This window comes from Microbacterium ginsengiterrae (assembly GCF_014205075.1).
GTDB lineage: Bacteria > Actinomycetota > Actinomycetes > Actinomycetales > Microbacteriaceae > Microbacterium > Microbacterium ginsengiterrae.
The window spans coordinates 1576968-1691270 of the sequence record NZ_JACHMU010000001.1 but is presented as its reverse complement, the minus strand read 5'-3'; the positions used below and the strand labels follow the sequence as shown (position 1 = coordinate 1691270).

Sequence of the window (114303 nt, the reverse complement as noted above, 5' to 3'; positions counted from 1 at the left end):
CGTCCGGCCTGCGGATCGTTGACGCACTGTGCGTGATGACCGATGGCTGGTCGTGCTATCTCGACGACGACCCGGCCGTCCGTACGCTGTCCGGGATTCCGGCCGCGCCGACGGTCGCCGGCGACGTGGACCCCGCCGTCGATCAGTACACCGGAGGGATGCTCCCCCCGTCCGACCTCGGCGAGATGGAGCGCGTGGAGCGTGCGCTGGGTGAGCTCGAGGCGGCACTCTCGCTCGAGGAGACCAAGTCCGTTGCTCGCGTCGATCCGCAGGCCATCGCGGCGACCCTGCTGCTCGACGACATGCCGCAGTTCTTCGAGTCCCTCATCGAACGGCCGCCGGATGCCGAGACGCCGTTCGTCACCGCGGCGCTGCTGTGGTGCCTCGACCGTCCGGCCATCCGTGATGCGGCCCTGCTGCAGTGGGCGACGGATCTGCCGACGGGCCTCCGCGCGTGGGAGGCGCAACTGGCGTTCTCGATGGACGGCGCAGCCATTCCGGACGACCTCGGACGGATGATCATCGGGCAGGGGCCGGGTCCCGACCTCGACCGCCTCCGCGCCGCCCTCGTCGTCGCGCGGACGGCCGCCGCCTGCGCGCCCCACGCCTTCCGGCCCGCACCACTCACGATGGCGGCGTGGATGTCCTGGGCGCTCGGCCGCTCGACGAACGCGTCCCAATACCTCGAGCAGGCACGGCGGATCGCACCCGGTTATCCGATGGCCCACCTGCTCGAGGCGTTGATCGACGGCGCTGTGCTCCCCGAATGGGCGTTCCGCCGCGGCGGACGACCCATGGATGCTACTTGACGAGCGGGAACAGGATGGTCTCTCGGATGCCGAGCCCGGTGATCGCCATGAGGAGACGGTCGATCCCCATCCCCATGCCTCCGGACGGCGGCATGCCGTGCTCGAGCGCGCGGAGGAACTCCTCGTCGACGCGCATCGCCTCGACGTCGCCGCGGGCGGCGAGTTTGGCCTGCTCGACGAAACGCTCACGCTGGATCACCGGGTCGACGAGCTCGGAGTACCCGGTGGCGAGTTCGAATCCGCGGACGTACAGGTCCCACTTCTCCACGACGCCGGGCAGCGAGCGATGCTCACGTACGAGGGGCGAGGTGTCGACGGGGAAGTCCATGACGAAGGTCGGCCGCACGAGGTCGCCCTTCACGAAGTGCTCCCAGAGCTCTTCGATCAGCTTCCCGTGGATGGCGTGCGGAGGGATGTCCACGCCGTTGGCCTCGGCGAACGCGATGAGGTCCTCGACGGAGTCGTCGACCGTGAAGGTGCGGCCGGCGGCGGCAGAGAGGGAGTCGTACATCGAGATGCGGTCCCACTCGCCGCCGAGGTCGTACTCCGTGCCGTCCGCCCAGGTGACGGTGGTGGAACCGGAGACCGCGATGGCTGCCTGCTGCACGAGCTCCTGCGTGAGCTCCGCCATCTGGTTGTAGTCGCCGTAGGCCTGGTAGGCCTCGAGCATCGCGAACTCGGGGCTGTGCGTGGAGTCGGCGCCCTCGTTGCGGAAGTTGCGGTTGATCTCGAACACACGCTCGATGCCACCGACGACGGCGCGCTTGAGGTAGAGCTCCGGCGCGATGCGCAGGTAAAGCTCGGTGTCGAACGCGTTCGAGTGGGTGATGAACGGACGAGCCGACGCACCGCCGTGCTGCACCTGCAGCATGGGCGTCTCGACCTCGAGGTAGTCGTGCGCGCCGAAGGTCGCCCGCAGGCTCGCGTTGACGGCAGCCCGTGCGCGCACCGTCGTTCGGGCCTGCTCGCGAACGATGAGGTCGAGGTAGCGGCTGCGGACGCGCCCCTCCTCGCTGAGCTCGGCGTAGGCGTTGGGCAACGGGAGGATGGCCTTGGTGGCGATCTTCCAGTCGTCCGCCATGATCGACAGTTCGCCGCGGCGGCTGGAGATGACCTGCCCGTGCACGAAGACGTGATCGCCGAGGTCGACGAACTCCTTCCAGCGCGCGAGCGACTCCTCGCCGACCTCGGCGAGGGAGATCATCGCCTGGATGCGCGAGCCGTCGCCGGCCTGGAGGGTGGCGAAGCAGAGCTTGCCGGTGTTGCGACTGAACACGACGCGGCCGGCGACGCCGACGACGACGCCGGTCTCGGCGCCTGCCTCGAGCTCGCCGTACTCCGCGCGCAGCGCGGGGATCGTGTGCGTGACGGGCACGGCGACGGGGAACGCACCGCCGCCGGCGTCCTCCCGCTGCGCGATGAGCTTCTCGCGCTTGGCGAGACGGACGGCCTTCTGCTCGTGGATGTCCTCGCCTTCGGCGACGGGTGCGGGCGTGGGCGCGTCAGGCGCGGTGGTCATGGCAGCTCCTTGCAAGTCGCCTTCGAGTTTACCGGCCGCCGCGTCGCGGCCCCGCTTCGTGCCGAACCACCCGGCACTGATCACTCCCCGGCGTGCAGCGCCTCCTGGAACTCGTTCGCCGTCCGCAGCAGGGCATCGCGCATCTCCGGCACCTGCGACCGGACGAAGCGGGATGCCGGCACCGCCACCGTGAAGGCGGCGACGGGGCGATCGAGTCGGTCTCGGACGGCGACGCCCAAGCCGCTGACGCCCTGCTCGGTCTCCTCGAAGTTCGCGCCGTACCCCTGCTGGCGGATACGGCTGAGATGCCGCTTGAGCGAGGGAAGATCGCGGTAGCGCGCGGTCGGCCAGTCGGGCAGGCCGTTGGCGTACAGGCGGTCCAGTTCCGCCGCAGACATCGCCGCGAGGATCGCCTTGCCTCCCGCGGAGCAGTGCGCGGGCATCTCGTCGTCGACGCGGACTCCGACACGCAGAGGCAGTCCGCACTCCACTCCGTCGAGGAAGCGGATGTTGCGGCCGTGCCGCACCATGACCTGGACCGTCTCTCCCAGGTCATCGTTCAACTTCTCCAGCGCCGGGTGCGCCAGCGACCGGATCCGGCTCAACGTCAGCGACTCAGCGCGCTGATCGATGAGGGCAGGACCCAACCGGTAGCGCCGGTCCCTGTCCTGCACGGCGTAATCGCGGAAGACGAGGGACGACAGCAGGCGGTGAGCGGTGGACGGCGCGACGCCGAGTATCGCCGCCGCATCCGAGACGCTCAGGACCTCGCCTCGTCGAAGCGACGTGAGCAGCACGAGCGCGCGGTCGACCGACTCCACTGGTGGGGAGGGATCCACGGCGCTCATCGGCCGTCCTGCCCGTTGAGCCCGAGGAGGGCGATGGCGTTGTCCCGGATGATGAGCGAACGCGACTCCTCCGGGATGTCGAGGCGCTCGAAATCGGTGAGCCACCTGGTCGGGTCGATGAGCGGGAAGTCCGACCCGAAGAGCACCTTGCGCTTCAGGAGTGAGCCCGCCTGGCGCACGAGCTGCGGCGGGAAGTACTTCGGCGACCACCCGGACAGATCGATGAACACGTTCGCCTTGTGCGTGGCCATCGCCAACGACTGATCCATCCAGGGGACGGACGGGTGGGCGAGGATGATGCGCAACGCGGGGAAGGCCGCAGCCACGTCGTCCACGAGCATCGGCTCGGACAGCCTGAGGCGGATGCCGCGCCCGCCGTCCAGCCCCGCACCGATGCCCGTCTGGCCGGTGTGGAACAGCGCGATCATCCCGTGCCGGGCCAGCAGGTCGTACAGGGGCCAGTGGGCCCGGTCGGACGGGTCGAAGTTTTGCAGGCTCGGGTGGAACTTGAACCCCCGCACTCCGTGGTCCTCGATGAGCGCCCTCGCCGTCTCGACTGCCGCGGCGCCGAGGTTGGGATCCACCGACCCGAACGGGATCAGTACGTCGGCGTTCGCGTGACAGGCGTCGGCGATCTCGGCGCTGCTCAGCGCGGGCTGTCCCAGTGCGGATGTCGCGTCGACCGTGAACACGACCGCGGCCATCCTCAGCTCCCGGTACTTCGCGGCGATCCGGTCGATCGTCGGCGTCCGGTCCGATCCGCTCCGGAAGTAGGCCGCGGACGCATCCAGGAGTTCCTGGTCGAGCGCGAAGTGGCCGTGGTCGTCGGCCTCGACGTGCACGTGCATGTCGACCGCGACGAGATCCTCGACGCGCATCGCCGTCCGGGCGGCCGTCATCGCAGTGCCGCCAGTTCCACGAACTGCTGGAGAGCAGCCGCGTCGTCCACGGCATCCGGGTCGACAGCCTCGGCCAGAGGACGCCCCGACAGGATGCGTTTGACCGGGACCTCGAGTTTCTTGCCGGTCCTCGTGTGCGGCAGCAGGTCCACCCGCAGCACACGATCGGGAACGTGGCGAGGTGACAGCTCGGCGCGGATCGCACCGCGCAGACGCTCGATGAGCTCGTCATCCACCTCGTGTCCCTCCGCGGCGACGACGAACAGCAGCAGTTCACCGTTCCCACCGTCCGGATCGTCGAGATGCACGACGAGGCTGTCTGCGATCTCGGGGAACGCGTCGATGACTCCGTAGAAGTCCGCCGTTCCCAGCCGCACCCCTCCGCGGTTGAGCGTCGCATCACTGCGGCCGGTGATGATGCAACTGCCGACATCGCTGAAGCGGATCCAGTCGCCGTGCCGCCACACCCCCGGATAGACCTCGAAGTAGGCGGCGCGATAGCGGCTCCCGTCCGTGTCGCCCCAGAAGCCGACGGGCATCGACGGCATCGGCTTGCGCACGACGAGCTCCCCGAGTTCGCCGATCACCTCCAGGCCGTCGTCGTCGAAGGCGCAGACGTCGACCCCGAGGCTCGGCCCCGCCATCTCGCCGCGGTACACCGGCTGCCATGGGCCGCCCTGGACGAGTCCGGTGCAGACGTCGGTGCCGCCGCTGCCGACGTTGAGCAGCACCCGGTCGCCGAACTCCTCGTGCACCCAGTCGAACGCCGAGGTCGGCAGCGGGCTGCCGACCACACCGAGCTGACGGATGCTGGTCAGGTCGAATTCACGGGTCGGATGACGCTCTGCCCGCATGCCGTGCAGCAGGAAGGCGGCGCTGAGGCCGACCACCGACGGGCGCCATTTCTCGATCAGCCGCCACTGGAGGTCGGGGTCCGGCCCGACAGGGTTGCCGTCGATGAGGATCATGCTCGACCGCGTCAGCAGTGCCGACGCGACGGCGTTCCACACCATCCATGACGTGGTGGTGAACCACATCAGCCGGTCGCCGGGGCCGAGGTCCCAGTGCAGGGCGTGATTCTTCAGGTGCTCCAGGAGGATGCCGCCGTGCCCGTGGACGATCGGCTTCGGCAGTCCCGTCGTGCCGGAGGTGAACAGCACGGACAGTGGGTGATCGAACGGCACAGGCTCGAACGAGAGCTCTCGTCCCGTCCCGGCGCCGATGCCGATCAGCTCGTCCCACGACGTCGCGTCGCCGATGCCGTCGCCGAGGTACGGCACGCTGACGACGTGTCGCACGGACGGCAGTCCGTCGCGGATCGCACGCACGTCATCGGCGCGATCGATGACCTTCACGCCCTGACTCGTCCCGTAGCGATACCCGTCGACGACGAACAGCACGGTCGGCTCGATCTGTCCCAGCCTGTCCAGCACGCCCTTCACGCCGAACTCCGGAGCGCAGGATGCCCAGATCGCGCCGAGGCTCGCGGTGGCGAGGTAGGCCACGAGCGTCTCCGGGATGTTGGGCAGATACGCGGCGACTCGGTCCCCGGCCCGGACGCCGAGCTCCTCCAGCCCGGCGCGCACATGTGCGACCTGATCGCGCAGCTGCCCGAACGTCAGAGAGATGTCGGCGCGCGTCTGAGACGAAGCCATCACGGCGACGTCGTCCTCATGCGCGCCCGCACGCAATGCATGCTCGGCGAGATTCAGCGTCGCCCCGGGGAACCACCGGGCACCGGGCATCGCCCGCCCCTCGAGCACCGCTGTGGCCGGCGTGTGCGCGATCACCTCGAAGAAATCCCACACACTCTGCCAGAAGTCCTCGAGATGGTCGATCGACCACCGGTGCAGTTCGCCCCAGTCCGCGAACGTCAGTCCGCGCTCGTCCTCGAGCCAGGCGAGGTACTCCGCTGTCTGAGATCCTTCCCGCGGCCGCTCAGGAGCGGGGATCAGTACTTCGGGCCCCTCAACCATGTCGATGGCCTCCCGACGTCTGGGTCTTCGTCGGCACCGTGATGCTCGAGGTGATCCACGACATCATCTTCTCCTTCGGGTCGAAGGCGGGTGCACGCTCGACCCCGCTCCACACCGTCTCGGGACGGCACTGGAGCAGCAGCAGGTTCTCACGCTCGGGGAGCTCCTCGTCAACGGCGAACTCGATGTCCTGAGGACCTCCGTGGCGCTTCTCCAGCCTCTTGCCGAAGGCCGCGAGCGCCACGACCTCCTCGTCGCTCAGGCAGAGCTGGTCGCGCCGTTCCTCCGGGACCTCGGTCGTGCCGTCGCCTCGGCGGTACTCGACCCGCTTGTCCCCGAGCACGCGCGACTGCACCGACAGACCCACCTTGCTCACCGTGAACCGGTCGGGGGTGACCTCCCCGCCGACGACCGCGAGACCGAGACCCCAGCTCGCCTCGAGCACGATACGGGAGCGGTCGCCGCTGATCGGGTCGAGGGTGAACATCACCCCGGCGGTCCGTGCTCTCACCGTCTTCTGCACGACGACGGCCATCTCGACACGGGCGAGGTCGATGCCGCGCTCGAGCGCATAGCGGATCACGCGGGGGGCGTAGACGCTCGTGTAGCAGCGGTGCACGTGGGCGAGCACGTCATCGATGCCCTTGATGTCGACCCAGGTCTCGAACTCGCCGGCGAAGCTGTCGGCGGAGGAGTCCTCCGCCGTTCCGCTGCTCCGTACGGCGACGGCGACGTCCTCGACACCGCTGAGCACGCTCAGTGCGGCGTACCCCTCGCGGATCTTCTCGGCGACGTCAGCGGGGAGCCGTGACGCGGCCATGAGGATGTCGATGCGTTCGGCGGCGGCCTCGATCTCCGCATAGTCCTCCGGGTCGAGATCCTTCAGTTGAGCGGCGATGTCGCGCCGGAGATTGTCCTGATCGAGGAATCGGCGGTACGCGGAGGCGCTGACCGCGAATCCCGGCGGGACGGGAAGGCCGTCGGCGGTCATCTCACCGAGACCCTTGCCCTTGCCGCCGACGAGGCGTGCGTGGGTGCATCCCTCTTCGTCGAACCGGTATGTGTAGGCGTGCGGATCGAAGCTCATGCCGATGCCTCCTCGAGGATGGTGACGGCGCCGGTGTCACCGTCGACGCGGACGCGCTGTCCGGTCTTCAGCCGTGCCGTGGCGAAGCCCGTGCCCACGACGGCGGGGATGCCGTATTCGCGGCACACGATCGACGCGTGGCTCATCATGCCGCCGATGTCCGTGACGACCGCCGATGCCACGGAGAAGGCCGCCGCCCAGCTGGGGGCGGTGATCGCGGCCACGAGGACTTCTCCCGGCTGCAGGCTGGCGAGGTCCTTCTCCGTCTTCAGGACCCGGACGGACCCCTCGTACGTTCCCGGCCCGCCGGGGATCCCGGACAGGACGTTGGGATCGCTGTCCTCCGACCCCAGCCAGTCCTGGACCCGCTCGGTGGTGACGCCGTAGTTCATGACCGCGAAGGGGTCCGTGACCTCGATCGGAGGAACGCCGTACGCCGGCGGCGCGCCCTCGGCCTGGAGAGCGGCCACGATGCCGCGGCGCTCCTCGACGATGGCAGCCCACCGCTCCTTGCCGCGCGCCGGGACGCCGATCGCCCAGGACTGCACGACGTCGGCGAGGACCTCGTCGAGTTCGAACCGGTTGATGTAGAAGATGTCGTCGCGGGTGGATGTGAAGCCGGCGCTGACGAGGAAGTCGCCGAGCTCCTTCACCTTCTCCCAGAACACCGAGTGTGCCCAGTGCTCGACGTAGATGTTGTGCTCCTCGATGAACGGGAACACCGTACGTGAGAGGTTCAGCAGCTCGTCGAACTGCGCCTTCTCCGCTTCGCTGAGCAGATCCCGGTACTCCGAGACGAGCTCATCGCGTTCGCTGCGCAAGCGCTCGACGGGACGGCTGACGACCTCGCCGGCTGCGATGCGCCGGGCGTAGCGACCGATGCCCTGCATGGGGATGTTCGGGTCGGAGATCCAGGTCTCCTGGTCGTTGGTGAACCCGTACTCGGCGAAGTAGTCGAACCACGGATTCTTCGAGGTCTCGTACTCGGCCAGCCACCGGCGCCCGTTCTCACTGCCCGCCAGCACAGTGAACGTCTCGGAGGCGTCGCGTGCGGCGGCGACCTCCTCGACGAGGTCGAGCTCCACGGCGAGGGTGGCCAGCCGACGCAGTTCGTCGTCCGGGCGAAAGGCGAGCACGTCGACACCGGCGACCATGCGGGCGATCTCCTGGTCGCTGATCTGCGGGAAGGCCTGCTTGCAGAACTGGAAGAAGACGATGTACCCGCCGTAGCCGAGGTTGAGGAACTCGAAGTGGTGCTGCCAGATCACGAAGAAGTCGTCGATGAGGCGGTGGTATCCGGCGATGATGTCCCACGATGTGGAGACGCCGCGAGCCTCGGTCACGACCTCGATCGGGTCGTACTCGCCCAGCGGAGGGAACGAGATGGTGCGCATGCGCTCGACGGCGTCGGTGACCTTCGTCTTCCACTTCGCGTACAGCTCGTCCCAGTTGGCGTAGTAGTGGCCAGCGCGCTCCTGGAAGACCTCGACGCGGCGGCCGATCTCCTCTGGGTCGGTGATCGCGATCGGACGAATGTAGACGTAGCCGTTCATCACGCGCACGTCCAGGCCCAGCGACGTCGGCAGCACGAAGATGCGGGCGCTGTTCTGGCCCGCGCCCAGGTACACCGCCTCGGCGCCGATGCTGTCGAAGGGGTGCACGCCGCGGGACCAGTGCATGGTGTCGGCGAACCAGAAGCCGGCGTCCTCCTCATCGCGGCGTTCTTCGCCGGGGACGAGGTAGTACGGGTACATGGATCGCCAGTTCTCGGCACCCTCGGGTGCGTCGACTTCGTGGAAGAACGGGAAACGGCGCTGGTTCTCGGTCATTTTCATGCTCCTTGTCGGGTGGTCTGCGGTGCGAGGCGACGATGCAGCACCGCGATGTCGTCGAGGACGATTTCGGGTCGGGTGGGTCCGGTGAGGTCGTCGGCATCGCTCTGTGTCGTCGCTCCGGAGAGGAGGAGGATGCCGGTGCCCCCCATGTGGTGAGCGAGTCGGATCTCGGCGGGGGCATCGCCGACGACCGCGGAGGCTGCGCCGTCGACGCCCAGTCGCCGCAGCAGGCTCTCGGCGAGTACCGCGGACGGCTTGCCCGCCACCTCGGCCTTCCGGCCGGTGGCGAATTCGATGCTCGCGGCGATGGCTGCCGACACGGCGAGAGAACGACGGATGCCGCCCGAGAACCAGGGCGAGTCGACGGTGGTGTAGAACGCCGCGCCGGCGGCCACCGCGAGGGCTGCGGCGTTGAGCACGGGTGTCTCATAGCTGGACGCGGCGCCGACGACGACGACGTCGGCGAGTTCTTCGCCGGGTGCGGCAAGGGTGATGCCGCGCTCGCGCATCGGCTCGGTCACGCCCTCCGCTCCGACGACGAGGACGCGCGCACCGGGGTGGTGGGCGAGCACGTGGTCGGCGGCGGCGCTGCCTGCGGTGACGAAGGCGTCGTCGCGGACGGGGAGGCCGATGTCACGCAGGTGCGCGGCGTAGACGGCCGGGGGCAGTTCGGAGGCGTTGGTGCAGACGACGACCTCGTCACCGCGATCATGCAGCAGCTCCATGATCTCGATCGCTCCGGGAAAGGGCACGCCGCCCTTTCCGCCTGCGCGGGTGGTGCGCACCAGGCATCCGTCGACGTCGAACACCCAGCCGCGGATGTCGTCCAGCGCAGCGCTCATGCGGTCCCTCCCGGTCGAGTGAGTGCGAACTTCGCGTCGCCCTGTGAGAAGGCGACGTTGAGCTGCGGACGGTTCTCCACGGCCTTCAGCAGGGAGGCGAGAGCGGATGCCGCGCCGGTGCCGCGTGCGGCCTGCATGGCGTCGACCTGCTCTGCGGGCATGACGGCCCGGAGCAGCAGTTCCTCGTCGTCCACACCCCCGAAGCGGGCGCGCATCTGCTCAAGGGTCTCCTCGCTCGAGCCGTCGGACGGCGGCAGCTTGCCCCGCGCGGTGGTCATCGCCCGATCCATGAGGTTCTGGTCGACGTCGCCGGGCAGGGGGCCGAAGTCCCCGCGCAGCAGATCGATGACCTCGTCGCTGAGCTGCTTGTAGCGCTCCCCGGTGATGACGTTGAGTGTCGCCTGCGTGACGATGTACTGCGCGAAAGGGGTCATGACGATCGGCCAGCCGAGGTCGCGCCGCACCGCGACGGATTCCTCGACCACGGCGTCGAACAACTCGGGGCGGCCCATCTCGCGCAGCTGGCGGGCGAGAGTGGACTGCACTCCGCCGGGGATCGTGTGCCGGTAGTAGTCCTCGTCGTATTCGCGCGGAACACCCGCAGGGAGTCGCTTGATCTGCGCCTGACGGGTCCAGTAGGCCGAGGCGCGTTCCATGGCCTCGACGTCGACGTCCACGGAATGACCGCGTGCACGGAGGTTGCGCACCATCGTCAGAGCCGAGGGGTGCGAGGAACCGTTCGCGAGCGGAGGGAGCGCGGTGTGCAACTTCGTCATCCCGAGGTCGGCGGCCTCCAGGAGGGTGAGCGGCGACACCCCGGTCGTGGCGTGGCTGTGGATCTCGTCCAGGCGCAACCGGCTCAGACGTCCCTGCAGCATGGGTACCATTCCGCGCAGGCGCTCCGGGGTCATCAGCCCGGCTGGGTCCTTCAGATAGATGCTGTCGATCGCATCGCAGTCGTCCAACTCGGCGATGCGGTCGGCGTAGTACTCGTCCGTGTGCACGGGGCTCGTGGTGTAGCAGATGCCGCCGACGACATCGGTGAAACCGGCATCCTTCGCCATCCGCGCGATCCGGCGGGCGCCTGCCATGTCGTGCATGGGGTCGATGACCCAGAGCCGGCTCACGCCGTTGCGCACGAGCAGTCGGAAGGCCAGCTCGAAGAGCACGTCGGGGGTGCGGTAGAAGGTGATGAACCGCTTGCCCGTCGTGAGGAAACCGAGGGGCGTGTCCGGCATGAGTCGCTTCGCCGTACGCAGCATCTCCCACGGGTCCTCCTTGTGCGTGCGCACGGCCATGGCGAGGATGGTGCTGCTGGCGGTCTCGATGGCGCGATAGCCGACCTTGTTCAGGTCGGGCGCGGCGCCGGCGATCATCCGGGTCGTCATGCCGACGGCGCCCCACATGCTCTGATTGCCGTCGCGGATCGAGACGTCGACGAGTTCGACATCGGTCATGAGGCACCTCCGGACAGGATGGTGTCGCCGAGCCAGTGCGTGGTGACGTCGTTCTGGGCGAACACGGGGTCGGTGACGATTCGGCGCAGCAGCGGCTGCGAGGTCGTGATGCCGTCGATGGCGAACTCGTCCAGCGCGGTGACCATGCGGGCGATCGCGGCGTCGCGATCCGCACCCCAGGTGATGAGCTTGCCCATCAGGGCGTCATAGAACGGGGGGAAGTCGTAGCCCTGGTAGATGTGCGAGTCCAGCCGGATGCCGCCGCCGAAGGGCGGGCGCCACACGGCGACATGACCGGGAGTGGGCATGAGGTCGCGGTCGGGATCCTGAGCGGTGATGCGCACCTCGAGTGCGTGGCCCTCCGGTTCGGCATCGGCCTGGGTGATCTCGATCGGCTCGCCGAGGGCGGCGAGCAGCTGCTGGCGGACGAGATCGACCCCGGTGACCTGTTCGGTGACCGGATGCTCCACCTGCAGACGCGGGTTGACCTCGAGGAAGGCGACCTGACGGGTACCGACGTCGTAGAGGAACTCCACCGTGCCGAGGCCGACGTAGTCGAGTTCGGCGGCGATCTTCAGCGCGCTCGTCGTCATCACCTCACGGGTGGTCGCATCGATCGAGGTCGACGGCGACTCCTCGACGACCTTCTGATAGCGGTACTGCACGGAGCATTCCCGCTCGCCGAGGTGGATGCGGTTGCCGTGCCGATCGCCGAGGATCTGCACCTCGATGTGCTTCGCCGAGGCGACGTAGCGCTCGAGGAAGACCGTGCCGTCTCCGAAAGCGGCGGCAGCCTCGCTGGAGGCCACGCTCCAGGCGTCGGCGAGCTCGGCGGCCGAGTGGACGAGCTTCATCCCCCGGCCTCCGCCGCCGTAGGCGGCCTTGACCAGTACCGGGAAGCCGATCTCCTCGGCGAGGCGCGAGACGTCCTCCCAGTTCTCGGCCGTTCCCCCTGCGGACACGGGGACGTCCAGTCGCTCCGCGAGGGCACGGGCGCTCAGTTTGTCGCCGAGTGCCTCCAGCGCCTCGGGTGACGGTCCGACGAACACGATGCCGTTGTCGGCGCAGCCGCGGGCGAGATCCGGGCGCTCCGAGAGGAACCCGTACCCGGGATGGAGGGCTGTGCATCCTGTGGAGATCGCAGCCTGGAGCACCGCGTCCACCGACAGGTAGCTCTCTCGCGACTGCGGACCGCCGAGGACGACGACCCGGCCCGCGCGCCGTGCGGCGAGGGAGGAGCGGTCGGCGAGCGAGACGCCGAGCACGGTCTCGTATCCGAGGCGATCGCACGCCTCGATGATCCGCACTGCGATCTCGCCGCGGTTGGCGACGAAGACGCGCTCGGTCACGAGGCCCGCCCGAGGACGAACAGCGGCTGGTCGTATTCGACGAGGTCGCCGTCTCGGACAAGGATGCGACGGATCTCTCCCGCCTCTGCGGCCGGCACGGAGTTCATGAGCTTCATGACCTCGATGATGCAGAGCGTCGCATCGGCGGTGACCGTCTGTCCCTCCTGCACGAAGGGGGGCTCGCCGGGCTTCGGAGAACCGTAGAAGGTGCCGAGCATGGGCGAGCGGACGACGAACTCATCGGCGGCGAGCTCATCGCCTGCGCCGGACGGAGCCGCGGCCGCTGCCGCGCGAGTGCCGGCCGCGGCCGTGGGCGCGGCTTGAGGCGAGGCGACGGACGCCGGTGCCGTCGTCGTGCCCGCTGCCGAGGGAGTCGTGGCGGTGCCATCCACAGGGAGAGGCGCATCTCCGCGGCTCACGGCGATGCGCAGATCGCCCTTCTCGAAACGGAACTGGCTGAATTCCGTCTTGTCGAGCAACTCGATGATGGCGGCGAGCTCTTCGAGGTCGATGTCCACGCGGGCGACTCCTCACATCAGTGTGATCGTGACGGAACCGTCGTCGGATCCGCGTGTTCAGAGTAAGTCCCGATTCCTGTGGACGCAATGAACTTGCTAAGCATTCCGCCCTACGGAATCTTGCTTGCGCGTGGGGGAGCGGCTCGGTCGCTCCCGCGAGATCGTCGATCTGTACCCTCGAAGGATGTTCAGGAGAAGACTCCCTCGCATCCTCGCTCTCACCGTGAGCGTCGCCGCGCTGTCCTCGTCCGGCGCCTCGGCCACCGCCGCCCAACCGATGGCGGACGTGGACGACTTCGACTTCTCCTCTTGGGAGGCGACGTTCGACCTGAGCCTCGACGACGACGGCCGCGCCGTGCTGCACGCGACCGAGACCAGGGTGGCGGAGTTCCCCGACTTCGATCAGAACCGCGGGATCGTCGCCGGCTTCCCTGAGCGGTATCAGGGCGCTCCGTTGCACACGACGATCCTCTCCGTCCGCGACGAGGACGGTCAGCCGGTCGTGTTCGAGACCGAGGAGGACGACGACGTCCTCTACGTCCTCACCGGAGACGACGACTTCGTGCACGGACCGACCACCTACGTCATCGAGTACGAGATGCACGACGTCATCCTCGCCGCATCCGGCACGAAGGTCGACGAGTTCTACTGGGACCTCCTTCCGCTCGACAGCACGCAGGACATCGGCGCGTTCCGTGCGGACATCCGGTTCGACGAGGAGCTCGCCTCGCGGCTGACGGGTGATGCCGCCTGCTATCAAGGAGGGCAGGGGGCCACCGACCGGTGCGAACTCGGTTTCGACGGCGCGGGTGACTTCACGGTCGAGGCATCGCAACTCACAGCGGGCGAAGGGGTGACGGTCGCGATCGCGCTCGAGCCCGGCACCGTCACGCAGCCCCCGGCACGACTGCCGAACCCCGCGACCGACGTCGTGCCATTTGCCGCGGGCGGGGTCGCCGCCCTGTTGTCGGTGGGCGGCTGGGTCGGAGCCGCCGCGATGGTACGCCGCCGTCGGCGCGCGACCGGCATCGTCGTGGCACAGTACGACGTGCCGGACGACATGCCGCCGCTGCTGGCCAGCGCCATCGTTCCCGGCGCGAGGAATGCGCTGTCCGCGCAGATCATCCACCTCGCCGTGCGGGGCATGATCCGGCTGGAGGACATTCCGGAGGCGGGTGAGAAGAAGCGGAGACCGCGGCTCCGCCGGCTTGACGCCCCGATCCCCGACCCGCTCGACGCGCAGTCGCTGCGCGCGCTGTTCGGCAGCGACGAGCGCGGTGTGATCATGAAGATGCCCAAGAACAGTCAGTCGTTCGCCGAGCGGGTTCAGAAGCTGCTGAAGTCCGCACCGGCCGTGGCGAGGGATCGTGGTCTGACGACCAGGGCGAAGAGCCCGGCGGCCCGTCTGCTCCTGACTGGAGCGCTCATCGCGTTCGCCGTCATGGTCGGGCTGTTCGTCTGGGGCGCGGCGACAGGGCGGGATTCCGCGATCGGCGTGGGCGTCGCGATGGTGGCGTGCGGCATCCTCGTCCTCATCTCGACGATCATGGCGTTCGCGAAGCACACCGTCCTCAGCCCCGATGGCGCACTGCGGTTGGAGTATCTCAACGGCGTGCGCGAGTTCATCCGCGTCGCAGAGGCCGATCGCCTGCGGATGCTGCAGTCGTACAGCGGCGCCGAGCGCCGCGACGACGGGGGTGTCGACGTGATCCACGTGTACGAGCGCCTGCTCCCCTACGCCATCCTGTTCGGACAGGAGAAGGAGTGGGGCGGGGTGCTGGAGAGCGCGTACAGTCAGGCGCACCGCGAACCGGGTTGGATCGACGGCTCGAGCTACGGCATCGCCACGAGGATCGCGCTGTTCTCGGCAGCCACGAGCTCCTCCTCCGTCTACGCCTCGCCGAGCAGCGGCAGCTCGTCGAGCTTCGGCGGCTCGTCCGGTGGCGGCTTCTCCGGCGGCGGTGGCGGAGGCGGATTCTCCGGCGGCCGCTGACCTGGCTTCACGCCCGCGGACGCCAAACTCAGACGGCGGGCGGGTCGGACTCCTCGCGCAGAGCGGTCTCCACGGTCGACTGCACGAGCGCCGACAGGTACCCCCCGGGGTTCTCGACCCCGATGCGGCGCAGCAGCGACGTCGACTGTCCGATGATCGCCCGCGAGAACTCGGATGCCGTGGCGATCGCCTCCGCATACGCTGGCCGGTCCTCCTCGGCGATGACGACCGGCTCGCAGCCGAGCTCGACGGCGAGCGCCTGCGCGATCGGGAGCACGGGGCCCGGCGCGGAGACGGCGGCGAAGCTCGCCTGCAGCTGACGCAGATCGATCGAGGTGCCGGTGAACGAGATCGCCGGATGCACCGCGAGCGGGATCGCGCCTGAGCGCTGCGCCGGCTCGAGGACCCCGATCCCGAATGCGGGGTCCGTGTGCAGCACGAGCTGCCCCGGTTGCCATGCACCGACGTCGACGAGACCGCTGACGAGCCCCGGCAGCTCATCGTGCGGCACGGCGAGGATCACCAGCTCGCTGCGCCGCAGCACCTCCTGCGCGTCGAGCACGGGGACGTCGGGCAGCACGCCGGCGACCCGGTCGTCGTCGGATCCGCTCGTGATGCCGATGATCGCGTGCCCCGCCCCGCCCAGCGCCGCGCCGATGACAGGGCCGACCCTCCCTGCGCCGATGATCCCGACGCCGAGGCGGCCGTCACGCCTCATGGGACCTCTCCGAGGTGGCGGACGGGTCGACGGCGGCGGGGTCCGCGGCGGAGGTGTCCGCGAGCACGGCGGCGACCGCATCGGCGTCCTCCGCCCAGCGGTGACCGTGATCACGCTGAACGGCGACCGCGGCACGGTGGGCGATCTCCTCCAGCGACGCATTCACCTCTGCGCTGTCGATGCCGACCACGTCGCCGAGCACGGGCCCGGTGACGCTGTGCGCCTTGAGGTATCCGACGCGCTGCAGACGATCGATCGGTCCCTGCTGGGACGAGATCCCCTGGAGTCGAACGAGGGGGAACACCGCGAGCTTGCGGACCATGACGCCACGACGCATCAACAGGGCGAAGTCGGTGACGGCGAACCCGTGCCGCTTCCACGAGAGCGGCCGCCGCCACCAGGCGCGCCGGACCATCCTCCGATACGGGTCCGCCTGCGTCTGCGGCCCCTGGATGCCGTGCTCCCAGACGAGCGGCGCATCCTGCGCGGGGAGGTCGGGAAGGATCAGCCCGAGCACCCGCTGCACATCGGCGGCGTCGCCGACCGGCAGCACGATGTTGAACTGCTGGGCGGTGCTCGACTGCTGCTGCGCGAGGCTCTTGCCGCTCATGCGATTGATCTTCACCATCCACCACCCGAACGGTCGCCACAGCACCGATTGGGTGACCTCGACCGCGAAGATGCGGCCAGGGGGGATGGTCTCGGTGACGGTCGTGAACAGCCCGTACGTGATGCGGACGCCATCCGGCGTCGGAGCGATCGAGTAGCGCAACGACTTCGAGATCTGCGACCAGGTGATGGCGATCGTGGCCAGGAGCATCGGGATGCCGACACCGAGCGAGATGCCCAGTACGGCGAGCCACGAATCCGGGTCACCGTCGGCGAGGATCGCCGGGACGGTGAACGCGAGCATGATGCCGAAGAGCACGCCGAAGAACAGCAGCCACAGCAGGGCCGTGAGCAACTGCGACCCGACGAGGCGACCGGTCGGGATCTTCACGACGCTCTCCGCCGCGACGTCGGCGAGGTCGACACCCTCGATGAGGCCGTTCACGCCCTGGTTCATCGAACCGACGAGCTGGGCGCGGACACCCGGCGCCGCTGCCGCCGCCGGCGATCCCCCGCCGGCGCGCTCCAGTCGCGCGGCCCGCGCTCCGGAGGCCAGGCGCAGGATGTCGGCGCGCACCCCCTCCGCCTTGGTGGTCGTCAGGTACTCCAGCGGCACGTTCGCGTCCGTTCCCGCGCCGACGACCTCGAGCTTGGCCATGCCGACGAGGCGGGCGGGGAACGGCCGGGTGAGGTTGACCCCCTGCACCCGGTCGAGCGGCGCACGCCGCTGCGAGCGGAAGATGATCCCCTTGCGCACTTCGACGTGCTCGTCGTCGATGCGGAACTGCTGGAACCGCCACACGAGCCAGAACGCGGCGATGAGAACGATCAGCACGCCGAGGACGGAGGCGAGCGCGATGAGGATGAGGTTGTTCGACAGCACCCAGTCCACGGGGTCTCCCCCGGAGAAGTCGTCGATGTGGGTTTCGGGGGCGAACAGGTCGACGGCCCAGTAGATGATGCGCTCACGGAAACTGTTCGCCAGGATGCCGGCGACGATGATGAGCACGAGGCCGCCCTTGAACAGCGGCGTCAGCGGGTGCAGTCGGTGCCACTCGCCGTCGGCGAGGGACTCCTCGGCCGGGGGCGGCGCGGGTGAGGACGGGCCGGCGGGCGATGCCCCCGGCGTCCCATCGGAGGATGCGGGCCCGAAGCCGTGATCCCCTGCCGCGGACACGCCCATCGGCGGTGCGCCGTACTGCGGCGGACCGACCGGCGGCGGAGGGGCCTGCCCGGCGAACCGATCCGGCTGTTCCGGCGTGCTCACAGGCCGGTCCGGCGGGTCTCGGCGACCGTGATGAGGGTGTCACGCAGCGATTCGGCCGCGGCCTGCGTGAGTCCGGGGATCTGGACACCGGTCGCCGTGGCGGCGGTCACCATCTTCAGCTGCGACACGCCGAACGCGCGATCGAGCGGGCCGTGGGTGATGTCGACGAGCTGCATCCGCCCGTAGGGCACGGCGATGATGCGCTGCCACAGGATGCCCCGACGGAACACGATGTCGTCCTCGCGGAGCATGTAGCCGATGGCCTTCGCCTGACGTGGCAGGACGATGAGGGTCGCGAGGATCACCACGACGGAGATGCCCGCGGGGATCCACACCCAGGTCTGCTCGAAGGCGAGGCCGACGACGAGGGCCGCGGCGATGATGAGCGCGAGCAGGATGCCGTTCTGCACGAACTGCGACGTGACGTACCGCGGCGAGATCTGGTGCCACTGCCCGTCGAGCGCCAGGCGGCCCGCCCCGCGGGGTTCCCGCAGGTGCTCATACGTCCCCTCGTCGAGCACCGGAGCGGACACGCGCGGCGCCTGTTCAGCTCCGGTCGGCTCCGGCGGCGGGGTCATCTGGCTGTCGGTCATCAGGTTCCTTCGGCAGAGTGCAGAACTGTTCGGCGACGAGTGCGGCGCCCGCGAGGACGAGCGCACTCGCCACGAGGGCCGTCATGGCCACAACCGACCCTACCTGGGGAGCGACGGGGCGCGACAGGAGGAAGACGAGCAACCCGGATCCGAATCCCGCCATGATCGCCCCGAGCAGGCTGGACGCCCTGGCGAAGGTCGCCGCGCGCATAGCACGGAATGGGTCGATGCGTCCGCGCGATGGGTCGCGCAGGCTCCGCCGCACCGGCCACGCCAGCACGAGGCAGGCCGTCGCGAGCAGAAGCAGCAGAAGCGGGAGGAATCCGGACGGGGAGAACGTCGCCCGCCCGCTCGCCGTGAGCAGGTGGTCGATGAGATACCCGATCCCTCCGCCGGCGAGAGCCAGGAGGATGAGGACGAGCGGCGAGGTGCGCTTCATCGACGCAGCGCCTCCACGAGATCGGCGACCCTGCCGCGCCCGGGGATCTCGGCGTCGGGGTCCAGGCTCAGCCATGGCTCGAGGACGAACAGCCGCTCCGCAGCCCGAGGATGCGGGAGGAGCACATGCGGATCATCAGACCGCAGGTCCCCGTAGACGATGAGGTCGAGGTCGAGGGTCCGGTCGCCCCAGCGCTCGCGGCGCTCTCGACCGTGCTCCTCCTCGATCGCGTGCAGCAGCCCGAGCAGCACCTGCGGGGCGAGGCGCGTGGTGAAGGTGGCGACGGCATTCAGATAGGCGGGAGCGTCGGGATCGGGGCCGTCGAGGCGCTCGGCGACCGTCTCGTACAGGTCGGACACCCGCACGTCGTCGACGAGCGGCAGTCGGGAGATGCGCAGCGCCGCCTGATGGATTGTCTCCGCCCTGTCACCGAGGTTCGCCCCCAGCGCGACCACGACCGCGGTCGCGTCACGACCGGGACGAGGGTCAGGCGTGGAGATCGGCGGCATCCGGACCATCATGCGGCTCCGTTCCTGCTGCGGCGGATCGTGACGGACACATCGGTGAACGTCAGTGGGATGGGCGCGTGCGGTTTGTGCACAGTGACCTCGACCTGTCCGACCCGATCGTCATCGAGGACGACGTCGGCGATGCGCTGCGCGAGGGTCTCGATGAGGTCCACCGGTTCGCCGCCGACGACGGCGGCGACGCGTTCGGCGAGCTCGCCGTAGTGGACCGTGTCGGCGACGTCGTCGGATGCCGCGGCATCCGCCAGCGAGAGATGAAGACGCAGGTCGATGATGAAGTCCTGGCCGTTCTCACGCTCATGCGCGAAGACGCCGTGCCTGCCGAAGACCGTCAGTCCGGTGAGGGTGATCGTGTCCATGCCGCGGCTCACCCTTCCCACGCGCGCGCGATCGCGAGCGCATCGCGTGTGGCTGCGACGTCGTGCACGCGCACGGCCCAGACGTCGTGACGGACGGCGAGCGCGCTCGTCACCGCCGTCGCGAGGTCGCGGCGGGCCTCGGAGACGTCGGCGGCCTCCTCATCGCCACGCCGGAGCGTCTCGGCGAGGAACCGTTTGCGTGATGTGCCGATGAGCACGCGGTATCCGAGTCCGGTGATGTCGCCGATCCCTCGCAGGACGTCCCAGTTCTGCGCACCCACCTTCGCGAATCCGATGCCCGGGTCGACGATGATGCGGGAGGGCGCGATGCCGGCGGCCGCCGCCTCGCCGATCCGCTCGCGCAGTTCACCGGCGACCTCGCGCGACGCGCGCCGGTACTCGGCTCCGGCGTACATGTCGTCGGACGGTCCTCGCCAGTGCCCGATCGCGAAGTCCGCACCGGACTGTGCGACGGCCGCGCGCATCTCGGGGTCGGAGAGCCCTCCGGAGACGTCGTTGACGATGCGGGCTCCCGCGTCCACCGCGGCCGCTGCGGTCGAGGCGTTGAGCGTGTCGACACTCACGACGATGCCGTGCCTGGCGAGCTCCTCGATGACGGGAAGCACACGCTCCTGCTCGACCGCCGGGGCGATGCGCTCCGCGCCGGGCCGGGTGGATTCCCCACCGACGTCGAGCACCGTGGCGCCGGCGTCGCGGAGTGCGAGCCCGTGTGCGATCGCGCGCTCAGGATCGAGGTAGCGCCCGCCGTCACTGAACGAGTCGCTGGTCACGTTGACGATGCCCCAGATGCCGGTCATGCCTGCCCGCTCCCGATGAGAGCGATCAGCTCGGCACGCGCGGCCGGCTCGGTGTAGGCGCCGCGCGCGGCGATCGTCAGCGTCGACGCCTCGGTCTGACGCGCACCGCGCATCGTGACGCAGCCGTGCACGGCATCCAGGACGACGAGGACACCGCGGGTGTCGAGATGCTCGGCGATCGTGTCGGCGATCTGCTCGCCGAGGCGTTCCTGGACCTGAGGGCGCGCCGCGAGCGTCTCCACGACGCGGACCAGAGCGCCGAGCCCGACGACCTGCTCACCCGGCAGGTACGCGATGTGCGCACGTCCGGCGAAGGGCAGCAGGTGATGCTCGCACACCGAGCGGAAGCGGATGTCGCGCAGCAGGACCGCGCCCGACGGCAGGGTCTCCGGTGCGGGACCGCGTGTCACGCTGATGGTCTTCGAGAGCGGTTCCGCGGCGTCCTCCCCCACTCCGGAGAAGAACTCCGTGTAGAGGTCGGCGACACGCGTCGGGGTCTGCTTGAGCCCCGGTCGATCCGGGTCCTCCCCAATCGCCTCGAGGAGTTCGCGGGTCAGCCGTTCGACCCGTTCGCGGTCGACGGCCACGATCAGGCCGTCGCCGGGCGCGCCTGCCCAGGAGCCGGTGCGCCGCCGGTCGTTCCGAGGGCGGATGCGGCGTCCGTCGAACCGTCGACGGACGCAGCGGCATCCGCGGGGATCACGCGCGTCGGCATCTCGATCGGAGGACGATCCGAGACGGGGCGGTCGTCACTCGACAGCCACAGCGGACGCTCGGGGAGCTTGCGCACGTCCTTGAAGATGTCGGCGATCTGGTTGTGGTCGAGGGTCTCCTCTTCGAGCAGCGCCAGCGCGAGCCTGTCCAGGATGTCGCGGTTGTCGCTGATGACCTGGTACGCCTCGTCGTGCGCCTGTTCGATGAGCGCGCGCACCTCGGTGTCGACGCGCTCGGCGACGGTCTCCGAGTACTCGCGGCCGCGGCCCATGTCACGCCCGGCGAACGGCTCGCCGCCCTCGGAACCGAGCTTCACGGGGCCGAGGAGCGTGGTCATGCCGTACTCGATGACCATCTTGCGAGCGATGCTCGTCGCCTTCTCGATGTCGTTGGATGCCCCGGTGGTCGGGTCGTGGAAGACGAGCTCCTCGGCGACACGGCCGCCCATGGCGTAGGTGAGCTGGTCCTGCAGCTCGTTCCGCGTGACGGAGTACTTGTCGTCGACGGGCATGACCATCGTGTACCCGAGAGCCTTACCGCGCGGGAGGATCGTGATCTTCGTCACGGGGTCGGTGTAGTTCATCGCCGCAGCGGCGAGCGCGTGACCGCCCTCGTGGTACGCGGTGATGAGCTTCTCGCGGTCCTTCATGACGCGGGTGCGACGCTGGGGACCGGCTATCACTCGATCGATGGCCTCGTCGAGGGCGCGGTTGTCGATGAGCTGCGCGTTCGAACGCGCAGTCAGCAGAGCCGCCTCATTGAGGACGTTCGCGAGGTCCGCACCGGTGAAGCCCGGGGTCTTGCGCGCCACGACTTCGAGGTCGACGCTCTTCGAGAGCGGCTTGCCCTTCGCGTGCACGTTGAGGATGTGCAGACGGCCCTTGAGATCCGGAGCGTCCACACCGATCTGCCGGTCGAAACGACCGGGGCGCAGCAGTGCGGGGTCGAGGATGTCGGGACGGTTGGTCGCCGCGATGACGATGACGTTGGCGTTCGGGTCGAAGCCGTCCATCTCGACGAGCATCTGGTTGAGCGTCTGCTCGCGCTCGTCGTTGCCGCCGCCCATGCCGGCGCCGCGGTGGCGACCGACGGCGTCGATCTCGTCGATGAAGATGATCGCCGGGGCGTTCTCCTTGGCCTGTGTGAACAGGTCGCGGACGCGGGAGGCACCGACACCGACGAACATCTCGACGAAGTCCGAACCCGAGATCGAGTAGAAGGGTGCGCCGGCCTCACCTGCGACGGCGCGGGCGAGGAGGGTCTTACCCGTTCCTGGAGGGCCGTACAGCAGCACGCCCTTGGGGATGCGGGCGCCGATCGCCTGGAACTTCGCCGGGTCCTGGAGGAACTCCTTGATCTCCTCGAGTTCCTCGATGGCCTCATCGGCACCGGCGACGTCGGCGAACGTGACGGTCGGCGTCTCCTTGTTGACGAGCTTCGCCTTCGACTTGCCGAACTGCATGACCTTGCCACCGCCGCCCTGCATGGAGGAGAGCAGCCACCAGAAGAGCAGACCCAGCAGCAGGAGCGGGAGGAGGAGCGAGAGCAGTCCGTCGAACCAGGTCGCGCGCGGCACGACGTCGTTGAAGCCGTCCTTGGGGTCGGCGGCGTTGATGGCCTCGACCACCTCGTCGGCGCGTGCGTCGACGTAGTAGAACTGCACTTCCTTGGCGTCTTCGAACGCCTTCGAGAGGGTCATGTCGACGCGCTGATCACCGTCGGTCGTCGTCACCTCGGTGACGGTCTGACCGGCCAGGAGGTCCAGACCCTGCTGGGTGGTGATCTGCTTCGGAGCACCGAGATTGGAGATCAGCAGGAACCCGCCGAACAGCAATACACCGATCAGCACTACGTACAGCAGTGGGTTCCGGGTGATCTTCTTCGCGTCCATGATGCGTTCAGCGTATCGCGCGGGTCCTTGGCCCCTGCTGTGATTCGCCCACGGCGTACCCCTCGGATTCAGCTCCGCGCATCGATGATGCCGGCCTCGACCAGCGCTCGGATGCCGTCCTCGAAGGTGTCGCGGACGGCGATGGACGGCCAGCGCGCGCCGATGGACGCGAGATGCGGCAGCGCCTCGGGGTCTCGTCCGGCGAACCCGGCGCGCTGCGCGCGTTCCTCCGGCGTCGCATCCTGCGAGTGCGCGAGGACGAGGATCTGGCCGACCGTGAAGTACCAGATGTTGCGGAAGAGCCACACGGCCTCCTCCTCGGAGCATCCGCCGTCGATCGCGGCGCCGAGGATCACATCCACCACCCACACCGAGGCGTCGCTGAGCATGCCGAGGAAGCCGTCCGTCGTCAGCACCTCCGCGACCCACGGGCACGCGAGCAGCGCGTCGCGCATGACCCGGGCGGCCGCGACCGCCCGCTCGCGCGGTGCGGTGGGGAGTGCGGGTCGCGGCACGGCGCCCAGGTACTCGTCCAGCAGCAGCACGAGCAGATCCTCGCGCCCCTGCACGTGGTGGTAGAGGGTCGTCGTGCCGATCTCCATCTCGGCAGCCAGCCGCCGCACCGTCAGCCGATCGACGCCGTCCCGCTCGATGAGGCCGCGGGCGGCATCGAGGATGGCGCGCGTCGAGGTGACGGCGGGGCGTCCGGTGCGCCGACCGGTCGGAGACGAACGAGGCATCCACCCATCATCCCCTGTCCACGCATCCATCACGGGGTTGCGGGTCGGGCATCACCCTGTTTACTTTAGGAACATGTTCCGTAAGTCGTCGTCATCGAACATCTCCTCCGCATCCGCCACGCTCGCGGCTGTCGCGGTCGTACAGTTCACGGTCTCGCTCGACCTGTCCGTCGTGAACGTCGCCCTCCCTCGCATCGCGGACGGGCTCGGCTTCACCGATGCGGCGGTCACCTGGGTCATCCACGCTTACGCGCTCGCCTTCGGCGGGTTCCTCCTTCTCGGTGGGAAAGCCGCCGACATGTTCGGACGCCGACGGATGCTGCTGGTGGGCCTGGCCGTGTTCGCCGCCGCCTCGCTCGTCGGCGGCCTCGCACAGACGCCATGGCATCTGCTCGCGGCCCGCGCTCTGCAGGGGGTGGGCGCAGCGGCTGCGGCTCCGGCCGCCCTCGCGCAGCTCACCTCCGCATTCCCCTCCGGCGCCGCCCGGGCACGGGCGTTCGCCGTCTGGGGCGCGGTCAATGCGGCGGGCGGCGCCATGGGAGTGGTCGTCGGAGGCCTGCTTACGGAGTACGCCGGGTGGCGCTGGATCATGTTCATCAACGTTCCGATGGCGCTGGCCGCCATGCTCCTCGCGGCCCTCCTACCCCGGGACGAGGGCTCGAGACAGGGCCGCCCTGACGTGCTCGGGGCGATCCTGGCGACCACGGGCGTCGGCGCGCTCGTCTTCGCCATCGTCCGCACGGACACGGCACCGGTGGCATCCGCCGAGACGATCGGTGTCCTGACCGCCGCGGCCGTCCTTCTCGCTCTGTTCGTCCTCGTCGAGCGCCGCACAAGGCGGGACCCGCTGGTGAGACTGGGCCTGTTCCGTCTGCGCAGCGTGTCCGGCGCGAACCTCTACAACCTCCTGCTCGGCGCGGCGATGGCCGGCGCCTTCTACCTGCTCTCGATGCAGATCCAACGCGTCATGGGCGCCGGGCCGGCCGCGGCGGGTGCGATGTTCCTGCCGTTCGCCCTCGGCGTCGTCGCCGGTGCCGCGATCGGCGGTCGCCTGCAGTCCCGGCTCACCCCTCGCGACCTGCTCGTGATCGGGGCTGTGCTGGCGGGTCTCGGGTTCTGCTGGTTCACCGGCGCCGGCGCATCGGCCACCTTCGTCGGGAACGTGCTCGGCCCCTCCCTCGTCACGAGCGTGGGCTTCGGCCTCGCGCTCGGTCCGGTGGTGTCCACCGCGACCGCCGAGGCACCCCCGCGCGACGCCGGCATGGCCTCCGGGCTGCTCAACACATCTCGACAGATCGGGGCATCGCTCGGACTCGCGGTGATCGGCGCCGTGGCGCACGCCCGCGTCGACCCCGCCTCGTCGGCCCAGGAGATCGCCGTCGGTCACGCATCGGGATTCGCCGTGTGCGCACTCGTGCTCTTCGCGTGCGCCGGTATCGCCCTCGTCCTCATCCCCCGCACCATCCACCGAACACCGACGGCGGACACGCCGCCGTCAGAGAGGAAGGAATCATGATCGACTCGACCGCTCGTCACCGCGCATCCCTCATCGCACTCGCCGCCGGCTTGCTGAGCACGGTCGTCGCATTCGTCGTGCCGCTGATCGACGTCACGACGGGCGACACTCTCGCCGCGCACGTGCGCGCCGGGTACCCCGAATACTCGGAGGCGGAGATCTCCACGGTCACCACGTCATGGCTGTGGGTGATCGGGATCGTCGCCGCGATCAGCGCGGTCGGATGGCTCATCGCCCTCGCCGGCACAGCACGACACAAGCGCTGGCCGGTCTACTTCGGCGCCGCCGCCCTGGTCATCGGCATCCTGCTCGCGCTGACCATGATGTTCATCCGCGACATCTCCGACGACACCGGCCTGCCGCTGTCGCTCAGCGCGATCCAGCTCCTGCCCTGCATCGCCGGCGCGGTCGCCGTCGCCCTGCTCGCAGGACGCCGGACGCCGAATCCCACCCGGATGCGGAGCGAGCGCTTCGCTGTTGGGGGCGCAGGTCAGCTGTAGACGTGCGGGGCGAGGACTGCGACGTCGCGCAGGTTGCGGTAGCGCTCGTCGTAGTCCAGCCCGTACCCCACGACGAAGTCGGTCGGGATGTCGAAGCCGACGTACTTGCAGTCGATCTCGACCTTGGCCGCCTCCGGCTTGCGCAGCAGCGCGAGCACCTCGATGGACGCGGGGCCCCGCGACTCGAAGTTCTCCAGCAGCCAGCTGAGGGTCAGGCCGGAGTCGATGATGTCCTCGACGATGAGCACGTGCTTGCCGTGCAGGTCCGTGTCGAGGTCCTTGCGGATCTGGACGACACCGCTGGACTTCGTGCTGGAGCCGTAGCTCGACACGGCCATCCAGTCCATCGGGGCGTGGATCGGCAGGGCCCGGGCGAAGTCCGCCATGACCATGACGGCCCCCTTGAGGACGCCGACGAGCAGCAGGTCCTTGCCCTCGTAGTCCTTCGTGACTCGGGCGGCGAGCTCTTCCAGCTTCGCCGTGATCTCCTCCTCTGTGACGAGGATCTTCGAAAGGTCGTCCTGGATCTCAGCCGCGCGCATGTGTCGATTTTAGGTGACGGATGCTGTGCGTTCCGCACTACTGTGAGGATCGAGCGGGCGCAGCCCCCAGACGGAAGGATTTCCCATGGCCCTTGACGACATCCTCGCGCAGGTTCCGATCGACGACATCGCCGCCAAGTTGGGCGTCTCCCCCGCCGAGGCGAAGACGGCCGTCCAGCAGGGCGGGGCGGTCCTGCTCGGCGGACTCGCGAAGAACGCGCAGAGCGAAGAGGGGTCCGCCGCGATCCAGAAGGCGCTTCAGCGCCACCAGGGCCCCAAGTCCGTCTCCAGCGTCGACGAGGTCGACGAGAAGGACGGCGGCAAGATCGTCGGCCACGTGCTCGGCGATGACGCAGGCACCGTGGCGGCGAAGCTCAATGCGTCGGAGAAGACGCCGGGCATCGACTTCGGCAAGCTGCTCCCGATCCTCGCCCCGATCATCATGAACCTCATCGCGAACAAGAGCTCCTCGGGCTCCTCCGGCGGAACCTCGACCGGGAACGCGCAGTCCGGCGGCGGCATCGGCGACATCATCGGCGGACTGCTCGGCGGCGGCAACTCGAACGGCGGCGGCATCGGCGACGTGCTCGGCGGCATCCTCGGCGGCGGGTCGTCCTCGTCGGGCGGCGGCATCGGTGACCTGCTGGGCGGCCTGTTCGGCGGCAAGAAGTAGCAGCAGCGGCGCGCGCGGATCAGTGCGCGGTGAACACGATCCGCGCGCCGCGGCGGGCGGCCGAGCAACCCGGAAGGTCGATCGGTCCCTGCCCCGTCCAGTCGGTGACGAGGCGAGCGACCTCGAGGGTCTGCGAACGGCTGAGGCTCGCACCGAACTCGCTGTGCGCGACGAGCCGGATGATCCGGTGACGCAGCGCCGCGGGGTTCGCGGCGAGCGCGGCCACGCTCACGGAGATCCCCGCTTCGGCGTGCTCGACGATGTCCTCGATGGTCTCGTGGATCATTTCGTCGAAGGCCTCGGCGTCCTCCCGCAGCTGCTCGGCGGTGCGGGCGAGCGCCTCGGCGACGCCGGGGCCGAGTTCGGCTTCGAGCACCGGCAGCACGTTCTCGCGCACACGGACCCTGGCGTATCGGTGCTGGGTGTTGTGCGGGTCGTTCCACGGCGAGAGTTCGGATGCCGCGCAGAAGGCCTCGGTCGTCGCGCGGCGGACGCCCAGCAGCGGGCGCAGCCAGACCGTGCCGTCCTCGTCCTCACGGCGGGCCGCCATTCCCTGCAGGCTCGCGGTCCCCGACCCCCTGGCGAGTCCGAGAAGAACCGTCTCGGCCTGATCGTCGAGTGTGTGACCGAGCAGCACCGCGGCCGCGGCTTCCTCGGCCGCGATGGCCCGCAGCGCCGCGTATCGGGCCTCACGCGCCGCCGCCTCCGGCCCGTCCGCATCGGCGCGCACCTCCACACGCCGGACGCGCGAGCGGATGCCGAGGGCCTCGGCCTTCGCCGCGGCATCGGCGGCGGCATCCGCTGAGCCCTCCTGCAGAGCGTGGTCGATCGTCGCGCTGATCAGGCGGATCCCACGGCTCCGCGCCTCGAAGGCGGTCGCCGCGGCCAGCGCGAGCGAGTCCGCACCGCCGGAGAGGGCGACGATGACGGCGGCGCCGTCCGGGAGGTCGGCCAGCGCCGGGCGGACAGCACGTCGGATCTCGGCGATCGCGGGCGAGAGTGTGGGCATCCCCCCACGCTACGACAACGCCGAGGCCTACCGCTGTCGGGCGTGCAGTCCTATTCTGAGCGCGTGAGCGCGCCGACGGAATTCGCCCCCGAGAGGATGAAGGCGTTCGTCGATGCGGTCGTGGCGATCGCGATGACGCTGCTGATCCTCCCGCTGCTCGAGGCGGTCTCCGAGGCCTCGGACGAGGGGACGAGCACCGCCGAGTTCCTGGCGCAGCACTCCGGACAGCTCCTCAGCTTCCTGCTGAGCTTCGTCATGATCGCCATGTTCTGGATGGAGCATCATGCGCTCTACCAACACGTCGAACGCATCACGACGCCGCTGCTGTGGATCAACGTCGCGTGGATGCTGACGATCGTGTGGCTGCCGGTGCCGACGTCCATGCTCGGCCAGATGTCGGGGGACCCGCTGCAGGCGTTCCTCTACATCGGAACCCTGACCATGACGCAGGTGTCGACGCTCGCCGGCAAGCTCTACTTCCTCCGGCATCCCGACTGCATCGATCTGGATGCCGATGCGCTGCGTCGAGGGGCGAGCGGAGACATCGCGGCCATCATCCTGTTCGCCATCGCGTTGCCGATCGCCGCATGGGTGCATGTGATCGGGTATTTCGCGCTCGTGCTGATCGCGTTCGTCGGGCCCCTGGAGAGATTGCTCCTGCGAGCGCGCGGGTAAGCTTGCTCCCGCATCCACCCCGTCTTTCCTGAGGAGCACACGCATGGGCGCACACGACGCCGTCATCGAGATCCCCCGCGGCAGCCGCGTCAAGTATGAAGTCGACCACGAGACCGGTCGAGTCCACCTCGACCGGGTCCTGTACACGACCTTCGGCTACCCGGCCGACTACGGCTACTTCGACAACACGCTCGGCGAGGACGGTGACCCGCTCGACGTGCTCGTGCTGCTCGACCACGCCATCTACCCCGGCGTCGTCGTCGAGGTCCGCCCGGTCGCCGTGCTGAAGATGAGCGACGAGGCCGGCGGCGACGACAAGCTCGTCGCCGTGCTGTCGAAGGACCCCCGCTGGGCGCACATCCAGGATGTCGGCGACCTGGCCGAGTACACGAAGAAGGAGATCGCGCACTTCTTCGAGCACTACAAGGACCTCGAGCCCAACAAGTGGGTCAAGGTCGACGAGTGGGGCGACGCCGCGGAGGCGCAGCGCATCCTCGACGAGGCGATCGCCCGTTTCGGCGAGCAGGGCCACTGACCCTTTTCACGAAAGAGCCCTCGGTCCGCGTGATGCGGCCGAGGGCTTCTTCGTGCGCGGATCGCGGCGTCAGACCGAGATGCCGCGCGCTGCCATGAAGTTGATCGGGTTCGTATAGGCGCCCCAGATGTAGACCTCGAAGTGGAGGTGGCATCCGAAGGAACCACCCGTGTTCCCCTCGTAGGCGATGACCTGCCCGGCGTTGACCCACTGCCCGGAGCGGACGGCGAACGAGCTGATGTGGCCGTACCCGGTGCCGATGCCGCCGCCATGCTGAATGCGGACGTAGTTGCCGTAGCCGCCGTACCATCCGGCGTAGTCGACTGTGCCGGACTGGGCGGCGAAGATCGGAGTGCCGCACCCGGCGGCGAGGTCGACGCCGTAGTGCCAACTGGAGGCGCAGCCGTTGGCGTTGCACTGGGACTCGCGCGGCCCGTAACCGGAGCTGCGCCATCCGCCGTGCGGGCGGACCCAACCGCCAGAGCCGGCTGCAGCGCCACCGCCGCCTCCGCCGCCGCCACCGCCGCCACCGCCGCCGCCGCCGCTGTTGTTCTTGGCGGCTTCAGCGGCGCGACGTGCAGCCTCTTCTGCGGCGCGGCGCTTGGCTTCTTCGCGGGCCTTGCGCTCGGCCTCGCGGACGCGGACACCCTCCTGGTAGTCGGCGACCGTCTTGGCGGTCTTGTCCTTGAGAGCGGCGAGCTGGGCCTCGAGCGTGCTGAGATTCGCGGTCTGCTCGTCCAGCGCCGCCTGAGCGGCCTCCGCCGCCTCCTGCGCGGCGATCATCTTCTGCTCGGCGACCTGCTGCAAGCGGTCGCGCTCCGTGCGGGCGACGACGGCCTGGTCGCTCAGCGCCTGCGCGGAGTTCCGGGCGGCGACGGCCTTGTCGTAGACGGACTGGTTGAACCCGAGCAGCTTGTCCATCGTGCCCAGGCGCGAGAGCAGCTCGTCGGCGTTCGCGGCGGAACCGGCGAAGAAGAGCTCGAGGGCGGTGTCGTCGCCTCCGTTACGGTACAGCTGCGCGGCGACCTGGCCGGCCTTGCGTGCGGAGTCCTCGGCGAGCTTCGACTGGGCGTCGGCCTGCGACTGGAGGTCCTCCGCCGTGGCGATGGCGGCGAAATACGCCTGCTGCGCTTCGTAGTATTCGTTGCCTGCGGCCTCCGCCGCGGCCTGTGTCTCGGCAACGCGCTGGGTGAGCGACTGGATGAGCCCCTCGATGCGAGAGATCTCGGCGGCCTTGGCCGCCTGGTTCTTCTTCGCGCGTTCGACGTCGTCCCAGCTGGGGTACGAGGCGGCGTATGCGGCGTTGACGCCGGTGCCGATGCCGAATGCGCTGAGAGCGGCGACGCCCAGGGTGCCGAGGCCGAGTGCGTTGCGGCGGGTGAGCGCGCCCTTCTGCCAGAAGGTTCGCTGCTCGGCGGCACTGGGCGCGCAGTTGCAGTCATCGCCGGCTGCCAGCGCAGCATCCATCGGGGACAGTTCGGAGTTCACACGGCCCCTTCCACCGAATTCACACATGACACACTAACAACATCTTTAACATCCGCAACAGAAAATGGTATGCAGCGGGTCGTGTGCGCTCTTCATCGTCCGCCCGAAACGCCCGGGCGGCGCGGAGGCTCGCCCTCGATTGGTGTTTTGGTCGAGATATCCCTTATGCTTGAGCGTCGGCAAGGAAGTCCCCCGGGACGTCCTTCGGCCCCATCGTTTAGCGGCCTAGGACGCCGCCCTTTCACGGCGGTAGCACGGGTTCGAATCCCGTTGGGGTCACTCCATCCGATACAATTTAAAAAGTATGGCCCTGTAGCGCAGTTGGTTAGCGTGCCGCCCTGTCACGGCGGAGGTCGCGGGTTCAAGTCCCGTCAGGGTCGCTCTATGCGACGGGCCCTTTTTTCGAAGAGGGCCTTTCGTCTAGGATGCGGCAGTTTTACGATGTGCCGCATGGCTCTGTAGCTCAGTTGGTAGAGCGCACGACTGAAAATCGTGAGGTCACGGGATCGACGCCCGTCGGAGCCACAAGGTCGATCATTACAGTCGGCCCAGAAACCCTCGCCTAGCTTCTACATGGCGGGGGTTTTGCTTTGCCCTCCGCGCCTCCTCTTCCCACGCGCCGCCCGTCCCGCGGGTCGTTGAGCGAGCGCAGCGAGACGAAACGCGCTGAGCGAGCGCAGCGAGCCGAAGCGTCACCCCCACGCACTCCCCCCGGTTGATACCCTCGACCACATGTTCCTGGCCGGTCTGCTCTCTGCGATCGCGGGAGTCGCGCTCTTCCACACCGCTCTCGCCAGGACCGTTCGCGCCAACCCGTCGACGGAGATCCCGTTCTCCCGAAACCCGGGAACAGCACCGGCCGGATCGATCGCGATGCGCGCCGTCGGCGCCGGCCTTATCGTCCTCGCTGCCGCGCTCCTCAGCACCACCGCCTGGTTCTGGCCCTTCATCGTCATCCTCGCCGGCCCTGTCGCAGCACTCGTGGTCATCCTGATCCACAACAACCGCGTCGCCCGAGGACGTCTCGCCGGGAACCGCTGACCACCGTTGCGTTCGACGTCGCGCACGGGGACGATATCCGGATGACGGATGGATCCGCGGCGCGATGGAACAACAACATCCACTATCACCGCCGCATTCTCGACGCCGTTCCTCCGGGCGCCCGCACCGCCCTCGACGTCGGCACGGGGAACGGCCTCCTCGCGGCCGACCTGCACCGCCGCATCCCGCAGGTGACGGCCATCGACACGGACGCCTCCGTGCTCGAATCCGGAACGGTGTCTGCGGCACCAACGTCGAGGCGCTGACGGTCGATCTGCAGGCGCTGATCCCCGAGCTTGGCTACCCGTTGCTCACCAGCGATGGCTCACCGGACGAGGCCATTTTCGATCTGCTTGAGTATGCGGCTCAGCGGCTTAGCTAGCCGGTCGGTCGGTCGGGTTCATGCGATCCTTCTCGAATCACCTCCCGTTCTCGGAAGATGTCTGTCGCGAACCGAGAAGTTCGAACAAACTGGAAAAGCCTTCGTCGCCGTGCCCGTCGGCAATTCGGCGTTGCATGAGCGTTCGCACCTCGCGCATGCGGGTCGTGTCGACACTGGCTGCTTCGCGATGATCGATCAAGTCGTCCATGAGGGCGACTTGCACGTTGAGGTCGCCGAGGTCTGGGGCGTAGTCGCCGCTCGCGATGGCGGCACCGAACATGGAGACCAGTGGCGCGTACCCAGTCATCGTTTCTGCAGCACGAGCGGCGAACTCCTCAACATCGACGCCCTCGGTGTGAACGAGCTGGAAGGTGTGCAGCAGGCCGATCAGAAACTCGTAGCCGATTGCTACCTGAGCCATGAACTCCACGGCAGCGAGCCCGGCATCTTCGCCGTAGAAGGTCGCCGTGCCGAGTTCTTCGATCGTGGAACGGTGTGCGTCGAAAACGCCCCGATCACCACTGAGTGAGACCTTCATCGATGCGGTTCCGGCATACGACGGGTCGCCGAGCAGTGCGCCGCCGATGTACTTTGCCCCGTGCTCACGAGCCCACTCGGCGTTGTGCCTCGCATCCGCGGGCGAGCCGCTCGTGAGGTTGACGATGACCGCGCCGGCAACAACATGGGTGATGCTATTCAGCACCTCGGTTACGGCAGTGCGATCGAGTAAACTCATGACGGTCAGCGGGCTGGCGGCGACCGCTTCTGCTGCCGCTGTTGCAACGATCGCGCCTTTCGCTGCCAACGGGTCGGCTTTGGCCGGGGTGCGGTTCCACACTGTCGTGCGGTAGCCCCGCTCGATCAAGGTGCTCGCGAGCGCAGAGCCCATCGATCCCAGCCCCAGAACAGTCACAGCATTCTTCGTCATCATCGAACGTTCCCTCTCGTGAACAAAACCAAGATGACGTGCACGCTAGGACCTCAAGTGCGCTTGAGGTCAAGGGGGGGGCAACCGAGATCGCCGGATGCGCTGCGGGCTAGGCGCCGTCGGCCGCGGGCCGTCCGGCGGGCGCTCCTCCCGTCGCCGCGTGCGGCGACGTCCGGGCGTACTCCGTGCACGCCTCGCATCGGGTGAGGAGGTCGTGCGTGCAGCCGATGACGTGCTCGAGGAAGCGCTCGGCGGCTTCGAGCCCGGCGCGCTGCGCCCGGATGCGGAGCAGCCTCGCCCCGATGACCTCGGCCCGGCTGGCATCGTCCCGCGTGAGCACCGCCCGGATCTCGGGCAGGCTCATGCCGACGCCCTGGCAGGCCCGCACGACGTGCGCGCGACGGAGGTGCTCCTCCGTGTACTCCCGGTGCCCGGACGCGGTCCGATCCGGAACGACGACCCCGGAGGCGTGCCAGTGCCGGAGCACGTGGGCGGCGACCCCGGTCCGTCGCGCGGCCTCGCCGATCTTCATGCCGACCCCCTCCCGCTTGACTTCAGGTCGACCTGAAGTTCTAGCGTGGAACCCATGATGCCACGCGAGATCCCGCTGTCCGATCCGGTGCCCGTCGTCGTCGACGGGACGACGATCGCCACCCGCGTCCTCGAACCGGCCGGGCCCGTGAGCGGCGAGGTCGTCCTCTGCCACGGGACCCCCTGGTCCTCGCGGGTGTGGGACCGGGTGGCGCGCGATCTCGGCCGGCACTCCCGCGTGTTCCTCTGGGACATGCCGGGGTACGGCGGGTCCGCGAGCGGGCCGCCAGTGGCGGTGGACCTGCGGTCGCAGGCACGGCGGTTCGCCGGGCTCTGCGAGGCATGGGGGCTGCAGCGGCCGCACGCCGTCGCGCACGACATCGGCGGCGCGGTGGCTCTCGGGGCGCACCTGCTGCACGGCATCGAGTACGCGGACCTGTTCCTCTGGGACGCGGTCGTGCTCGACCCCTGGGGCTCCTCCTTCTTCCGCTTGGTCGCGGAGCACGCCGACGTCTTCGCCCGGCTGCCGCCCGAGCTGCACGCGGCTCTGGTCAGGGAGTACATCGCCGGGGCGATCCGGCAACCGGTGCCGGCCGAGGACGTCGATGCGCTCGTGCGCCCGTGGCTGGGCGGAGGGCAGGCCGCCTTCTACCGGCAGATCGCCGCGCTCGACCCCGCCGACACCCGCCCGGTGGCGAGTCGCCTCGGGGAGGTGCGGTGCCCGACGCGGATCGGCTGGGGCTCCGACGACCCGTGGATCCCGATCCGACAGGCGTACGAGCTCCGGTCCAGGCTCCCGGGGCTCCCGGAGGTGGTCGAACTGGCGGGGGTCGGGCACCTGGCGCCCCTCGAGAGCCCGGACGCGGTCTCCGCCGCTCTGGGGGAGTGGCTCGCCGGATCGCCGCGGCGCGGCTAGATGCGTCGGGGGCCAGGGCCCTCAGCGGCGAGTTCGTCGTCAGCGTTGAGGAGTCGGCATGCGTTGAGGGAGAGGCAGCCGCAGCCGATGCACCCGGTCAGTTCGCGCTGTAGGTTTTCGAGTTGCTTGCGGCGTGCGGCGATTTCCTCGCGCCAGAGTTTGGCGACGCGCTTCCAGTCGGCCTGCGTTGGCGTGTCGTCGAGTGGGAGTGTTGTGAAGACTTCGCCGACCTGGTCGAGTGAGATCCCGAGGCGCTTTGCGACGACGATCAACGAGATGCGGCGGATCATGTGGCGGCGGTAGCGTCTCTGGTTTCCTGCTGTTCGGGTTGAGCAGATGAGTCCGAGCTGCTCGTAGAAGTGCAGGGCTGAGACGGGCACGCCTGTGCGGCGTGAGACCTCGCCGATGGCGAGCAGGTCTTCAGGTTCCACGAACGTCTCCACTTCACTTGACCTCGAGTCTACTTGAGGTATTAGCGTGGCGACAATCGAGCTTTCACGGCACTTCGCGGCAGCGATGGGCCGCTCCATCCGACTCGGCGATTGGAACGCAATGACCGACAGCACACCAGTACAGACCGGCACGGGAACATGGCGCGAACTGCTCACAGGGCGCAACGCGCCCATCGCTCTCGTGCTCGCCGGTGGCGTGCTCATCGAGGCGAGCAACGTCTACCTCACCACGAGCCTCCTGCCCACGATCGTCGGCGAGATCGGTGGAATGGAACTCTACGCATGGACCATGACGGCGTTCCTCTTGGCCTCGATCGTCACCTCAATGCTCGTCAGTCGCGTACTCATGCGCTGGGGCGCGACCGGCGCGTATCTCATCGCGCTCGGCACATTCGCGCTCGGCTCGCTCATCTGTGCTGCGAGCCCGACAATGCCGGTGCTTCTGACAGGTCGTGCTGTGCAGGGTCTCGGGGGCGGGCTCCTTGCCGGGCTCGGCTACGTCATGCTGCAGCGCGCGCTCCCCGAACGGCTCTGGGCGCGTGGCGCAGCGCTCGTCTCTGCGATGTGGGGTGTCGGAAACATCCTCGGCCCACTCGTTGGCGGGCTGTTCGCACAGTTCGGTGCCTGGCGGCTCAACTTCATCTGCCTCGCCGGCGCCGCAGTTTTGCTGAGCTTCGTCGCTATGAAGGCGCTTCCGCGCACCGAGCGTGGTCGCTCCGAGGAGGTCGTGCCGTGGGTTTCGCTCGGCCTCGTCGGCAGCGGTGTCATCGCGATCGCGATTGCGAGCGTTCTGCCGGTTGGCCTGGGCACCGTGCTCGCTTTCGCAGCGGGCGTCGTCCTTGCTCTGCTCTTCATCGCCTACGAGAAGCGCAGCACGAAAGGCATTCTGCCGCGGATCGCATTCGACCCCCGTTCACCGCTGGCCGCGGTGTACCTGACCGTCGCCGTTTTCGCCTTCGCGATCGGGACGGAGGCCTTCGTGCCACTCTTCGGGCAAGAGATCGGGCTCATGGGCCCGCTCGTTGCCGGGCTGCTCGGTGCGGCGCTCTCGTTCGGATGGTCGATCGTGCAGGTGTTCTCAGCCAACGTTTCGAGTGCAGCGGCCCAACGGTCACTCATTGTCGTCGGCCCTGTTGTCGTCGGGCTGGGGCTCGCCGCCTACGGGGCACTGCAACTCAATGGGCCATCTGTGACCGTGCTCGTGTTGTGGTTCGTGACGCTCTTCTGTGCAGGCAGCGGTATCGGCCTGGCATTCCCGCACCTCACGGTCGCCGCGCTCGGCAGCACAACGGATGAGGACGAAGGCGCGAAAGCGGCCGCCGCGATCAACACCGTGCTCATCATCGCGCAGGCGTTCAGCGCGACCCTAGCGGGCATGATCGTGAACTTCGCCCTGCCCGACATGGTGCATGCGGCCCGCACGCTCATGTTCACGTTCGCCGTCATCGCGATTGCGGGCACGATCTTCTCACGCCGCGCGGGCCGCGGGATCGAGGCCTGATGCCCGAAGCATCCGCAGTTCTTGGCATCGCGATCGTGGCGTTCGGCATGGCGCTGACGCCGGGGCCCAACATGATCTACCTGGTGTCGCGCACACTCTCGCAAGGAACGCTCGCAGGGTTCGTCTCGCTCTGCGGCACTGCGCTGGGTTTCGCCATCTACATGACAGCGGCGAACCTTGGCCTCGCGGTTGTCTTCACGCTGGTGCCGTGGCTGTACACAATCATCAGGATTGCCGGTGCGCTCTACCTGCTGTATCTGGCGTGGACCGTGCTTCGCGGCAGCGCAGGGCTCTTCGAACCCGCACAGATTCCGCGCGACTCGAAGCGTCGCCTCTTCGGCATGGGGCTCGCAACCAACCTGCTCAACCCCAAAGCTGTCATCTTGTACGCGGCCCTCATCCCGCAGTTCATCGACCCGGCGCGGGGCAATGTTGTCGTGCAGGGCTTCGTGCTCGGGGGCGTCCAGATCGCGGCCAGCATTGTCGTCAATAGTGCGTTCATCTTGAGCGCCGGCTCGATCGCGCTCCTGTTGCAACGTCGACCGCGTTGGGCCGTGTGGCAACGTCGCGTGGTCGGCGGGGCACTCGCAGGAATCGGCATACATCTGCTGCTCGATTCACACGCTCCCGTGAGTGCGGGGGCGGCCTCATGAGCACGCTCGAGCGCACGCGGACCGAGGCAACCCCGCGAATCCGAATCGGATGGGTTTTGCTCACTGCCTTCGCGCCAATCGTGTGGGGTACGACCTATATCGTCACGACGACGCTCTTGCCGCCTGGGCATCCGATGTTTGCCGCCATGATGCGTTCGCTGCCCGCGGGCCTCATTGCGCTGTTGATCTCACGCCAGCTGCCGCACGGAGTATGGGTGCTGCGCAGCTTCGTGCTCGGGGTGCTCAACATGGGGGCGTTTTTCCCGCTGCTGTTCGTGGCGGCGCAGAACCTCCCGGGCGGTGTTGCCGCCACGCTCGGCGCGAGCCAACCCATCATGGTCGCCTTCCTCACGGTGGGCATTCTGCACCAACGACTCTCGGGGCTCAGCCTGCTGTGGGGCGTCATCGGAGTCGTCGGTGTGGGGCTTGTCGTCCTGGGGCCGGGCGCGGGAATGAACGCTGTCGGCGTTGCCGCCGGGCTAGCGGGCGCAGCATCGATGGCTGTTGGTGTCACGCTCGCGAAGAAGTGGGGGCGCCCACCGGGAGCATCCGCCATTGCGTTTGCCGGGTGGCAGCTCACAGCCGCCGGCCTCATGCTGCTCCTCCCCGCACTGCTGATCGACGGCGTGCCGACAATCGACGCGAAAGCCTGGCTCGGGTACGCATGGCTCGGCATTGTTGGCGCCTTGCTTGCGTATTCGCTGTGGTTCGCGGGCATTCGCCAACTTCCCGTGACCGCGACCGCCCTGCTCGGTTTGCTCTCACCCCTTGTCGCTGCGCTCTTGGGTGCTGTGCTGGCAGGCGAGTCGCTCACACCCATCCAGCTCGTGGGGTTCGGACTCGCGCTCGCGGCAATGGTCGCCGGCCAACTCACTGCGAAACCAGCCAGTCTTCCGCCCCCGAAAGGATCACCATGACTACGCAACTCTCAATCCCCGCCGTCATTGGGGCCACCGAAAATGCGCTTCGCGCACTACTGCTCACGACCCTCGCTTCGACGGTGATCGCGAGCTACGCCGAGTGGGTCGTGCTCAACACCGTGAGCGCAGCCGGCACGGATGCTTCGAGTGGGCAGTGGCGTGACGAAACCGCCCGCGCTCTCAAGACAGAGATCGAACCCATCGAGGCAGCGTTGCGTGAGCGCGGCCTGATCGTGGGTGAGACGCAGCTGAGCGACGACGGCTTCGAGGCGCTGGTTGCCGCCCGCCGCGCCGTCGGCGCGGCGACGGCTTCACTCGTCGAGGGCATCAGCGAGTCTGATGTCGCAGCAACACGCCGTGTCTTGGCCACCTTGCGTGAACGCGCCGAGGCGCTTGTCAGGGTCCAGTCGTGATAGCACCCGTGGCAATGCCGGGTGGCAACGCACTTCGCGAGGCGCAAATGATCGGTAGCGTCGAGACATGGTGACACTCGACCACGTGCTGCAGCGCCCGACCGCGAATATCGCGTACCGCGATTCCGGTCTGGGTTCGCCGACGGTCGTCTTCATCCATGGTGCGGGTCTCGATCACGCGATGTTCGACGATCAAGCCGACCCGCTCGCGGCCGCCGGTGCACGTGTTGTGCAGTGGGATCTTCGCGCGCACGGGCAGTCGACACTCGCGGCGGGTACGCGATTCACGGCCGAAGATGCGCTCGACGATCTTGCGGCGTTGCTCGATGAAACGCAGGCATCCGATCCCGTTCTCGTCGGCCACTCGCTCGGCGGCAACATCGCACAAGCATTCGTTCGGACGCATCCGAACCAAACGAGCAGCGTCGTGATCGTTGACTCAGCGTGGAACACCGGACCGCTTTCGGCCACGTCGCGATTCTTGCTCGGGCTTGCAGCACCCTCGCTCGCACTCATTCCGGCGCGTAATTTGCCGGGTCTCATGGCGAAGGCATCGGCTGTGACTCCGGCGGCGATTGAGCGAGCAACGGAGACTTTTGGTCGAATGCCCAAGAAGACATTCCTCGACGTGTGGCGCGCGACTTCGTCGTTCATCGCACCCGACCCTGCGTATCGCTCGCCCATCCCGATCGGGCTCATGCGCGGCAGCGACGATCAGACGGGCAATATTTCGCAGGCAATGGGCACATGGGCTGCGGCAGAGGGCGTCGCAGAGCACGTCGTTGCGGATGCCGGGCATATCGTCACGTGGGACGCGCCCGCCCAGAGCACGGCGACCCTCCTCGAGATTCTTGGGCAGTGGCATCCGCAGCTCGTGAGCGGCGAGGGGTGATGCACGTGTTTGTTGCGGAGTACAACCCCGAGCGGTCGCGCACCGTTGTGCTGCTGCACGGTGGCGGCGTCGCAGGCTGGATGTGGGAGCCCGTTCGCGCCGAACTCGGCGACGAGTACCACCTCATCGTGCCGGATATGCCGGGCCATGACCACAGCGCGGATGAAGACTACGTCTCGCATGAGCAAACACTCAAACAACTGCGCGCGATGCTCGCGGAGCGAGCCACGGGTCCCGTTCATGTCGGGGGCTTCTCGCTCGGGGCACAGCTCGCCCTCGCGCTCGCGAGCGAAAACCCAGAACTCGTGAGCGGTGTCGTCTCGATCAGCGCCCTCGCGATCCCAGCGCGGGCTCTCGGCCTCACACGAGTACTGCTCTCGTCTACCGCGGGGCTTGCGAAGAACGAACAGTTCGCACGGGCACAAGCGAAGGCGCTCGGTGTGCCGCCCGCGCTCGTGCCCAACTATCTTCGAACCTCCGAGTCGATCTCGAAGACGACCTTGCTCACCGTTGTCGCCGCGAACGGCGCATTCGTGCCTCCATCTGGGTGGGAACGTTTCACCGGTGCCGCCATTGTGCTCGCTGGCGGTCGCGAGCCGCGCCCGGTTCAGCGATCCGCACGGCTATTGCACGCCGCCAACCCACGGAGCACCCTCGAGCTCGACCCAGACGCGGGCCACACGCTCCCTTTCAGCAACCCCGCTCTCGTTGCCCGCAGCATCCGCACGGTGACGATCGGACATGGCGAGGCTTAGCTCTAAAACTGATGGACGTTGTTGACAGTTGGGTCTTCCTGATGGGAAGGAAGATTGCATGTCATCATCTGAACGCGAGCTCGAGCGTCGAGCCAAGCACAAACTGGCCGTGCTACGGCATGCCGAGGAAGTCTCCGGCAGTGTCGCGGCCACCTGCCGGTACTACGGAATCACAAGAACCTGCTTCTACAAGTGGCGACGCCGCTACGAGGAGGAGGGCTTCGAAGGCCTCAAGGATCGCTCGAGTGTCCCGCACCACCAGCCAAACAAGACCGACCCGGAGGTGATCGAGAAGATCCTCTGGTTGCGTCAGCAGTATCACTTCGGCCCGCACAAGATTGCGATGTATCTGCAGCGCTATCACGACGTCACGATCAGCCCGTCCGGTGTGTGGCGGATCCTGAACAAGGTGGGCCTGAATCGCCTGCCGGCCTCGCAACGTTACAAACGCACCCAGACCCGCTGGAAACGCTACGAGAAGCAGCGTCCCGGCCACCAACTGCAGGTCGATGTGAAGTTCATCGAGCCGCTGGGACAGACCGGGAAAAAGAAGCGTTACTACCAGTACACCGCGATCGACGACTGCACCCGCGTCCGCGTTCTCCGGGCATACCCCCGCAACGATCAGAGGACCGCCATCCAGTTCATCGACCATGTCCTGTCGAGACTGCCGTTCCAGGTTGAGCAAGTGCAGACCGACAACGGCCAGGAATTCGGGCAAAGCTTCCACTGGCACCTACTGGACAAGGGCATCAATCACGTCAAGATCCGCCCTCGCACGCCACGCCTGAACGGAAAAGTGGAGAGATCCCACCGGATCGACTCGGAGGAGTTCTACCGGCTCCTCGAAGGCGAAGTCATCGACGACGCGAAGCTCTTCGCCGAACGCCTCCAGCAATGGGAAGACCACTACAACTACGATCGACCACACGGCGCCCTCGGAGGCCAAACCTGAATCGCCCTGGGTTTGGTTCCGCTTCCTTTGGGAGGATGAACCATGCCCCGCCAGTTCCCGCCGGAGTTCCGGCAGCGCGCACTCAGGATGCTCGATGAGGCGTTGCCTGAGCACGACACCGAGTACGCCGCGATCCGCCATGTCGGCGCGAAGCTCGGTGTCGGTCCGGAGACGCTCCGCAAGTGGAAACGCTCGTCTGAGATCGACTCGGGGGTCCGCCCGGGTGTCACGTCGGACGAGCATGCGGAGATCCGTCGACTCAAACGCGAGAACGCTGAACTACGCCGTGCGAACGAGATCTTGAAATCCGCGTCCGCGTTTTTCGCGGCGGAACTCGACCGCCCCACGACGAGATGATCCGGTACGTCGACATGTTCCGGGATCGTTTCGGGGTCGAGGCCATCTGCCGCACTCTGGGTGCGACAGCCAGTGGGTTCCTCACCGCGCGCGGCTATCGGGCCGCCAAGTCCCGGCCGCGGTCGGCGCGCGCGATCCGTGACGAGGTTCTCGGCGCCGAGATCACCCGCCTCCATGCGGAGAACTACGGCGTCTACGGGGTCCGGAAGATGCACGCGTTGATGCGCCGGCACGGGTGGCTGATCGGACGAGACCAGACCGGTCGAATCATGCGGACGTTCGGCCTTGAGGGCGCCCGCCGCTCTCGCCGGGTGTTCACCACACGCCCCGATCCGGCAGCCCTCCGGCCCGCGGATCTCGTGAGGCGCCAGTTCCGTGCGGACGCACCCTGCCGGCTCTGGGTCTCGGACATCACTTATGTCGCGACCTGGTCCGGGTTCGCTTACGTCGCGTTCGTGACCGATGTGTTCTCTCGCCGCATCGTGGGCTGGTCCGTCTCCGCGTCGCTGCGCACGGAAGCGTCGCCGCTGCCGGCGTTGGAGATGGCGGCGTGGTCCAGCGGCGGCATCACCGGGCTGGTCCATCATTCCGACAGAGGATCGAACTACGTCTCGCTCGTCTACACCGACCGGATCCTCGAGCTCGGCGCGACACCCTCGGTCGGATCCGTCGGTGACAGTTACGACTGTCAGTCTGTTTCTGCCCGATCTCGCAATGATGGGGTAGTCCTGGCCGGAGTGTTCTGACCCTTGCTTACGATTGGCCCGCAGGGTGCCTTGGCGTTGATCTGTCGAACCTCCGGCCGGGCGTGCAGTAACCGCTGCCGCCGGATCGGGCGTGACCTGATAGGAGCCTGGAGCCTCGTCAAAGCGTCCCCATGACAGTCCTGTCCACCCGCCGGCGACAGCGTGACAACCACGCTAACCGGTGAAGGAGAGCACACCATGGAACAGATCGAGCCCGCCCGCTCTGGGCACGTCGTGATCGGCGTCGATACTCACAAGCACATTCACGTCGCCGCGGTGATGGACTCGATTGGCGGGATCCTCGCGTCCCTGACGATCTCGACCAACACCGCCGGGTTCCGGCAACTGTCGGAGTGGGCGGCGACGTTCGGGAAGATCATCGCGTTCGGGATCGAGGGCACCGGTTCCTATGGCGCTGGCCTGACCTCGTTCATTCGCCGGAACGGGCACAAGGTGATCGAGGCCTCCCGCCCCGATCGGCGGCTGCGGCGCCTGAACGGCAAGTCTGACACGCTGGACGCGGAGAACGCCGCAAGAGCAGTTCTCGCCGGGTTCGCGACCGCGGTTCCGAAGACCGCTGACGGGGTCGTCGAGATGATCCGGCAGCTGAAGGTTGCGCACGATACCGCGGTGAAGGACCGCACCGGGGCGATGGTGACGCTCAAGGCGATGCTCGTCCACGCCACCGAGGACCTCCGCCGAGAGACCGCCAAGAAAACGCAGAAGATGGTCGCCCGGCACTGCGCCGCTCTCCGACCCCGTGGGCTGGCGACGCCCGAGGACGCGAACCGGCACGCGCTCAGGTCGATCGCGAAACGTTGGATCGCTCTGAACGACGAGATCAAGGAACTCGAGGCGCAGATCGAGCAGCTCGTCCTGCAGCGCGCCCCACACCTGCTCGACGAGTTCGGCATCGGCGTCGACACTGCCGCGGAGATCCTCATCGTCGCCGGCGACAACCCCGAACGCATCCATTCCGAAGCCGCGTTCGCGAAACTTGCCGGCATCAGCCCGGTCCCGACCGGCTCAGGGATGACCAGCGGGAAGCACAGGATCAACCACGGCGGACACCGTCAACTCAACGCCGCGATCTATCGGACCGTCATCGTCAGAATGAGATTCCACGAACCCACCATCGCCTACGTCGCCCGACGAACCGCCGAAGGCAAAAGCAAGCGCGACATCATCCGCTGCTTGAAACGCTACGTCATCCGCGAGGTCTATCACCTCATCAAGACCGACCCGAAAACCGGCGAGATCATGAGTTGACAACTATAGGAGCATCAACGCCCTCGCCGAGGCCGTCAACGGGCTCTACAAGACCGAGCTGATCCGACGTCGCGGGCCCTGGCGGACCATCGAGCAGGTCGAGCTCGCAACGCTCGGGTGGGTGTGGTGGTGGAACAACCAGCGTCTCCACGCCGAGCTCGACTACCGCACCCCCGCCGAAGTCGAGGCCGCCCACTACGCTGACCTCGAATCACCCGAGCCGACAACCGTCAGCCTCGGAAACCCCTAGGAACCAAACCCAGGGCTATTCAGGAACATGCCGGGCGCGCCGCCGGCGGGCGTCGTCATGTGCGGAGCCGTTCACGTGCGCATCAGCGTTGGCGCGGGTTGGTTCCGATGATACGGGGATTCAGTTCGAGCCCGGATTATGCATGAACTCGATTCGAATGCCGTTGTCATCCTCGACGAAAGATGCGTAGTAGCGATCGCTGAAGCGGGGGTAGAGTTTCGGTTCTCGGATCACGACCCACCCGACATCCACAGCGATCGAGTGCAGGCGGTCGACTTCTGCCGGCGAGTCGACCGCGAAGGCCAGGTGCTGCCATCCGATTCGACCATGCTGATGCGGGCCGGATCGAGGGTCTCGCGCCTGGCGCACGATGAACTCGGTCTGGCCCTCTGTGTACCAGGAAGCACCGCCGTCGCCGTCGGTGCGCTCCAGCCCCATCGCAGACAGAATCGGGTCGAACTGAGCAATGGCGCGCGCGACGTCGTTCACGCTCACGCTCAGATGGTCGAACAGAGGCATACCTCCAGCCTGCCACGCGCATTCCGCCTAGACGCGCACGACCTGCGCGACGCTGAGGCTTCCGGTTGCCAGAAAGGGGACGAGCGACGCGCGCGGGAACGGGCACGTATGGCCGTCGAGCTGGCCAGCCCTTATTCCGCCCCGTGCTGGAACAGACGGAGTCGTGTGTCCTCATCAGCGGGCATGAACGTCTCAAGGTGCAACGAATCGATGGTGACGTCCGTGGGGCCCTCGATCTGACTCGCCACACTGAACATCCGGAGCAGGCCGATGTCGGTTTCCAGTTCGAGCAGAATCGCCGGATCTGCTGGCTTCGCAGTCACGGCGTCGATGCGCGAAGAACTGGTGATCTCCGTATGCAAAGAGCGTAGGAACCGGTCGTCTCCTCGGCGGCGGATGCGCTGCTCGAGCTGGTGGACGAGGTGATTTCGCAGCGTCTCAATGTTCCGGATGCGCGGAGCCAGGCCTTCGGGATGGAGAACCAAGCGGATCGCATTGACCGGTGGCTCGAGCAGGCTGCTCTCGCAGTGGGCCAGCAAGAGTCCGGCGGCATGATTCGCATCGATGATGTCCCATCGATCATCCAAGAGCAGGGCTGGGTAGGGCGCGTAGGCGTCCACCAGAGTTCTCAGACTCGCCATCACCGACGGGAGATTCTCAGCGACGAGCCTTCTTTCAGGATGCCGTGGCGCGAACCCTGCAGCCAAGAGGAGTCTGTTCTGTTCATCTTCCGGGATGTCGAGGGCATCGGCGAGACGCAGGATCATTTCAGGTGTGGGATAAGACCGCCCATTCTCGAGATAACTGACGTGGCGTGTACTCACATCGGCGCGTGCGGAAAGGGCCAGCTGACTCAGTGCGCGGCGCTCGCGCCACCTGCGAAGTTCAGCGCCGATGAGTGACGTCGAAGCAGAGACACTCATGTTTCGATCCACGTGGCATTCGTCATCAGACCATGACCCCTGAGGTTATGGCCCGTTCCTCGTCCCTTCGCGAAAGTTGAATCCATAACCGGTCCGGCCGTAGAGAGGAATCGAAGATGAGTGACGATGGTGCGGTACCTGCGTACGCTGTCGGACTGATATCGGACGTGACGATCAACGAGGAGCTGCTCGAATACATGTCGCTCATCGAAGCGACGATAGTTCGTTTCGGGGGTCACTGGATCACCCATGGACGCAGTCCCGAGATCCGCGAGGGCCGGTCGGTGGGGGACATAGTCGTCCTCGGATTCCCGGATCTGACATCGGCACGCGCGTGGTACGACTCCGCGGAGTACCAGGCGATCATTCCGCTGCGAACGCGCAACAGCCATGCCATCCTCGCCATCGTCGAGGGCGTGCCCGCCGGATACACGACGGAGGCGACGATCCAGAAACTGCGCCCTCATCGTGCATAGCGGAGATCGCGGATCGGCAGACGTTCCCGAGCGGTCGCCGGACTCATGCCGTCCGCGCCGCGACGGTTCGCGCGCCACCGAGGAGCAGCAACGCGCATATCGCGAACGCCGCAGCCAAGAGCGGCAGCGAGCCGACTCCGGATCCGGCCAGAGCGATTCCTCCGACCGCTGCACCGATCGAGACGCCGAGGTAGGTGCCTGAGGTGTTGAGCGCGAGGGCCTGGGGAGCAACCGGACCGGCGAGCGCGTACAGGCGGGTCTGGATCGCGGGAGAGTTCCAGAACGCCATCCCGCCCCACACTGTGGCGACCGCGAGTACGACGGGGATGGGAACAGGTCGGGCCAGCCAGATACTCCAGAGCCCGGTCATCGCGGCAACGATGACGGCCACTCCGAACAGGAGGGTGCGATCCGGGCCCCAGCGATCGGTGGCGACACCGCCGAGCCAGATGCCAGCCATTCCCGCAGCTCCAGACAGCGCGAACGCGAATGCGCGTTCGTCGGGCCCTGCGCCGCTTACTGCTGCAAGGTAGGACGCGAGGTAGGTGAGCATCATCATGGATCCGGTCATCAGCGCACAGTTCGCCAAGAGCCCCAGCACAACCGCTCGACGTTTCAGCGTGCGCAGTTGTTCGACGAGTCCGACGTGACCATCAGGGCGGGCTGTGCGGGGGAGCAACAGCATCAGCACGACGAGTATGGCCAGCCCGGCCACAGCCATCGCTGCGAATGTGAAGCGCCAGCCGAACGCGGAACCGATCCACGTTCCTAGGGGGACACCGGCCGTGATCGACCCCGTCACGCCAAGCGAGACCACCGCGAGATACCGGCCGGTCCGTCCTTCGGGCGCATGGGATGCCGCGAAGGCGAAGAGCGATGGCGTCGCGCTCGCTGCAGCGAGCGCAGATACGACCCGCAACAGCACCAGCGCCTCGTACGAGGGTGTCAATGCGGCGAGTGCGTTCGCGATCGAGAAGACGATGAACGCGATCATGAAAAGCAGGCGACGGGGAAGCCGGGCGAGAGCGATAGCGGCAATCGGGGCGGCGACAGCGATCGTGAAGGAGAAGACGGTGACGAGCTGCCCAGCGATGGCTTCCGAGACCCGGAGGTCCGCTGCGATCTCCGGCAGCACCCCTGCGATCACGTAGTCGTCGGTGTACAGCACGAATGACGCGCCCAGCAGAGCGATCAGCCATCCCGGGAGCGCTCTGCCCCTCATTCCTCTTTCCTTGTCACAGAGCTACCGATTGCGTCGCCGGAGTACAGGCGGTCGAGCAGGACCCACCAGGCCCCCTGACCGCTCGCACTCATCGGATCGTCGCCCAGAACCTCGGTGAGTCTGTCCCGCAGAAGCACGGTCGACAGGCCGTGCGCGACCAACATCGCGGTGAGACGCCCATGGTCGATGTCATCCGCGACAGCGCCTGCGTCGCGCATCTTCTCCATGAGCTCTGTGCCGTGGGCATGTAGTCGCCGGTAGGCCGTAGCCGCCCGAGGAGAATCTTCGAGCAGCAGATACGAAAGATAGCGTGCAGTGTCGGGGTCGGAGAGCGCACTCGCGCCAGCGAGGTATCCCGCCGGCGGCAGTTCCGCGTCTGCCTCCGCGAGCGCCCGCAACGAATTGCTCAGGATGCCGAGCACGTGCTCGTCGACAGCGGCGATCAGGCCGTCGCGCGAAGCGAAGTGCTTGATGATGAGTGACTGCGACACACCCGCACGATCGGCAACGACCTTGAGTGTCGCGGCCGCCGGCCCACGCTCGCCGAACACGCGCAGGGCGGTGTCTCTGATGATCGCCTTCGCCGTGCGATCCTCTGGCTGGTAGTCGGACATCACGCGCCGTCATCGAGTCGTGTGGGCGAGAAGGCGATCAGTGCTGCCGTTCCCCAGAGCACCACGGCCGACCCGAGAGTCGCAACGGCGACGCTCGTCTCGGGTCCAAGGAACCAGAACGACGCCAGGCCCACCACTGCCACGAAACCCAGGCCGCCGGCGGTGGCGGAGTACATGGGGGTGCGGAAGATGTGCCTCAGCGGTATGAAATGCACGGCGACGACCAGAGCGACTGCGGCGGGAATCAACGCTGGCGCGCCCGCCCATATCCCACCTGCGATCACCAGAGCGATTGCGGGTACCTGCGCGGCTCCGACGATCTGAAAATCGCGCCACCAATGATCTCGCAGCTGTCGGATCTGCGCGTCTTGGGTCGGACGCAGTTTCCAGGTCACTATCAGCACGACGGACGTGATCGCGACGGCCACTGTGAGTACGACCGGGCGTACCGGCGCGAGAACGCCGGAGCCAGCAATAGCCCAGGCGAGGGCGAAGAGAGCCATGATGGTGGCTCCCGCCAATCGCAGTGATCGCCTGCTCACCTCATTCGGCGCCGCGCGATGATGCCGGCTCAGCTTCTCTTCCTGTTCGGTGATGCCAGCCACGGTGTCCTCCTCCGAGACTGCGAGAATCGCCGCAGTCGGTCCTGGTGCACAACCATACACTTAGGTGAACAGTTATGCACCATCGGGCTCAGCGGGAATCAGTGGAACGCGCATTGAGCCTGTGAAGGGCGAGCGAGCCGATTACGGCGATCACCGTGCCGACCATGACCTGGACCAGGTCGGCGAACGGTACGAGTCCGGTCTGCGTCGTACCGACCCCCGTGCCCGCGGTCGCCGCCAGGAGAAGTATCAGCGAGTACAGTCCGCTCCCGAAGACTGCACCAGCACCCACCCAGGCGATGGCGATCGGTATCCATGTGCGCGTGCGTCCCGGACGATGCAGAACAAGAGCGAGCATTCCGGCGACGGCCACCAACGAGAACAGGGCGGTGCCCGCATCGGACAGTCGCTCTGCGACGCCTCGACTCTCTGCGAGGTACGGCGAGAGGCCCAGTGTCGATCCCACCGCCCAGGATGCTCGGACGACGGCGACCGCGACGAGTGGTACCGCCGCGAGACATGCGAACAGTACGAGAACCGACTGGTCGGGTCCGGGGTGGTGGTCTGATAGCCGGCCCTGGAATGCCTGCGGCCAACGATGGAGGGCGTACAGAACGAAGGAAGCCGAGATCCCGATCGCCTGCGCGCCGAAGCCGAGATACACGAGCGGGCCGACCCATGCGGCGAGTGAGCCATCGCCAGCGACGAACGCGCCACCGAGTGCGGATGCGGCGACGGCTGGTCCGGTGATGACGAACGGTGCCAGCAGTCCCGTGGCCACCCAGGTGGGACCGAGCACCAGCCATGCGGGGATGCGCTCGCCCCACGAGTGCGTGAACATCAAGATGATCACTATCGCGATGATCTCCATGGCGGCCGTGACGACGTTGCCGCCCTGCACAACAGCTGCGTCCGCGGGAGACGGGCTCACGATGCCTACGGTCGACCCGGCAATCCAAGCCGCTTTGAGCAACAGGTACGGGAGGATCGCGATGATGGCCAGGTATCCGATGATCAATCGCGCTCGACCTGTGCGTCGGCTGTTCACTTGTTCATCGTCCGTGAGGGTAGCCGCGTGGTTGCCTGCGTTCATAGACGACAGTGTGTCAGTTTCGTCAGACCTCTCGGGTTCGTGCCTTTTCCGCGCGCGCGACCACGTCGTGCAGCGTCGCGGCCTGGTCGCCCATGCGAACGGTCCGCGTGCGTACCTCAGCTGTACGCACATTCCAGCCTCGGGGCTCGAGCAGTGTCCGAATCTGGTCGGGTCCGGTCACGGCGTTCTCCGGATGCGCATGTCCGTGCCCGTGCCCGTCACCGTGAAGGTGCCCGACGATGAGGAGCGTCCCGCCCGGTGAGACCCAGTCCGAAATGCGTTCGTAGAACGCGTGCCCGACACGAAGACCAGGGCGTGACGTGGATCCACGGCGATGTGAAGACGCATCCCTTCAGGGAAGCGCAGTACGACGTCGTGGCGTCGGTTGCGACGCTCCATCACCTTCCCGACCTTGATGGGGCCTTCGCACGGCTCGCGGCACTGACCGCACCGGGCGGCGTGGTCGCCGTCGTCGGACTGGCGCGCTCATCCCGTCCACTCGACTATGCCCTCGACGTCGCCGGCGCCGTGCAGCACCGACGCCTCGCTCGGCGGTTCGGACTCTGGGAGCATTCCGCTCCCGTGGTCTGGCCCCCGCCGCACACCTACGCCGAGGTGCGACGCAGCGCCGCGCACATCCTTCCTGGATCCACCTGGTCGCGGCTGGCGATGTGGCGATACGCCGTGATCTGGCGGAAGCCCGTCTGACCATGTCCGCCCGGTACTCTCCTCACTACGAGATCGTTCGAAGGAGACACCATGCGCCCGTACGTGGACAAGTCGATGCCCGAGGCGTGGCAGGCAGCGCTGGCCCTGTCATCCGCAGTGCGCGACGGCGCGGCGCAGCGCGGCGTCACGCCGCAGGAGTCCGAGCTGATCAAGGTCCGCGCATCGCAGCTCAACGGCTGCGCGTTCTGCCTCGACCTGCATTCGCGCGAGGCCAGGCAGTCCGGCATCCCTCAGCAGAAGCTCGACATGCTCCCCGCGTGGCGAGAGACCTCGCTGTACGACGAGCGTGAGCGGGCCGTGCTCGCGATCGCCGAGGCATCCACCCGGCTTCCGCTGACGGAGGAATCCGCCGCCGACCTCGAAGGCGCGCTGTCCGTGCTCGGCGAGGATGCCTTCGCCGCCGCCGAATGGGTGGCGATCGCCATCAACGCCTTCAACCGGATCTCGATCCTCAGCGAGCACCCGGTGCGCCCTCGGGATGCCGATGGTCGGGTGCTCCGCTAGCCGGAGGCCGCGCTCCTCACGAGCGGTGGCCTCCGGCTCGCGAGATCAGCCTTCGAGACCGGCGGTCACGGTGGCGAGGTCCGCCACGACGTCGCTGAGCTGCCCCGTCTTCTCCAGCACCGCACGCTGACGCATCGCGCCGTTGCCGTTCGTGAAGATCCGCTCGACGCCCTCGTCGACCAGGGCTTCATCGCCGTTCTCCTGCAGAGCGGGACGCAGGTCGTCGACGAGGTCGGAGACGACGTCGCGTGCGGGGCGCGGCGTGAGCGTACGCGGGTCGATGAGGTCTCCATCGATCCCGAAACGACCGGCCTGCCAGTGCATGAGCCGCAGGACCGCCATCGCGGTGGACAACGGTTCGGTGCCCGCGCGCCACTCATTCGCCGCCGTGTCGACGAGAGCACGGCAGAGGGCGGCGATCACCACGGTGTCCTCCGCGTCGGCGCACACATCAGCGACGCGGATCTCCACGGTCGGGTAGTGGTGCGACAGGCGCGCGTCGAAGTGCACCATCCCCTCGTCGAGGATGGCACCGGACCCGATCATCGCCTTCACGATCCGGTGATAGTTCTCCGCGCTGCCGAACAGTTCGGTCGGGCCGGTGGTGGGCCAGCGCCCCATGGCCTGCGACCGGAAGCTCGCGTACTTCGAGTTCTCGCCCTGCCAGAACGGCGAGTTCGCGGTCAGCGCCAGTAGCGCCGGCAGGCTCCCGCGGATGCGGTCGAGCACACCGACGCCCTCCTCATCGGACTCCACCGACACATGCACGTGCAGTCCACCGGTGAGCTCCTCCAGCGTGGTGAGACCGAAGTGCTCCACCATCTGCAGGTACCGCTCCTTGCCGACGATCGCCGGCTCCGCGCGCACCGGCGACGTCCCCGAGGCGATCACCCGTGCTCCGGCGCGTCGCGCGGCGTTGATCGCCTGCCGACGCCACACCCGGACATCCTCGCCGAGTGCCGTCATGTCCGTGTGCGGGACTGTGTCGGTCTCCACCTGCTGCTGCTGCAGCTCGTGCTCGATCGAACCGCCGGGCACCTCATCGGAGGTCGCCGCTGCGGCCTCCTCGTCGTCCGCCGCATGACGCAGCGTGTGCGCGGCCAGTGAGAGCGGCCGACCGGTCTCACCGTCGACGAGCATCAGTTCTTCTTCCACACCAACAGTTCGCATGTCGCCAGTCTGCCAACAGGCCCCGATCTCATCGAGGCGGTTGCGCGAAGGCGGTCCGACCGCGTATGAAGTTGCCGATCCGCACCGGAAGGACGAGGCTCGTAGGGAGACAACGAAGGGATGCCGCACCCGTGTGCCGACTGCTTGGCTACGTCACCACCCGCCCGACCTCGGTCGTCGATGTCCTCGGACGCGAGGATTTCGACACCTTCACTGCGCTGACCGAAGTGCACAGCGACGGGTGGGGCATGGCCTGGCATCCCTCGCTCGGTGCCGCCGTCGAAGCGGTGTCCTCTCCGCAGAACGCGTCCGTCGACCCGCAGTACGCCGCCCTCTCGGAGCAGCCGCTCGGGTGCAACGGCCTCGTCCACCTGCGGTGGGCGACGGGCGGACTGCCCGTCTCACCACAGAACACACATCCGTTCACCGACGGCGGACACGCCTTCGCCCACAACGGCCACATCGCGCCCATCGCACACCTGGAGGCGCAGCTCACCCCGGACTCCCGCGAGCGGCTGCGCGGCGACACCGACAGCGAGCGCTACTTCCAACTGGTCCTGCAGTGCATCCGCGAGGCCGACGGCGACGAGGAGCGCGGCGTCACCCGCGCGCTCGAGATCCTCATCGGCGAGTTCCCGAACTCCAGCCTCAACGCGCTGTTCCTCACGCCGACCACGCTCTTCGCGATCCACATCAACAGTCGGGTGCACTCGCCCGTCGACGCCCTTCGCGAGCTCTTCGAATCCGACGACGCGATACCCGCCAGCCACGCGACCGAGTACTACGCGATGGACTATCGCATCACCGATGACGCCGTGCATGTCATCTCCAGCGGCGTCGATGCGGACGGGTGGACGCGGATCCCGGAGGACACGGCCGCGATGATCGACCTCGCCACGCGGGAGGTCACACGACTGCATCCCGTGCCCCTCGGGTGACCGTCGCGGCCTGCACGGGGAGCCGACCGACGTGTGCACGAACCCGGACGCACGGATGCTGGCACGATATCCGTTGCCCGGCCGAATCGGAACCCCCACTGGTCACTCCTGGCCCCGCGATACGCTGACCACTCGGCATCCGATGACTCCACCCGAGGCCATCACGCACGAGATGAGGAGCGACACCATGAGCGCGATCGACGACTGGACCCGCCTGTGCGAACTGCTCGACGACGACCCGGAGATCACGCCTGCCGTCCGCGAGGCCGTGAACGAAGGGGACGATCCGTGGGATGCGCTCATCGATGCGCTCGATGACGCAGGCGCCCTCGCCTACCTCGACAGCGAGGACACCGGGGAGGAACTCGCCGAAGCGCTGCCGGCGCTCCCCCGCGTCCAGCGCCTCGGTATCGACCTCGACGAGGTGGGCGATGTGCACGATCTCGGATCGGCGATCGCGCGCGCCGAGGCGATCCTCGCACCGCACGACATCCGCCTTCTGCACATCGAGGATCCAGAGGACGAGGAGGCCTACCCGCTGATCGCCGTCTCATCGGCCGACCACGATGAAGCCGTCGCGCTCATCGAGAAGCTCACCCACTGAGCCGCCGCGGATAGGCTGAGCCGGTGCCCGTCGACACCCCCGCTCCCCGCCGCATCGAGGTGACGATGCACAAGCCGTGGTTCGCCCTTTACGCCGGCATCCGCCCCACCCTCGTGATCGACGGGAGAGGCCAGCCGACGCAGTGGGGTGTCGGAACGTGGCAGGTACCCGCCGACGAGAACGCGACGCTCGGTGTGTTCCTGTTCAACCGGCTGTGGCGGTTCGGGCGAGCGGAACTGACCATCGGCACAGGCCACCCGCCCGCGCTGATCTACCGGGCGCCGGTCCTGCCCTTCCTCCCCGGACACCTCCGCGCCCGACCCACCGGCGGCCCCGCGATGTGACGGACGCCCCTCTCCGAACGACAATGGAACCATGGCCATCGAACGACGCTCACGGCTGCTCGACTCCGTGCGACGCGCGATCCGGACGGACCCCGACAAGGTCGCACTGACCGAGGCGTACACGGTCGTCAACGAGACCACGGTCGTCAAGATCCTCGATCTGGCCCTCCGCATCGGCGAGTCGATGTTCGCCGTCGGCGCCTCCGCCCACGACGTGACGTTCTCGATCATCCGCGTCGCCCGCGTCTATGGGCTCATCGGTGTACACGTCGATGTGACCTTCAGCGCGATCAGCGTCTCCTATCACCGTGGGGAGGACGACTGGCCGACCACCATGATCCGCGTCGTCCGGGCGGCGTCGCCCGATCATGCGAAGCTGCAGCGCCTGCAGGCCCTCATGGTCGACATCTCCGAGGGATTGGGCCTCGACGAGGCGCGCCTGGCGTTCCGCGTCATCCGGCGTACGCCGTTCCTGTACCAGCCCATCGTCGTGATCTTCGCGCGTGCCCTCCTCGCCGTCGGCGTCGCGATCCTCTACGGGGCCTCTCCGATCATCATCCTGCTGAGCTTCCTCGCCGCCCTCGGTGCCGCCTTCGCCCAGGCCGGACTCGCTCGCCTCCAGGTCCCGCTGTTCTTCAGCCAGATCGCCGGCGGTTTCGTCATCACCGGTGTCACCACCGCCGTCTCCGCGCTCGGCGCGATCGGCGTCGCCCCCTTCATGGACGTGCAACCGTCGATCATCGTCGCCTCCGGCATCGTCCTCATGCTCTCGGGGCTCACCGTCGTCGGCGCCGCGCAGGATGCCATCGACGGGTTCGCACTCACGGCGGGCGGGCGCATCCTCGACCTGACGATGCAGACCCTCGGCGTCGTCCTCGGCATCCTCATCGGCCTGGAGTTCTCCCGGCTCGTCGGAGTGACCATCCCGCTGCCCACCGACGCCATCCCGTTCGGCTCGCTCGCCGCGCAGATCGCCGGAGCGATCATCATCGCCGTCGCCGTCGCCCTGTTCAACGGCGCCGGCCTGCGCATCATCCTCGTCAGTGCGGTGCTCAGCACCGTGGCGATCGTCGCCTACAGCGCGACGATGCTCCTCGGCGTGCAGGCCGGTGCGGCGAGCGCCGTCGGTGCGCTGCTGGCGAGCTTCATCGGCATCCTCACCGCACGAGGGGTGCACGTGCCCTCCGTCGCGGTGACGACCGCGGCGATCGTCCCGCTCGTCCCGGGGACGGCGGTCTTCCGGGGGCTCCTCGGCATCGTCGATTCGGATGGCACGGCACAGGGGATGCTGGACGGCATCGGCCCCCTCGTCCTCGCGGCATCCATCGGCGTCGGACTCGCCGCCGGCGCCTCGCTCGGGCTCTACCTCGGCACCCCGCTGCGGGCCACGCTGGCGAGCGTCTCGAAATCCCGCGCCCGCCGCCGCTGAGGACGCCGGCGATGGGACCAGCGTCCAATGCCCACCCTCCACCGTCGTTTCACAACGTTGGACTTTTGTCCATTGTCGGCCTCTCCTTGTCTTGAGAGAGTGTGCGCGTACGGATTTACGACGTTGTAAATTTTGTGGATGCGCCGGAATCCGTATTCCATCCGGCTCTCACGGGGAAGCCCGCATCGACGAGCCGGCCGAATCACGAGATGAGGAATCGATGGAGATCACATCCCCCAGCCGGCCGCATGGCCGGCGCACCCGCACCCGAAGAGCGCTCGGGCTGATCACGGCGTTGTTCGTCGCGATCGCCGGGCTCACGGTCGCCGCACCCGCTGCGGCGGCGACGCCATGGATCGACGTGCAGGACGACGGGTACCTGCGCATCAGCGTCCCCAACGCCGATGTCGAGGCCGCCGTCGGACCCGTGTCGCAGGTGGTGGTCGAGGGCAACTTCGGTCCGTCCCACAACTGGGCGCAGATCGGGCTGCAGCGAAGCGGTGCGAACTGGACCGCCACCTACGGCCCCTTCACCCCCGGCCTGTACTACTACCAGGTCACCGGAGACGACAGCAAGGTCCTCAAGGACACGTCGAACCCCACGAGCGTGGCCTCCGAGCCGGAGTGGAGCACGTTCTTCATCCCCGGCGACTCCGCCGCGCTGCTCGCCGACGCGCCCGAAGAGGCCGGAACGATCGAGACGCTGACCTACGACAGCGCCGTCGCCGGCGAGGAGCGCCAGGCGCTCGTCTGGCTGCCCCCGACGTACAAGCCCAAGGGCAAGAAGTTCCCGGTCTTCTACCTGCAGCACGGTGGCGCGCAGAGCTACCGCGACTGGGTCGAAGTGGGACGAGCCGAGCAGATCCTCGACAATCTGTGGCTCTCGGGCCGACTCGAGGACATGATCGTGGTGATGGGCAACGGCAACGTGCCCGACTTCTCGGCCGAGCTACTCGACAACCTCGTCCCCGCGGTGGAGGACGCGTACAATGCGTCGCCGTCGAAGAAGAAGCGCGCACTGGCCGGGCTCTCCATGGGAGGCGGCCAGACGTTCGAGGTGTTCAGCGAGCACCCCGGCGAGTTCGCCCAGATCGGAACGTTCGGCGCCGGCCGCTTCGGCGACCTGGACGACATCCCCGTGAAAAAGATGAACAACAAGACGGATCTGTTCCGCGTGTACGTCGGCAACCCGACGGATGTCGCACACAACGACGTCTACGACTCGTTCCAGAAGTTCGACGAGATCGGCCTCGACTACCAGTTCGACGGCGTGAACCCCGACGCCGGCCACAACTGGAACGCCTGGCAGGAGAACCTCATCGACTTCGCTCCGCGCCTGTTCACGAAGAAGCCGTCCGACCCCGCGATGAGCGAGGGGCACACCGCCCTCACCGAGCGCTTCGAGACACCGGCATCCGGCACGACGCCGACGCCGTGGATCAGCGATGGCGGGTTCGTCACGTTCGAGACGACGGCGGACTTCGCGGATGCCGAGTACGTGTCCGTCTGGGCGAACACGGCCCCCGGCGGCAGCTGGCTCCGCACCGAGATGAGCAAGGTCGGCGACCGCTGGCAGACGACGATCGGCCCATTGGACCCGTGGTTCTACCACTATCGGCTCATCGTCGACCGCCAGGCGGTCAAGGACACTTCGAACCCGACGTCGGTGACGTCGGAGCCCGCGTGGAGCACGTTCCTCGTCGAGGGCGAGGAGTCCCGCCTGCTCACGGATGTCGCCGCGGGCGAGGGCGGCGCACTGGATGTCATGACCTACCAGAGCAGTGTCGCCGGCGAGGAGCGCAGCGCCTATGTGTGGACGCCGCCCGGCTACGACGCCGAGCGTGCGGAGCCGTACCCGCTGTTCGTGCTCAATCACGGCGGCGGCCAGACCTGGACGGACTGGGTGGAGGTCGGCCGAACGCGGCAGATCCTCGACAACCTCTTCCTGGACGGCGCCCTCCAGCCGATGGTCGTGGTGATGCCGAACGGCAACGTCAGCGACTACCCGGCTGAGCTGCTCGACAACATCGTGCCGGTCACCGAGGCGACGTACAACGTCAGCGGCGACCCCGCGAAGCGAGCACTGGCCGGTCTCTCCGCCGGCGGCGCACGCACGATCTCCGTGCTGAAGGCGCACCCCGGTGCGTTCGCATCGATCGGCGTGTTCTCGGCGGGCTTCGGCAGCGGGGACGGCGTCGACGTCGACGCGATCAACGCCGGCACCGACCTGTTCCGGCTCTACATCGGCGACATCACCGACTTCGTCTACGAGGGCATGATGGCATCGCTGGTGACGCTGGACGAGCTCGGAATCGAGTACGAGTTCGATGGCGTGACCCCTGGGCCTCACGGCTGGGACGTGTGGCAGAAGAACCTCATCGACTTCGCGCCGCGCCTGTTCCAGGAGCTGCCGGCTGATGATGTCCGCCCGGAGGTGGCGCTCGTGTCGCCGTCGACGGCCGGGCCGTTCGGCGCGGTCGACATCCAGGTGGATGCGTCCGACCTCGGTGGGCTGGAGCGCATCGTCGCGAACATCTATCAGGACGGCACGCTCGTGCAGAGCACGCAGTCACCGATGGGCGGCGCAGAGAGCGGCACCCACACGGCGACGGTGAAGCTCCCTTCGGGTGACTACATGGTGAAGTACAACGCGCACGATCGAGCGGGCAACGTCTCGCGGACCGGCACGTTCGACTTCACCGTCGATGCGGACGGGTAGTCCGGCGACGGACACCTGCGTCCGCGACTGACGGACGACCGCGGCGTCGGCGCTCTGCACCTGCAGGGCGTCGGCGCCGCGCCGTGTCAGGCGCGCCAGACGTCGGGACGCGGCAACGGGCCGACCCGCCCCTCCAGTTCGGCAGCGAGCGCGACGATCGCCGCCTCTCCTCCCGGTCGACCGATCAGCTGGACGCTGACCGGGTGGCCGCTCCCGTCGAGGGTCACCGGCACGACGACGGCCGGCAGACCGCAGACGTTCACGAAGCTCGAGTACGGCGCGTACTGCACCTGCTGCGAGAAGTTGCGTGCGGCGTCGTCGGCGTCGAACCAGCCGACGGGCTGCGCCGGAAGCGCGAGCGCGGGGGTGAGGACGGCATCGAACGGCGCGAACGCCGTGATCGTCTCGCGCTCGAAGGCGGTCGCCGCGGCGAGCGCCTCGAGCACCTCTGCGCCGGTGAGACGGCGACCCTCGCGGACGAGCCAGGAGGTGATCGGTTCGACGAGCTCGAGCTCGGCGTCGGACAGGTTCATGCGTGCCGCGCTCGTGCGCCAGATCGTCGTGAACATCTCGGCGTATCCCCGCGGTTTCCAGTCGAACGCCTCGACCGCAGAGCCGGCATCCGCGAGGAGGGCCGCGGCGACCGCGACGGCCCGCTCGGCATCCGGATCGAGACGGATGTCCTCGGCGTCGTCCCACGGTGAGACGGTGGTGACGCCGACACGAGCGGATGCCGCACCCGCACCGACCGAGGTGAGGAACGGTCCTGCGCCCGGTGCGGCCGTCGCGTACGGATGCGGGCGCCCGGCGACCTGGACGTCGAGGAGCAGGGCGGCGTCGGCGACCGTGCGCGCGATGGGCCCAGCGACCGGCAGCCCTCCCGGGCTGTCGAGTCCGGAGGCGAACGGCACGCGCCCGCGGGACGGCTTGATGCCGACGAGCCCCACGGTGGCGGCCGGAATGCGGATCGACCCTCCCCCGTCGGATGCCGGGGCGAGAGGCAGCAGTCCGGCGGCGACGGCCGTCGCGGCTCCTCCGCTCGACCCTCCTGCACCGTTCGCGGGGTTCCATGGGTCGCGCGCCGGTGGGGCGACCTGGCTCTCCGTGTATCCGGTGAGCCCGAACTCCGGAGTGTTCGTCTTTCCGAGGCTGACGCCGCCGGCCTCATCGAGCACGGCGGCCTGGTCGCCGGTGACGTCGGGCACGACGTCGCGGTGCAGGCGCGAGCCGTAGCGGGTGGGCACGCCGGCCCGCGGCACGAGGTCCTTGTCCGCGAACGGCAGCCCCCACAGCGCACCGGTCGGCGCGTCGGCGGCGAGGGAGCGGGCGCGGGCGGTCGCGGCATCCGCTGTCACCTCGACGAACGCGCCGAGCCCGGCATCGAGGCGGGCGATCCGGTCGAGGTAGTGCCCTGCGAGGTCGACGGGGCCGATCTCGCCGGTCCGCAGCGCCGCCAGCTGCTCGATCGCGGTCAGGTCGTGCAGCTCAGACATGCCTCGAGCCTATGCCGCGGGATGCGGCACAGGCTCGAAGGTGTCGAACGACTACGAGGCGCGGCGCAGCTGTGCGGCGGCCGGGCAGTCGAACGGGTCGCGAGCGGCGAGCCCGACCCGGTTGAGGTACTCGATGACGATCGCGTACGAACGGATCAACGACGTCTCGGTGTACGGCACGTCGTTGGACGCGCAGTAGTCGCGGACGATCTCACGCGCCTTCGACAGGTACACGCGCGGCATGTTCGGGAACAGGTGGTGCTCCACCTGGTAGTTGAGACCGCCCATGAGGACCGTGGCCCACCATCCGCCGCGGATGTTGCGCGAGGTGCGCACCTGCTTGGAGAAGAAGTCCAGACGGGCGTCCGGCGCGATGATCGGCATGCCCTTGTGGTTCGGAGCGAACGATGCGCCCATGTAGACGCCGAACACGGCCATCTGCACGCCGATGAACGCGAACGCCATGCCCAGCGGCAGGAAGAGGAAGATCGGCGTCAGCAGCAGTGCGAAACGCAGGGCGATGATGCCGAGTTCGGTCCAGCGGCCCTTGACCTTCTTCGTCGTGACGAGGTACTTGAGGCTCAGGAAGTGCAGGTTCAGACCCTCCATCGTCAGGAGGGGGAAGAACAGCCATCCCTGGTGGCGGGTGATCATCCGGACGATGCCGCGCGACTTTGCTGCGTCTTCGTCGAGGAAGGAGATCGTGTCGACTTCGATGTCGGGATCCTTGCCCACCATGTTCGGGTTGCCGTGGTGCTTGGTGTGCTTGCTGTCCCACCAGGAGTAGCTCATGCCGATGGAACCGGCGAGGATCCTCGCGAGACGGAAGTTCTTCGGGCCGGATGCGAGGATCTGGCGGTGAGCCGCCTCGTGGGCGAGGAAGGCGATCTGGGTGAAGACGATGCCGAGGGCCGCGGCGATGAGGAGCTGGAACCAGCTGTCGCCGAGCAGGATGAAGCCGGTGATGCATCCGGCGAGAGCCACGAGGATGCCGGCGCCGACGAGGGCGTAGAACCAACGGGCCCGCTGCAGGAGTCCGGTCTCACGGACGACCTGCAGGACGCTCTTGTACGCGTGCGCCATGGGAGGGAACTCCGCGTTGCCGGAGTAGGTCTGGCGAACCGGACCGAGGGTGCCGGTGGATTCGACGGTTGTTGTGATGGAGATACGCTTCTCCTCCGATCGGAGCCCTTGAGCTGTGGAAGCCAAGGGCGGATGCCGATCGCTTTTCCTCAGGCTAACGAGGGCCGTATACGCCGCCGCGTATACGTCGGAGGGTCAGAAGCGGACGCGGCGCAGGTGTCCGCGCATGGTCTGGGCGAAGGATCGCCTACGGCGGCACGTGGATCCCTCCAGTGCCTGACGGGCATCGGCGAGGGTCGTGAACGACCCGATCTCGGTGCCGCGGCTGTCCCGGACGAGGTGTCGGTCGGTGTCGAACTCGACGAAACCGGCGAACTCGCCGTCGCGTGTCGCGACGTGCACGTCGTCGTCGGCCTGCTTCCAGGTGAGGGGGTTGGTGGGATGGATGGTCGTGGTCTTGCTCATGGTGATACTCATTGCTGTGTTCGGACACGCGTGAGCGCATCCGGAATTCTTCAGACCGAGGGCGGATGCCGCGCGCGTCGGTGTGCGCGGTCCGTGATGGCCCTGATCAGTGGCAATGCGGGCGCCGAATTGCGGCGGAACCTGCACATTGCATCATCAGTCTAACGTACGGGGCCGACGCAGGGGCCGACGCGGGGCTCTCAGAGTTCGCCCGGACGCATCGCCTCGGCGTCGATCGCCGCGACGATGCGCTGCGCGGCGGTGTCCGTCGTCGGCTCCTCGACCCCCGCAGCCGCTCGGGCGCGCCGCGGCGCGTAGACGAAGAGCGAGTGGAACAGGAAGCGCGCGAAGAAGGCCACCACGAGCGAGATCGCGGTCGCCACCACGCTCGAGATGTGCCACGTCTCGACCATGAGGACCATGACGGGGATCCGCAGCGCCGCCTCGACGTTGTTGAAGGTGAACGATGCGCCGAAGCGGGCCCACACGCCGCGGGCATCGCGCCGCATGTCACCGAAGACGAAGCGCTCCTGCAGGAGGAAGTTGCCGACGATCGTGACCTCGGCGCCGATGATCGCCGCCCACACATACGGCAGACCGGCGGTGGTCAGCGCCCACATGATCCCGAGGTTCGCCACCGCACCGATCGCGCCGATGACCGCGAAGCGCGACATCTTTCCGAACCGCAGCCTCGCGAGGTGCGCGAGGAAGGTCGCGCCCTGCCGCACCGACGCCTTGGACGTGCCGCTGTGCCGCTCGGAGAAGGCCATCGGCACCTCGGCGATGCGAAGCCCGTCGGTCCTGGCGAGGATCTCGAGGAGGATCTTGAACCCCTTCGGACGGAGCACGGCGAGATCCACCCGACGACGGTCGACGAGGAAGAACCCCGTCATCGGGTCGGTCGCCGCAGCCAGGCGCCGCGGGAACATCGCCTTGGTCAGCCATGTGGAGGCGCGTGAGACACCGAAGCGCACGGCGGTGCCGAGGCCGGCGGAGTCGCCGCCGCCCACGTAACGCGATGCGGCCACGACGTCGGCATCCCCCTCGGCGAAGCGGTCGAGCATCGTGACGATGAGTTCGGGGGGATGCTGCAGATCGCCGTCCATCACGACGCAGACGTCACCGCCGGCGGCCGCGAGCCCCGCGGCGACGGCGCCGCCGAGACCTCCGCTGTTCACGCGTCGATGGATCACCCGAACAGGGACGGCGGCCGTGGTGGCGACGCGCAGGATCTCGGCCTCGGTGTCATCCGCGCTGTCGTCGACGAAGAGGATCTCGGCGTCGCGCCCCTCGAGAGCCGCTGCCGTGCGCTCGACGAGCTCCGCGACGTTGTCCCGTTCGTTGAACGTGGGGACGATGACCGTGACAGCGATGCTCACGTGCGCCCCTTCGGAGTCTCGGATATGACGGCATCCATCGTCCCATGCCCGCGCCGCACGCAGGTACGGGCCCTTCACAGCCGGAGCCCAATATCCTGGAAGCATGACCTCGACTGCTCCGGAGACCATCACCATGTTCGGCGCCGACTGGTGCCGCGACTGCATCCGCACCAAGAAGCAGCTCGACGAACTGGGTGTCGAGTACACCTACGTCGATCTCGTCGCGAACCCCGCCGCAGCGGACATCGCCAAGGAGATCTCCGGCCGCACGAACATCCCCGTCGTCGTCTATCCTGACGCCTCGCACCACGTCGAGCCGTCGAACGACGACGTCGCAGCGAAGCTGCGCGAGCTCGCGCTGATCTGACGCGCATCGCCCGCCTGCTGAGCCGTCGTCCCGCCGATACACTGGCGCGATGAGCAACGTCGCTCGCCCAGAACGAGCCTCCACCCGCCTGTCCGCCCGCACGATCGTCACGTACGCGATCGGTTCGCTGGGCACCGGTGGCTACGCGACCCTTCCCGGTCTCGTCCTCACGTACTTCCTGACGGACAACCTCGGTGTCGCCGCCCTCGTGGCCGGCCTCATCGTCACCGCTGCGAAGGTGTGGGACGTCGTGATCGACCCGCTGATCGGGGCGGCGTCGGACCGGCAGCTCGCCCGCACGGGTTCCCGTCGCGGTCTCATGGTCCTCGGCGCCCTCACCCTTCCCGTCTTCTTCGCCCTCACCTTCGCCGTCCCTCCGTCATGGGGCCCGGCAGCGGGGGCCGTCTGCGTCCTGCTGGCCTTCCTCGGCACGGCGACGTCCTTCAGCCTCTTCCAGGTGCCGTACGTCGCCCTCCCCGCCGAGCTCACCGACGGATACGACGAGCGGACCCGTCTGCTCGGCTGGCGCGTGGTGGTTCTCACCGCGGCGATCCTCCTCTTCGGCGCTGGCGGCCCCATGCTGCGCCGCGCGACCGGCGACCCGGTGACCGGCTACCTCCTCATGGGCGTCGTCGCCGGCGTCGCCATCGGCATCGGGATGCTGATCGCCAGTCGCACCGCCCGCGAGGGCGTGGCCGCCCCCGCCGACACCGCGCGCACGTCGCTTCGCGAGCAGTACCTCGACGGGTTCCGCACACTGCGGCGGAGCGCGCCGTTCCGCGCGCTCCTTGGCACCTTCCTGCTGCAGGCACTGGCCACGGGCACCATGCTCGCCGGTGCGCAGTACGTCGCACGCTGGGTCCTCGGCGACGAGGCCGCCGTCGAGATCCTGTTCGTCGCCCTCGTCGCGCCGGCGCTCATCGCGACCCCCGTATGGACGGCGGTGGCCGCACGCACGGGCAAAGAGCGCGCCTTCCTCTTCGCCAGCATCCTCTTCCTCCTCTCGTCCGCGACGATCACGATCGCCCTCTGGTCCCCCGGTGCATGGATCTACGCCTCGGTGGCGGGTGCGGGAATCGCCTACGCCGGGCTGCAGTCACTGCCGATGGCGATGCTGCCGGACGTCATCTCGCACGATGAGCGCACGAGCGGACCGGGCAGAGCAGGCACCTTCACCGGGATCTGGACCGCCGGTGAGACGGTCGGATTCGCCTTGGGAGCGACCGCGGTCGCGCTCATGCTCGCCGTGACCGGCTACGTCTCCAGCGTGGCGGGGACAGGCGCCGCGCAGCCGGACTCAGCCGTCGCCGGCATCGTGCTGAGCTTCAGCATCCTGCCCGCCGCGCTCATGGCTCTCAGCCTCGTGCCGCTGTCGCGGTATCGCCTGCGCCGGTCGGACATCGACGCACCCGCCAGCCCCGTCTCCTGACCCGCGTGCGTCCGCATGCTCACACGACAGCACCACAGGACCGCGACATAAGCTGGGGACACCCCGCCCGAAGGAGACGCCGATGAGTTCAGCGACCACCCCCACCACTGCGACCACCCTGGACGAGGCGGAGCGCGCGCGACTGGACACGGCCATCGACGAGCTCCACACCGGAGCCAGGACCTGGGCGGCTCTCAGCCTCGCGCAGCGCGCGACACTGCTGCGCGGCGTACGCACGGCGGTCGCGGCATCCACGCAGGAGTGGGCCGAGACGGCGGCACACTCGAAAGGCCTCGGCGGCGGTCATCTGCTTCGCGGGGAGGAGTGGCTGGCCGGACCGTACAGCGTCCTCGGCGCGCTGGACGCCTATGTCGAGACGCTGACCCGGCTGGCGGAGGGGCGCAACCCGCTGGAGGGCGTCCGCGTCGACCGCTCCCCTGGCGGCCGCACGCGCGTGCATGCGTTCCCGCTGACAGGAATCGACCGCGTGCTGCTGTCCGGTTTCACCGGCGAGGTGTGGCTGACGCCGGGGACGACACCTCGCACGGCGCGCGCCGGTGCCGGCCTCGCCCAGCGCACCCCGACCGAGTCGGGCGGCGTCGGTCTCGTGCTGGGTGCGGGCAACGTCACCTCGATCCCGGTCCTCGACGTCCTGTACGAGCTCCTCGCGCACAACCGCACGGCGATCCTCAAGGTGAATCCCACCCAGGACGCCATGGTCCCCGTCTTCGAGCACGCCCTGGCCGCACTGATCGAGCCGGGATTCCTGCGGATCGTGCGCGGCGGCGGGGACGTCGGCGCCTTCCTCACCGGCCACAAGCGGTTGAGCCACGTCCACATCACCGGCTCCGCTGCGACCTTCGATGCGATCGTGTGGGGCTCCGGCAAGGGCGCCGCCGCCGCGCGACGGCGACGGGAGAACCGGCCCCTGATGAAGAAGCCCATCACCGCAGAGCTCGGCGGGGTCTCGCCCATCATCGTGGTCCCCGGCGAATGGACCCAGGCCGATCTGCGTTTCCACGCCGAGCACATCGCCACCATGCGCCTGCAGAACTGCGGCCACAACTGCATCGCCGGCCAGGTCGTCATCATCTCGTCCGACTGGCCCCAGGCGGAGGAGTTCCGTCTCGCGCTTCGGCGCGCATACGCCGCGGCGCCCGAGCGCCCGACCTGGTACCCCGGCTCCGGCGATCGCATGCATCAGGCGCACGATGACTACCCGGACGCGCTCGTGCTCGGTGATCGTCTGCTCGTCGAGATCGACGAGGGTGATGACCCGTCCGCGCTGGAGAACACCGAGTACTTCGCACCGGTGCTGGGTGTGACCACGCTCCCCGGGTCGGGGCAGGAGTTCCTCGATGCGGCGGTCGCATACGCCAACGACCGCCTCCAGGGCACGCTGGGGGCGAACCTCCTCATCGACCCGGTCACGCAGAAGGCACTGGGGACCGGCTTCGAGCGGGCGATCACGCAGTTGCGCTACGGCTCGATCGCGATCAACGCCTGGACGGCGTTCGGTTTCATCACCCCGACACTCACCTGGGGCGCGTTCCCCGGCAACACCGTTCAGGACGTCGGCAGCGGGATCGGGGTCGTCCACAACGCGCTGCTGCTCGACGCCGTCGAGCGGTCGGTGCTGCGCGGTCCGTTCCGTCCGATGCCGCGATCGCTTCCCGTCCTCAACGGCGGAGGGCGCTTCACGATCCTCCCCACCCCGCCCTGGTTCGTCACCGCACGCACGGGCGCGGCCGTGAGTGAGGGACTCACCCGGTTCCGTGCGACCGGAGGGGTCGTCGGGCTGGTCAAGACCCTGTTGCAGGCGCTGCGAGCCTGACGGGGATCACCCGGCGAACGCGTCCGTCGCCCGGCGGAGCGCCTGTTGGATGCCCGGCTCGGATGCCGAGTGCCCCGCGTCGTCCACGACGACGAACTCCGCTTGCGGCCATGCCCGATGCAGGTCCCAGGCGGTCATCATCGGCGTGCACACGTCGTACCGCCCCTGCACGATGACGGCGGGGATGTGGCGGATGGCGTCGACGCCGGCGATCAGCTGTCCCTGCGTCCACCACCCGTTGTTCACGAAGTAGTGGTTCTCGATGCGGGCGAAGGCCACGGCGGTGGCATCCTCGGTCATCCGCTGCACCGTCTCCTCGTCGGGTCGCAGTGTGACGGTCGAGCCCTCCCACTTCGACCATGCGCGCGCTGCGGGCACGTGCACCGCGGGGTCTGAGTCGAAGAGCCGGCGGTGGTACGCCTCGATCATCCTGTTGCGTTCGAGGATGGGGATCTGGGCGACGAAGTCCTCCCAGAGGTCGGGGAACAGGGCGGCCGCTCCGCCTTCGTAGAACCACTCCAGCTCTTCCCGCCGAAGGGTGAAGATGCCGCGGAGCACGAGTTCGGAGACCGAGTCGGGGTGCGCCTGCGCGTAGGCGAGGGCCAGCGCGCTGCCCCACGATCCACCGAAGACCTGCCACTGCGCGATGCCGAGGTTCTTGCGCAGGAGCTCGATGTCGGCGATGAGGTGCGCCGTGGTGTTGAACCGCAGGTCGGCGTCGGGGCTGCTGGCATGCGGCACGCTGCGTCCGCAGCCGCGCTGGTCGAACAGGACGATGCGGTACCGCTCGGGGTCGAAGAACCGGCGATGCCAGGGGGCGGTGCCGCCACCAGGACCGCCGTGGAGGAAGACCACGGGCTTGCCGTCGGGGTTGCCGCTCACCTCCCACGCGATCCGCTGGCCATCGCCGACGATCAGCATCCCGCTGTCGTACGGTTCGATCGGCGGATACAGTGCATCCGTGTTCATGGTCGCCCCCCCGGTGCTCGATCTCGTCCGCCTCAGCGGCATTCTCACCGTATCCCGGGCGTGCCGCTCACCCGCGACACCACGTCGCGGAGCGGGCGATCAGGTCAGAGCCGCGCGCCGTCGACCGAGAAGGTGTCGCAGCTGCCCAGGCCGTTCTGGTACCCGCTGGCGAACCAACCCTGGCGTTGCGCACTGGACCCGTGCGTCCACGACTCCGGGTTGTTGAAGCCGGCCTGTTCCTGGATGTGGTCGTCGCCGACGGCGAACGCCGCGTTCAGGGCGTCTTCGATCTGCGCCTCGGTCGGCTCCTCGAGGTAGGGCACACCGGCGTCGTCGGTCAGGCCCGCCGCATCCGCGAGCCATGCGCCGGCGTAGCAGTCGGCCTGCAGCTCGGTGCGCACGCTGTTGCTGTCCGGCCCCGTGCCGTTGTTCGGGTGCTGCTCCATCACACCGGTGATGTTCTGGATGTGGTGACCCCACTCGTGTCCGACGATGTACAGCTGAGCCAGCTCGCCGGCCGAGGCCCCGAACTGCTGCCGCATCACCTGGAAGAACGTCGGATCGATGTAGACGCCCTGCTCCGGCGGGCAGTAGAACGGTCCCACCGAGTTGGATGCCGTGCCGCACTGGGTCGACGTCTGACCGGAGAACACGTACAACTGCGGCGGGATGTACCCGTCGACGTGCTTCTCCCAGTAGTCGTCGAGGAGCACCTGAGCCCCTGCCATGCGGCAGTCGTCCTGCGTGTTGGCGTCTTCACCGGTGTCGCAGGCGAGGACGGTGCTGCCGGACTCCGGTGCGGCCCCTCCCTGTGTGCCGCCGCCGAGCAGGCCCGTCAGGTCGATGCCGAGCAGCGGCCCGGCGATGAGGGCGAGGATCCCGAGCAGGCCGACGCCTCCGCCGGCGATCGCAGCGGTACGCCCGGGACGGCGTGTGCGGTGGCCCGAGATGTCGGCGTCGGGATTGAAGGTCATGGGATGAGATTACCTCCGCGCCGATGCCGGTCGTAGGCTCATTGACATGGCGACGACGATCACGGTAACAGGAGCGGGCGGGCAGATCGGATACGCACTGCTCTTCCGCATCGCGGCAGGCGACATGCTGGGCCCCGATGAGAAGGTGCGGCTGCGGCTCCTGGAGATCCCGCAGGGTGTGAAGGCCGCCGAGGGCGCGGCGCTGGAGCTGGAGGACGGCGCGTTCGAGCTGCTCGAGAGCGTCGACGTCACCGACGATGCGGAGGTCGGATTCGACGGCTGCAATCTCGCTCTGCTGGTGGGCGCGCGACCGCGCGGCCCCGGCATGGAGCGCGGGGACCTGCTCGCGGCGAACGCGGGCATCTTCGGCCCTCAGGGCGCGGCGATCGCGGCCAGGGCCGCCTCCGACGTCCGTGTCACCGTGGTCGGGAACCCCGCCAACACGAACGCACTGATCGCCTCGGCATCCGCGGACGGCGTGCCGGCCGACCGGTTCAGCGCTCTCACCCGCCTCGACGAGAACCGCGCTCGGGCGCAACTCGCCGCCACCCTCGAGACGCCGGTGGCCGCCGTCCGGCGGGTGACGATCTGGGGCAATCACTCGGCGACGCAGTTCCCCGATGTGTCCCACGCGACGGTCTACGGCCGCCCGGTTCTCGACGCACTGGCCGAGCGAGTGGAGGACGTGCAGGACTGGCTCGAGGGAACGTTCATCCCTCGCGTCGCCAAGCGCGGCGCGGAGATCATCGAGGTCCGCGGATCGTCATCCGTGGCCTCCGCGGCGAACGCGGCCATCGAGCACACCCGCGACTGGGTCCGCGGCTCGACGGAGTGGACATCCGCCGCCGTGGTCTCCCACGGCGAGTACGGCGTGCCGCAGGGACTCATGTCGTCGTTCCCCGTCCGAGCCGTGGACGGGCGGTGGGAGATCGTGGAGGGGCTTGCCGTCGACGACTGGGCGCGAGCGCGGATCGAGGCATCGGTGGCAGAACTCATCGAGGAACGGGATGCGGTGCGCGAGCTCGGGGTTCTGCGCTGATCCGCACACAGGGCACAATGGAGGCGGAGGCACACCATGAGCGATCTGAATCAGGCGTCGGATGAGGCGCTGACCAGCCCGCTGCACCTGCCGCATGCGGCGGCGTCCTGCCCGAAATGCCTCAACGACGACGTGCACGACTGGTGGTCGGCCCGCCCGGAGGGCGCCAGACTGGTCGGCCTCGTCGTCTCCCGCGAGGGCATGCCGTCCGTGACGGAGCAGCGCGCCGACCTCACCCGGTTCGGGGTGCCGATCGAGGGCTTCCGACACCCGGCACCGGAGATCCTGGAGAGCTGGAGCGACCGCCTGGACCGGCTGCTGGACACTCTGCAGCGCGGGGACGTGCTCGTCGTCGCGAACGTGCACGCGCTCGGTCGCGACCGTGACGAGGAGACCCGCACGGTGGCCGCTCTGCGCAGCCGCGGGATCATGGTGAAGGTCCTCGGACACCAGGCGCGACACCTCGCCGACGCTGCCCGCTGAGGCGGGAGAGCTCCTCAGTCCTCGGAGTCCCGATGGGCGAGGAGCGCCTCGTCGTCCAGGAGCGGAAGATCGGCGCGCGTGACGACCTGCGACGTCACGGCGTATTCGACAAGGCGGGCCCGGCGGTTCGTCGCCAGCTTCCCCGGTCCGCCACGCAGACCCTGCACGCCCATCCGGTCGAGCTTGTCGCACACGTTGTCGAGCTTGCGATTGAACTTGCTCATCGTCCAGCCGAGCCGCTTGGCGGCGGCACTGGAGGAGGGCAGCTCGTTCATGCTCACGCCCTCGCGCCGCAACATGGGTTCGGCCAACGCGACGATCAATTGCTTCTGCAGAGTGGTGAAGCTCACCGGCATGACCGTGGTCTCGCCGCTCATCGATGCCTCCACGTGCCGGGAGACCCCGTACGGGGCCTCCTCGGTGTGCAGGCTCAGCTCGTAGGTCACCGGTCCTGCGGTGAACACGATCACGTTGCGTTCGAAGACGAGCGGCATCCGCGCCCCCGGCGAGAGCCAGGACTGGACCGCACCACCGGCGCTGGAGACCGTCGCCGCGAGCCGGACGCCCACGTTGGCCAGCCACCACAGACCGTCATGGTGGCGCAGCTCGAGGAAGTGCCGATGCAGATAGGGATTGTCGTCGATCTCCAGGTCACCCTCGCGCCCGATGATGAACGGCGTGTCAGGGCAGAGCTCGTGCCATTCCCCGGCGAATTCCAGCCGGAGCGGCGCCGGGGCGCGCGCGCCCACCTGCGTCGTGTCCTCTTCGCGTTCCGTGGCAGCACTCGACTCAGTCACGTATCTTCCCCCCTGGCGAATATCCTGCCACGCACAGCGTGATCCCACGGGAGATCCTCGTGAATTCCACGCCGGCGCCTGCTGCCGCGCACCTTCGCCGTCGGACACCGCACGGATCTCGATCGTCATCGCCTCCGCAGATCCTGCGCACTGCAGGTACTCCTCCGAGAAGGGGAGCGATTCGAGCAGGTTCGCGCCCTCGGGCACGCGCCACAGGCTCCACGCCCAGAACGTCGTCCCGTTCATCCGGTTCAGTGTGAAGCGGATCTGGTCCTCGTACGGTCGGATGTCGTCGACGAGGACCGTCCTGCTCGACCCGTTGCGCTGGGTGATGTGACGGGGACCGGTCATGGGCCTTCCTCTGAGCTCAAGACGCAGGACCCACCGCGGCCTCCGTCAGAACAGTCCGGAGTCCGAGTCCTCATCGTCCTCGTCGTCCTGCGGTGTGGAGGGCTGGTCGCTGTCTGCGGGCCGCCACGAGTACGCGCGATCGAGCAGAGTCCCGTACCGGGAGGCGCGGGGCTGGACGCCCTCGATGTCGCGGTCGCTGATCACCAGGACGGGATCCACCGCCAGGGGTGCGACCACCATCTGGCTGACGATGGTCTTCTCGATCGCGACACGAAGATCGCGAGCGGCGTATCGGTCGGTCTCCGCCGCCAGCCGTGCGATCAGTTCGTCTCGGCCCTCGTCGCCCGCACCGGAATGGTTCTGCGCGCCACCGCTCCCCCACTGGTCGCGCAGTTCGTCAGCGGTGCTCGGGAAGGGCATCAGACCGAGATAGATGTCCCAGTCATCGCTGCCGGCGGCGACGTCCTCCGGCGAGTCGCTGCCGCAGTCCGTCGCCACCCAGCCGCCTTCGGCGATCTGAGCGCTGAACGATGCGAACATGCCGGCGGCCACCTCCGACCCCCGGTCGTAGAGGACGCAGAGGGGGATGCCGGCCGGCACCCCGGCTCCTGCGCGCAGGTCCTCCGCATCCCGTCCGCCGGTGAAGGTCGCGGCGAACCCGGTGTCCTCCACCGCGACCTGATAGTCCGGTGAGCCAGGGGGGAAGATGACCGAGGACGCCGCGGTGTAGACGTCGTCCCATGCACCAGCGCCCCCTTCGACCACTTCGCCGCGGTCGAAGCTCCGCATGAGGACGCTGCGAGCGACGTCATCGGCCAGAGGCCGGGATGCCGCGATGTTCGCCCGAACCGTCCACACGGCCCCGTGCCCGATGTCGCGGACGCCGTAGTCGTTCCGGTCCAGTTGACGGATGCTCGTGAAGTTGTCGGCGCGGGGTACGACCTGCACGAGGTCGTACCGATCACCGACGGCGTTCTCGAGATTCTCGCCCTCATCGCGCTGCAGAGTGATGCGCTCGTATCCCGCGGACGGGCCGGGGACGTACGCCGCGTTCGCCCGGAGGACGACGCGCTGGTCGGGAGCCTCGTCGTCGCCATCGATCTTCTCGACCAGGTAGGGACCGCTCGAGAGCAGCAGATCTTCTCGGGGGATCTGCTGCTCCCCCACGGCGAACCCGGAGTTCCAGACGGAGACGATCTTCTCCAGCGCAGCGTCGTCCGAACCCGTGATCGACTCGATGACTGCCGTCTTCGCGGCCATCGGGTCGTCGACGCCGAGCGCGTGGCGACCGACGACATGCGCGGGGACCGCGACGTCGAGCGCCGTCTCCCAGCCGTTGAACGGGCGCGAGAAATGCACGTCGATGCGGCGCTCGAACTCGTCGTAGGCGGGGATCTCGTCGCTGAGCGCCATTCCCGTCGGCATCGAGTCGAACCGCAACGGATCGTCCGAGGAATCTGCCGAGCCGGCATCGTCACCGCCGTCCGTCGCGAAGAAGTTGGACCCGGCCGCCCAGGCCAGAAGCAGGTCCGCGGCGTCGACGGGGATACCGTCGGACCACTGAGGCTCCGCCAGGTCATAGGAGAGGCCGAAGGAGTCCTCGGCCTCGTCTGCGATCGTGATGCTCCCGAACCCCTGGTCGTACTCGATCTTTCCCGCCCGCTGCCGAGCGAACTGGGATCGCGTGAGCTGTTCGACCTCGAGGTTCCCGGCCAGGGCCCCCGCGACGCTCGCCGTGTTGACGTTCGTGAGCGCCTCGTCCCACGCGACGGTGATTTCCGTCCCCTCCAGGACGGAGGCGGGGTAGCCGTTCCCCGTGCACCCGACGAGGGACAGGGAGACGACCGCCGCCATCAGGGCACCGATCGCGGCGGTGACCGCCGGTCGCCTTCTTCGTTCCACGTTCTCCCTCTCCCCGTTCACAACACCCGCGCGCAGCCGCGCGCTGATCGTCACGACGACGGGGCGACCCAGCGCAGCGAAGAGATGCAGGCGTCGTAGAGCCGCTTCGAAGCGACGACCTGTTCGTCGTCGGCCTCCGCCTCTGCCGGGCGGGCGACCGTGGCGGTGAACTGCAGCGCTCGTCGCCGACGGGTCGTGGGGATCGGGGTGAGATACTCGACGGTCGTCAGTCCGATGGACGACTCACCGACAGTCACGGTCTCGTCGCGCTCGAACCGGATGAAGCGCTTGTCTCCGAACAGGGGCTGAGCACCGAACTCCCTGATGGCGTGCGAGACCATCTGATCCATCGAGATCTCGGGCGTCGCCGTGCGCGTCGAGACGACGATCGATCCGGGGATCCACAGCGTGTGCTCATCACCGGTCGTGGCCGCGTAGTACGCGACGGCTCCGGCGGATCTCATGGCCGAGTACGAGCCGTCGACGAGGCTCTGGGCCACCGCGTACAGGTCGGGGCGCTGCACGCTGAGGAACTTCTTGCGCAGCGCGGCGACGAGGGACGCGCGGTCCTCATCGCTGACGTCGCGACGCTCCCACCCCGCGGGGAGGTCGATCTCGAAGTCGGGCTCCGCGGACAGGCCGAGCTGTTCGCGCAGTGTGGGTCCGGCCCCGATGCTCATGCGTCCTCCTCGATGTGCAGCCGGCCGAGGGGGCGCGCCTTGAGCACCTCGACGTCGACGTTCGGAAGCATCCTGCGTTCCGCGAGAGTCTTGATCGCCTCGTTCCGTTCGCGCATGAGGTATCTCATCGCTTTCTCGTCGAGGTCCGCGACCGCCACGGGGGGTGCGGCGGGTTCGGGCTCGGGCTTCGGCGAGAGCTGGATGATGACGAACACGACGACGGCCAGCGGCATCATGACGAACGCGGGGAGCATCGCCACCAGGGAGACACCCCCGTCCTCTGCCGCGAGCTGATAGGCGAACAGGAGCCCGAGCACACCGAATGCGAACGTGAGCACGAGCATGACCTGCAGCGAGCCGTTGCGGCGCCGTCCTGTCGTGAACCAGTACAGGAAGATGAGCACGACGCCCAGGGCTGCGACCCCGTAGGACACCATCGCCCAGGGGATCGACCCGGCATCCGGCGCGTCGACTCGCCCGATCGCGATGTCCCTCGGATTCCCGAACACCGCCGCGAACCCGCCGATCGAGGCGAGCAGGGCCAGCAGCGGCGACACGCCCCAGGCGATGCGCCACCACGGCGTCTTCGACAGCGCGTCCGCCTGCCCGGCCCAGGCCAGCACGTGCGCCTCGAGCACATCGAGTCCGTGCGGTGCATCGCGTGAGACCCGGCGCGCCCAGCGCGACGGAGGAGGAGGGTCCGCGGGAAGCTCAGGCAACGACATGGCTTCCAATATTCCATGTATCCACGTCGTCACCGGGCAGGTCGACGGCCCGTTCGCCCAGGAAGGCGCGGCCGTCGTCGTATTCCAGCGTCAGCGACCCGACGATCTCGAGGAGGCCCTCCTGCGCGCGATCGAACACGACCGCTGCCGTCGGCTCGGTGTAGACGACGACCCCGACGTCACCGTCGACGAAGACGAACGCGGCCTGGTGAGCGACGACCCGCTCTCCCACGACATCGTCCTCGAGCGTCCTGGTCGCCAGCATCCCGTGTCCGGCCCCGGCGGTGTGGATGCGCGACAGGGAGAACCCTCGACTCCGCCACCATTCGAGCGGGGGCGGGTCCATCAGGCGTACTCTCGCTGTCGCCGCGATCGGCCGCGTCGTGGGCAGGAACGTCAGCACCAGCAGGTCCGAGGCGTCCCGGTCGCCAGCGATCTCGGTCATGACCTGCCTGATCACCGGTGCCGCTTCGGCATCGAACCGGTCACCGTGCGCCCGAGCGATGGCATCGACGACGGCTCCCGCCCATCGACCGCGCTCCGCGTCATCGGCGAGGATCGGCACCTCGATCCATCCGCCGGCGTCCGTGCCGGCGCGTGCTCGGATCGCGGTCACCAGATCACGTCCAGGACCGGCAGGTAGTCGTTACCGACATCCACCGTGCCGATCTCACGCTTCAGACCGTCGTACCCGGGAAGGACCTTCCCGAACATGCCGTCGACCTTGAAGACCGCTCCGACGACGCCCCTCTGCATCTCGACGACACCGGCTGCCAGCTGCCATCCACCGGCGGAACCGAGATCCTCGAAGAAGCTCAGGTCCTTACCCGTGAACAGGCGCGTCATGACACCGCCGAAACCTCCGGCCACGTCGGTGAAGGTCTTGGGGTTCTTGAAGACGCCGATGAGGTCGCCCCAGTCGCCCTTGTTCGCGATGTTGGTGAACTGGGAGACGAACTCCGAGCCGAACTTCCCGCCCTTGGACGCCAACGTGCCGCCGTCGGCGAGGATCCCGCCGATCTTGCCGATGGGGATCACGTCGATGATCGCGAGCGTGAGATCGACGCCGCTCGCCTCTCCGCGCGCGAACTGGATCGCGACGACGATGAGCGTGAGCCCGGCGACGATCGCCGCCAGGGCCCCGATGATCGGGCCGCCGATGATGATCGCCGCGATTCCGAGGACGAATCCCGCCCACGACAGAACGTCCTTGATCGTCGAGAGCCACTGCGTCCAGCCGTCGGCGATCTTGCCGGACATCTCGTCGGTGATGCCGCTGACGGCATCGTCGAACGCCTGCTCCCAGGTGTTGTAGTCGGCGTCGAAGTCCTCGGCCTCCTGCTCCCACGCATCGAAGGCCGCCTTCTTCGCGGCGTCCTCCTGCGCCTGCAGCTCCGCCTCAGGGCTGTCCGCGTCCGGCTGGAAGAGACCACCGGTTCCCCGCGGCTTCACCTTGCCCGGGAGTGCGGTGTATGTCGCCCACAGGGTGTCGCACATGTCGGCGTGGCCGTTGATCTTCGGCTTCACGTCGGCGAGCGTGTCGCCGTAGGCGGTGATGACGGGACCGACCGGCTTGTACAGCTCGCCCGCCTCCCGCAACTGCTTGTACGCGTCGCCGATGGTCTCGACGAGCTGCTCGATCGCCTTGCCCTGCTGGTCAGTGGCGCGCGTCGCGATCTGCTCGAGCACTGTCGCGCTGTCGAGCATCTGCTGGCCGAGTTCTCCGATCGCCGCGCCGCGAGCGGAGATCGTCTCCGGATTCCCCTTGACGTGCTCGATGTCACGCCCTGCTGGTGACCTATCCACGTTGCCCCCCGGCTGCTCCTGCACCCTGTTCCGGTTCCAGCGCGATCGCGAGTTCGTCATCGCCCTGGCGGAATCCGTCCAGGATCCCGGTCACTCGTTCGAGGATCTTGCCGAGGTCGTCGGCAAGCTCGCCGCGCTTCTTGTCCCAGCGCTCCTCGAACTCGCGTGCGGCGTTGCGGAGTTCATGCCGCCCGTACGGGTCGCTGATCGCGGACTCCAGTTCCTCCGAACTGGACACCGCCTCTTTGAACTCCGCGACGATCGCGGTCAGATTCGTCTCGACCTCGCCGAGTTCGGCGTATGAGATGTAGACGTCGCTCATGCCACACCCTTCATGTCACTTGCTGGTGCCACCGCCGACAGCGGCGGGGCCGGGTGCCATGCACTCGGCCCCGCCGTCCTTCGATCACAGGTCGCTCAGCCGCCCGCGAGAGCGTCGTCGAGATCGCGGATCGCCTGCGCCATGTCGCGAAGCGCCGTGGCCATGTCGGTCACGCCCTCGCCGGCCTGCTTCATACCGTCGGTCAGCTCCTGGTAGCCCTCCTGGAACTTTCCGGAAGCCTTCTCCGTCTTGAAGCCGTCCTCGACGAGGTCATCGACGTGACCCTGCAGTTCATCGAGAAGCTCGTCGATCGAGTTCTTGCCATCGTCCAGCTTCGTAGCCGCCGACTCCATCTCGTCGTAAGTTGCGCCGAAGTCACTCATGCGCCCACCTCATTCCTGTCAGAAACCGGCCCCCTGCGGACCGCCTGCACAAAGACTAATTAGCGCGACCGCCGGAGCGCCATGGGCAGCAATACCCATCCGGCACCGCCGGGGTCAGCCGAGCAGGCCTTGAGCGTTGAGCACGATGAGCGAGAGCACGACGATGACCACAGCCACAACGCCGAAGACGATGGCCACGCCACGTCCGACATCTGCGCGAACATCGCCGAACGACATCCCTCGGCTCTGGCGCCGCACAGATCCCCACACTCCGGAGGCCACCATGGACGCGGCCAGCGTCTCGACGACTGCTCGTTGCTCGTTCCATCGGCGTTCGCTGCCCGCTGCGACTGAGCGCCCGGCGAAGAGGTAGAGGTTCCGATCCCTGACCTCGATGTCGTACGAGCGTCCGACTCTCTGGAGGAGCTGCACCGTCTCGGGGGTGAAGAATGTCCGAGCGAGATGTTCACCGCCGTCCGCGACGAACAGTCGCGCCCCCCGACCGAATCCCACGTCCACACGCTGCGATCGGTGCCACTGATCGGGAACGATGCGCAGGCCGAGGATCCGCGAGAGGTGACCGAAACTCAGGATCATGTGCGGCAAGCGCTCAGGGAGACGGATGACGGCATAGGCATGGCGGCGTCCGGTCGGCGCTTTGAAGCCGCCTGACACCTGCGACGACAGGTGCCCGACCTCGACGTGCGAGCCGGCGACATCGTAGTCGAGCACGCCGAACCGCTCGTGGTCGGCGCCGTGGGCGAACGGCACGCCGGCGTACCCGCCCGTGCCCGCCTTCCACAGCGAGAACCGACCTCCGACCTCCTGGGCCAGTGCGCGCAGTCTGCCGACGGCAGTGGGCGAGAAGTTCACGACGTTCCACAGCGCCAGGATGCAGACCAGCGCCGCACCCACCGTCACGACGATCAGCGGCCCCGATGTGTCTTCGAGCGCGAACAGATTCACCCCAGCGGAGACGAGAGCGAGGACTCCGCCGACGCCGGCTGCCACCCTCGGGAACCGCATGATCGCGGCGTATCGTTCCGTCGCCGGATCGCCGTTCGCGGGTCGTGCTGGTCCGGGGGCGTCGGTCATCGTGTCGTCTTCTCCTGCGATTCGGTCGTGGTCATCCAGGCATATTCTTCCATCGCAAGGACGCGATCATGAGATCGAAGAAAGAGTGCACGAACTGGATCTGCTCGTCGTCTCTTGGAATGTCCACCGGGCGCCCGTAGCCCGCGAGCAACTCAAGCGCGCGTCTGCGTCGCGTACCGGGCACCGGGGTGACATACAGCGTCGAGCTCAGCACCACCTCTGCATCGCCGTCGCGTCGGATGCTCTCCCGCTCGGTTCGCAGCAACGCACGGTTCCTGTCAAGCGGCGCAGCGCCCTCGTCGATGATCAGGCGCTTGATGTACCCGTCCATCTCCTCCGAGGACGGCGCAGAACGAACGGTCGCGATGATCGATGCCGGCACGGGGAACGGTGTCGGCAGATCGGCTCCCGAAGGCGCGAAGTAACCGACGACGTTCTGCTTGCGCATCTCGCCCATCGATTGACGGAGCATGGTCCGCAGCACACCGAAGGCCTGCATCGCCTCGACGCTGCCGACGCGCATGAGCTGACGGCTCAGGCGCCGCTCGATCAGCGCCTGGGCGTCCGGTGATGCATCGTGGCGTTCCCAGCCCCTGGGCAACGACAGCTCGAACTCAGGGTCCGGCCGCGCGCCCAGCAGATCGCGCAGCGGCACGCCGGCATCAGACACGTGCGCTCATCCCTTCCTCCGGCCAGACGTCGGGGTCGTCGACGCGCCGATACTCGCTCTTCCCCGTTGTGAACGGCCGTCCGGTGGGGTCGGTCAGGACGCAGGAGTCGATGAGCTCGGCGATCGCGGGTGCCGCGGCGACGTACACATCGATCGGGCACGCGTGCACCCGCACGACCACTGCCGCGTCGCCTCGATCGAACACGACCGCGGCGTCGATCGACGCGACGCCGTACGCTTCCTCCTCAGGAATGCGACGGGTGTATTGGACGCCCTCTCCGAACGGCCCGCCGAGGTAAGGGGATGCCGCGAATCCGAGCGCTGCCCAATCGGTCGCTTCGTCCTGAACGACGGGGTGGACGGACACGCGTACAGGCACCGGAGACGGCGTCTGCCAGGTGACGAGGTCCGCGAGAGCCCCCTGTGGCCTCGAGCTCTGGAGCATGTCGAGCACCTGCAGGAGGGATTCGGAGAAACGTGGTCCAGCCTCGACCTCCCACCGCTTGCTCACTGCGTGCGCCACGGCGGCTCGCCATTGACGACGTCGCTCGTGCTCATCGGCCGCGGGGACGGCGGCCCAGGCATCCAGCGCGGCCGCGAACCGCAGTGTCCACATCAGCCGTCACCCGCGATGATGCCGCCAAGGGTGTTCAGGCTGACCAGTGGGCTGTATTGCGAGATGAGCGAATCGATCCCCAGGTCCGACATCGCGTCGGCGAACTTCATGGCGCCGGACATGTCGAACAGCATGCCGGCCCCGACGCTGCCGTGGACGATCAGATCGGAGACACCGTCCGCGAACACGCGGGAGATCTGGAGTCCGCCGTCCGCACCGATCCGCACTGTCGCCGGCAGGAAATCCGCGAGCCCCGAAATCCCCACGCCGAGCCTCGTCACCAGCGGCCCCATGTCGGAGATGAGCTTCGAAACCGGCCCCACACCGGGCACTGCGCAGACGATGTCGATGGCCATCGTCGCGAGGTCGGTCTCCCCACGGGCGTAGCGGGCTATCGAGACGACGGCGGTCGCCACTCCCACGACGGCTCCCGCGGTTGCCGCGATCGCGGCGATCGCGGCCGCGATGGGACCGGTGATCCAGAAGGTGCACACGATGAAGACGACGGCGAGAACGATCGCGGCGATCGTCAGGATGATGTAGGCGATCTCGAGGAAGTCCCCGAACCACTCGCTCCAGCCGTCCTTCGGACCGTGCTCGTGAGCGGTCTCGATCGCCGACACGGCGGTGTTCCACGCCGTCTCCCAGTCGTCGTACTGCTTGTCCCATTCGTTCGCCGCATTCATCCACGCCTGGAACGCGTCGTACTTGGCCTTGTTGTCAGCGGCATCGGCTTGCGCATCGGGGTCGTCGTCGCCAGGGTCGGCGGTGACATCGCCGTACAGGTCGCCCCCTGTCCCCGTGTACGTGGACCATTTGGCATCGGCGTCCGCGTAGGCGGAGGTGAGCGCCTCGGCGATCCCTCCGACATCGCCGATCTGGTGACCATAGGTGCGGATGGCGGCAGCGGTGTCGTAGTACATCTCACCGGCGTCGCCGAGGATCTCCCACGTCTCCCCGATGCTCTCGCGCAGTTTGTCGACCGCCTTGCCCTGTTGACCGTCATCGCTGTTGGCGATGTCCTGCAGGGTCGTCGCGGCGGACTTCATCTGCGAGGCGACGACGATCATGGCGTTCGCGGTGGAGACGACGTCCTCCGGAGACAGCGACACCCGTTCGATCTCGTTCCCTCCGGGCGTCGACGGCCAGTTGACGTAGGACCCTTCGCCCCAGCACATGCTCATGTTCTCTCCCCTCGTCGGTCGATCAGCGCGTCGAGCCGCTCGGCACGTCCGCGCCTCGCTCGAACTGTGCCGCGGCGTCGTCTTCGAACTTCTGGTAGTCGTCGTAGATGCTCTGAGCGAGGTCATGGATCGACGTGAGGTCCTCCACGAGGCTCTCCCTCTTGTCGTCCCACCGATCCTCTGAGTCCTCCGCGGCGTCGGTGAGCTCGCTGCGACCGAACGGCTCTCCGATCGCTGCGCGCAACTGCGCGCCCTTGCTGCCGGAACTGAGCTCTTCGATCATGTTGCCGAGCTTGGCGATGAGGTGGTCGAGCTCGGTGTACTTGATGACGACATCGGCCATTCGTCGACTCCTCGTTCTGTCTCGGCGCGGACTCCCCGCGGAAGTCCTCCCCACACTAACCAGCAGCCCCCGATCCCACGATGGGGAGCATTCCCCATCCTCGGATCACGTCGCCGTCAGTGGGACTCGCCCACCGACGCGTCTCCTCGCGCCTCGAGCCGAGCCCGCCGGCGCGCCCTCCGGGCAGCGCGCTCGTCGGCATCCGACAGCCCTCCCCCCGCCGGTGCGGCAGGTTCACTCACTGACGCGACCTGGTCGACCGAAGGTCTTCCCGGCATCCGGAATGATGCGTGCTCGACACCGGGCTGGTCGTCGTGCGCCACCGCCATCTGGATGAGCGAGGCGCGACCGGCCTGGACGAACATGCCCCGCCCCTCGGGGAAGTCGGTGCGCTTGACCCGGCCGAAGGGGACCTTGAACAGGCTGTCGCCGTCGTACGCATCCGGCTTGAGCGCGATGCCCTGCCGGGCGGCCTTCCACTCGCCCATGACGCCCGAACCGCCACCGGCTCGCGACACGTCGGCATCGCCGATGAGCATGTGGTCACTGTCGTTGATCGCCTTGAGGAGGGCTCGCATCGGACGGTCGGCGGGGCCGTCGACCAGATGCGGCATGTCCTCGCAGACGACCATGATCCGGAAGGGGATCGACTCGTCGGCGACGATATCGGCCAGTTCGGTCGCGAGCTCCTTCTCGTCCTCGCCCCTGATCGCACTGCGCACCCACGGCCGGAAATCCACGAGTTCGGATCGCCGTGTGCCGAAGTGGAACAGCTTCACCTGCGGATCGAACCGCTCCATGGCGATGATGAGCGACTTCATCGCATTGGTCTTGCCAGAAGACGGCGGTCCCGTGATGATGAACGACCCGGCCGGGTCGAAGCCCCGCGCCTCCAACGTGTCGTCGGCGATGCCGACCACCGGCTCGCCACCGACGCGGCTAGGAAGCTCGCGGATGTCGGCATGAAGGGGCAGAGAACCGATACGCGGAGCCTGGGCGACCCCCTGCGCGCGCAGCTCGGCAGCGAGCCTGTCGAGCTGCTTGGCCTGATCGGACGTGTTCGAGGTACCGCCGGGCACAGCGAGCTGCACCTCGCTCTTGTCCACGATCGCCCGACCGGGCGGGGACTGATCGCTCAGCACGTCCTTGGGTGCGCCGACGAGGGTGTACTGGTTCACGTCCGACAGGCGCAGCACGATGCGACGCGAGATGTTCGATGCGACTCCCGTGGGTACGGCACCGCCACGATCGGCGGTGATCACCGCGTGGACGCCGAGCGGACGGCCCTCACCGAGGATCCGCATGAACTCGCGATAGAACGGGGCCCTGTTCGACGTGATCTCCCACTCCTTCTTGAATTCGGGGAAGTTGTCGACCAGGAGGATGATGCGCGGCAAGGATGCGTCGGCGAGGTCGCGGTACTCGGTGAGGTTCGAGGCATGCGCCGCAGCGAACTTCTCACCGCGCCTGTCGAGCTCGGCGCCGAGCATGCGCAGCAGGCGCTGGACCCGCTCGACGTCCTCGCCGTCGATGATGGACCCCACATGCGGCAGCTTCTCGAGCACGCCGAGCGCACCGGATGCGAAGTCGAGCCCGTAGACGTGGACCGAGCCGAGGTCGGGACGCATCCCTGCTGCTGTCGCGATCGACTTCAGGACGGTCGACTTGCCCGCACCCGACGTGCCGAGGGCGAGGAGCGAGCCGTCGCGGTCCGGGATGAAGTGGATGGGAACCTGCTGCTGCCGCTCCGGCATGTCGGCGACCCCGAGCGCGATGCGCCCGTCGCCTTCGAGTGGCATGTCGGAGAGGTCGATCAGCTCGGCCAGGTCATCCAGCCACGGCCGGCGCGGCGCGATGAGACCCGCGCGCCGGTGCGCCGCGATGATCGACCTCACGATGCGCTTCTGGTCGTTGGGCCCGAGGTCCTCGTCGTGCGAGTCGCTCTCGGCGGGGCGGTCGGGCTCCCACTCGTGCACGCTTCCGAACCGCAGCTCTGCGACCTTCACCTCGGCCGCGGCCACCTCTTCCGTGGCCGTCCAGCCGCCCGCGTACGCCGACTGGAACGGTGTGAGCGGACCGGGCCCCGTCTTCGCGATCGCTCGACCGGGCAGGGAGGGCGGGAACGACGCGGCGACGACATCGTCGACGACGTCGCGCGAGTCGGACTCGTCCGCCATGCGCAGCGCGACCCGGAGGTTGGTGTTGGCACGGAGGTTGTCCTTGATGACGCCGGCGGGTCGCTGCGTCGCCATGATCAGGTGGATGCCGAGCGAGCGACCGCGCTGGGCGATGTCCACGACGCCGTCGACGAACTCCGGCACCTCTCCGGCGAGCGCCGCGAACTCGTCGATCACGAGCACGAGCGCCGGAGGGGTCTCCGGGTCCTGCCTCTTCTCGAGTTCGAGAAGATCCTTGACCTTCTTCCTGTTGAACAGGTGCTCGCGATAGTGCAGCTCGGCTCGCAGACTCGTCAGCGCCCGTCGCACGAGGTGCGGGCTGAGGTCGGTGACGAGGCCGACGCAGTGCGGCAGCTCCACGCAGTCCGCGAAAGCGGACCCGCCCTTGTAGTCGACGAAGAGGAAGGTGACACGATCGGGGCTGTGTGCGCTGGCGATCCCGAGGACCCATGCCTGCAGGAATTCCGATTTACCTGCACCGGTCGTTCCGCCCACCAACGCGTGCGGCCCTTGGGCGCGCAGGTCCAGCGTCATCGCGTCGCTGACGCCCTGACCGACGATCGCGCGGAGGTTCCCCGCTCTGCGCAGTCGGGGGCGCTCTGCCGCGGAGCGGTCGATGATCGAGTTGTTCTGGCGCCAGCGGTCGATGACGGCCTGCGGGTCGCTGGCGACCTCCTCGCCGACGAGAGACAGGAACGCCACCGAACTCGGGATGTCGGACTCGTCATGGATCACCGTCGACACGTCGGTGACCGACGCGAGCCGCTTGGCCATCATGTCCATGTAGGCGTTCGAGACGCCCTCGACCCGCGTCTGCGTGTACAGCTCGCCGGAGCGGACGAGCCCGACGGTCACATCGTCCAGGCCGCCCGTGACGTCCATGTAGCTCCGGCACGCGGCCGGCAGCGACTCCACGGTCGGCGCGACGAAGATCGCGTGCACGCCCACCTGCGCGCCGAGTTCGAGTACCTGCGTGAGCCGGGCACGATCGACGGGAGCGTCATCGGTGACCATGACGATCACCGAGATCCGCGTCTTCACCTCATGCTCCTGCGCGGCGCGGTGCACGTCGGTGCCGTACGTCATCGGGTTCCAGGTCTCCTTGAAGGGCCCCCGACGGTCGGGCCCCTTCACCTGACGCATGACGTAGTCCTCGAGCTGGTTCAGCAGCGCGTTCGCCGTCGGTGCACTGTCGGCGAGCGGAAGATCCTTGAAGGGACTCGTCTCGCTGGAGGTGTGCGGCAGCCACTTGAGCCACTCGAGCTCCTGGACCCATTCCGAGTCGGCGAACGACACGGCGACGACCTCGTTCGGAGCGTGCAGACCGAACACCTGGACGGCCAGTCCCCGGACGACATCCGCCGCGACGTCCTTCGGGCCGGCGACACCGATGGAACCGCTCGCCGGCAGCGTCTCCAGGACCGGCACGTCGTGCACGTACCTGTAGCGCTCCTTGAGACGCTCGACGCGCTCGATGTACTCCGGCAGACCGTCCTGCGTCTCGGTGTCGCCGATCGCATTGCGGGACAGTGCTGTCGAGATCCCCAGACGCAGGGCGAGGAAGTTCCAGTGCTCTGGCCGTCGCGTCCACAACAGGGGCCCGAGGCGCATCGCGTGGTCGAACACCTCGACGACCGGGGGGACCTCCTTGTTCCTGGCGCTCTCCTCGCGAGGCTTCTCGTGGAAGAAGACCTCCTCCAGGTGCTCGAACTGCCGCTCGAACAACTGCAGCTCATGATTGGTCTTGTTCTTCATCTGCCGACGCTGGTTGATGAAGTTCCCGAGCGCCATGAGCGGCGTCATGATGATCAGCAGCAGCGCGCGCGGGCGTTCGGTGATCAGGTAGATGGACAACGCCATGATGATCGGCGCGACGAGGATCGTCCAGGGGAAGATCCTCATGAGCGTCTCGGTCGGCATCCTCGGCGGCGTGTGCTGCACGCCGGGGTAGCGGTCCTCCACACGCGGACTGCGGTTGAACCGCAGGCTGCCGCCGCGCTCGAGGACGGCGTGATCCGCGAACGGGTCGTAGTCGTCGGCGAGCGCGATGACGAGGGTCGACGCGCCGATCACGAACGGCTGACCGGGCTCGAGACGGACGCGCTGGACCTGCTCACCGTCGACGTGGATGCCGTTCGTGGAGTTGAGGTCGACCAGCTCCAAGGAGGTCGACACCTCCAGGCGGGCGTGCTTCTTCGACACCATGCCGTCCGCCAGCACGACGTCGTTGGGGGCGGTGCGTCCGATGAAGGAGTATCCCGGTCCGACGGGGAACGACTGCCCCTTCAGCGGCCCGGCGATCGCGCGCACGATCGCGACGACCTTGCCGTCGGCCGCGGGGCGCTGCAGCGCACCGTCCACCGGCCGCACGGCGGCGGCGAAGCCCGATCCGATCGGGGCCTCGCTGATCGGGATGTCAGGCAGCAGCGGCTCGAGACGCTCACCGGTCGGCGGGGCGACGGCAAGGGTGAGAGGTCCTGAGGGATCGACGAGGATCGACCTGCTGGGATCGGCGGCCGCGATGTGGCGGGCGACATCCGCGGTCGTCGCCGTCGAATCGGCGACGACCGCGATGTCGACGGTGTCGCCGCCCGCGCGATGGAGAGTGAGCTTAACCTTCATTCCACTGTTCCCTCTGTCCACCGATCATGAACGTCATGACGCGTCGATCCTCATCGTGCGGTCGCCGAATCGCACCACGTCGCCGGGCGCGGCCATGAGGGACGCCCCCGACGCCACCTGCGTCTCGACGCCTCCGCGCAGGATGAACGTGCCGTTGGTGGATCCCAGATCTCGAACCTCGACGCCTCCAGGCAGCGGCCGGAGCGCGAAGTGCGTCTTCGACACCGAGCGGGTGTCGTCCGCGACAGGCACACGTACGGCCGCTGCGGAGGAGGCATCGCTCTCGGGGTTGCGCCCGAAGACCGTCAGCGCGTCGAGCACGTGTTCACTGCCCGAGTCGAGGATGAGCCGCACCGCGATCCGCGTGTGCCGTTCGACGGCCTCGACGGGGCGCTCCACGACCTCCACCTGGCGCTCCATCACCTCAACGGGGCGTTCCACGACCTCCTGCGGCACCCTCACTGCAGCGGGCCCTGCGCCCCCGGCGGGCGCCGGGGCGGCCGGGCCCGCGGGGGGTGGAGCGGTGTTCGCGGCGATGCCGGCGGGGATGCCGAGCACGACCCGATGGTCCGCTCCCGGAGTCGCCGGCGCAGGGCGCTGCTCGGCGATGCGGCGATCGCCGCGGTAGCCCCCGACGACGGCGGCGCCATCCCTCTCGCCCGCCGGCGGCGGGGTCATCGGCGTCGACTGACTGGTGACACCGACCGCATCCTGTCGGCCACGGCCCCTCGACTTCGCCACCCCGAGGACACCGGCGCTGACGGTATGCGCCGGCCGGTACTCGGGGAGTGCTCCACCGTTCGCGGAGGTCGCGAGCGAGGGCAGCGCGCTGGCCTGAGGCACGACCTCGACCTTGACGACCTTCCGCGCGATGCGCATCCGCTTCGCGTCGTAGGGATCGAGGCCCTTCTTGATGTCGACGAGCCAGACATGCGTCGCGTGGTCGTGCCACGCGCGCCCCCGCTGCTCCGGATCCCGGAGGGCGGAGGAGAACAGCACGGCAGGGCCGACCACGGGGATGATGTTCGAGAGGGCCACGATCAGGGTCCGCAGGACGATGCGCCAGAAGCCCGGCTTCGCCAGTCGCTCCACGTTGACGCTGCGGATGCCGACGATGCCCTTCCCGATGGTGACTCCCGCGCGCCCCTGGAACGCGCCCTGGATGATCAGCAGCGCAGCGGTGAGCAGCGCGCTGATGCCCGCCATGAGCGCGGCGAGGAAGAAGTTCGGGTGGTTGACGAGCCCGTACAGGGAGATGTCCGACCGGGCGAACATGAGCAGGAGCGGGACCGAGAAGGCCCAGTACGGGATCTGGACGAGCAGGTAGACGAGCACGTCGATGGTGACCGCGACGGAGCGCCGTCCGAAGGGGGCGGGGATCAGCCCGAGCGCGGCTGCATACGCGGGGTCGGCGCGACCGGCGGCATCCAACCCCTCGATCTCTTCGTCGGCGTCATCCACTTCCCAGATCGTCGACACGCGCCACCTCCCCTCGGTGAGGCAGAGTCCGTCTGCCCGCACCCTGCAACGTTACCCATACCGGCCCGATGTCTGAACCGGACGCATGGGTAGTCCTCCCCACAGTGCCGGATCCGGAACGTGACAGGATCGGGGGATGCCGAAGGATGAACCGCACGCCGTCGTTCTCTCGGACGGACGCACGGCCCACGTGGTGCCCCACGCGGACGGATGGATGCTGGAGGTCGGCGGCGTACGGCAGTCTCACATCGCCGCGCCAGGGCAGCCGCTCGCACTCGCGTACGCCCGCTGGATGATGGCCGCCCTCGGTCGTCGAGAGCGCTCTCGTGTCGCACAGCTCGGCGGCGGGCTGCTGATGCTCGCCCGCGAGATCGCATGGCGATGGCCGGGCGCCGAACAGGTCGTCGTCGAGTCCGAGCCGGCGCTGGTCGCGCTCGTGCGCACCCGTTTCCCTGCGCCGGACGGCGTCCGTCTGCTCGAGGGGGATGCGCGCGCCTGGCTCGCACGCGCCGGACCCCGCTCTCACGAGGCGATCCTCGTCGACGTGTTCCACGACGGACGGATCCCACCGGCGTTCTCCTCGATCGAGTTCGCCTCCGACGCGCGCCGTGTGCTCACGGATGACGGAGTGCTCGTCGTCAATTCGGTCGCCGGCCCGGAGCTGACGTTCACCCGCCGGCAGCTCGCCGGTCTGCGGAGCGTCTTCCCGCACGTGGCGATGATCGTGCAGGGCTCGGCGCTCGGCGGCCTTCGCTTCGGGAACGCCTGCCTCATCGCGAGCGGTACGGAGATCGAGGCCGACGCGACCCGGGAACAGCTGCGAGGCGACGCGTCCAAGGGCGCGCTGGTGACCGATCTCGACGCGCTCATCGGCGACGCATCGCCGATCCACGAGGCAGACGGCGTCTGGTCGCCCGAGCCGGATCTGCCGGATGTGACGTCCTCGATCGCGATGATCGAGGACATGCGCCGCACCCTCACCGACCTTCTTCCGCGACGCACCCCCGCGTCGGGGCAGAGGCCCGGCCGTCGTCACGACGAAGGATGACGTCGATGCACAGCTGACCGGACGCCGCGCCCTCCACGGTCACGGTCGTCTGCTCGGTCGTCTCCGTCGCACCGTCTCCGGCGAGGTCGACGGTGTTCCACAGGAAGAGGTCGCCGTCCTCCGGCGAGGGGTTCACCCAGCGGAAGGACACGGAGTCCCCTGTGCGCTCGCCCTCGAGGTCCTGCACGGACGGCACGGCGTCCGAGACGGGATCCTTCGGGACCACGGTGTCCTGAGTGGCCACCGGGTCCGGTTCCTCCTGGCCCTGCAGGAGGTTCACACCCACGATCGTGCCGCCGACGAGGACGGCGGCCACCGCGGCCACCGCGACCCAGAGGCCGGCTTTGGACGTGCGGCGGGGAGCGGCGACGTCCGTCGTCGGCGCCGATAACTCGGGGGCTACGTGCGCGTTCGGGATCTCGGGCGAGAGCGTTCGGGGTCCGCGCGCGATGGTGCGGTCGTCATCGACGGGCGCCGGTGCGGAGGTGCCGGCCGCCGCCGGGCGGATGACGGTGTCCGCGGACGCTGCGATGCCGCCGTTCGATGCGGGCGTCTCGAACCGCGGGACCGGCTGCGGTGTCGGCGCTGGTCGCTGACCGCCGATCGGCCTGGTCGTCGCGGATGGGCGGGTGCTCCCGGCGTCCGGCTCGATGTTGACGATGTCCCGCACGCGGGTGAGACCGTCGTCCTCCTCCTCGAGGTCCTCGGGAAGGGGGTGGTCGTCGACGATGTCGATGGGCGTGACCGAGTGGGAGAGTTCGATCTGCACCTTCTGCAGAGCCCGCGCGAACGCGACCGCGCTCGGGTAGCGGGCCTCAGGGCTCTTGGCCATGGCGCGCTCGAGGACCTGCTGCAGGCTCAACGGGGAATCGCCCCTGGAGAGCGCAGGCAGCGGTGCCCTCTCGATGCGCTCGATGAGATCGGCGCTCGTGTTCCGCTCCCCGGGACGCTCGAAGGGCGAGCGTCCGGCGAGGAGCGTGTAGACGGTCGCTCCGAGAGCGAAGACATCCGACCGCGCTCCGCTCACCGGCGGATCGGCGAAGAACTCCGGCGGCGACCACGGGATCGACATGCCCGTGGCCTCCGAGACGGCGCCGGTCGTGGAGGCGATGCCGAAGTCGGTGAGCGCGGGGCGGTTGTACTCGGTGACGAGGATGTTGGCCGGCTTGATGTCGCGGTGGAGGACACCCGCGCGGTGCGCCGTCTCGACGGCGCCGGCCACCTGGATGCCGACGCGCAGGGCCTCGGCGACCGACAGCGGCTCCTTGCGGGCCCTGGTCTGCAGGTTCGGACGAGGGCAGTTCTCCATCACGATGTACGGACGGCCGTCGCCGGCGACGCCCGACTGGTAGATCGTGACGATCGCCGGATGCGTGGACAGCATGGCCATGACGTTCGCCTCGTCGGCGAACTCCTTCGCGGCACCGTCGGAGATCCGATCCGCGAGGAGCACTTTCACCGCTACACGGCGTTTGGGCATCTGCTGCTCATAGAGGAAGACGTCCGCGAACCCACCGGTGCCGAGCACCTGCAGATAAGTGAAGCCCGGAAGCTCGGGCGGCCGGGAGGGGGGTCTGCTCACGGCAGGTCCTCGAACACGACGGTGACGCCGTCGCCGAGGTCGACGACGTCACCGGAGAGGACGAGCGTCGGCTCCCCGGGGTGCAGTCGCAGCGGATCCGCGCCAGGACGCAGCAGCGTCGAGCCGTTCGTCGTGTGCAGGTCGACGACCACGACGGTGTCGCCCTCCGGACGGATCTCGAGGTGACTGCGCGAGATGTCCTGCTGCGGACTCTCGACCGCGATCAGGTGCGGAAGGTCCGCTCCGCTCGCGCGCGTGGACCGGGGGCGGCGACCGATGATGACGGTCCGATCGAGGGTGACCACCTGTCCGGTCGACACACGCACGCGTCCGGCAGACCCTCCCACGACGGGCAGCACCGCGGTCGGCGCGTCCGGCGCGGCCGTCGGGACGTTCTGACGAAGAGCGCGCGCCTCGGCGAGTGAGATCGTCGCGCCGTCGTGATCGCCGTCCACTGTCAAAGGCGGCGCCGGTGGCGCGGGCGGTGCGGGCGGAGGGGCGGCGGGGCCTGGAGCGACGATCGTCGCGCCGAAGAGCTGGTCGAACTCGTCCGAGTCGGAGGCGTAGGTGACGTCCGAGGGCACGAGGGTCGCACCGTCGACGACATCGTCATCGGTGGAGGCCACCTCAGGGATCCGCTCCGTCTCGATGTCCGAGGACGTCGACTCCTCCGCAGACGGCTCCGACTGCGGCGGCTCGTCAGTGACCGTCTCACCGTCGTCGGCGATTTCTGCGACAAGCTCATCCGCCACCGATTCCTCCTCGGAGGGCTGCACCTCTGGCTCGCGCTGCTGCTCGGCGACGGGCTCGGGCGCCTGCTGTTCGGCCTCCGCATCGGCATCGAGTGCTGCGGGGAGTCCGGGTTCGCCCGACGGCACCCGCAGTGCGGCGAGGGTCTGAGCGACGCTGGCGTCCGCGTTCCTCTCCTCGGATCCGGAGTCGGCAGCGTGCGCATCAGGGACCGCGTCCGCGACCGGGACGATGTCCGCCGGTTCGATGTCGGCGGTGACGGTGGCCGCCCGGACGATGCCACCACTGATCGGGAGGTCCCCTTCGTCCGCTGAGGCGCCGGTCGAGATCGCGATACGGCTCGCGTCGGCGACGAAGCGCTCGCTCCATGTCGTCACGTTGGCGCCGGTGAAGCTCTCATGCCCGTCGGGGCCCGTGACCTCGACGATCGCCTCACCCCGGACGGCGACACGAGCATCGGGCCCCTCCATCACGACGGCCGCGAACGGCAGCATGGCGGCGAAAGAGCCGGATGCCTGCTCCGTGAGCGCGTCGATGACGGCGGCGAGTTCACCGGCGGAGCGCTCGCGCTCCCACAGCCGGGTGACGAGTTCCGTCGGCGCGTCGGGTGACAGCGCGATCAGAGCGCCGGGTGCCACGAGTACGTACCACTGGCCTGATCGGTAGGTCGTCTGCATCAGCCCATCCCTCCTGCCACGGCCTCGCGGGGCCGAGTGTCTTCGTCGATGTCGTCGTCCGCGCGCATGCGCACGCCGGGCCGGGAGGCGACCGAGACGGCGTCCACCACCACGACGGTGATGTTGTCCCTGCCGCCGGCGTGCACGGCCTCGCCGACCAGCGCGGCCGCCGCCGTTTGCGGATCGGGCTCTGAGGCGAGGATCGCGCTGATCTGCGCGTCCGGCACCTCCGAGGACAGACCGTCCGAGCAGATGAGCATACGATCGCCCAGTTCTGCCGGGAACATCCAGAAGTCCGCGTCCCCCGTGCTTCCGGCGCCGATCGCCCTGGTGATGATGTTGCGCCGGTGATCCGTGGCCGCCTGGGCGGCGTCGAGCTCGCCGGATTCGATGAGCTCCTGCACGACGGAATGGTCGACCGTGATCTGCTCCAGCTCTCCCCCGGCGAGACGGTAGGTGCGCGAGTCGCCGATGTTGAACGCGAGCCAGTAGCCCATCCCGTCGACGTCGGCGAGGACGACGCCGCTGAGAGTGGTTCCCGCGCGCCCGGAGGCGTTCACCGAGAGCGCTTCGACAGCCGTCCTCGACCGCCCGAGGGCATCGAGCACATCCTCGAGCTCCAGGCTCTGGCGGCCGATGTACGGCGCGAACTCGGCGACGACGGCGGCGCTGGCGCGTTCGCCCGCCTCATGACCGCCCATGCCGTCCGCCACCACGAAGATCGGTGTGCTGGCCAACAGCGCATCCTCGTTCAGCGCACGGCGGAGACCCGCGTGGGTGGACGACCCCGCCGACACGATGAGAGGTGCGTTCACGCGTAGCCCCCGATGGTCACGATGCGGTCGCCGATCTCGATGGCGTCTCCGAGGCGGATGCGGACCTGCTCGCCCGGCGGGCAGGTGATGCGATGTCCGTCGCGCACGATGATCGTCCCGTTCGTGGAGTGGCGGTCGATGATCCAGCCTCCCGACGGCTCAGCGGCGGCCTCGAAGTGCGTCTTCGACAGGGACAACGTCTCGTCGCGCACCGGGACGACCGTCGCGCCGTCCTCCGGGGCAGGATTGCGGCCGAAGAGCGTGCGGCGGGAGACCGTCACGCGCGTGCCGTCATCCCACGTGAACACGAGGCGGTGCCCCGGGATGCTGATGCGGGTGTCCTCGATGTCGCCGAGGTCGGCCGCCGGCTCATCGGCGGGAGCCGGCGCGACCGCCGGCGGTTCGCTCGCGGCCGCGCCGGGCGCAGGGGCGACGGGCGTCGCCGGAGCCGGCGGCACGGGCGGGGCCGGAGTTCGCCGCTCTGGCGGAGTGTCCTGTGTGATGCCGGGGACGAACGCGATCAGCGCGTCCTCGTTCGCCGACGGTGCGGAGGGGTGAGACACGGGCGTCGTCTGCGGCGCGGGAGGAAGCGGTGACTCGGGGGCGGAGGGACGGACCTCGTCCATGGCGCGCACCGTCTCATCGAGGCCGGGTGGCAGCGGCGCGGACGGCTGGGCAGGCGGCGTCTGCGGCGCGGAGGAGCCTGCGAAGTCGGGCGAGCTCGGGACCGGCGCGAGTCCGGGGATGGGCGGGACGCCGGTGAGCGGGCCGGCCGATGGCGTCGACGGCGACGACGGCCGCGGTGGCACCGAGACGGCCTGGGTCGCAGGCGCGTCGGCGACGGTCCCACGCGTCCTGGCGTCGAGCATCAGGGCGCCGGCGACCTTGTCATGCCAGCCCTGGAACTTGCCCGACCCGTCGAAGAGCGGCGTGAAGTAGCCCACGATGATCGACGCGGACAGGCCGAAGATGATGTTGCGCAGCAGTGCCTTGCCGAACCCGAGCGGAGCGCCGTCGGTCTCGCGCACGAGACGCAGGCCCTGGGCCCGCATGCCGATCGACCCGTTTCCGCCCTGGAGGACCGTGTAGAACACGAACCAGCCGAGCATCACAAGCCACACCAGCGGCGCGCCGATGCCGATGACGCCGAGCAGGCTCTCCGTTCCCGCCGAGAAGGCGATGACGACCAGGAGGATCGCCAACACGATGCCGATGCCGGCGGCGATCAGGGCATCGATGAGATACGCCACGGCTCGGCGTGATGTCGGGGCGACGGCGCCGAACGACGGTTGCGTCATGATGTCTCGCTCTCGGGTGCTTCGGTCGTGCTGTTGTCGATGGTGCCAGGTTCTCGCCGAACACGCGCGGATGCGGCATCCTTCAGGTTCTGGAATCCGCTCGACATCGCTGAGCCGCCCAACACGGAACGGAGGCTCAGTCGCGCCTTCATGCGCTTCCAGAAGCCCGCCTCGCTGCCAAGGCCCACGACGATCCCGTCGACCTCGTTCCAGAACGCGTCCACATCCTCCTGGCTGGGGTCATCCGGGCCGAACACGTCGGCGTCGGCGCGGTCGGCGAGGGCGGTGACCGTCGGCACGGCGAGGGATTCGGCGACCAGCGTCGCCTCTTCGCCGCGGGTCGCTCCTGGCGTCAGCCGCGCGCCGTAGTCGATCGCACGGTCGGTGAGCTCGTCCCAGCCGCCGGCGATCCGGTCGGCGGTGCGCTCCGCCATGCGCCGCGCGCGACGGCGGGATGCCTTCCAAGCACCGATGATGATGAACGGGGAGGCGAGCAGAGCGATGATCGCCAGCGAGATGCCCCCGATGAGGAGGATCGCACCGAGAATCGCGGCGATGTTCGTCGTCTCATCCTCGGACTCGCGATCATCCGGCAAGGTCGGCGGAAGGTCGACGGGCTCCTGCGGCGGGGGCGGCGGCTGCAGCACCTGCGGCTTCGGGTCGGCGCGCGGCTTGGTGTTCTGATCGTTCGGCACCTGATCCTCGGGCGGCGTCGGATCGAACGGCACCCAGCCGAAGCCGTCGAAGGGAACCTCCACCCAGGCGTGCAGGTTCTCCCCGTTCGCGGCGAAGTCGGCGGCGCCGGCATCCTTCTCGTCCGGGTAGAAGCCCATGACCACTCGGGCCGGGATTCCCAGCTCTCCCGCGAGCAGAGCCATCGCGACGGCGTACTGCTCGTCGTCGCCGATCATCTGATCTCCACCGATGAGCGTGGAGATGCGCTCGGAGGTGTGCCCGGCGCGCGAGAGGACCTCGCCCTCCAGGCCGTGGCTGAAGAACCCGTCCTCCGACAGGAAGTCGGCGAGGGCCTGCACCTGCTCGACGGGGGTCTCCGCCTCGGAGACGATCTCGCCAGCCAGGGTGCTGAGTTCCTCCGGGACGTTCTCGTGCTTCGGGAGGCGGACCGCGCCGAACTCGGCCTCGGTGAGCTGTTCGACGGTGACCTCCGCCGGGATGACGGTGTCCACCGTGTAGCTGTCGCCCTTGCGCAGCCCAGGGGTCGCCACGGCCGTGGCCGAACCGGTGCTGTAGAAGGTGTTGCGCCGGAGCGTGTCGGCGTCGCCCTCGTCGAAACGGAACTCCGAGACCAGGCCGGCCTGCGGCACCCACACGTCGTCGTAACCGTCGATGTCGACCTGGAGCGTCACCGGCACGCCCTCGGCGTCGGGTGACATGTTGGAGCGGATCGGGGTGAAGGCGCTCGAGCTCCCGGGTCCGCCGTCGACGACGTTGATGACCTGACCGTCGAACTCGTCCATCGCCGCGAGGCGGACGCGCGCGCCCTCCGGCAGGCCGCGCACGGTGAACAGCGTGCTGTCGGACGCGTCGCGGACGTGGCCGCGGAACGACTGCAGCGCGCTCGGGTAGTCGTGCACGTTGAACGGCGGGATGATCGTGTCGCGCAGCACATGACGGACCTCCCCCGGCGCCGTCAGCGCGCTGGTGGCCACCCCCGCACCGGCTGCGACGGCGAGCACCACGGCACCGGAGACGAGGCGCCGCATCCGCATGTGGCGGGCGCGTGAGGGATCACCCTCCCCCACCGATACGGCGGCCTCCTGCGGCGCCCAGATCTGGCGAACGGCGAGCCACGCGATGCCCGCCACGGCGAACACCGCGCCCTGGATGACCGGGACGAAGGGCTCCGGCGTGCCGAAGGCGATCACGGCCGCGAGCAAGACGCCGGCGGGGAGCAGGGCCCAGGCGGGGTGCCTCAGGCGCAGGGCGAGGGATGCGGTGATCACCGCCGTCACCAGCATGAGGAGGAAGGGGACGAGGAAGTGCCCGTCGGCGCCGGAGACGGGGGCGACGGTGGTGAGGAGCTGCTTCCACGAGGTCACGACCCCGATCGCGAGCTGCTGCAGCGTCTCGACCGTCGGCACGACGCCGAGGACCGTCGTGTGCGGCAGTGCCAGGGCTCCGCCGAAGACGAAGTACACCGCGACGGTGAGGCCGGCGATGATGAGGATGCCCCACCCGCGCCATGCGGCGAGCGCGGCGACGGCGATGCCGAGCAGTGCGCCGCCGAACGCTGCCACGAGGAAGCTCCCTCCGGCGAAGCTCGGCCAGAAGCCGACGGCCGCCGCGCCGAGCAGGACGAACACGGCCGCGAGGTCGAGCAGCCAGCGCCGGACGGGCACGGCGCCGGAGACGGAGGATGCGTTCATGGTCGCGGCGCTCATGCGAGGACCCGGTGGAGTGCGGAGGGGATCTGCTGCAGGGCACCGACGCTGACGACGTCCGCCTCGCCGATGCGCCGAAGCGCCGGCACCTCGACGGTGGTGTCGCTGACGACCGCGATGACCCGCGCCCCGTACGGCAGGCGGGCGCACGCGACCCGGAGATCCTCGTTCGACACCTTCGTGCCGCAGACGAGGACGACGACACTCGCGAGCGGAAGGGTCGCGGCGATCACGCCGCTGAGGTCGGTGATGCCGCCATCGCGGGGCTTCGACGCCTCGACAGCGGCGAGGGAGTCGAGGAGCTGTTTGCCCGTGCCCGCGCGGAGCTCTTGCCCCTGCACACGGACGTCGACGCGCTGCGAGTCACGCAGTGCGCGGAGGCCGATCGAGCCGGCGACCGAGATGGCGAGTTCGAAATCCGCGTCGTTCGCGTAATCCCCGCTGGAGCGGGAGAGACCGATGACGAAGTGCGAGCGGCGGGTCTCCTCGTACTGGCGCACCATCATCACACCGGTGCGTGCGGTGGACCGCCAGTGCACGTGACGCAGGTCGTCGCCGGGCTGGTACTCGTTGAGCGCGTGGAAGGAGACGTCGTCGCGCGACAGGTCCGTCGCGGGAAGACCCTCGAGGTCGCGGAGGAAACCGAGCGACTGCCCGTCGAACAGCACCGTCTGAGGGTGCACGAAGAGGTCGACCGGATCATCGCGTCGGTGCGCGCGCTCGAACAGACCGAGCGGGTCGCCTCTGACGACGCTGACAGGGCCGACCTTGACGACGCCGCGGCGGTGGGTGGGGATCGCGAACAGTTCCTCGGCCTTCTCGCCCGGCGCGAGCCGCTGGATGCCGAATTCACCTCGGCCGCCTCCGACGGGCAGGACGACGCGGGACGGGAGGATGGCGCGGCTGCTCGGGTTGGCGAGGGTGAGGGCGCCGACGGCGCGCTCACCGACGACGACCCTCGTCCTGGCGAGGTCGAGGTCGACGTCGTACTCGGTCCGGCCGATGAGGAACAGGGCGCACAGCACGAGCGTGATGGTCACGACCGCGGCCGTGATGGTCATCTCGCGCCAGCCCAGCGCGCCGCCGATGATCCAGAACACGATCGCCAGCCCCATGAGCACCCAGGCGAGCGGCCGGATGACGGCGGCGATCTTCTGCAGACGGTCTGCGATGCGCACGCCGATGAGCACCGCGATGTCCCGCCAGCCGGCGTCTCGGGTGTCCTCAGGTGCGGCGGGCAGCGTCTGCGCGGTCATCAAGCCGCCGTTCGAGCCTGGGGCGCTGCGACGCTCGCCAGTGCGCGCGAGATCACGACGTCGGCGGTGGTACCGGCGAACTCGGCCTCTGCGTCGAGCATGAGACGGTGCTGCCAGGCCGGCGCCATGAGCGTCTTGATGTCATCGGGCAGCACGTAGTGACGACCGCGGGATGCCGCCCACACCTTGGCGAGGCGCACCATGGCAATCGCCCCGCGCACGGAGACGCCGAGACGCACGCCGGCGTCCTCGCGCGTCGCTGCAGCGAGCTCGGCGACGTAGCGCAGGACGGCGGACTCCACGTGCACCGTGGCCGCGAGGTCGGCCATGTCGGCGACGGCGCTCGTGGTGATGATGGCGGACAGGCCCGACGACGGGTTGCGGTCGGATGCACCGGCCAGGATGCTCGCGGTCGTGTCGAGATCCGGGTAGCCGATCGACGTCTTGATGAGGAATCGGTCCAGCTGCGCCTCGGGGAGCTTGTAGGTCCCCGCCTGCTCGACGGGGTTCTGCGTCGCGATGACGAGGAACGGCCGCCCTGCCTCATGGGTGACGCCGTCGACGGTGACCTTGGACTCCTCCATGACCTCGAGGAGCGCGGACTGGGTCTTGGGCGAGGCGCGGTTGATCTCATCCGCGAGCACGATCGACGCGAAGATCGGGCCCTTGTGGAACTCGAACTTGTGCGACTGCTGGTCGTAGATCGTCACACCGGTAACGTCGGAGGGGAGCAGGTCGGGCGTGAACTGGATGCGCGAGCTCGTCCCCTGCACGGTGGCGGCGAGCGCCTTCGCGAGGCTTGTCTTTCCGGTACCAGGTGCGTCCTCGAGGAGCACGTGGCCCTCGGCCAGCATGGATGCCAGCACCAGGCTGACGACCTCCTGCTTGCCCTGCACCGCCTTGTCGATGTTCTCGACGAGGCGGTGGAAGGTTCCCTGGAACCAGGTTGCCTGCTCGGGGGTCATGCTCATGTGTCTGCTCGTCTCTCGTTCGTGATGTTCTGAAGCCGCGTGGGGGGGGCTACGGTCTCGGCCAGAAGTTCTTCTCGGTGTCGACGCTGCCGCCCCAGTTCTGGATGTCGACCCAGACGTTCACGCCGTCGCGGCCCTTCCAGCAGCTGAGCTGCGTCGACCCACTGCCGTTGAAGTTCACCGTGTGCACGAATGCCGTGCCGATCAGGCCGGTGTCGTTCCAGCAGCTGACCTTCTTGGACCCGATGTCGAGGTTCTCCCAGTGGACGACGAATTTCCGGCACCCGTTCACGCAGCCGTTGCCGGCCGCATCCCCCTGCGTGACCCACACGCGAGGCTGAGGAGGATCGTTGGTCGTCGCAGATGCACTCGCGGATGACGACCATCCGGCCGCATTGTGCACCTGCACCTCGATGGCCCAGTTCTGCGAATAGCCGTTGCCGACCGTGCGCGAACTGCTCGCGGCGACGGACTCCCAGCCGCCCCAGTTGCCGTTCTGGTTGCGGATGCGGATGCGGGTCTGGTCGATCGCCGCGCCGTTGTTCCCGTTGTTGCTCCAACTCAGGGTGACGTTCTGACCGTTGTTGCGGGCGCTCGCGTTTGGCTGCGGCGGGATGCCGAACGGCTTGACAGTGTTCGAACGCGCGGACTCGGCACCTGTGTAGCTTCCGGTGCCGGTGTTGGACAGGGCACGGATCTGCACGTTGTAATCAGTGCCGTTCGTCAGCCCGCCGATCGTGCGGTTGGTGAGGTTCTGCCATCCACCGCTGTTGAGGCGGTACTGGTAGGTGATCTCACCAGCCCTCGCGCCGTTGCGCTGATCCGCCGTCAGCGTGTAGTTGTCGGCGATCGTGATCTGGCGATCACCGGCCGTGATCGACGGCGTGTTCGGCGCATCGGGGCGGACCGCGCCGCGGCGCTCCGCCGACGGCGAGCTCCACTGGCCCCATCCGGCCTTGTTGTGTGCACGGATGATGTAGGTGTACCCCTCCTCCGCGGTGGCCACCGTCACGGCCTGGCTCGTCTGCCCTGCGGCGGGCTCCAGCGTGCGCACGGTGGAGCCGCCGCGCAACACCTGCAGTTGATACCCGTCGATGTCCGCACCGTTGTTGTTGGGAGCGCCCCACGTGACCTGCATCTGCGCCTGATCCCCGACCGGCGACAGTTCCGCCGTCGTCGGGGCCGCAGGCTGCAGCGGCGGCCCTGCGGGGACCTCCCCGAGCGACCAGCCGCTCCACGAGGACGGCTCCGGCGCACGGTTCACCGCCTGCACGCGCACCTGGTAGGACGTGCCGTTCTCCAGCCCCTCCCAGGTGAGGGAGTTCCCCGTCACGCCGGTCTTCTCCGTCACGCCGGACGGCGGCGCGGGAGAGATCTGCAGGTTGAACGACTCCACGGGCGAGCCGGGCGTCGTCGGCGTCTTCCACGCGACCTTCAGCGACTTGTCGCCGAAGACGAGCGTCGGCGGGATCGGGGTGTCCGGTCGCGCGTCCGGGCGTGCGACCTCGGACGCCCCCGAGGGCTCCGAGTCGCCGACACGGTTGGTCGCGACGACCTGGAACGTGTACTCGACATTGTTCGTCAGGCCGTCCAGCGTGCACGTCGTGGATTCGCAGCGCTTGGTGTACGCGCTGCCCGATGTGCTCGTGACGGTGTAGTGGGTGATCTCCGCGCCGTTGTTCGACGGTGCGGAGAACGACACCACGACGGTGCGGTCCTGCACGCTCGTCACCTGCGGACGCCCCGGCGCCTCCGGCACGCCCTGCACGGTGACCACGACGCGGCCGTCGACACGACGGTCGGAGTCCTCCGTCGCATCCTCGATCGTGTACCGGACCACCAGCGTGCCGACGAAGTCGGCGCTCGGGGTGACCTGTACCTGATCACCCTGCACGCTCGCCGTCCCGGACCCGGACTCCGGCGATGCGGAGACGAGCTTCAGCGGCGTCTCCGGGAACGGGTTGAAGTCGTTGTCGAGGACGGGGACTGTAATGGTCTTGCCCTGATCCGCCTCCGCGATGGTGTCGGTGTTCGCCGTGGCCAGCGCCCGTGTCGACGCGCCCACACGGACGATGACGGTGCCCTCGATCGGTTCGGTCTCGCCGTCGGAGACGCGGATCGTCAGCGTCTGCGCCGTCCCCTTCTTCGCGTTCGACGCGGCCTCGACCGAGAGGGTCGACCCATCGATGCGGGCCGAGACGCCGCCTCCGGCACTTCCCTGGAGCGAATAGGTGTGCGTGCCTTCGTCCTCCGGGTCCGGGTCCGAGGTCAATGCGGCGAGGTCGAGGGTCGTGGCATCCTCACCGGGCGCGACGTCGACCTCGCCCCGCGTGAACATCGGCGGCTGGTTGTCGGGCGGGAGCACCGTGATCGGGATCGTCAGAGTGGCCTTGCGACCCTCTGGGTCGTCCGGGCCGGTCCCGTCCGTGACCTCGAACGAGATGCCGTCCTCGCCGAAGTACCCGTCGGCGGACGTGTAGACGAGCGTGCTGCCGTCCTTGACGAGATCCGAGCCGTCGGAGTGGGCCGCGGTCACCTTGGCGTGCTCGGTGATCGTCACCGAGCCGCCGCCGGCGACCGTGACGTACTCGTCCAGCGGCAGCTGCTTGGTCTCCCCGCTGACGACCGTGACCGGCTTCGTCGAGGTCAGTGCGGGACGAAGATCCTTCACGGACGGCACGAAGATGAACGCCGAGGTCGACAGGTCGTCGCGGTCCGTGAGGGTGTAGCGGATGAGCTGCATCTCCTCGCCGACCGTCACGCGGACCTTGCCGTCCTCGAGGAGTGTTCCGCCCTCGCCCACCTCGACCTCGAGGCCCTCCGTGGTGCCGTCGGGGTCTTCGTCGTTGGCGAGGATGTCGACGTCCGTGGTGAGTTCACCGTCGGTCAGGTCCGTCGGCAGCACGCGGTCGTCGCGGGCGATCGGCGCGAGCAGCGGCACGTTCTCGTCGACCGTGATCTGCAGGACCGCCTGCGCGGTGGCCCCACGTGCGTCGCTGATCGTGTACTGCAGCGAGGTCTCCACCGGTCGGTCGGGGGCCTGCACGAGAACGCGGTCACCCGACACCCGGGCGCTGAGGTCGTCGAGCTCCGGAAGCACGAGACCGTCCTTCACCAGTGCGATCTCGTCGCCCTCTGGGTCGGAGTCGTTGAGCATCACGGGAACGGCGATCTCACGTCCGGGGCGGACGACGACGGAGTCCTTGACCGCGTATGGCGCCTGGTTGACGTCCTCCGCCGGCGCGATGCCGACGCGGACGGTCGCCGTGCCCTCCTTGCCGAGCCGGTCTCGCACGCGGTACGAGAAGGTGTCGACGCCGGACGAATCCGCGTACGCCTCGTACACGAAGTAGTTCGCGGCGACCTCGGTGATGCGCCCCTTCTTCGGGCTGGATGCCGGCCCGATCAGCTCGACCGAGTCGCCGTCGGCGTCGATGCCGTCCAGTGGCACCGCGATGTTCGCGATGCTGCCGCTGAGCACACGCGTGGTGATGTCCTGTGGGCGCGGAGCGGCGTTGTCCTCCTGCTCCGGCACGATCTGGATCGTGATGTACCCGCCGACCTTGTTGCCTCGGGTGTCGGAGACCTCGTACGTGGCGTAGACGGTCTTCGCCTCCGGTCCCGCCTTGAACCGCACCGTGTCCTGCGAGACGAAGATCTCGCCGTCCTCCGGGTCGACGAACGGCTCGATCAGCTCGGGCTCGAGCGTGAGCGCATCGCCGATCGGGCTCGTGTCGTTGTCGAGCACGGGGATCGTCACGACGTCGTTGACGCGCACGACGGCCTGGTCAGGGCTCGCCACCGGCGGCAGGATCTTCTCGGGCGCGGGGATGGGAATGACCACCACCTCACCCTCGGCGGTCTTCGATCCGTTCGAGATGCGGTACGAGATCTGCACCTGCTGGTCGAGCGCACCCTGGTCGCCGATGCGGAGCGATTCATGGTTGAGGACGGACACGGAGATGCCGCTGCCCGGCTCGACGCTCACCGACTGGACGACGAGAATGCCACCCGAGGGGTCGGTGTCGTTGTTCAGCACACCGAGCAGCACCTCGCCGCCGGTCGGCAGCAGGGCGACATCGCGCACGGCGATCGGCGGCAGGTCCTGCTCGGCGGCATCCGTGACGTCGATGCGCACGATGCCGGGGACACCGTTCGGCCCTGCGGCGACCTCGTAGAGCACGTAGTAGACGCCGGGCGACGGGGCGGTGAACGAGAAGGTCTTGTTCGGGTAGTCGGGGACGATCGTCGCACCGGGCGTCTCGTCGCCGTTCACCCGGGTGAGTCGGAGCGGTTCGCGTCCGGAGCTCGAGTCGTTCGCCAGCGGCGAGACGGTCACCTGCTCGTTGACGCGCGTGATCACGTGGTCGGCGTTCGTCTTGGGGAGGGTGGAACCGGCGGGACGCACGTCGAGGATGAGAGTGCCGGACGCGATCTCGCCGAGCGCATCGGCGACGGAGATCTGGACCTCTTTGCGGCCCTGGAGGCTCGCGGTCGCGCGGTACGTGATCTGGCCGTCCGTGGTGAACTCGACCTCGTCGCCGGGGGCTGCGACGACCTCGCGCAGATAGATGTCGTCGCCCTCGGGGTCGATCCAGTCCGGCAGGACGTTGTACGAGACGGTGCCGCCCGTCTCGATCGCGAGGGTGGTCGTGCGCTTGGCCTTGGGGGCGGAGTTGGTGTCCCAGTCCTTGACGGTGAGGTTGACGGTGGCGGTGTCCTTGCCGCCGCGTCCGTCATTCGCCTCGTACATGAAGGATGCCGTCCCCGACGCCTTCTCGTCGACGGCGATCTGCAGCGATCCGCCATCGTAGATCGGCTGCACCGTGCCGATGCTCGGCTGCTGTTCGGCGACCGAGGCGACGAGGACGTCGCCGTCCGCGTCGTTGTCGTTGTCGAGAACCGGGAGCGCGGTGGTCTGGCCCGGTCGCACCCCGTAGTCGTCGTCCTCGGCGATCGGCGGGGTGTTGACCTCGGTGCGGACGGGCAGGGTGGTCTCCACCGTCTCCTCGGTGGTGTCCTCCTCGTCTTCGGTCTCCCCCTCCGGCGGAGTCAGATCGTTCCAGTTGTCGACCTGCTGCAGGCTCTCGTCCGCGAGCCACGCGGCGCCGCTGACGGTGTCGTTGAGGAGGATGACGTCGCGGTTCACGCGGAAGGTCAGGGTCGTCGCCCCGTCCACGCCGTCGATCGCCCGGCGGACGTCGTCGCCGTCGCCGGGGCACTCGCGCACGAACTGTGCTGACCCCGCCCACGCGCCGTAGCTGCAGCCGAGGAGTGAGACCGGCGCGGCCGGGGTGCCCTGTCCCCCGGCGCTCGTGGCCGTGGGCTCGCCCCCGTCCAGCGGCACCTGCAGAAGCTGCGAGGCGGTGGCCACCGTCACGCTGTCGGTCGCCACGGACGCGTACTGGAGCACGGCGCTGTCGGCCTCGGTGATCTCGGTGCGGAATCCACCGGGGCTCATCACTGCGCTGTCCGCGGGCGACAGGACCACGGGGGTGTCGCCGACCGCCGTGATGGTCGGCGCTGCGGACGTGTCGAGCTCGCCGAGGGACGCCGTCTCCGGCTCGAGCGCCTCGCCCTGCGGGTCGACGGGAACGGTGACGACCTCGGCGCGGTCACCGGCGAGAGCGTACACGGTACCGTCGGCGCCGACGGTCACGTCCGAGTTCTTGCCGAGTTCGACGAGCGGGTCGGCGCCCTGGAACTCGAAGCCGGCGATGCCGGAGACGGGGAGGACCCACAGGTCACCGGAATCGGTGTCGAGGACGGCGGCCGTGTCGGATCCCAGCGCGACCTTCGCGGCGCCCGGGATCGTCGTGCTGTCGCCGAGGGAGACACGTGCGGGGTCGACGGCGGTGAGGGTGGCGTTGGTGCGGTCGGTGACGAGGATCGTCGACTCATCCTGGAGGATGTCGAAGCTCTCCCCCGTCGTCCGCAGGCCGCCGTCGAGAAGGGTCGATTCGTTGTTGAAGTGGCCCACCATGAGAGCGGAGGACTTCGTGATCCAGACACCACCGTCGTTCAGATCGACCTTGGTGGTGGGGTTGCCCTCATACGCGTAGGCGAGCGTTCCGATGGCGACGATTCCCGCCGTGACCGCAGCGATCGATGCCGCTGTCTTCGGCTTCGCGCGCAACCATGACAGCGCCTTCATCTCGGTTTCCCCCCCGGTACCTTCATGAGTGTGCGTCCGACCTCAGAGGGGCCGGGCGCACCGGTACATACTAACCGCGATGCAAAAATCGGTCGAAGGGTAGATATACCCATGCGGTCAGGTGTAGCGCCAGCATCCCTCGACGTGGTCGTCGACCATACCGGTCGACTGCATGAGCGCGTACATGGTCGTCGCACCGACGAATCGGAACCCGCGCGCGCGCAGCGTCTTGCTCATCGCGGTCGACTCCGTCGTCACGGCCGGCACATCGTCGAAGGACTTCGGTCGCGCTCTCTCGCGGTCCGGAGCGAACGACCACATGAGCTCATCGAGCTCCCCGTCGCGCATCCCTGCGACCAGGCGCGCGTTGCCGATCGTCGCGAGGATCTTCGCGCGGTTCCGGATGATCCCGGCATCCGTCATCAGCCGCTCGACGTCATCCTCGTCGAAGGCGGCGACGCGCTCCGGGACGAATCCGTCGAACACTTCGCGGAAGCGCGGGCGCTTGCGGAGGATGGTGATCCAGCTGAGCCCGGCCTGGAAGCCTTCGAGCGACATCTTCTCGAACAGCGCGCGGTCTCCGTGCAGCGGGACGCCCCACTCCTCGTCGTGGTATCGCTGGTACTCGGCATCCGTCCCGACCCACGCGCAGCGCGCGCGGCCGTCGGCGCCGGTGAGGAGTGAGCTCATCCCCTCAGCGTACGCAGCCGCGCCGACATCCCCTGGTCCGGGACTCAGCGGTTCTTGGCTGCCGCCTTGAGTGCCTTCTCCGAGACGGGCGCCTGGCCGGATGCCGCGAGGTTCGCGTAGTACTCGCGCGCCTCGTCCTGGCGGCGGGCCTCCGCACCGCTCGCGATGGGAGCGCGCACGTGCTCCGGCTCGTAGCCGAACGCGTTCACCAGGTCGAGGGCGTGCGGCCGCAGCCGAAGGCAGAGCCGGTCGATGTAGCTCGAGACGGCAGCGGCGCGCTGGGTGGAAAGGCGACCGTTGATGATGTGCCAGGCGAGGTGCTTCTCGATGAGCTGCAGGCCGAAGAGGTCCCGCAGCCACGTGAGCACCTGTCGGGTACTGTCGTCCGGGACGCTGTTGACGGCATCCGTGAACGCCTCCCACTGCAGCAGCTCGCCGTGTGCGCGGGCCGCCTCGATGAGGTCGGCCTGGTTCTCGTTGAAGAGCTTCTCGCCGAGGACCTTGTCCTTGCCCGCAGGGCGGAGGCGGCCGGCGATGTCGGCGACCATCTGCTGCACGCGGTCGGCGAGCAGTTCATGCTGCTGCTCGGCACGCAGACCGTTCTCGACCGAGCGGGCGGTCGAGCCGAAGTCGGCGATGTTCTGCCCGAACCTGCGGAGGCCGGCGCCGTGGAACACCTTGCCCGCGGTCTGTCCGACGGCGTACTTGGCGAGCGCTGCGGCATCCTTGTCCTTGAACTGCTTGGCGAAGTCGGTGAGCAGTCGCTTGCCGACCAGCTGGAGCAAGACGTTGTTGTCGCCCTCGAAGGTCACGTAGATGTCGAGGTCCTGACGCAGGCCCACCAGGCGGTTCTCGAACATGTAACCGGCACCGCCGCACGCCTCGCGCGCTTCCTGGAGCGTGTCGAGCGCGTGCCAGGTGGACAGCGGCTTCAGCGCCGCGGCGAGGGTCTCGAGGTCCTCACGATCGTGCGGCGTATCGGTGCGCCCCGAGAACACGCTGTCGAACTTCTGCAGGAACTCGTCGTGGGCGAAGATCTCCGCATACGTCGTCGCCAGCCGCGGCAGCAGTCGGCGCTGGTGCTTGCCGTAGTCGAGCAGCACGACCTCCTGGCCGTCGGCTCCGTCGAACTGACGACGCTCGTTGGCGTAGGTGACGGCGATGTGGAGGCCGAGCGCGGAGGCCCAGCACGCGGCGCCGTCGAGCGAGACACGACCCTGCACGAGCGTGCCGAGCATCGTGAAGAAACGGCGGCCGGGGCTGTCGATCGGGCTGGTGTAGTTGCCGTCGGCGTCGACGTCGCCGTACTTGTTGAGCAGGTTGGTGCGGGGGATGCGCACGTGGTCGAACGAGAGCCGTCCGTTGTCGATGCCGTTCAGGCCGCCCTTGAGGCCGTCGTCCTCTCGGGTGATGCCGGGCAGGTCGACGCCGTCGTCGCCGCGGAGCGGCACGTAGAAGCAGTGCACCCCGTGGTTGACGCCGTTCGTGATGAGCTGGGCGAACACCGTCGCCGCGATGCCATGCAGGGCGGCGTTGCCGAGATACTCTTTCGTCGCCGCGCGGAACGGCGTGTGGATGACGAACTCCTCGGTCTCGGGGTCGTAGGTCGCCGTGGTGCCGGCGGCGGCGACGTCGGAGCCGTGACCGATCTCGGTCATCGCGAACGCGCCGGGGATGGAGAGGTCCATGACACCCGGCAGCCACTTCGCGTGGTGCTCCTCGGTGCCGAGGTGCAGGATCGCCGAGCCGAACAGCCCCCACTGCACGCCCGACTTGATCTGCAGGCTGGGGTCAGCGGCCACGAGCTCCTCGAAGCCGGCGATGTTCGCACCGTTGTTCTCCTCGCCACCGAACTTCTTCGGGAACGCACGGTGGACGGCCTTGTTCTCGACGAGCAGGTGGAGCTGGGTGAGCACACGCTCGCGATGCTCGTCCTTGCCGAGGGAGTCGTCGCGCCAGAACGCCGAGTCCTTGATCATCTCGCGCGACTGCCGGCGCGTGTCCGCCCAGGTCCCGAGAAGGAGATCGTTGACCCGATCGACGTCGATTCGCGGCGTCGTGTCGGTCATGGAGTTCTGCGAAGTGCGGACGGCGGCGTCGACCATGGGGTTCCTCTCGACGAGAAGTCAGGATGCTTCAACGGTAGGACTCCTCCAACGAGCAGCAAAGCCGGATGTGCGCTTCCTCCAAACGCCCCGCCCTCCCTCGCCAGGGGCCATGTCGCCAGGGCACAGCGGGCGCAGCAGCCGCCTCAGAAGGCCGGTTCGATCGTGCCGTTGGACTCGATCACCTGGCGCACCTCGCCACTGGCGAACGCGGTCTTCAGCGCCTCGGTCGCATCGCTGTCGACGTCCTCCTCGCGCACGGCGACGTTCAGCACGAACCGGTCGTCGAGCTCGGCGATCAGGCCGTCCCGGTCGGGGGTGAGCCCCAGAGCGGCGATGTGGGACGGCCACTGGAAGACGAGGTCGGCCTCTTCGTACGCCGCATTGAGAGACGCGATGGGAACCTCGAGGAACTCGACGCCCTTCGGGTTCTCCACGATGTCGCCGACCGTGGCGGCGTAGGGGTCGACGGCCTCGTCGAGAGTGATCACGCCCTCGGCGTCGAGCAGCTTCAGGGCGCGGCCGAGGTTGGAGGAGTCGTTCGGCACGGCGACCGTGGCCCCCTCGGGGAGATCTCCGATGTCATCGAGGGTCTTCGAGTAGAAGGCGATCACGAAGTTGTACACCGGCTGGACGGCCACGAGGGATCCATCGTTCGCGGCGTTGAACTCCTGCATGTACGGCTCGTGCTGCGAGAAGTTCGCATAGGCGTCGCCGTCGTTCACGATGGTGTTCGCCGTGATGTAGTCCGACACTTCGACCAGCTCGATCTCGTAGCCGTCCCCGATCACTTCGCCGGCGGCCTCGACGACATCGGTCATCGGCGAGGTGACGGCGGCGACCTTGAGGACGACGGGGTCGGACGCGGCATCCGGATCCGCCGGCGCGGTGGCGGCGCATCCGGCGACGAGGACGGTGGCGCCGACGATCGCGGTGAGGATGCCGAGGCGGGAGATGCGCATGGTTACTGCTCCTTATACATATGTGTGGTCTAGCGGTGGTCGAGCCGCTCGGATGTTCGGTGGCCGACCGCCTGGATGACGAGCACGCAGACGACGATGATCGCGATCGTGATGTACATCAGTCCGTCGTTGTACTCCTGGTAGCCGTAGCGCATCGCGAAGTCGCCGATGCCACCGCCCCCGACGACGCCGAGCACCGTCGAATAGGACAGCAGGCTGATGGCCGCCGAGGTGAGCGCGTAGACGAGGCCGGAGCGCGCCTCGGGGAGGAGGATGCGCACGACGGACTGCATGTGCGTCGCCCCCATGGCGACGGCGACACGGGAGATGCCCGGCGGGATCTCTCGCAGGATCTGTTCGACGAGCCGTGCATAGATGGCCACCGCGACGAAGCACAGCGGGAGGGTCGCAGCCTGGGTGCCGAAACTCGTCCCCATCACCGCGCGGGTGAACGGGATGAGGAACACCACCAGTAGCAGGAACGGGAACGAGCGGACGATGTTGATGTACATGTTCGCGATCGTCCAGACCGCCCTGTTCTCGGCGATCGCACCGCGCTGGGTGAGGAACACCAGCGTCCCGAGCGGGAGCCCGATGAGCACAGCGGCAACGAGGGAGACGAGCATCATGAAGCCGGTCTCGGCCAGGGCTTGGGCGATGTCCTCTCCGTACTCCGCGAAGAGGTCTGCGAGCCAGGTCATCACATGAGTTCCCGCTTGACCTGTTCGTGATAGCTCGGCATCTCGCGCAGGTCGGCCTTCTTGACGGTGAAGAGCTCGCGCATGCGCCCGCCCTCGAGAAGCAGCGCACGATCGCAAATCGCCTTCACGACGTCGAGGTCGTGAGAGATCACGACGATCGTCGTGCCGAGCGTGTCCCGCGCGGCGCTCAGCACGCGGAGGATCTCCGCGCGGGTGCGGGCGTCCAACGACGACGTGGGTTCGTCGCACAGCAGCAGCGGTGGACGCGTGACGAGAGCACGAGCGATGCCGACGCGTTGCTGCTCGCCTCCGCTGAGTTCGGCAGGATAATGGTCTGCGCGGTGCGCGAGCCCGACGAAGGCGAGGATCTCGTCGACAGCGGCGCGCTCCTGGGCGCGAGTGCGGCGATTCGCCTCGCTGCCACGCGCCAGCTCGAGTCCGAGCGCGATGTTCTGTCGAACGGTCCGTCCACTGAGCAGGTGGATGCCCTGGAACACGACGCCGATGTCGCGGCGCAGAGCGCGCATCTCACGTCGCGTGCGACCCGCGACCGGCGCCCCCTCGACGAGGACCTGACCCTCATCGGCGGCGACGAGGCCGTTGATGAGTTCCAGCATCGTCGTCTTGCCGGCTCCGCTTTCGCCGATGACACCGAAGATCTCCTGCGGGCGGATCGTCAGATCGATGCCGCTGAGTGCCGGGGGCTGGTCGCGGCGCGTGCCGAAGCGCTTGGTGACGTCGACGAACTCGACCATCGCCGTGCCGGGAGAAACCATGGATGCCTGCCGCCCTCTTCGCTCGCGGCATCATCGCCTCGGAATTGGTGTACTGAGTCCAATTATAGTTGAGGGATGAGCATGAGGTACCGGACGCAGGCGATCAACAAAGACGGCGGCGAGGGCGAGACGTTCATCCCCGACGGTCTCGCGGTGGCGGTGTCGTCACCGCTGAACCCCGATCAGGACACGTCGGCGAGCAATCCGGAGCAGTTGCTGGCTCTCGCGTGGGCGACCTGCCTGAATGCGACCGCTCAGGTGATCGCGCCCACCGGGCGGCGCACCGCCGTCCGCGTCGAGGTGGAACTGCACGACGCCGCGGAAGGCGCCGGGTACGAGTTCCACGCCGACGCGTACCTGTCAGTCGAAGGCGCCTCTGCCGAGCAGACGGAGCAGGTGCTGGCGGCGTCACATGCGCGCTGCCCTGTCTCGAAGCTCTTGAAGGATGCCGCGACCGCGCGGGTGCACGCGGAGCCCTACGCGATCAGCTGACCGGGGTGGGGATCGGCTCCTTCGACGTGGACTCGTCGGACGCCGAGGCCTCCGACGGCGTCGGCGCCTTGCGCTCGGTGGATCGCGTAGACCGTCCGCCGCCTCGCGGCAGCATCCTGCCGACGAGGTCGTCAGCCCTGCGCCAGAGCGCCGTCGAGCGCACCCATCCAGTCACGCTCACCCACGTCTTGTCGCGGATGAAGAGCATGTCCAGGGCGATCATCGCCAGCGAGAACGGCCACAGACCGAGCAGCAGACCGATCCCTGAGTGCATGAACACGAGGGCCACGAGCACGAAGATCCGCGACGGACGCCACAACAGCGCGATCGGGAACAGGGTCTGCGACCAAAGCGCGATGAAGGTCGCCACGTAGATGAGCAGCGAGGACTGCCAGATCAGCTCGTTGACCATCGGGAAGACCATGAAAGCGTCGATGCGCAGAGAGTAGAAGAGCGCGGTGCCGGCCGGCCATGCCTCTCCCGTGAGCTTCCACACCCCGGACACCGTGTACACGACGATGATCTGGAAACAGCACAGCACCAGGGCGGCATTGTGCGCAGCGTTCCTGATGTGTGCCGGGATCCAGCGGCGCCGTGCCGACGAGGTGCGGCGGCGGCGATCGCGCAACCACGAGTCGACCGAGTAATGCGCGCTCAGGTTCGCGAAGACGAGGAACAGCAGGGTGATCCGGTAGAGCGTGTCCCCGCCGTTGAGCACGAAGCCGTTGTTCGATTGAAGGGATACCACGAGGATCAGCATGATCGGCGTGACGACCCGCGTGCCCAGCCCGATGGTGAACAGCACCATGAGGCCGATGAGGCCGAAGAACACCAGGTCGAAGAGGACGGGGTTGTCCTTGGGCAGGAGGACATCGAACGTCACGTAGCCTCGGCGGCTCGCTTCAGGATCGACCCAGAACGATGCCGCGCCCCAGATCATGGAACGATCTGCGATGCTCGGAACGACGGTCATAAGGAGACCGACCCCGAACAGGATGCGCAGGACGGCGAAACTGCGCAGATTGTGCTCCGTACTCGTGAGCCACCGCAGCCAGCGGTCGAAAAGATCATTCAGCTTCATTTGCGGCCCTCTCGAATGTGCCGACCGCGCCGTAGCGGTCGATGACTCCGCGGTACTGCGCGAGCACGTCGGGGTCGATGCTCAGGTTCGACTGCCGCCAGCCGAAGGTCCGCACGGTCGGGGTGAACTGCCGCTCGTCGTCGAAGCGGTGGGTGAAGTCGTTGGGCTGCTCGGTGATCACGCGCCACTGCACGCGCTCGATGTCTTCACCGAAGCCCGCCGTCGCGTACATCGTCGCGTAGCGCATGAGCATGTAGTCCACGCGGAGGAATCGGACGACGTCACCGTCGCCCTCGCCGAGGTCGGCGATGAGTTCCTCGACGGGGATCGGCCGGAAACCGCCGTCGCGCGCTTCGATGAAGGTGTCACGCACCCGCTCACGCTGTGCCTCGTCCAGCGCGAGGTAGCGCTTGAGATACGTGTTGGATGCGTTCCAGCTGTTTTTCTCGATGCGCGATGGCGCGAGGTTGCCCTTCACCGTGCGCTGCTCGATCTCGGTGATCGAGACCCACCCGCTCTTCACGAGCTCTCCACTGTCGTCACGCCACTGCGCGCGGATCTCGAACGTGCGGTTGCTCTTCAGGATGTCCGGAGCGAACACTCGCCAGTTCTGCGAGAAGTAGGGGAACGCGACGGTCTGGACTGCGCTGCGCAGCGGTGTGCCGCTGGGCGCGAAGATCAACGCGGTTCCTGCGATGACCACCAGGATGATGATTGTGGCGATGACGCCGGTCACTCGTGCGGACCTGCTCGGCGCCGATGGCGCGGCCTTGCTGTGCACCGGACTCCCTTGATTCTTCGTACAGCAGACGGGAACGCGGCTGGCGACCCGGAGTTTCCGGGCCGCCAGCCGTCGTTCAACCGATACGAGATGCCGTATCGGCCAGGATCCGGCTTACGCCTTCGCCTTCTTGATCATCTGACGGGATCCCACGACCGCCAGGGCACCAGCTGCGAGCAGCATCAGTGCCAGCGGGATCGCCGGGCCGGGCTCGGAGCCGGTGGCAGCGAGTCCCTTCGCGACGACCTGGAATCCGATGCTGACCGAGCCGGAGTCCTCACCCGTCAGAGTCACCGTGTGGGCACCGAGGTCGGTGCCGGCCGGGATCGTCCAGGTGAAGGTGACGGTTCCGTCAGTGTTGGCCACCTGCGTGCCCAGTGCGATCGGGTCGGAGTTCATGACTCCCGTCACGACCTCGCCCGGTGCGAAACCGGTACCGGTCGACGACTGGACCTGCTCGCGCTCGATCACGGGGTGCTTGATAGTGATGCCGAGCTCTCCGGCGTCAGTGTCGCCGTCGGTCGCGTCAGCGTCGGTCGCGTCCGCGTCCGTCGCGTCAGCATCCGTGGCGTCCGCGTCCGTCGCGTCAGCATCGGTCGCGTCAGCGTCCGTCGCGTCAGCGTCCGTAGCGTCCGCGTCCGTGGCGTCAGCATCCGTGGCGTCAGCATCCGTGGCGTCAGCGTCCGTGGCGTCAGCATCGGTCGCGTCCGCGTCGGTCGCGTCTGCATCCGTCGCGTCAGCATCGGTCGCGTCAGCATCCGTCGCGTCAGCGTCCGTAGCGTCCGCGTCCGTGGCGTCAGCATCCGTGGCGTCAGCATCCGTGGCGTCAGCGTCCGTGGCGTCAGCGTCGGTCGCGTCCGCGTCGGTCGCGTCAGCGTCCGTGGCGTCAGCATCGGTCGCGTCAGCATCCGTCGCGTCAGCATCGGTCGCGTCAGCATCCGTCGCGTCAGCGTCGGTCGCGTCAGCATCCGTCGCGTCAGCGTCGGTCGCGTCAGCGTCGGTCGCGTCAGCGTCCGTGGCGTCAGCGTCGGTCGCGTCAGCATCGGTCGCGTCAGCGTCCGTGGCGTCAGCATCGGTCGCGTCAGCATCCGTCGCGTCTGCATCGGTCGCGTCAGCATCCGTCGCGTCAGCGTCGGTCGCGTCAGCGTCGGTCGCGTCAGCGTCGGTCGCGTCAGCGTCGGTCGCGTCAGCGTCGGTCGCGTCAGCGTCGGTCGCGTCAGCGTCGGTCGCGTCAGCGTCCGTGGCGTCAGCGTCGGTCGCGTCAGCGTCCGTGGCGTCAGCGTCGGTGGCGTCAGCGTCCGTCGCGTCAGCGTCGGTGGCGTCAGCGTCCGTCGCGTCAGCGTCGGTGGCGTCAGCGTCCGTCGCGTCAGCGTCCGTCGCGTCAGCGTCCGTCGCGTCAGCGTCCGTCGCGTCAGCGTCCGTCGCGTCAGCGTCCGTGGCGTCAGCGTCCGTCGCGTCAGCGTCCGTCGCGTCAGCGTCGGTGGCGTCAGCGTCCGTCGCGTCTGCATCGGTGGCGTCAGCGTCCGTCGCGTCAGCGTCCGTGGCGTCAGCGTCCGTCGCGTCAGCATCGGTCGCGTCAGCGTCCGTCGCGTCAGCATCGGTCGCGTCAGCGTCCGTCGCGTCAGCATCCGTCGCGCCGCCGTCCACGACGAGCGTGTCAGACGCTGCGGTGTTGCCGTATTCATCGGTTCCGACGACGGTGTACTCCGTGCCGTCCTCTGCGTCAGCCGGGATCGGGACGGGCGTACCTGCCGGAATGTTGCCGTCCTCGTCCGTCGTCACGACGACGGGGCTACCGACCGGGTTGCCCTCGCTGTCCGTCAGCTGAAGGGAGACCTCGGTGAGAGGCGGCCATCCATCAGACGTGACCTCGGTGTCCTCACCCGGAGCGACCGGCGTGGTCGCCGTCAGCGTCGGCGTGTAGGCGACGATGTCGTTCGGTCCGACCTCGGCGCGGCCGAGATCGATGGTGAGGGCGCTTCCGCCGAGAAGGGTGATACGCGTGGCGACCTCGGCGTAGCTCCCGGGCCCCGCACTGCCCTCTTCTTGCACGTTCACAACGACGTTGGCAACGGTACTGATCAGGGTGAGCGCCTCAGAGAGCGCAGTGCTCGCAGCGGTGACCACACCCGAGATCGCGTTGCCGGCCGTGCTCACGGCCGAGTTCACCACAGGCAGCACCAGCGCGGACGTTGCGCCCTGGATCGTCGAGGTGAGCGGGCCGAGGATCGGGTTGAGCGCCGCAAGCAGGCCGCTTCCCGTGATCGTGAGCTGCTCGGAGTTGTCGAGCAGGTCTTGCAACGAGCCGTCGAACGAAATGTTCAGGCCAGCGGTACATACGACGACGCGAAGGAGGCAGATGCCTCCGCTGATCTGCACGTTGACATTGTCCAGCAGACCGGCGACGACCGTGTTGATCTCGCCCTGCAGCTCGGTCAGCGCCGCCGCCGCGTTTGCAGCGACCGTCGACAGCGTCGTGGCGCTCAACAGCGGCGTGTTCGGAGGAAGCCCGTTCAGGCCGACGATGTCTTCCCAGTCGACCGTCAGCGTGCCTGCCGCCGCGTTCAGAGTCACACCGGCGACGGTGATCTCCTGGCCGAGGATCGGATCAAGCGCAGCGGCGAGGTCCGCGGTGACACTAACCTCGAGGTCGTTCGAGCCGATGCTCAGCCCGGGCACGATTGAACCGAGCAGGTCCAGGGAGTCGAGCACACCGCCGAGAAGACCATCGAGAATGGTGTCGGACAGCCCGTTCAGCGTGTTCGACAGAGTCGTGAGAGCTGCCGTCGCCGTGGTGCTGATCGCACCGACCGCGGGGGAGCCGATGTTCGTCGTGGCGCCGGCGATCGTGTAGTCGAGGCAGTTCTCCGGAGCAGAGATGTCGCCGCAGTTGTCCGCCGGACCACCATCCACCGATGCGTCCAGAGCTGCCACACCCGTGACGCCGGCCAACGAGAGGTTGGCCGTCGAAAGTAGCGGCGTTTCCGGGAGCAGCGCCATCAGATCGAGTGTCGCGCTGGCGGGGAACTCCCCGCTGCCTGACGTGTCGATGATGCCCGCGTTGCTCACCGCACCGGATGCCGCACGCGAAACGCCGTTGTCGTCAGCTGCTGAGTACTGGTTCACCGCGCCGAGCTGGAGCAGCTGACCGAGTGGGATGCTGACGCCCCCGGGAATGTTCACGTTCAGTGCGCTCAGAACCGTGAGGTCCAGATCGGTGATGTCCGTGACAACCGGTCCGCCTTCGTTGACGGCTTCCGTTCCCGCAAGCCCGGCGACGGAATCGAGATCGATTCCGGTGAGGATCGAGCCGCTCAGGAACTGCGATCTCGCCTCCGAATGATCGCCCGGCGCGGCGAAGGCGGCGTTGGCCCCCATCACGTGCCCGACGACCAGCGCGGCTACCGCCGCGACTGATACGACCCTGGATTTGCCCAGAGCCTTTCTCCCCTTTGACATATATTCACTGCCCCTCTCCGGTGATGCGATTTCGTTCGCGT

The 114303-nt window shown here is 68.2% G+C and carries 105 protein-coding genes, 3 tRNA genes, 1 pseudogene and 1 other annotated feature (1 of these 110 cut by a window edge); of the genes and pseudogenes, 39 read left to right on the top strand and 70 right to left on the bottom strand.

The window, feature by feature from the left end:
* On the top strand, positions 1–809 hold the 3' portion of the coding sequence (locus HD600_RS08385) for a DUF4192 family protein (protein ID WP_184282932.1). Its footprint begins 322 nt before the window's first position; only the last 809 of its 1131 coding nucleotides appear in the window; its start codon lies beyond the left edge, outside the window; the stop codon is at positions 807–809.
* On the opposite strand, the gene lysS is transcribed toward HD600_RS08385, so the two are convergent.
* The 10 genes from lysS to accB all read right to left on the bottom strand — a co-directional run bounded on the left by lysS (position 802) and on the right by accB (position 13139).
* Positions 802–2328 (bottom strand): lysine--tRNA ligase, encoded by a 1527-nt coding sequence (lysS, locus tag HD600_RS08380; protein ID WP_144794659.1) that lies wholly within the window; start codon positions 2326–2328, stop codon positions 802–804. The genes HD600_RS08385 and lysS overlap by 8 nt on opposite strands.
* Before the next feature lie 80 nt (positions 2329–2408).
* On the bottom strand, positions 2409–3176 hold the full coding sequence (locus HD600_RS08375) for an IclR family transcriptional regulator (protein ID WP_184282931.1): 768 nt from the start codon (positions 3174–3176) through the stop codon (positions 2409–2411).
* Entirely contained in the window at positions 3173–4075 is a 903-nt protein-coding gene (locus tag HD600_RS08370; RefSeq protein WP_277816227.1) for an amidohydrolase family protein, read from the bottom strand. The genes HD600_RS08375 and HD600_RS08370 overlap by 4 nt, the downstream gene beginning before the upstream one ends.
* Positions 4072–6051: an acetoacetate--CoA ligase gene (locus tag HD600_RS08365; RefSeq protein WP_184282929.1), complete on the bottom strand. Its 1980-nt coding sequence runs from the start codon at positions 6049–6051 to the stop codon at positions 4072–4074. Before HD600_RS08365 ends, HD600_RS08370 begins: the two co-directional genes overlap by 4 nt.
* The gene (locus tag HD600_RS08360) at positions 6044–7138 is read right to left on the bottom strand and encodes a PEP/pyruvate-binding domain-containing protein (RefSeq protein WP_184282927.1); all 1095 of its coding nucleotides are present in this window, start codon (positions 7136–7138) and stop codon (positions 6044–6046) included. The genes HD600_RS08365 and HD600_RS08360 overlap by 8 nt, the downstream gene beginning before the upstream one ends.
* Entirely contained in the window at positions 7135–8967 is a 1833-nt protein-coding gene (locus HD600_RS08355) for a PEP-utilizing enzyme (protein ID WP_184282925.1), read from the bottom strand. Before HD600_RS08355 ends, HD600_RS08360 begins: the two co-directional genes overlap by 4 nt.
* Positions 8968–8969: 2 nt before the next feature.
* Positions 8970–9815, bottom strand: coding sequence for an HAD-IIA family hydrolase (locus HD600_RS08350; protein ID WP_184282923.1), 846 nt, complete (start codon positions 9813–9815; stop codon positions 8970–8972).
* Positions 9812–11272 (bottom strand): pyruvate/oxaloacetate carboxyltransferase, encoded by a 1461-nt coding sequence (locus HD600_RS08345; protein WP_184282921.1) that lies wholly within the window; start codon positions 11270–11272, stop codon positions 9812–9814. Before HD600_RS08345 ends, HD600_RS08350 begins: the two co-directional genes overlap by 4 nt.
* Complete coding sequence (locus tag HD600_RS15045; RefSeq protein WP_184282920.1) at positions 11269–12621, bottom strand: ATP-binding protein; 1353 nt, start codon at positions 12619–12621, stop codon at positions 11269–11271. Before HD600_RS15045 ends, HD600_RS08345 begins: the two co-directional genes overlap by 4 nt.
* Entirely contained in the window at positions 12618–13139 is a 522-nt protein-coding gene (gene accB, locus HD600_RS14895) for an acetyl-CoA carboxylase biotin carboxyl carrier protein (RefSeq protein ID WP_184282919.1), read from the bottom strand. Before accB ends, HD600_RS15045 begins: the two co-directional genes overlap by 4 nt.
* A 184-nt stretch (positions 13140–13323) precedes the next feature.
* On the opposite strand from accB, the gene HD600_RS08330 reads away from it, so the two are divergent.
* On the top strand, positions 13324–15132 hold the full coding sequence (locus HD600_RS08330) for a DUF2207 domain-containing protein (protein WP_184282918.1): 1809 nt from the start codon (positions 13324–13326) through the stop codon (positions 15130–15132).
* Positions 15133–15160: 28 nt separating this feature from the next.
* On the opposite strand, the gene HD600_RS08325 is transcribed toward HD600_RS08330, so the two are convergent.
* The 10 genes from HD600_RS08325 to HD600_RS08280 all read right to left on the bottom strand — a co-directional run bounded on the left by HD600_RS08325 (position 15161) and on the right by HD600_RS08280 (position 23807).
* A complete protein-coding gene (locus HD600_RS08325; protein ID WP_184282916.1) occupies positions 15161–15850 on the bottom strand; it encodes a Rossmann-like and DUF2520 domain-containing protein in 690 nt (229 codons plus the stop codon).
* On the bottom strand, positions 15840–17726 hold the full coding sequence (locus tag HD600_RS08320) for a PH domain-containing protein (protein ID WP_338402188.1): 1887 nt from the start codon (positions 17724–17726) through the stop codon (positions 15840–15842). The genes HD600_RS08325 and HD600_RS08320 overlap by 11 nt, the downstream gene beginning before the upstream one ends.
* Positions 17723–18319, bottom strand: a complete 597-nt coding sequence (locus HD600_RS08315) for a PH domain-containing protein (protein WP_422120158.1) — start codon at positions 18317–18319, stop codon at positions 17723–17725. The genes HD600_RS08320 and HD600_RS08315 overlap by 4 nt, the downstream gene beginning before the upstream one ends.
* Positions 18273–18758 (bottom strand): DUF3180 domain-containing protein, encoded by a 486-nt coding sequence (locus HD600_RS08310; protein ID WP_184282913.1) that lies wholly within the window; start codon positions 18756–18758, stop codon positions 18273–18275. The genes HD600_RS08315 and HD600_RS08310 overlap by 47 nt, the downstream gene beginning before the upstream one ends.
* Positions 18755–19267 carry a 2-amino-4-hydroxy-6-hydroxymethyldihydropteridine diphosphokinase gene (gene folK / locus HD600_RS08305; RefSeq protein WP_241731782.1) on the bottom strand — a complete coding sequence of 171 codons (513 nt, stop codon included), beginning with the start codon at positions 19265–19267 and terminating at the stop codon, positions 18755–18757. The genes HD600_RS08310 and folK overlap by 4 nt, the downstream gene beginning before the upstream one ends.
* 8 nt (positions 19268–19275) lie before the next feature.
* Positions 19276–19644, bottom strand: coding sequence for a dihydroneopterin aldolase (gene folB / locus HD600_RS08300; RefSeq protein ID WP_184282911.1), 369 nt, complete (start codon positions 19642–19644; stop codon positions 19276–19278).
* An 8-nt stretch (positions 19645–19652) separates the two neighbouring features.
* Positions 19653–20462, bottom strand: a complete 810-nt coding sequence (gene folP, locus HD600_RS08295; protein ID WP_184282909.1) for a dihydropteroate synthase — start codon at positions 20460–20462, stop codon at positions 19653–19655.
* Positions 20459–21049, bottom strand: coding sequence for a GTP cyclohydrolase I FolE (gene folE, locus HD600_RS08290; RefSeq protein ID WP_144794647.1), 591 nt, complete (start codon positions 21047–21049; stop codon positions 20459–20461). The genes folP and folE overlap by 4 nt, the downstream gene beginning before the upstream one ends.
* Before the next feature lie 2 nt (positions 21050–21051).
* The gene (ftsH, locus tag HD600_RS08285; RefSeq protein ID WP_144794645.1) at positions 21052–23067 is read right to left on the bottom strand and encodes an ATP-dependent zinc metalloprotease FtsH; all 2016 of its coding nucleotides are present in this window, start codon (positions 23065–23067) and stop codon (positions 21052–21054) included.
* Positions 23068–23135: 68 nt separating this feature from the next.
* On the bottom strand, positions 23136–23807 hold the full coding sequence (locus tag HD600_RS08280; RefSeq protein WP_184282907.1) for a TetR/AcrR family transcriptional regulator: 672 nt from the start codon (positions 23805–23807) through the stop codon (positions 23136–23138).
* 73 nt (positions 23808–23880) lie between these two features.
* On the opposite strand from HD600_RS08280, the gene HD600_RS08275 reads away from it, so the two are divergent.
* Together HD600_RS08275 and HD600_RS08270 are read left to right on the top strand one after the other, a co-directional pair.
* Positions 23881–25323 carry an MFS transporter gene (locus tag HD600_RS08275; RefSeq protein ID WP_184282905.1) on the top strand — a complete coding sequence of 481 codons (1443 nt, stop codon included), beginning with the start codon at positions 23881–23883 and terminating at the stop codon, positions 25321–25323.
* Positions 25320–25823 (top strand): hypothetical protein, encoded by a 504-nt coding sequence (locus HD600_RS08270; RefSeq protein WP_144794640.1) that lies wholly within the window; start codon positions 25320–25322, stop codon positions 25821–25823. The genes HD600_RS08275 and HD600_RS08270 overlap by 4 nt, the downstream gene beginning before the upstream one ends.
* On the opposite strand, the gene hpt is transcribed toward HD600_RS08270, so the two are convergent.
* Positions 25814–26365, bottom strand: coding sequence for a hypoxanthine phosphoribosyltransferase (gene hpt / locus HD600_RS08265; protein WP_184282903.1), 552 nt, complete (start codon positions 26363–26365; stop codon positions 25814–25816). The genes HD600_RS08270 and hpt overlap by 10 nt on opposite strands.
* A gap of 85 nt (positions 26366–26450) precedes the next feature.
* Between hpt and HD600_RS08260 the strand changes: the two genes are divergently transcribed.
* The gene (locus HD600_RS08260; RefSeq protein ID WP_184282902.1) at positions 26451–27038 is read left to right on the top strand and encodes a DUF937 domain-containing protein; all 588 of its coding nucleotides are present in this window, start codon (positions 26451–26453) and stop codon (positions 27036–27038) included.
* Positions 27039–27057: 19 nt separating this feature from the next.
* On the opposite strand, the gene tilS is transcribed toward HD600_RS08260, so the two are convergent.
* Positions 27058–28047 carry a tRNA lysidine(34) synthetase TilS gene (tilS, locus tag HD600_RS08255; RefSeq protein WP_184282900.1) on the bottom strand — a complete coding sequence of 330 codons (990 nt, stop codon included), beginning with the start codon at positions 28045–28047 and terminating at the stop codon, positions 27058–27060.
* A gap of 63 nt (positions 28048–28110) precedes the next feature.
* Here tilS and HD600_RS08250 point away from each other — a divergent pair, with 63 nt between their 5' ends.
* Together HD600_RS08250 and ppa are read left to right on the top strand one after the other, a co-directional pair.
* Positions 28111–28722 (top strand): TMEM175 family protein, encoded by a 612-nt coding sequence (locus HD600_RS08250; RefSeq protein ID WP_338402187.1) that lies wholly within the window; start codon positions 28111–28113, stop codon positions 28720–28722.
* 43 nt (positions 28723–28765) lie between these two features.
* A complete protein-coding gene (gene ppa / locus HD600_RS08245) occupies positions 28766–29257 on the top strand; it encodes an inorganic diphosphatase (RefSeq protein ID WP_144794633.1) in 492 nt (163 codons plus the stop codon).
* A 69-nt stretch (positions 29258–29326) separates the two neighbouring features.
* Here the strand turns inward: ppa and HD600_RS08240 are convergent, their stop codons facing one another.
* A complete protein-coding gene (locus tag HD600_RS08240; protein WP_338402186.1) occupies positions 29327–30745 on the bottom strand; it encodes a peptidoglycan DD-metalloendopeptidase family protein in 1419 nt (472 codons plus the stop codon).
* 206 nt (positions 30746–30951) lie between these two features.
* Between HD600_RS08240 and HD600_RS08235 the strand changes: the two genes are divergently transcribed.
* The 5 genes from HD600_RS08235 to HD600_RS08215 all read left to right on the top strand — a co-directional run bounded on the left by HD600_RS08235 (position 30952) and on the right by HD600_RS08215 (position 32052).
* Positions 30952–31024 (top strand) — tRNA-Glu (locus HD600_RS08235).
* A 27-nt stretch (positions 31025–31051) separates the two neighbouring features.
* Positions 31052–31125 (top strand) — tRNA-Asp (locus HD600_RS08230).
* Positions 31126–31197: 72 nt separating this feature from the next.
* Positions 31198–31270 (top strand) — tRNA-Phe (locus HD600_RS08225).
* A 207-nt stretch (positions 31271–31477) separates the two neighbouring features.
* Complete coding sequence (locus tag HD600_RS08220; RefSeq protein ID WP_184282898.1) at positions 31478–31786, top strand: hypothetical protein; 309 nt, start codon at positions 31478–31480, stop codon at positions 31784–31786.
* A gap of 41 nt (positions 31787–31827) precedes the next feature.
* Positions 31828–32052 (top strand): class I SAM-dependent methyltransferase, encoded by a 225-nt coding sequence (locus HD600_RS08215; RefSeq protein WP_184282896.1) that lies wholly within the window; start codon positions 31828–31830, stop codon positions 32050–32052.
* Positions 32053–32205: 153 nt separating this feature from the next.
* On the opposite strand, the gene HD600_RS08210 is transcribed toward HD600_RS08215, so the two are convergent.
* Both HD600_RS08210 and HD600_RS08205 read right to left on the bottom strand, forming a co-directional pair.
* On the bottom strand, positions 32206–33099 hold the full coding sequence (locus HD600_RS08210; protein WP_206705708.1) for an NAD(P)-dependent oxidoreductase: 894 nt from the start codon (positions 33097–33099) through the stop codon (positions 32206–32208).
* Positions 33100–33205: 106 nt separating this feature from the next.
* A complete protein-coding gene (locus HD600_RS08205) occupies positions 33206–33628 on the bottom strand; it encodes a MerR family transcriptional regulator (RefSeq protein ID WP_184282894.1) in 423 nt (140 codons plus the stop codon).
* Positions 33629–33682: 54 nt separating this feature from the next.
* On the opposite strand from HD600_RS08205, the gene HD600_RS08200 reads away from it, so the two are divergent.
* Positions 33683–34543 carry an alpha/beta fold hydrolase gene (locus HD600_RS08200; protein WP_206705707.1) on the top strand — a complete coding sequence of 287 codons (861 nt, stop codon included), beginning with the start codon at positions 33683–33685 and terminating at the stop codon, positions 34541–34543.
* Here HD600_RS08200 and soxR read toward each other — a convergent pair.
* Positions 34540–34986, bottom strand: a complete 447-nt coding sequence (gene soxR / locus HD600_RS08195) for a redox-sensitive transcriptional activator SoxR (protein WP_338402185.1) — start codon at positions 34984–34986, stop codon at positions 34540–34542. The two genes, HD600_RS08200 and soxR, sit on opposite strands and share 4 nt — an antisense overlap.
* A gap of 109 nt (positions 34987–35095) precedes the next feature.
* Here soxR and HD600_RS08190 point away from each other — a divergent pair, with 109 nt between their 5' ends.
* From HD600_RS08190 to HD600_RS14890, 11 genes and pseudogenes are all read left to right on the top strand, one after another.
* Positions 35096–36496, top strand: a complete 1401-nt coding sequence (locus tag HD600_RS08190) for an MFS transporter (RefSeq protein ID WP_184282890.1) — start codon at positions 35096–35098, stop codon at positions 36494–36496.
* Complete coding sequence (locus HD600_RS08185) at positions 36496–37149, top strand: LysE family translocator (RefSeq protein ID WP_184282888.1); 654 nt, start codon at positions 36496–36498, stop codon at positions 37147–37149. The genes HD600_RS08190 and HD600_RS08185 overlap by 1 nt, the downstream gene beginning before the upstream one ends.
* Complete coding sequence (locus HD600_RS08180) at positions 37146–38066, top strand: EamA family transporter (RefSeq protein WP_184282886.1); 921 nt, start codon at positions 37146–37148, stop codon at positions 38064–38066. Before HD600_RS08185 ends, HD600_RS08180 begins: the two co-directional genes overlap by 4 nt.
* Positions 38063–38482 carry a hypothetical protein gene (locus HD600_RS08175; RefSeq protein ID WP_184282883.1) on the top strand — a complete coding sequence of 140 codons (420 nt, stop codon included), beginning with the start codon at positions 38063–38065 and terminating at the stop codon, positions 38480–38482. Before HD600_RS08180 ends, HD600_RS08175 begins: the two co-directional genes overlap by 4 nt.
* Before the next feature lie 67 nt (positions 38483–38549).
* On the top strand, positions 38550–39374 hold the full coding sequence (locus HD600_RS08170; RefSeq protein WP_184282881.1) for an alpha/beta fold hydrolase: 825 nt from the start codon (positions 38550–38552) through the stop codon (positions 39372–39374).
* Positions 39341–40129 (top strand): alpha/beta fold hydrolase, encoded by a 789-nt coding sequence (locus HD600_RS08165; protein WP_342355817.1) that lies wholly within the window; start codon positions 39341–39343, stop codon positions 40127–40129. Before HD600_RS08170 ends, HD600_RS08165 begins: the two co-directional genes overlap by 34 nt.
* Positions 40130–40187: 58 nt before the next feature.
* The gene (locus HD600_RS08160; RefSeq protein ID WP_184282879.1) at positions 40188–41084 is read left to right on the top strand and encodes an IS481 family transposase; all 897 of its coding nucleotides are present in this window, start codon (positions 40188–40190) and stop codon (positions 41082–41084) included.
* 42 nt (positions 41085–41126) lie between these two features.
* Entirely contained in the window at positions 41127–41441 is a 315-nt protein-coding gene (locus HD600_RS08155; RefSeq protein WP_184282877.1) for a transposase, read from the top strand.
* Positions 41399–41523, top strand: a sequence feature (AL1L pseudoknot). Its footprint overlaps the gene before it by 43 nt.
* Positions 41438–42187, top strand: coding sequence for an IS3 family transposase (locus HD600_RS08150; RefSeq protein ID WP_184282875.1), 750 nt, complete (start codon positions 41438–41440; stop codon positions 42185–42187). Its footprint overlaps the feature before it by 86 nt. Before HD600_RS08155 ends, HD600_RS08150 begins: the two co-directional genes overlap by 4 nt.
* Positions 42188–42385: 198 nt before the next feature.
* Positions 42386–43456 (top strand): IS110 family RNA-guided transposase, encoded by a 1071-nt coding sequence (locus tag HD600_RS08145; RefSeq protein ID WP_184282872.1) that lies wholly within the window; start codon positions 42386–42388, stop codon positions 43454–43456.
* A gap of 16 nt (positions 43457–43472) precedes the next feature.
* Positions 43473–43706: pseudogene (locus HD600_RS14890) on the top strand (integrase core domain-containing protein); the annotation flags it as partial.
* Between the two features lie 120 nt (positions 43707–43826).
* On the opposite strand, the gene HD600_RS08135 reads toward HD600_RS14890, so the two are convergent.
* Both HD600_RS08135 and HD600_RS08130 read right to left on the bottom strand, forming a co-directional pair.
* Positions 43827–44225 (bottom strand): VOC family protein, encoded by a 399-nt coding sequence (locus HD600_RS08135; protein WP_184282870.1) that lies wholly within the window; start codon positions 44223–44225, stop codon positions 43827–43829.
* A 131-nt stretch (positions 44226–44356) separates the two neighbouring features.
* Positions 44357–45148: a helix-turn-helix domain-containing protein gene (locus tag HD600_RS08130; RefSeq protein WP_184282868.1), complete on the bottom strand. Its 792-nt coding sequence runs from the start codon at positions 45146–45148 to the stop codon at positions 44357–44359.
* 116 nt (positions 45149–45264) lie between these two features.
* Between HD600_RS08130 and HD600_RS08125 the strand changes: the two genes are divergently transcribed.
* Positions 45265–45624, top strand: coding sequence for a DUF1330 domain-containing protein (locus HD600_RS08125; RefSeq protein WP_184282866.1), 360 nt, complete (start codon positions 45265–45267; stop codon positions 45622–45624).
* A gap of 43 nt (positions 45625–45667) precedes the next feature.
* Here HD600_RS08125 and HD600_RS08120 read toward each other — a convergent pair whose 3' ends face one another.
* The 4 genes from HD600_RS08120 to HD600_RS08105 all read right to left on the bottom strand — a co-directional run bounded on the left by HD600_RS08120 (position 45668) and on the right by HD600_RS08105 (position 49113).
* Positions 45668–46846: an MFS transporter gene (locus HD600_RS08120; protein ID WP_184282864.1), complete on the bottom strand. Its 1179-nt coding sequence runs from the start codon at positions 46844–46846 to the stop codon at positions 45668–45670.
* Entirely contained in the window at positions 46843–47460 is a 618-nt protein-coding gene (locus HD600_RS08115) for a TetR/AcrR family transcriptional regulator (protein ID WP_184282862.1), read from the bottom strand. Before HD600_RS08115 ends, HD600_RS08120 begins: the two co-directional genes overlap by 4 nt.
* The gene (locus tag HD600_RS08110) at positions 47460–48065 is read right to left on the bottom strand and encodes a hypothetical protein (RefSeq protein WP_184282860.1); all 606 of its coding nucleotides are present in this window, start codon (positions 48063–48065) and stop codon (positions 47460–47462) included. The genes HD600_RS08115 and HD600_RS08110 overlap by 1 nt, the downstream gene beginning before the upstream one ends.
* Before the next feature lie 88 nt (positions 48066–48153).
* Complete coding sequence (locus tag HD600_RS08105) at positions 48154–49113, bottom strand: hypothetical protein (protein WP_184282858.1); 960 nt, start codon at positions 49111–49113, stop codon at positions 48154–48156.
* A gap of 360 nt (positions 49114–49473) precedes the next feature.
* Here HD600_RS08105 and HD600_RS08100 point away from each other — a divergent pair, with 360 nt between their 5' ends.
* Both HD600_RS08100 and HD600_RS08095 read left to right on the top strand, forming a co-directional pair.
* On the top strand, positions 49474–49866 hold the full coding sequence (locus tag HD600_RS08100; RefSeq protein WP_422120156.1) for a class I SAM-dependent methyltransferase: 393 nt from the start codon (positions 49474–49476) through the stop codon (positions 49864–49866).
* A gap of 51 nt (positions 49867–49917) precedes the next feature.
* On the top strand, positions 49918–50391 hold the full coding sequence (locus tag HD600_RS08095; protein WP_184282854.1) for a carboxymuconolactone decarboxylase family protein: 474 nt from the start codon (positions 49918–49920) through the stop codon (positions 50389–50391).
* A 45-nt stretch (positions 50392–50436) separates the two neighbouring features.
* Here HD600_RS08095 and HD600_RS08090 read toward each other — a convergent pair whose 3' ends face one another.
* Positions 50437–51561 (bottom strand): carboxylate-amine ligase, encoded by a 1125-nt coding sequence (locus tag HD600_RS08090; protein WP_184282852.1) that lies wholly within the window; start codon positions 51559–51561, stop codon positions 50437–50439.
* Positions 51562–51692: 131 nt separating this feature from the next.
* Between HD600_RS08090 and HD600_RS08085 the strand changes: the two genes are divergently transcribed.
* The 5 genes from HD600_RS08085 to HD600_RS08065 all read left to right on the top strand — a co-directional run bounded on the left by HD600_RS08085 (position 51693) and on the right by HD600_RS08065 (position 57595).
* Positions 51693–52499, top strand: a complete 807-nt coding sequence (locus HD600_RS08085; RefSeq protein WP_184282850.1) for a class II glutamine amidotransferase — start codon at positions 51693–51695, stop codon at positions 52497–52499.
* A gap of 187 nt (positions 52500–52686) precedes the next feature.
* Positions 52687–53103: a DUF6630 family protein gene (locus tag HD600_RS08080; protein WP_144794623.1), complete on the top strand. Its 417-nt coding sequence runs from the start codon at positions 52687–52689 to the stop codon at positions 53101–53103.
* A 23-nt stretch (positions 53104–53126) separates the two neighbouring features.
* Positions 53127–53447, top strand: a complete 321-nt coding sequence (locus HD600_RS08075) for a hypothetical protein (RefSeq protein WP_338402183.1) — start codon at positions 53127–53129, stop codon at positions 53445–53447.
* A gap of 31 nt (positions 53448–53478) precedes the next feature.
* Positions 53479–54876 carry a threonine/serine exporter family protein gene (locus tag HD600_RS08070; RefSeq protein ID WP_184282848.1) on the top strand — a complete coding sequence of 466 codons (1398 nt, stop codon included), beginning with the start codon at positions 53479–53481 and terminating at the stop codon, positions 54874–54876.
* Between the two features lie 220 nt (positions 54877–55096).
* Entirely contained in the window at positions 55097–57595 is a 2499-nt protein-coding gene (locus tag HD600_RS08065) for an alpha/beta hydrolase (RefSeq protein WP_184282846.1), read from the top strand.
* A gap of 86 nt (positions 57596–57681) precedes the next feature.
* Here the strand turns inward: HD600_RS08065 and HD600_RS08060 are convergent, their stop codons facing one another.
* The 4 genes from HD600_RS08060 to HD600_RS08045 all read right to left on the bottom strand — a co-directional run bounded on the left by HD600_RS08060 (position 57682) and on the right by HD600_RS08045 (position 62009).
* On the bottom strand, positions 57682–59088 hold the full coding sequence (locus tag HD600_RS08060; protein WP_184282844.1) for an amidase: 1407 nt from the start codon (positions 59086–59088) through the stop codon (positions 57682–57684).
* A gap of 51 nt (positions 59089–59139) precedes the next feature.
* Positions 59140–60297, bottom strand: a complete 1158-nt coding sequence (locus tag HD600_RS08055; RefSeq protein ID WP_241731649.1) for a fatty acid desaturase family protein — start codon at positions 60295–60297, stop codon at positions 59140–59142.
* A gap of 69 nt (positions 60298–60366) precedes the next feature.
* On the bottom strand, positions 60367–60636 hold the full coding sequence (locus HD600_RS08050; RefSeq protein WP_144794615.1) for a hypothetical protein: 270 nt from the start codon (positions 60634–60636) through the stop codon (positions 60367–60369).
* Positions 60637–60836: 200 nt separating this feature from the next.
* Positions 60837–62009 (bottom strand): glycosyltransferase, encoded by a 1173-nt coding sequence (locus tag HD600_RS08045; RefSeq protein WP_338402258.1) that lies wholly within the window; start codon positions 62007–62009, stop codon positions 60837–60839.
* A gap of 109 nt (positions 62010–62118) precedes the next feature.
* Here HD600_RS08045 and HD600_RS08040 point away from each other — a divergent pair, with 109 nt between their 5' ends.
* The 3 genes from HD600_RS08040 (at position 62119) to HD600_RS08030 (ending at position 65645) form a co-directional block, all read left to right on the top strand.
* Positions 62119–62382 carry a glutaredoxin family protein gene (locus HD600_RS08040; RefSeq protein ID WP_144794612.1) on the top strand — a complete coding sequence of 88 codons (264 nt, stop codon included), beginning with the start codon at positions 62119–62121 and terminating at the stop codon, positions 62380–62382.
* A gap of 49 nt (positions 62383–62431) precedes the next feature.
* A complete protein-coding gene (locus HD600_RS08035; RefSeq protein ID WP_184282840.1) occupies positions 62432–63811 on the top strand; it encodes an MFS transporter in 1380 nt (459 codons plus the stop codon).
* A gap of 82 nt (positions 63812–63893) precedes the next feature.
* A complete protein-coding gene (locus HD600_RS08030; protein WP_184282838.1) occupies positions 63894–65645 on the top strand; it encodes an aldehyde dehydrogenase family protein in 1752 nt (583 codons plus the stop codon).
* Between the two features lie 6 nt (positions 65646–65651).
* On the opposite strand, the gene pip is transcribed toward HD600_RS08030, so the two are convergent.
* Both pip and ypfJ read right to left on the bottom strand, forming a co-directional pair.
* Positions 65652–66614 carry a prolyl aminopeptidase gene (gene pip, locus HD600_RS08025; RefSeq protein ID WP_184282836.1) on the bottom strand — a complete coding sequence of 321 codons (963 nt, stop codon included), beginning with the start codon at positions 66612–66614 and terminating at the stop codon, positions 65652–65654.
* Positions 66615–66718: 104 nt separating this feature from the next.
* Positions 66719–67588 (bottom strand): KPN_02809 family neutral zinc metallopeptidase, encoded by an 870-nt coding sequence (ypfJ, locus tag HD600_RS08020; RefSeq protein WP_184282834.1) that lies wholly within the window; start codon positions 67586–67588, stop codon positions 66719–66721.
* 46 nt (positions 67589–67634) lie between these two features.
* On the opposite strand from ypfJ, the gene HD600_RS08015 reads away from it, so the two are divergent.
* Positions 67635–68627: a malate dehydrogenase gene (locus tag HD600_RS08015; protein WP_184282832.1), complete on the top strand. Its 993-nt coding sequence runs from the start codon at positions 67635–67637 to the stop codon at positions 68625–68627.
* 36 nt (positions 68628–68663) lie between these two features.
* Complete coding sequence (locus HD600_RS08010; protein WP_144794601.1) at positions 68664–69110, top strand: recombinase family protein; 447 nt, start codon at positions 68664–68666, stop codon at positions 69108–69110.
* Between the two features lie 14 nt (positions 69111–69124).
* Here HD600_RS08010 and HD600_RS08005 read toward each other — a convergent pair whose 3' ends face one another.
* The 15 genes from HD600_RS08005 to HD600_RS07935 all read right to left on the bottom strand — a co-directional run bounded on the left by HD600_RS08005 (position 69125) and on the right by HD600_RS07935 (position 86262).
* Entirely contained in the window at positions 69125–69859 is a 735-nt protein-coding gene (locus HD600_RS08005) for an FHA domain-containing protein (RefSeq protein WP_144795137.1), read from the bottom strand.
* A 444-nt stretch (positions 69860–70303) separates the two neighbouring features.
* On the bottom strand, positions 70304–72160 hold the full coding sequence (locus HD600_RS08000; RefSeq protein WP_184282830.1) for a periplasmic substrate-binding domain-containing protein: 1857 nt from the start codon (positions 72158–72160) through the stop codon (positions 70304–70306).
* A gap of 50 nt (positions 72161–72210) precedes the next feature.
* Complete coding sequence (locus HD600_RS07995) at positions 72211–72840, bottom strand: protein TPRXL (protein ID WP_144794595.1); 630 nt, start codon at positions 72838–72840, stop codon at positions 72211–72213.
* Positions 72837–73565, bottom strand: coding sequence for a hypothetical protein (locus HD600_RS07990; protein ID WP_184282828.1), 729 nt, complete (start codon positions 73563–73565; stop codon positions 72837–72839). Before HD600_RS07990 ends, HD600_RS07995 begins: the two co-directional genes overlap by 4 nt.
* Complete coding sequence (locus tag HD600_RS07985; RefSeq protein WP_184282826.1) at positions 73552–74181, bottom strand: hypothetical protein; 630 nt, start codon at positions 74179–74181, stop codon at positions 73552–73554. The genes HD600_RS07990 and HD600_RS07985 overlap by 14 nt, the downstream gene beginning before the upstream one ends.
* Positions 74178–75371 carry a hypothetical protein gene (locus tag HD600_RS07980; RefSeq protein ID WP_184282824.1) on the bottom strand — a complete coding sequence of 398 codons (1194 nt, stop codon included), beginning with the start codon at positions 75369–75371 and terminating at the stop codon, positions 74178–74180. Before HD600_RS07980 ends, HD600_RS07985 begins: the two co-directional genes overlap by 4 nt.
* A complete protein-coding gene (locus tag HD600_RS07975) occupies positions 75364–75693 on the bottom strand; it encodes a flagellar protein FlgN (RefSeq protein ID WP_144794588.1) in 330 nt (109 codons plus the stop codon). Before HD600_RS07975 ends, HD600_RS07980 begins: the two co-directional genes overlap by 8 nt.
* A gap of 95 nt (positions 75694–75788) precedes the next feature.
* The gene (locus HD600_RS07970; RefSeq protein WP_184282822.1) at positions 75789–76076 is read right to left on the bottom strand and encodes a WXG100 family type VII secretion target; all 288 of its coding nucleotides are present in this window, start codon (positions 76074–76076) and stop codon (positions 75789–75791) included.
* Positions 76077–76190: 114 nt separating this feature from the next.
* Positions 76191–77171: a hypothetical protein gene (locus HD600_RS07965; protein WP_184282820.1), complete on the bottom strand. Its 981-nt coding sequence runs from the start codon at positions 77169–77171 to the stop codon at positions 76191–76193.
* Between the two features lie 31 nt (positions 77172–77202).
* A complete protein-coding gene (locus HD600_RS07960; protein ID WP_184282818.1) occupies positions 77203–77826 on the bottom strand; it encodes a hypothetical protein in 624 nt (207 codons plus the stop codon).
* Between the two features lie 7 nt (positions 77827–77833).
* Positions 77834–78457: a hypothetical protein gene (locus HD600_RS07955; protein ID WP_184282816.1), complete on the bottom strand. Its 624-nt coding sequence runs from the start codon at positions 78455–78457 to the stop codon at positions 77834–77836.
* Positions 78457–79641, bottom strand: a complete 1185-nt coding sequence (locus tag HD600_RS07950; protein WP_184282814.1) for a hypothetical protein — start codon at positions 79639–79641, stop codon at positions 78457–78459. Before HD600_RS07950 ends, HD600_RS07955 begins: the two co-directional genes overlap by 1 nt.
* Before the next feature lie 22 nt (positions 79642–79663).
* Positions 79664–79984 (bottom strand): hypothetical protein, encoded by a 321-nt coding sequence (locus HD600_RS07945; RefSeq protein WP_144794578.1) that lies wholly within the window; start codon positions 79982–79984, stop codon positions 79664–79666.
* Between the two features lie 116 nt (positions 79985–80100).
* Positions 80101–84783: a type VII secretion EssC family protein gene (locus HD600_RS07940; protein ID WP_184282812.1), complete on the bottom strand. Its 4683-nt coding sequence runs from the start codon at positions 84781–84783 to the stop codon at positions 80101–80103.
* 33 nt (positions 84784–84816) lie between these two features.
* Entirely contained in the window at positions 84817–86262 is a 1446-nt protein-coding gene (locus tag HD600_RS07935; protein WP_184282810.1) for an RDD family protein, read from the bottom strand.
* Between the two features lie 136 nt (positions 86263–86398).
* Here HD600_RS07935 and HD600_RS07930 point away from each other — a divergent pair, with 136 nt between their 5' ends.
* Positions 86399–87310 (top strand): spermidine synthase, encoded by a 912-nt coding sequence (locus HD600_RS07930; RefSeq protein ID WP_184282808.1) that lies wholly within the window; start codon positions 86399–86401, stop codon positions 87308–87310.
* On the opposite strand, the gene HD600_RS07925 is transcribed toward HD600_RS07930, so the two are convergent.
* The 13 genes from HD600_RS07925 to HD600_RS07865 all read right to left on the bottom strand — a co-directional run bounded on the left by HD600_RS07925 (position 87240) and on the right by HD600_RS07865 (position 108449).
* Entirely contained in the window at positions 87240–88892 is a 1653-nt protein-coding gene (locus HD600_RS07925) for a protein kinase domain-containing protein (RefSeq protein WP_184282806.1), read from the bottom strand. The genes HD600_RS07930 and HD600_RS07925 overlap by 71 nt on opposite strands.
* Positions 88889–90319: an FHA domain-containing protein gene (locus HD600_RS07920; protein ID WP_184282804.1), complete on the bottom strand. Its 1431-nt coding sequence runs from the start codon at positions 90317–90319 to the stop codon at positions 88889–88891. The genes HD600_RS07925 and HD600_RS07920 overlap by 4 nt, the downstream gene beginning before the upstream one ends.
* Positions 90319–91134 (bottom strand): PP2C family protein-serine/threonine phosphatase, encoded by an 816-nt coding sequence (locus tag HD600_RS07915; protein ID WP_144794566.1) that lies wholly within the window; start codon positions 91132–91134, stop codon positions 90319–90321. Before HD600_RS07915 ends, HD600_RS07920 begins: the two co-directional genes overlap by 1 nt.
* Complete coding sequence (locus HD600_RS07910; RefSeq protein WP_184282801.1) at positions 91131–92432, bottom strand: RDD family protein; 1302 nt, start codon at positions 92430–92432, stop codon at positions 91131–91133. Before HD600_RS07910 ends, HD600_RS07915 begins: the two co-directional genes overlap by 4 nt.
* Positions 92429–94834 carry a transglutaminase TgpA family protein gene (locus HD600_RS07905; RefSeq protein ID WP_241731648.1) on the bottom strand — a complete coding sequence of 802 codons (2406 nt, stop codon included), beginning with the start codon at positions 94832–94834 and terminating at the stop codon, positions 92429–92431. The genes HD600_RS07910 and HD600_RS07905 overlap by 4 nt, the downstream gene beginning before the upstream one ends.
* Positions 94831–96090, bottom strand: a complete 1260-nt coding sequence (locus HD600_RS07900) for a DUF58 domain-containing protein (protein WP_144794562.1) — start codon at positions 96088–96090, stop codon at positions 94831–94833. The genes HD600_RS07905 and HD600_RS07900 overlap by 4 nt, the downstream gene beginning before the upstream one ends.
* Positions 96090–97061: an AAA family ATPase gene (locus HD600_RS07895; protein ID WP_184282799.1), complete on the bottom strand. Its 972-nt coding sequence runs from the start codon at positions 97059–97061 to the stop codon at positions 96090–96092. Before HD600_RS07895 ends, HD600_RS07900 begins: the two co-directional genes overlap by 1 nt.
* 49 nt (positions 97062–97110) lie before the next feature.
* Positions 97111–103215, bottom strand: coding sequence for an Ig-like domain-containing protein (locus HD600_RS07890; protein ID WP_184282797.1), 6105 nt, complete (start codon positions 103213–103215; stop codon positions 97111–97113).
* A 117-nt stretch (positions 103216–103332) separates the two neighbouring features.
* A complete protein-coding gene (locus HD600_RS07885; protein WP_184282796.1) occupies positions 103333–103905 on the bottom strand; it encodes a DNA-3-methyladenine glycosylase I in 573 nt (190 codons plus the stop codon).
* A gap of 44 nt (positions 103906–103949) precedes the next feature.
* Positions 103950–106010 (bottom strand): acyl-CoA dehydrogenase family protein, encoded by a 2061-nt coding sequence (locus tag HD600_RS07880; protein ID WP_184282794.1) that lies wholly within the window; start codon positions 106008–106010, stop codon positions 103950–103952.
* Positions 106011–106156: 146 nt separating this feature from the next.
* Positions 106157–106972, bottom strand: coding sequence for a MetQ/NlpA family ABC transporter substrate-binding protein (locus HD600_RS07875; protein ID WP_184282792.1), 816 nt, complete (start codon positions 106970–106972; stop codon positions 106157–106159).
* 29 nt (positions 106973–107001) lie between these two features.
* Positions 107002–107673 (bottom strand): methionine ABC transporter permease, encoded by a 672-nt coding sequence (locus HD600_RS07870; protein WP_184282790.1) that lies wholly within the window; start codon positions 107671–107673, stop codon positions 107002–107004.
* Positions 107673–108449 carry a methionine ABC transporter ATP-binding protein gene (locus HD600_RS07865; RefSeq protein ID WP_184282788.1) on the bottom strand — a complete coding sequence of 259 codons (777 nt, stop codon included), beginning with the start codon at positions 108447–108449 and terminating at the stop codon, positions 107673–107675. The genes HD600_RS07870 and HD600_RS07865 overlap by 1 nt, the downstream gene beginning before the upstream one ends.
* A gap of 75 nt (positions 108450–108524) precedes the next feature.
* Here HD600_RS07865 and HD600_RS07860 point away from each other — a divergent pair, with 75 nt between their 5' ends.
* The gene (locus tag HD600_RS07860; RefSeq protein WP_184282786.1) at positions 108525–108941 is read left to right on the top strand and encodes an OsmC family protein; all 417 of its coding nucleotides are present in this window, start codon (positions 108525–108527) and stop codon (positions 108939–108941) included.
* On the opposite strand, the gene HD600_RS07855 is transcribed toward HD600_RS07860, so the two are convergent.
* The 3 genes from HD600_RS07855 to HD600_RS07845 form a co-directional block, all read right to left on the bottom strand.
* On the bottom strand, positions 108934–110022 hold the full coding sequence (locus HD600_RS07855) for an HTTM domain-containing protein (protein WP_184282784.1): 1089 nt from the start codon (positions 110020–110022) through the stop codon (positions 108934–108936). The two genes, HD600_RS07860 and HD600_RS07855, sit on opposite strands and share 8 nt — an antisense overlap.
* Complete coding sequence (locus HD600_RS07850) at positions 110009–110803, bottom strand: DUF5819 family protein (protein WP_184282782.1); 795 nt, start codon at positions 110801–110803, stop codon at positions 110009–110011. The genes HD600_RS07855 and HD600_RS07850 overlap by 14 nt, the downstream gene beginning before the upstream one ends.
* Before the next feature lie 114 nt (positions 110804–110917).
* On the bottom strand, positions 110918–114262 hold the full coding sequence (locus tag HD600_RS07845; RefSeq protein ID WP_184282780.1) for a choice-of-anchor G family protein: 3345 nt from the start codon (positions 114260–114262) through the stop codon (positions 110918–110920).
* Positions 114263–114303: the final 41 nt, after the last annotated feature.

Excerpts from the sequence above, each read along its gene's own strand:
- lysS (WP_144794659.1), bottom strand. The coding sequence starts at position 2,328 with ATGACCACCGCGCCTGACGCGCCCACGCCCGCACCCGTCGCCGAAGGC.
- HD600_RS08375 (WP_184282931.1), bottom strand. The coding sequence starts at position 3,176 with ATGAGCGCCGTGGATCCCTCCCCACCAGTGGAGTCGGTCGACCGCGCG.
- HD600_RS08370 (WP_277816227.1), bottom strand. The coding sequence starts at position 4,075 with ATGACGGCCGCCCGGACGGCGATGCGCGTCGAGGATCTCGTCGCGGTC.
- HD600_RS08365 (WP_184282929.1), bottom strand. The coding sequence starts at position 6,051 with ATGGTTGAGGGGCCCGAAGTACTGATCCCCGCTCCTGAGCGGCCGCGG.
- HD600_RS08360 (WP_184282927.1), bottom strand. The coding sequence starts at position 7,138 with ATGAGCTTCGATCCGCACGCCTACACATACCGGTTCGACGAAGAGGGA.
- HD600_RS08355 (WP_184282925.1), bottom strand. The coding sequence starts at position 8,967 with ATGACCGAGAACCAGCGCCGTTTCCCGTTCTTCCACGAAGTCGACGCA.
- HD600_RS08350 (WP_184282923.1), bottom strand. The coding sequence starts at position 9,815 with ATGAGCGCTGCGCTGGACGACATCCGCGGCTGGGTGTTCGACGTCGAC.
- HD600_RS08345 (WP_184282921.1), bottom strand. The coding sequence starts at position 11,272 with ATGACCGATGTCGAACTCGTCGACGTCTCGATCCGCGACGGCAATCAG.
- HD600_RS08330 (WP_184282918.1), top strand. The coding sequence starts at position 13,324 with ATGTTCAGGAGAAGACTCCCTCGCATCCTCGCTCTCACCGTGAGCGTC.
- HD600_RS08325 (WP_184282916.1), bottom strand. The coding sequence starts at position 15,850 with ATGAGGCGTGACGGCCGCCTCGGCGTCGGGATCATCGGCGCAGGGAGG.
- HD600_RS08315 (WP_422120158.1), bottom strand. The coding sequence starts at position 18,319 with ATGACCGACAGCCAGATGACCCCGCCGCCGGAGCCGACCGGAGCTGAA.
- HD600_RS08310 (WP_184282913.1), bottom strand. The coding sequence starts at position 18,758 with ATGAAGCGCACCTCGCCGCTCGTCCTCATCCTCCTGGCTCTCGCCGGC.
- folK (WP_241731782.1), bottom strand. The coding sequence starts at position 19,267 with ATGCCGCCGATCTCCACGCCTGACCCTCGTCCCGGTCGTGACGCGACC.
- folB (WP_184282911.1), bottom strand. The coding sequence starts at position 19,644 with ATGGACACGATCACCCTCACCGGACTGACGGTCTTCGGCAGGCACGGC.
- folP (WP_184282909.1), bottom strand. The coding sequence starts at position 20,462 with ATGACCGGCATCTGGGGCATCGTCAACGTGACCAGCGACTCGTTCAGT.
- ftsH (WP_144794645.1), bottom strand. The coding sequence starts at position 23,067 with ATGGACGCGAAGAAGATCACCCGGAACCCACTGCTGTACGTAGTGCTG.
- HD600_RS08280 (WP_184282907.1), bottom strand. The coding sequence starts at position 23,807 with ATGCCTCGTTCGTCTCCGACCGGTCGGCGCACCGGACGCCCCGCCGTC.
- HD600_RS08275 (WP_184282905.1), top strand. The coding sequence starts at position 23,881 with ATGTTCCGTAAGTCGTCGTCATCGAACATCTCCTCCGCATCCGCCACG.
- HD600_RS08270 (WP_144794640.1), top strand. The coding sequence starts at position 25,320 with ATGATCGACTCGACCGCTCGTCACCGCGCATCCCTCATCGCACTCGCC.
- hpt (WP_184282903.1), bottom strand. The coding sequence starts at position 26,365 with ATGCGCGCGGCTGAGATCCAGGACGACCTTTCGAAGATCCTCGTCACA.
- HD600_RS08260 (WP_184282902.1), top strand. The coding sequence starts at position 26,451 with ATGGCCCTTGACGACATCCTCGCGCAGGTTCCGATCGACGACATCGCC.
- tilS (WP_184282900.1), bottom strand. The coding sequence starts at position 28,047 with ATGCCCACACTCTCGCCCGCGATCGCCGAGATCCGACGTGCTGTCCGC.
- ppa (WP_144794633.1), top strand. The coding sequence starts at position 28,766 with ATGGGCGCACACGACGCCGTCATCGAGATCCCCCGCGGCAGCCGCGTC.
- HD600_RS08220 (WP_184282898.1), top strand. The coding sequence starts at position 31,478 with ATGTTCCTGGCCGGTCTGCTCTCTGCGATCGCGGGAGTCGCGCTCTTC.
- HD600_RS08215 (WP_184282896.1), top strand. The coding sequence starts at position 31,828 with ATGACGGATGGATCCGCGGCGCGATGGAACAACAACATCCACTATCAC.
- HD600_RS08210 (WP_206705708.1), bottom strand. The coding sequence starts at position 33,099 with ATGATGACGAAGAATGCTGTGACTGTTCTGGGGCTGGGATCGATGGGC.
- HD600_RS08205 (WP_184282894.1), bottom strand. The coding sequence starts at position 33,628 with ATGAAGATCGGCGAGGCCGCGCGACGGACCGGGGTCGCCGCCCACGTG.
- HD600_RS08200 (WP_206705707.1), top strand. The coding sequence starts at position 33,683 with ATGATGCCACGCGAGATCCCGCTGTCCGATCCGGTGCCCGTCGTCGTC.
- HD600_RS08190 (WP_184282890.1), top strand. The coding sequence starts at position 35,096 with ATGACCGACAGCACACCAGTACAGACCGGCACGGGAACATGGCGCGAA.
- HD600_RS08185 (WP_184282888.1), top strand. The coding sequence starts at position 36,496 with ATGCCCGAAGCATCCGCAGTTCTTGGCATCGCGATCGTGGCGTTCGGC.
- HD600_RS08180 (WP_184282886.1), top strand. The coding sequence starts at position 37,146 with ATGAGCACGCTCGAGCGCACGCGGACCGAGGCAACCCCGCGAATCCGA.
- HD600_RS08175 (WP_184282883.1), top strand. The coding sequence starts at position 38,063 with ATGACTACGCAACTCTCAATCCCCGCCGTCATTGGGGCCACCGAAAAT.
- HD600_RS08170 (WP_184282881.1), top strand. The coding sequence starts at position 38,550 with ATGGTGACACTCGACCACGTGCTGCAGCGCCCGACCGCGAATATCGCG.
- HD600_RS08160 (WP_184282879.1), top strand. The coding sequence starts at position 40,188 with ATGTCATCATCTGAACGCGAGCTCGAGCGTCGAGCCAAGCACAAACTG.
- HD600_RS08155 (WP_184282877.1), top strand. The coding sequence starts at position 41,127 with ATGCCCCGCCAGTTCCCGCCGGAGTTCCGGCAGCGCGCACTCAGGATG.
- HD600_RS08150 (WP_184282875.1), top strand. The coding sequence starts at position 41,438 with ATGATCCGGTACGTCGACATGTTCCGGGATCGTTTCGGGGTCGAGGCC.
- HD600_RS08145 (WP_184282872.1), top strand. The coding sequence starts at position 42,386 with ATGGAACAGATCGAGCCCGCCCGCTCTGGGCACGTCGTGATCGGCGTC.
- HD600_RS08135 (WP_184282870.1), bottom strand. The coding sequence starts at position 44,225 with ATGCCTCTGTTCGACCATCTGAGCGTGAGCGTGAACGACGTCGCGCGC.
- HD600_RS08130 (WP_184282868.1), bottom strand. The coding sequence starts at position 45,148 with ATGAGTGTCTCTGCTTCGACGTCACTCATCGGCGCTGAACTTCGCAGG.
- HD600_RS08125 (WP_184282866.1), top strand. The coding sequence starts at position 45,265 with ATGAGTGACGATGGTGCGGTACCTGCGTACGCTGTCGGACTGATATCG.
- HD600_RS08120 (WP_184282864.1), bottom strand. The coding sequence starts at position 46,846 with ATGAGGGGCAGAGCGCTCCCGGGATGGCTGATCGCTCTGCTGGGCGCG.
- HD600_RS08115 (WP_184282862.1), bottom strand. The coding sequence starts at position 47,460 with ATGTCCGACTACCAGCCAGAGGATCGCACGGCGAAGGCGATCATCAGA.
- HD600_RS08095 (WP_184282854.1), top strand. The coding sequence starts at position 49,918 with ATGCGCCCGTACGTGGACAAGTCGATGCCCGAGGCGTGGCAGGCAGCG.
- HD600_RS08090 (WP_184282852.1), bottom strand. The coding sequence starts at position 51,561 with ATGCGAACTGTTGGTGTGGAAGAAGAACTGATGCTCGTCGACGGTGAG.
- HD600_RS08080 (WP_144794623.1), top strand. The coding sequence starts at position 52,687 with ATGAGCGCGATCGACGACTGGACCCGCCTGTGCGAACTGCTCGACGAC.
- HD600_RS08070 (WP_184282848.1), top strand. The coding sequence starts at position 53,479 with ATGGCCATCGAACGACGCTCACGGCTGCTCGACTCCGTGCGACGCGCG.
- HD600_RS08065 (WP_184282846.1), top strand. The coding sequence starts at position 55,097 with ATGGAGATCACATCCCCCAGCCGGCCGCATGGCCGGCGCACCCGCACC.
- HD600_RS08060 (WP_184282844.1), bottom strand. The coding sequence starts at position 59,088 with ATGTCTGAGCTGCACGACCTGACCGCGATCGAGCAGCTGGCGGCGCTG.
- HD600_RS08050 (WP_144794615.1), bottom strand. The coding sequence starts at position 60,636 with ATGAGCAAGACCACGACCATCCATCCCACCAACCCCCTCACCTGGAAG.
- HD600_RS08040 (WP_144794612.1), top strand. The coding sequence starts at position 62,119 with ATGACCTCGACTGCTCCGGAGACCATCACCATGTTCGGCGCCGACTGG.
- HD600_RS08035 (WP_184282840.1), top strand. The coding sequence starts at position 62,432 with ATGAGCAACGTCGCTCGCCCAGAACGAGCCTCCACCCGCCTGTCCGCC.
- HD600_RS08030 (WP_184282838.1), top strand. The coding sequence starts at position 63,894 with ATGAGTTCAGCGACCACCCCCACCACTGCGACCACCCTGGACGAGGCG.
- pip (WP_184282836.1), bottom strand. The coding sequence starts at position 66,614 with ATGAACACGGATGCACTGTATCCGCCGATCGAACCGTACGACAGCGGG.
- ypfJ (WP_184282834.1), bottom strand. The coding sequence starts at position 67,588 with ATGACCTTCAATCCCGACGCCGACATCTCGGGCCACCGCACACGCCGT.
- HD600_RS08015 (WP_184282832.1), top strand. The coding sequence starts at position 67,635 with ATGGCGACGACGATCACGGTAACAGGAGCGGGCGGGCAGATCGGATAC.
- HD600_RS08010 (WP_144794601.1), top strand. The coding sequence starts at position 68,664 with ATGAGCGATCTGAATCAGGCGTCGGATGAGGCGCTGACCAGCCCGCTG.
- HD600_RS07995 (WP_144794595.1), bottom strand. The coding sequence starts at position 72,840 with ATGAGCATCGGGGCCGGACCCACACTGCGCGAACAGCTCGGCCTGTCC.
- HD600_RS07990 (WP_184282828.1), bottom strand. The coding sequence starts at position 73,565 with ATGTCGTTGCCTGAGCTTCCCGCGGACCCTCCTCCTCCGTCGCGCTGG.
- HD600_RS07975 (WP_144794588.1), bottom strand. The coding sequence starts at position 75,693 with ATGAGCGACGTCTACATCTCATACGCCGAACTCGGCGAGGTCGAGACG.
- HD600_RS07970 (WP_184282822.1), bottom strand. The coding sequence starts at position 76,076 with ATGAGTGACTTCGGCGCAACTTACGACGAGATGGAGTCGGCGGCTACG.
- HD600_RS07965 (WP_184282820.1), bottom strand. The coding sequence starts at position 77,171 with ATGACCGACGCCCCCGGACCAGCACGACCCGCGAACGGCGATCCGGCG.
- HD600_RS07955 (WP_184282816.1), bottom strand. The coding sequence starts at position 78,457 with ATGTGGACACTGCGGTTCGCGGCCGCGCTGGATGCCTGGGCCGCCGTC.
- HD600_RS07950 (WP_184282814.1), bottom strand. The coding sequence starts at position 79,641 with ATGAGCATGTGCTGGGGCGAAGGGTCCTACGTCAACTGGCCGTCGACG.
- HD600_RS07945 (WP_144794578.1), bottom strand. The coding sequence starts at position 79,984 with ATGGCCGATGTCGTCATCAAGTACACCGAGCTCGACCACCTCATCGCC.
- HD600_RS07940 (WP_184282812.1), bottom strand. The coding sequence starts at position 84,783 with ATGAAGGTTAAGCTCACTCTCCATCGCGCGGGCGGCGACACCGTCGAC.
- HD600_RS07930 (WP_184282808.1), top strand. The coding sequence starts at position 86,399 with ATGCCGAAGGATGAACCGCACGCCGTCGTTCTCTCGGACGGACGCACG.
- HD600_RS07920 (WP_184282804.1), bottom strand. The coding sequence starts at position 90,319 with ATGCAGACGACCTACCGATCAGGCCAGTGGTACGTACTCGTGGCACCC.
- HD600_RS07910 (WP_184282801.1), bottom strand. The coding sequence starts at position 92,432 with ATGACGCAACCGTCGTTCGGCGCCGTCGCCCCGACATCACGCCGAGCC.
- HD600_RS07905 (WP_241731648.1), bottom strand. The coding sequence starts at position 94,834 with ATGAGCGCCGCGACCATGAACGCATCCTCCGTCTCCGGCGCCGTGCCC.
- HD600_RS07900 (WP_144794562.1), bottom strand. The coding sequence starts at position 96,090 with ATGACCGCGCAGACGCTGCCCGCCGCACCTGAGGACACCCGAGACGCC.
- HD600_RS07895 (WP_184282799.1), bottom strand. The coding sequence starts at position 97,061 with ATGAGCATGACCCCCGAGCAGGCAACCTGGTTCCAGGGAACCTTCCAC.
- HD600_RS07890 (WP_184282797.1), bottom strand. The coding sequence starts at position 103,215 with ATGAAGGCGCTGTCATGGTTGCGCGCGAAGCCGAAGACAGCGGCATCG.
- HD600_RS07885 (WP_184282796.1), bottom strand. The coding sequence starts at position 103,905 with ATGAGCTCACTCCTCACCGGCGCCGACGGCCGCGCGCGCTGCGCGTGG.
- HD600_RS07880 (WP_184282794.1), bottom strand. The coding sequence starts at position 106,010 with ATGGTCGACGCCGCCGTCCGCACTTCGCAGAACTCCATGACCGACACG.
- HD600_RS07875 (WP_184282792.1), bottom strand. The coding sequence starts at position 106,972 with ATGCGCATCTCCCGCCTCGGCATCCTCACCGCGATCGTCGGCGCCACC.
- HD600_RS07870 (WP_184282790.1), bottom strand. The coding sequence starts at position 107,673 with ATGACCTGGCTCGCAGACCTCTTCGCGGAGTACGGAGAGGACATCGCC.
- HD600_RS07865 (WP_184282788.1), bottom strand. The coding sequence starts at position 108,449 with ATGGTTTCTCCCGGCACGGCGATGGTCGAGTTCGTCGACGTCACCAAG.
- HD600_RS07860 (WP_184282786.1), top strand. The coding sequence starts at position 108,525 with ATGAGCATGAGGTACCGGACGCAGGCGATCAACAAAGACGGCGGCGAG.
- HD600_RS07855 (WP_184282784.1), bottom strand. The coding sequence starts at position 110,022 with ATGAAGCTGAATGATCTTTTCGACCGCTGGCTGCGGTGGCTCACGAGT.
- HD600_RS07845 (WP_184282780.1), bottom strand. The coding sequence starts at position 114,262 with ATGTCAAAGGGGAGAAAGGCTCTGGGCAAATCCAGGGTCGTATCAGTC.